The sequence below is a fragment of the Luteimonas sp. A649 genome (assembly GCF_054072735.1).
Genome location: NZ_JBSVRQ010000003.1, coordinates 165965 through 280102, shown reverse-complemented (window position 1 = coordinate 280102; position 114138 = coordinate 165965). Strand labels below are relative to the sequence as shown.

Here is a 114138-nt window from a genome sequence, read left to right as displayed (position 1 = left end):
CTGTCGATGACGGGGATCGCGATCATCACCCAGGCGCCGACGGTCTCGGGCCAATTCACGACCATCATCGACATGGTGGTCACCCTGGTGGTGATGGCCTACATCGCCGCCGGCCTGAGCCTGCTGCTTGGCACGCGCGAACGCCCGGCCAGCAAGAGCGACCGCCTGCTCGGCATGGGTGCCCTGGTTGCCTGCGGCCTGCTGGTCTATTCAACCCCAGTGGAGACCGTGGTCGGCGCCGTGGTCATCGCCCTGCTCGCCCTCGCCGCCTACCGCGGCTTCGCCCGCCGCCGGCCCACGGCGGCGTAAAAGCCAACGCCGCCTGCGTCGACCGCTGCCGGGAATGGAGCGCGCGCTACGTCCCGCTGCCGTCCACCAACACGTATTCCCGTCCCCTGCTCTTCCAGGTGGGGGTGTCGCCATCCAGCCGGATGCAGGGCCGGCCACCGCAGGACGTGGCTTCGACATGCTGCCAGGCGCGCCGCACCTCGGCCGAGACTTCGGCCGCGTCGGCCCGGGCCTGGGCATCCTGCAGGCGCGTGTACTCGTGCTTGAGCAGCAACAGCATGCCCAGGTAGAGCACCACGAACACCGCGCCCAGGGCGGCGAGCACCTGCCAGGTCCGGACCATCGACCGGCGTTGCGCGGCCTCGGTCTTCTCCTGCAGGTCGGCGAACATCGCCGCCATGCCCTGCCTGAGCAGGACTTCTTCGTGTCGCCGGGCGTCGTCGAGCGCGACGGTCGCCGCCGCGGCCTGCTGCGGCAGTTCCGCCGCCTGCCGCGCGTGCTGTGCCTGCGCCTGGACGGTGTCCTCCATCCGCTGGATGGCGACCATCAGTCGGCGGACGGTGGCGGTCTCGGTCATTGCGGTTCCCGTGCTCACATCGCCATCCCGCGCACCTGCTGTTCCTGCCGCTGCTGGACTTCGACGGCCTGCTCCACCTGGCGCGCGGGCTCGTCATCGGTCTGTTGGATGGTTCCGGCGCGCGGCTCGGCGACGGCGTCGGCCCACAGGCGCTGGCCCTCAGGCGAACGGGTGAAGGCCTGCTGCACGCTCCTGGCCATGTCGTAGTCGCCATCCTGCAGTGCGTCGATCCAGCGGTCGACCACGGGGTCGCCGCTGGGCGGGATGTGCTCCGCCGCCCGGATCTGGTCGCCGCTGGTGGTGGCGGCGATCCGGTAGGTGCGACCGTCGTCTTCCAGCCGCATGCTGTCGATCCGGCTGTCGGGTCCGTACCGCCCCTCGGCGTCGGGTCCGATCGCCAGCGCCGTGGTGTTCGGGTCGAGTCCGTTGGCCGCCAGGGTGGCACGTACCGCCGTGGCCGCGGCCGCGATGCGCTCCGGCGACGCCTCGACGCCGGCGTTGAGGTAGGCCCCGGCAACCGTATCGCGCAACCGGTCCTCGTCGGTCATCGGCGGAGGCACCGTGATCTCGCGCGGCGGGGGCAGGCGCTCCGCCAGCACGGCGCGCGAAGCCTCGAGCTCAGCCTGCAATCGACCGTCGGCCGTGGAATCGAAGAACACGCCCTCGCTGACCCAGCGCCCGTCGGGCTGCCGCGCGTAGCGGTCGTTGTCGGAGGCCACCAGGATGTCGATGTCGGTGCGCGCGTTGCCCACCGCGTCGGGCATCGGGCCGAACCGTGCCCAGCCGTTGCGGATGTACGCGTCCTCGTAGCGCGCGGCAATGGACGCCCGGCTGTTGCCGGCGTTCTCGACCACGACCTGCGCCGCGGCAAGGTCGAGCTGGGCGGCGCGTTCGGGCGAGGCCGTTTCCAGGTGCGATGGTGTCATGCCGCGCTCGACGAAGGGCCCGTACACCCGGCGGGTCCACTGTCCGCCATCGGGGTCGTGCTGCCAGCTGGAGGGACGGCTGCTTCGCGTGTCGCCCTCGCCCGACGGCTGGGTGAAGGGGTCGCGCTGCGCCGGTGGGCCGCCGATAACCAGCTCCACCGACGTCGACGTGGCCTTGTAGTCCAGCTCGTTCGCCAGCGCGGGCGAAGCGCGCAGGCCACCGCGCCGGGCGTTGTCGATGCCGTCGTTGCTGGCGTCGATGGGTGCGTCGCGCTCCCATCCCCGCTCCGGCTGGTCCGGGTCGAACCGCCAGCGGTTGCCGTCGCCGTCCTCCTGGTTGTAGATCCGCCGGTTGTCGGTCCATTCGGCGAATTTCTCACCTCCGAAGACACCGATCACGCCGCCCACGCCGCCACCCACCAGCACGCCCGGGCCCGACCAGGACGTGGCCAGCCCACCGGCGCCGGCGCCGATGGCCGCACCGCCCAGGCCGCCGACGCTGCGGCTGCCGAAGTGGATCAGCTCGGATTCGGCCGCCGTGTCGTTGCCCTCGCCGCGCAGCCGGCCAACCGTCCGGTAGGTCTGTGCGCCGTCGTAGGCCTCCAGTGCAAGGCCGGCGATGCCAAGGGCGCGGCCGGCGCCGCCCAAACGCGGAGCGCGGCCGCGGTCGGGCGCGCCCTCGGCGATCGCGGCAATCGGTGCGCCGAGCCCCCGGCCCGCGACCAGGTCCTGGTGCAGCGAGAGGTCATTGCCGATGCTGCCGATCCGGACGGCGTCGCTGTAGAGGCCGCGGTTGGGGACCAGGTACTGCTCGGCCCCGCCCGGCTTGGTCACGCGGCCCCCGAGCTCGGACGACGGCGCAACCGTATTGACGAAGACTTCGGTGGGGCCGTTCGGCCGGATCTGGTGGATATCGTAGACCTGTGCCTCGCTCCGCACGGGAAGCGCGAAGTGTTCGGACAGGTTGTGGCCACGCGCGATGGCGTCTTCGAAGGCCGATTGCCTGGCGAAAAAAGGAGAATGAGGCGATACGGAGTCACCGCGCGGGACGATCTTCACCAGCGGCTCGTCGATCGCTTCCATGCGCGGGAGTTCGCGACCCGAGCGCAGCTGGCCTATCGCGCGCGCTTCCAGTAGGTCGGGCCGCAAGGTCGGCTGCGCACGGGTTACTTGCTCAAGGTATCGCTCACCGGCAGGAGTTTCGAGAAAATCACGCGCTTGATTCTCAGTGACCCCGTTGGTCGAAAATGTTTCCGCCTCCACCACCTGAGTAGCGTGATTCTTCCTGATCACATCAGAAGTCAAGCCGGGATCAGCCATGACTGCTGGATCCATTGATGGAGGCTTGCATCGCAGCAATACGAGCGATAATGCGCTTGTCCTGCTCTGTCAATCCGCCCTTCAGCTCGGTCCTAAAGCTTGTGTAAGCCTCGTCAACACTCGGATCTTCATACGGAATGTACATTCCGTCGGCAAAATTGTAAGCGCCGGGCACGTCCTTGCTGTCTACGATTTGTCGGACTCTTCCGGCTTCGGCGTCTTCGATCAATGGTGTGAGTGCTTCAAGGAGCATCCGCACATCATCACTTTCCGGATACTGCAACAGCACCCATCTAAGACGCACCGCTGCGAGCTTAAGCTTGACGGGGTCAATGGTCTGAGTCATACGAATTTCCTCCAAAAAGATGACACGTTCAAAGCGAAGTCGCCTGTTCTTACGCTGGCCTCCTAAAGGCCATGCGCCATCTGTGTCGCGAACTCGCTGTTCGGGTAATGCTGCAGCACCCACTCCGGATGCTCGGCGGCAGCCTTGAGGTCGACGGATCGATGGCCCGAATCACAAAGTGCACGCCGTGAACGACGCCCCCGGAATGCTGGAATGCCATCCCCGTGCCGCTATTGCACCATTGCCGAGGCGATAGCCGCTCACAACCGGGTCTCCAGCAGAGCCTGCCTGAACGCCTCCATTTCAGCGTGTTGCTTCTTGTCCTGCTCGGTCAATCCGCCACCGAGCTCTACTTTGAACTTCGCGTACGCATCTTCGACACTAGGATTTCTGTACGGGATATAGACTCCGTCGGCATTGGCGTAGGTACCCGGCACCCGGCCACTATCGATGGGTTCCTTGATGAGACCAGCTTTGGCATCTTCGATCAGTGGCCCAAGGGCGCGCAGCAAACCCTGCACGTCCGCACTGTCCGGGTACTGCAACAGCACCCATTCAAGATGCTCGGCGGCGGCCCTTAATCGGATCGGAGCGATGGTCTGCGTCACGATTTCTGCATCTCTTCGATGCGCTCGTGCAACATTCCTTCCTCCTCCGTCAGGCCACCCCGGAGTTCGATGGAAAAAGCCACATAGGCGTCGTGCACATCGGGCGCCTTGCAGGGCGTGTAGAGACCGTCAGCAAGGTTGTATGTGCCGGGAATCTCCCATCGATCCAAAGGCGACGACAGATCCATGCCAGTCGCGGCGCCAAGGAGCGGCTCAAGTGCATGCAGGAGGTCTTGCACGTCCTCGCAGTCAGGGTACTGCCGCAGCACCCACTCAAGACGCTCGGCGGCGGCCTTGAGCTTGACGGGATCGATGGTCCGGGGCATGCGGCTATCCTTGCTGCAGGGGGCCAGGTGGCAACGATATCGTAATCCCGAGGGCCGGTGATCGGGCATCGCCTGCCGGGCGGATGCTCGCCCGGGGCCCCTGCTCGTGCGCCCCGGCAGGCGGTAGACTTGGCCCATGGACAACGCCCCTCCCTACGATATGCACCGCCTGCGCGAGCTGGCCGGGGAGATCATCGTCAACGTGCGCGAGCTGGCCGCCCTGGGCTGGACGCCGGCGACCAGCAGCAACTTCTCGCATCGGCTTGATGATCGCCATGCGGCGATCACGGTGTCAGGGCGCGACAAGGGCAAGCTGCGTGAGGACGACATCATGGTCGTCGATTTCGACGGCCGCGCCGTCGGCAGCGACCACCGGCCATCCGCGGAGACCCTGCTGCACACGCAGCTCTATTCGCGCTTCCCCGATGTCGGCTGCGTACTGCATACGCATTCGCGCGCGCAGACGATCGCGTCGCGGCTGTTCGCGGGCAGCGGCCACGTGCGCCTGGAAGGCTACGAGCTGCTGAAGGCCTTCCGCGGCAACGCCACGCACGAGACCGCCATCGACGTGCCGGTGCTGCCCAACTCGCAGGACATGCCGACGCTGGCCGCTCAGGTGGACGCGCTGCTCGACCGCGGCCCGATGTGGGGCTACCTGATCAACGGCCACGGCCTGTATGCCTGGGGCCGCGACATGGGTGAAGCCCGCCGCCACCTGGATGCCTTCGAATTCCTGCTCGACTGCGAGCTGGAGCTGCGCCGGCTGACCGCCGGCCACTGAGCCCGCGCCGGCGGACGCACAGCGTTCCGCAGGCGAAACCACACGCCCCGCGACGGCTGCTACGCTGCTTCGCCATCCCACTGGAGGTCCGCCATGAGCCGCCTGCGCATCTTCGCCGACGACGCGCCCGACACCGCCCTGCTCGACACCAGCGACGGCGACGCCATCGCCCGCGAACTGGAAATGATCGGCGTCACCTTCGAACGCTGGCAGGCCAGCCGGCCCATCGCCGCCGGCGCGCCGCAGGACGAGGTCCTGGCCGCCTACCGCGAAGACATCGACCGCATCAGCGCCGAGCGCGGCTTCACCTCGGTGGACGTGGTCAGCATCGCGCCGGACAACCCGAAGCGCGACCAGATGCGCGCGACCTTCCTCGACGAACACTTCCACAAGGAAGACGAGGTCCGCTTCTTCGTGGCCGGCTCCGGCCTGTTCACCCTTCACGTCGGCGATCGCGTCTACGAGATCGAGTGCGTCAAGGACGACCTGATCGCCGTGCCCGACGGCACCACGCACTGGTTCGACATGGGCCCCGAACCTGAGTTCATCGCCATCCGCTTCTTCCAGCAGCCCGACGGCTGGGTCGGCCACTTCACCGGCACCGACATCGCCCAGAAGTTCCCGCGCTACGAGAAGGGCGGGCGCTGAAAGGCGGAAGAGCTTTAAAAGCTCTTGCTCTCCGCCCGTTGATCCTGGCTCTTGATCCGCGTCCATCCGCGTAAATCCGTGGCAAAAAGGCTTTCATGAAAACCACCATCCTGACCGATATCGAAGGCACCGCCGGCAGCATCTCGTTCGTGCGCGAGGTGTTGTTTCCCTATGCGCGGCGCGAACTGCCGCGGTTCGTGCGCGAACACGGCCAGGAGCCCGAGGTGCGGCGCTGGCTGGACCAGGTCGCGACCGAACACGGAGCGGTGTGCGACGACGCGGTGATCGTCGAAGTGCTCCAGGGATGGATCGACGAGGACCGCAAGCACACGGCGCTGAAGGCGCTGCAGGGGCTGATGTGGACGGAAGGGTATCGGCGCGCGGACTTCACCGCGCACGTGTACCCCGACGCCGTCGAAGGCCTGCGCCGCTGGCACGACGCCGGGCATCGGCTGGCGGTGTATTCCTCGGGCTCGGTGCCTGCGCAGAAGATGTTCTTCGGGCATTCCGACGCCGGCGACCTGCTGCCCCTGTTCGAGGCCTTCTTCGACACCGAAGTGGGCGGCAAGCGCGAGGCCGCGAGCTATGCGCGCATCGCGACGGAACTCGGCCGTGAACCGGGTTCGATCCTGTTCCTCTCCGACGTGGTCGCCGAACTCGACGCCGCCCGCGACGCCGGCCTGCGCACCGTGCTGGTCGACCGGCTGCAGGACTATCCGCAGCCGCGCACCGGCGATGCATGCAACGGCCACGCGCGCGTGGAAAGCTTCGGCCAGATCACTCCCTAGCAGCGAATCGCAGCAAAAGCTGCGGCAGGGCAAAGCGCGCCGCGCTCCTGCTGTTCCAACGGCCTGCGGGAAGGCGTTGCCAGGCGGGCTGGTGGGTACGCAGTGGGCATAAAGGCCCGCTGCAAGCGGGACAGCCCACGGAGTACCCACCAGCCCGCCGCCCTGCACGCCTGCACTGCACGTCTGCAAGCCTGTACGCCCCCGAACCCGCCGCCGGCGACCCACCCGGGCTCGAGTTCCATCGCGGCCATGGCCGCTCCCACAAGGGCGGGGCCAACTCAGGGTGTATCCGGCCACTCCGCCAACCGGTAGCTGGTCATGGCGCGCTGCTCACCGTGCCAGCGGTCGAAGACACGGACCTCGACCGGGTGCTCGCCCGCATCCAGGTCCGTCGGCAATGCCCCGCGCCACAGATGTACCGACGGCTCGGCCTCCGGCGACCGGTCGTAGCCACGCAATGCCTCGGCCGCATCGTCGCGCGCGTTCTCGGCCATGAGCCAGGGATCCGGCCGCTCCACGCGCAGCATCGGCCTCCATTCGCCCTCGCCCACCCGGTACTCGACGCGCGTATCCGCCTCGCCCATGTAGACGTTGGCGTACACCGCCCACGCCGGATAAGCGCCGCGCCGCAGCACGCGCGGCGTGTGTAGGTGCATGGCCTGCGTGCGCGCGGGATCGTCGGCCGGCAGGCGCGCGGGATGCCACGCAAGTCGATAACTGCCATCGCCACCGATCTCGAGCAGGGCGTGGCCGTTGGGCGTGCCGTCGGCCATCGTCGCGTCCGGAATGCCCTCGGCATCGGGCGCACCGGACCAGAACGCGCCGCTGGCGGCGCCGACGTTGAACTCGTGCAGGGGCTTCGCGCCGTGCCAGCCGTCGGCCGGACCATGGCGATGGTGGCGCTGCGTGTGGCGGTGGCCGCTCAGCACGAGCAGCTTCGGGAAGTCCTGCAGCAGTGCGAACAGGCGCTCGCGGTCGGCGCTGCGGAAGGTCTCCGCGCGGCCCTTCGCCGCGGTGTCGAACAGCGGCACATGCACCCCGAGCACCAGCAGCCGGTCCTTCGGCACGGTCGGCAGCCAGGCCTCGAGGAAGTCGAACTGGTCCTCGCGCAGGCCGCCGACATACGCCGGTCGCTGTCCCGGCAGCTGCACCACATCGTCCAGTACGAGGAAGGTGGCCGCGCCTTCCTCCCAGGCAAAGGTGTCGGGACCGTAGCTGTCCCGGAACGCCGACAGCGAAGTGGCGTCGGCCGCTGCATCGGGATCGATGTCGTGGTTGCCCGGCACATGCAGCCAGGGCACGCCCAGGCGCGCGGTGACGGCGTTGATTTGCGGGTACAGGTCGACCACGTCGTCAACGATGTCGCCCAGGCTGATCCCGAGGTCGGCGTCGCTGCCACCCTTGGCGAGCAGCGGGGCAACGATGTCGCGGGCGTAGTAGTCGATGTCGGCCTGTGACTTCACCTGCGGGTCGGCGAGCACCAGGACCGACAGCGTGCGGTCGCCGGGCGCGGCCTCGCGCTGCAGCGCGAAATCCCCACGGCGCCCACCGCCCTGCGATCGCGCCCCGTGCCAGGCCGCCCGCAGGCCGTCCTCGCGCACGCCTAGCCGCCAGCCGGCGGGCTTCACCAAGAACACCGGCGCATCGGCACGCGCCTCGAGGCGGTAGTGCCCGCTGTCATCGGTCAATGCGATGCTGCGGCCATCCGAGACCACGACGCCCGGGAGCCCGGGTTCACCGGGGCCGGCCAGGCCGTCGCCATCGCGGTCCTCGAACACCCGGCCCTGCCACTGCGCGGCGCCGGCGACCCCGGACAGGGCGACCAGCAGCAGCACGGCCAGCGGGCGACGGATGGTTTTCATCGGGACTCCAGGGCGGCGGATGGCCCATTATGCCGCCGGCTCCCGTGTATCCCTGAGTTGCCGACAGGCATATGATCGGGTCGAGTGATGTCGGCCGGGGAAGCCATGGACGCGTCTGAGGGGACGTCAGGATGAACGTCGCAAGGCCCTGGATGGCTTGGATGACCGCTGCGCTCGCGGTGCTGCTGGCGCTGCCGGCCGCGGCCGCCGTCATCGAACTCTCGCCCGAGATGGGCGAGTTGGCACTGTCGCCGCACGTCACCTACCACCACGACCTCGAGGCCACGCAAAGCGTGGACGACGCCTGGCGCCAGCTTGAAGCCGGCGGCTTCGCGCCCCTGCCTGGCGGCAACCCCGCCTTCGGCTTCCAGTCCGGCGCCTTCTGGGTGCATGCGAAGGTCGTGAACCGCAACCCGGCCGAACCGCGCTGGCTGCTGGTGCAGACCTATCCGCTCAGCGACCACATCGACATCTACCTGCGCTACCCCGACGGCCGCATCGACCACCAGGTCGGCGGCGACACCCTGCCCTTCGGCGACCGCGCGATCCGCTATCGCCACCCCAACTTCCTGCTCGACCTGCCGGTCGACCAGCCGGTCGACATCCTGTTCCGCGTGCAGAGCCAGAGTTCGATGCAGGTGCCGCTGGTGCTGTACACGCCCGGCGCCTTCACCGAACTCTCCCGCGACGCGCAGTTCGCCATTGGCCTGTACTACGGCATCCTGCTGGCGCTGTTCTTCTACAACCTGGTGCTGTGGCTGGTGCTGCGCGACGCCAGCTATTTCTGGTACCTGTTCCACATCAGCGCCTTCGGCCTGGTGCTGTTCTGCCTCAACGGGCTGGGCTTCGAATACCTGTGGCCCGACAACATCTGGCTCGCCGACAAATCCGTGCCGCTGTCGATCAGCCTGGCGCTGATCGGCATGCACCAGTTCGCGCGCGTGTTCCTGGGCCTGGGCGAACGCTGGCCGGCCGGCAACCGGGTGAGCATCGTCGCGATCGCAGCCTTCGTCGCCTTCGGCATCGCCGCTGTCTTCGTGCCGTACCGGTTGATCACGCCGGTGGTGTCGCTGGCCGTGCTGGCGAGCATCGTGTGGATCACCGTGGTCAGCGTGGCCGCGGTGCGCAAGAAGTACGCACCGGCGAAGCTCTTCCTGCTGTCGTGGTCGATGTTCCTGGCCGGGACCGCGATCTACACCCTGGTCGCCTTCGGCGTGATCCCGAAGACGTTCTACACCGAGTACGGCGTGCAGATCGGTTCCGCGCTGGAGATGCTGTTCCTGTCGATCGCGCTGAGCTATCGCTACGCTTCGCTGCGCACCGAAAACGAGCGCATCGTCAGCGAGGCCAACATCCAGCTCGAACGCAAGGTCGCGCAGCGTACGCGAGAACTGCGCAGCACGCTCGACAAGCTGGAAGAAGCCCATTCACGGCTGCGCGAGTCCAGCCGCCGCGATGGCCTCACCGGCCTGTACAACCGCTCGTATTTCCACGACGCCTTCGAACACCTGCTGGTGTCCTGCAACCAGGACCGGCGCCCTCTGTCGCTGCTGATGGTCGACCTGGATCTGTTCAAGTCGATCAACGACGAGCATGGCCACCTGGTGGGCGACGACGTGCTGCGCTCGTCGGCGCAGCGCATCGGGCGTGCGCTGCGGCCCTACGACGCGCTGCTCGCGCGCTTTGGCGGCGAGGAGTTCGTGATCGTTCTGCCGGACACCGACCTGCGTGCCGCGGTCGCGGTGGCCGAAGAGGTACGCCGCGCGATTTCCTCGGCGCCTTGCGAGTCCCAGCACGGTCCCGACGTGCGCGTGTCAGGCAGCGTCGGCGTGCACACCGTGGTGCCGGGTACCGTGGACGACATCGAGGATGCGCTGCAGGTCGCCGACCAGGCGCTGTACGCAGCGAAGGCCAACGGGCGCGACTGCGTCAGGACTTCCATCTCGGCGGCCTGAGGCATCGCTTCGGCACGGAATGCGCATGAGTCACCTGATCCAGTCGGCACTGCTTTCTGCCTTGCTCGCAACCTGTCCCGCGGTTCTCACCGCGGGCTCTCCCGACTGCGGCTTGGATGCCGATGGCGCGGCCTCCCCGATCACGTCACGCGCCAGGCTCGACGCGTGGCTCGCCGCACGATGCCCGTCGCCGCTGGACGTGATGCCCCGGAGCTCGCGCGCCCGCTTCCTTGACGGGCTCGAGTTCAATGACAGGGGCCTGTCCAGGTTTTCCACCGCAGAACTCGACACTGAACTCACCCACGACGAACTACGCGAGGTCATGGGCCTGTTTGGTCTCAGGGCACCGGCCATGCTCGGGCTGCTGCAGGATGAAGCGGACAGGCTGCGTGCGGCCCGCGCCGCAGATCCGGCGTCGGACGGTGGGATCGAGGCAAGGTTCGACGCCCTGCAAACAGCGCTTGATGCGTTGCCAGCCGAGGACCCGGCGCTTGCGGGTGCCCACTACGCTTCGCTGTTCCCGGAAGACGGCCGGAAAGCACAGGTCGCTGCTGCCGGCAGCCATGAACTCCGCCTGCTGTACCGGGCAGCCCGGGCAACCGCATGGCACAGCCGGTCCGATGCCCACCTGGACGCCATGACCGATGCGCTTGACGAGATGGAGCGGCGCGGGCTGGCCACCCGGAGCGAAATCAGGGCCATGAACGACATGCTGATCAGGGCCGGCCGGCTGCAAGACTCCCGCGAATTCTCCAGTCGGCATGTCGCGGCCGGCCTGCGCCCGCTTCCGCCGGTGATTGAACCCGGCGCCGTTGCAAACGGTGTTCCCAGCGCCCTGGACGTCTCCACATCGGAACATGCACTGCTGCACGAGGCCGTGGAACTGGCGCCACTGAGGATCATTGTCGTCGCGAGCCCCGGCTGCGGATTCAGCCGGGCTGCTTCAAAGGCCATCCCGATGGATCCCGAGCTCGGCCCCATCTTCCGCGAGCACGCCTTGTGGCTCGCGGCACCAGAGGAGCTCGCCATGATCGACGCACTGCGAAGCTGGAACCAGGACAATCCCGAGGCGGCACTGATGGTCGCTGCTTCGACCGTGCGCTGGCCAATGATCGCCTTGGACAGCTACCCGCAGTTCCACGTCTTCCGCGACGGCCAGCTGCTGCAGAGCGTATCCGGATGGCCGACCCGCGAAGGCAACCGCGATGCCGTCCTGGCGGCGCTGCGAACTGCGGGAGTGATCGACGCTCCCCGGCCGGCACACCCCCCCGGCGAATGAAGATCAGCGTGGTTCGTCGCGACCTGTCGTACCGCGGTGCTTCGCCATCCACCCCAGGGCGACCCCGGTGAGGGCACCCAGCACCTCCATAAGCACGCGCGCACCCAGTCCATCCGGGTCGTGGATCTTCGACAGCGCGATGCGCGCATAAACCGGGGATTCAAGCTTCACCACGCCCAGGTAGAACAGGTTCCAGAGATCGATCCCGGCGCCGATCGCCACCGCGCCCAGGCAGGCCCATCCAACGGAATGGCCCGGGTTCCAGGCGAATCGCGCGGACAGCGCGTGGAAAACGAAGAACAGCGCGAAGCCGATCGCCAGGGCAATCAGGCCGGCTTCCAGTGCGCCGGCCCAGCCCAGGTGCAGCGGCAGGTTCATCCGCCCTCGCCCGCCTCCGCCCGGCGTGCCGCTTGCAGCAGGCTGCCGTCGACCACCAGGCGCACCGCCTCGGCCACCTCGCCGTCGAGCGCGCGGTCGCGGTCGAGGAAGCCGATCCGCTCGCGCAGCGCGGCGTGCGCGGCGGCGACGGCGACGCCCGGATGGTAGGGCTCGGACGCGGCGAGCTCGGCGCGCAGCGCATCCACTTCTTCCACGAACTGGGCGTGGTCGCGATGCCCGGCGACAGGCGCGCCCTGCACCTTGGCGGAAAAGCCTGCCGCGTCACCGCTGCGCGCCAGGTCGCGCGCGGCGTTGATCATGTCGCGACGGAAATCCAGCGCCTGCGCCGCGGTGTACAGCTCCAGCGCCAGCACCTTGCCGAGATCCGCCGACATCGACAGCACGTGCCGGGCCTCGTTCGCGCCCATGGACACGTGGTCTTCCGCGTTGGCGCTGGTCGGCACCGAGTACACGCTGGCCGGATGCGCGCGGGTGGCGAGGTCGTTGACGATCGCGGCGGCCGTGTACTGCACGATCATGTGGCCGGATTCGGTGCCGTCCTCGTTGCCGATCAGGAAGGCCGGCAGGCCGTCGCTGGTGGACGGGTCGACCAGCTTGTTGAGCCGGCGCTCGGAGATCGATGCCAGCACCGGGATGGCCGCTTTCACGTAGCTCAGCGCCAGCGCCAGCGGCATGCCGTGGAAGTGGCCGGCGGAGATCACCTGCTCTTCGACGTGCTCGGCCTGCTTGTCGGGGAAGACCAGCGGGTTGTCGGTGACGGCGTTGAGTTCGATATCGAACACACGATGCGCCTGCTCGACCGCGTCGCGCACCGCGCCGTGCACCTGGGGGATGCAGCGCAGCGAATAGCTGTCCTGCGGCTGGTGCTTCTTGCCGCCGCGGAAGGGCTTGAAGCGCAGGTAGAACTTCTCGCGGCCGTGGCGCTGGCTGGCCGGCACCCAGTCCCAGCCGATGTCGAAGCTCAGCGCCTGCGCGTCCGGCGTCTGCCAGCTATCGGGCAGCCACTGCCGGAAGCGCGGCACCAGGTGGTAGGGGATGTCCGCGAGCGTGGAGCCCTGCAGCAGCGCGCGCAGGCGCGCGGCCACGTCCACCTGCCCGGGATGCGGACGCAGTGCGTGCACTTCTTCGGCGAAGGCGCCCAGGCGGCCGGCGAAGGCATCAATGGTCATCGCCGCGGCCAGGTCGGCGGTTTCCAGCAGGCGGTCCAGGCGATCCAGCGCCAGCACGCCCATGGCCAGCATCTGCGCGGTGCCGTTGTTGAGCGCCAGGCCTTCCTTGTAGGAGAGCGTGACCGGCTCGAGCCCAACGCGGCGCAGCGCCTCCGCACCCGGCATGCGCTCGCCCTCGACGAAGGCCTCGCCGCCGCCCAGCAGCACGATCGCCAGGTGCGACAGCGGCGCCAGGTCGCCCGAGGCGCCCACCGAGCCCAGCTCCGGCACCACCGGCACCACGCCGGCGTTGAGCATCGCCGTCAGCGCCTGCAGGGTCTGCACGCGGATGCCGGAATGGCCCTTGAGCAGGGTATTGATGCGGATGCACAGCATCGCCCGCACCACTTCCGGAGACATCGGCTCGCCGACGCACACCGCATGGGTGACGACCAGGTTCTGCTGCAGCTCGGCGTGCAGCGAGCGGCCCGAGGGCTTCGCACCCGGCAGTTCGTCGCGCAGCGGATGCGCGCCCAGCAGCTTGTCGGCGTTGCTGCCGAAGCCGGTGGACACGCCATAGATCGGTTCCTCGCGGCGCACCTGTTCGGCGAGGAAGGCCGCGGCGCGCTCGACCGCCTGCAGCGCGACGGGATCGAGTTCGACCGAGGCGCCGTTGGCGATCATCACCAGCTGCGAGCGAGTGAGGGACCTGCCGTCGAGACGGATGTGCTTCATGTCGTTAGCCTTTCTTGTCCGGGGGCGCGCCGTCAGGCGCCGTGTGCGCGCAGCTGCTCGAGCTCTACCCGCAGGGTGCTGCCAAGCTCGTCTTCCGCCACTTCAAACTGCTCGCCGCGACGCAGGTCCTTGACCGCCACCACGCCCCTGGCGGCCTCGTCGCCGCCGCGGATCACCACGAAGCGGATGCCCGCACGGTCGGCATACTGCAGCTGCTTGGCCAGCTTGCGCGGCTCCATCTGCGTTTCCACGTTCAGGCCGGCGGCGCGCAGGCGCTGCGACAGGGCCAGCGCGTGCTCGAGGCCGTCATCGTCGAGCAGCACGACCAGCGCGTCCACGGTGCTTTCGGCGGTACCCACCAGGCCGGCCTCGCGCAGCTGCCAGAACAACCGCGTCAGGCCGATGGAAATGCCGACGCCGGGCAATGTCGACTTCGTGTAGTGGCTGGCGAGGTCGTCGTAGCGGCCGCCGGAGCAGATCGAGCCGATGTCCGGGTGCGCGTCCAGCGTGGTCTCGTAGACCATGCCGGTGTAGTAATCGAGGCCGCGCGCGATCGACAGGTTGATGGCGTAGCGCGACTCGGGCACGCCCATGGACTTGAGCATGCCGAGCAGCGCACGCAGCTCGTTGCGGCCTTCTTCGAAGAGCTGCGTGCCGGCGCCGAGCGCGTCCAGCCGCGCCAGCGCATCGTCGTGCCCGGAAGAGCGCACGCGCGAGAACTCCAGCAGCCGGTCCGCGACCTCGGGAGCAAGGCCGAAGGCTTCGCCCACCAGGGTCGCGCGCACCGCGTCTTCCCCGCGCTTGTCGAGCTTGTCGATCTCGCGCAGCACCAGCGGCTGCGCCTCGTCGCCGATGCCCTGGCCCGCGAAGAAGCCGCGCAGCAGCTTGCGGTGGTTGAGCTGGATCGTGAACTCGCCGATGCCCAGGGCCTCGAACACGGCGTTGATCACCGCCGGCACCTCGGCCTCGAAGCGCGGCGACAGCGTGTCCTTGCCGATCACGTCGATGTCGCACTGGTAGAACTCGCGGAAGCGGCCGCGCTGGGCGCGCTCGCCGCGGTAGACGCGCTGCATCTGGTAGCGGCGGAACGGGAACGCGAGATCGTGTTCATGCTCGGCGACGTAACGCGCCAGCGGCACGGTCAGGTCGAAGCGCAGCGCCATTTCCGGCCGCCCCTGGTCTTCCCCGCCCTCCCGGGCTTTCTCGAGCGCGCCCGTGGACTGCACGAAATAGACCTGGCGCTCGGTCTCGCCCCCGGTCTTGGTCAGCAGCACGTCGGAGAGCTCGAACACCGGCGTTTCCACCGGCAGGAAGCCGTAGGCCTCGAAGGTGCGACGGATGGTGTCGAGCATGCGCTGGAAGGCGACCTGCTCGCGCGGGAGCAGTTCAAGGACGCCCGGGGGCGTGCGGGGCTTGATCAAAGCGGGTCTCCGGTTCGGACCATGGCCGGGTGGCCCGCCATTCTAGCGGCTGCGGCCGGGCTTCCCGGGTCCGCGAGCCGGAGTACTTGCCCTTCCTGCCCCTGAGTCCCTAAAATACGCAGCTCACCTGTCGGGGTGTAGCTCAGCCTGGTAGAGCGCTACGTTCGGGACGTAGAAGTCGCAGGTTCAAATCCTGTCTCCCCGACCACTGGTGAATGGCCAGAAGGCTCCGAAAACCGCGAAATCGCGGGAATTTCGGGGCCTTTTTGCTGTCCGGGCCTGCAAGTCTGAGGAGCCCTCGCTCTCCCCCAGCAGGCGGGATCCCGGGCTGCAGGCGTCAAGACGGCCGGACGGCATCTCCTGGTTTGTCACGCACCCTTTCGAGCCAAGCCGCCTGAACACCCGCCCGCCGAGGCACCCAGCCAACGAAGCGGGCCGCCTTTACAGACCGGCCGATGATCGGGCACGCACGTACTGCTGCCTGTCGCCTTGCCGCCCTGCCCTCGTATCCACGTTCACGCAGATGCGATCGCCGCAAACGATGGCATCGGACGCGTGGAATGCCCGCACGACGGGGATGGCGTTCTCGTAACGCACCAGCTCGTCCTTCGCGCGGGTGAGTTCGCGCTGGTAGTAGCCCAGGACGCCCCAGCCAACGACCGCAAGCAACAGACCCACACCCACGAGACCGGCATACCAGGTCCATACCGTCCTGCTGGCACTGTGCAACTGTGTGGCTGCGGAACTCATCACGCTGCCGTACTCGGCCGCTACCGGGAGCAGTGCCGCCCTGGCTTCGTCGGTGATCCGTGTCTGGGCACCGCTGACGATGGCGTTCAGTTGTTGGTGGAGTCGCGCCGCTGCGTCCTGCAGGGTCTGCAGATTGCCGTCTACAGCTGTCCGCAGAACTGCATCGCGCTGCTCGATACGGGCCAGCAGCGTGGATGTTGCCCTGAGCACCTGGCTCAACTCGCGTTCGTGGGACATCGGCATTCCCTTCTCAACAGTGGGACAGCACAGGCGCCTGAACGTCTCGGACCATCTCCGGCTGCCGGCGTTCCGATGCCTGCTCGGCAGTCAGTGTCTCGCGCCCCTGCGCGAGCAAGGCCTGCATATCCGGTGATCGCGCGATCTCGGCACAGACGCGGGAAATGGCGCCGTCGTCATCGACGCGCAATGCAGTCATCAGCCGATCGAGTTGTGGATCGCAGGAAGGGAACGCCTGCGCGCGACGTTGGTTAATGGCTGGCTCCATATCCACCGGTAGTTTGGAACGATGATCCGGGTGGTCGGGATGCCCCGGCGCATTCGGTGCCTTGCGGTCGACAGGAGGAAAGCGCCCACCCTCCGTGTGGTCCAGCCGGTCGATCTCGCGGGTGCGGAGCGGCGGAGCAAATCGCAGCGTGGCCGGATCGATGCTTCCGGTTTGTGGAATGCCGTGGGCGCGCTGGAAGTCCAGCAACGGACCCTGCATGCCTAGCCTGTAAACGCCATCCAGATCCAGCGGCCTCCCGCTTGCCGCGCGGTAACCCTCCCCATCCATGACCATCTGGAGATCACGGATACGGACGGAAGACTCGCCCAGGCGGAGCGTGCCGTCATCGACTACGGCGCGCGCCTGGACGTTCTCCCGATGCTCGGCCTCCATCGGAAGTCTGCCGCTGGTCAGGTCATCGATATAATTTCGGAACTGCTGGTAATAGCGGGTGTCCATTTCCATATGAACATGGATGGGACCGGTCCCCACGTTGTCCTGGACGCCGAGCGCCTGACCATATTCCACCCGATCGCCCGGATTCACACGGATATCACTCATGTGACGGAAGCGTGCGATCACCTCTCCACCCGGCTTATCGAGGACATCCACCAGCCCTTCGCGGTCACGCCGTGCACCTGCAAACCCCGCCACGGGAGAAGGAACATCGACGCTGCGTCCGAGCCGAGTTGATGGGTCGTGATCAGGACGTGACAGGATGAGGTCTTTCTTGAGCAACACTTGGTCCGGCCCGAGGTCATAATCCCGGAACTCTCCGCGAGTAGTTCGCCGCGGAATCTCGATCTCTTCCAGTCGCCCGTCGATATACGCATGGACACGTCCTTTCTGACCGGCAACAAATACGCCGTTCTCCATTCTCGCTGCGCGGTTGTCCCCTGGATGGTGAAGAACCATGCTGTCAAATCCGGTAACGGACTCGTTCCGCTGAACTCCGCGGCCGTGAATCTGGACCTCCGCCCCACTGGGGTCCCGCGGGGGACCCAGTTGCTGGACGCGATAAGTCGTCGGCGCCGTGGGCGCGGTCTCCTGCGAAGTCATAGCGTTTCCCGGATGCAGTTGACGAAGAACTGGCACGATATCGGCCGGCGTCAATCATCTTCGTAATAGGGCGCTTCATACTCTCGCCATGCTCGACATTCGTCCGGCCATCGGCAGCCCTTGAACGCGTCCAACGTCCAGTCCTTGGTCAGGTACCAGCAGCTTTCGCGCTGGGTGAATGTCGTGATGCGGCCGGGCGTGTCGACAGCGTATTCGATGTCGGACACTTTCCGGATACTCAGTTCGGTGACCGGATTCGGGACGTGCTGCCCGTCTTTATCAAGACCAGTCCATTGCTGGCCCGGACGGAGCCTGGAGCTGTCCGAGATGAAGGCCTGCACATGAGGATCGTAGCGATAGCGGTCGTGTACCGGTCCTTCCCGCTCGAACGTCTCCCATTGCGGGTTGCCGGGGTCGCCAGGCTCAGTATTGTGATAATCGTAAAATGGAACCTTGTAACGCACGGGCTTGGCCGTGAACCTGACCTGCAGGTCTCCGCTGTTGAAGAACGCACGGATGAATTCGTCGAAGTCCAGCGAAGGACAGGCCACCTCACCGGTCAATGGCGCATGGACGCGACCGGGCATCATCGGTGGCAGATCGGCATCGGGCGTCGCCGCGGGGGCCGGGGTGCCTGGTTCGACCGATGCGGGAGACTGCCCAAGTGGGGCCAAGGCTTCCGGCGGCGTGGTCACCGCGCCGCCTTCACCACCGCAGGCGACAAGTGGAGCGAGGAGCAGGATGGCCCATGCAGCCACGCGAAGTCTTCTTATGCTCATATCCGTTCCTTCGGAGCCCGGAATCACTGGCGTAGGTATCTTGTACCACTGGTGATCCTGACGACTTTCCCGTGGCACCGCTGTAGGAAGTTTCCTGTCCTCTCTGTCAGCGGTCGGCCGGCACCACGTTGATAAGCCGGGCCTCGCGGATCGAAGATGCCGGCTTCGTACAGCAGACACATCGGGATCGCCGGCATCAGCTGCGAGATCACGTCCGGGGGCTTCCGCATTCCGTCGTCATGAGTGCCCCAGCCGTCTCGCTGGTATCGCTGCCCGGCATGGGCATGGCGCATTCCTGATGAAGTGAACGAGGGACTGGGACAACGTCGAGGGCGGCGACAACCAGTTCCTAAAGGGGGGCTTCATACAGCAGCTCATATGGGTTTGCCGTGAACCTGACCTGCAGTTTCCGCTATTGAAGAACGCACGGGAGAGTTCGTTGAAGTCCAGCGACGGACAAGCCACCTCGCCGGTCGATGGCGCATGGACGCAGCCGGGCATCATCAGCAGGTTGGCATCGTGCGTCGCCGCGGAGCCCGAGGTGTCTGATGCGACCGACGAGGGAGACTGCCTAAGTGAGGCCGCGGCTTCCAGCGGCTGGGTCGTCGCGCTTCCATCGTCGCCACAGGCCACGATTGGCGCGAGGAGCAGGATGGCCCATGCGGCCACGCGAAGTCATATCCGTTCGTTCGAAAGCCAGAATCGCCGGCGCAGACATCTCGGGCCACCGATGATCCTGATTCCTGCGGCAACGCTGCAACGTCTCGACCACGCGGTCCGCAGCAGCGCGGATGTCGATCCTGGTGGAGTTGGTGGGATGGGGATTGGTTATGGCGATGTTCTCCCCTGCTCCAGGGACTCGATGTGGTCAAGATAGCGGTCGGCATGCTTGTCATAGCCGGTGACGCAGACGTGCCCGCTGGAACGTACGGTCCGGCAGGGCCAGAGCGCCGGGGGCACCGTTTCGCGCAACTCGAAGCGTTCCCCGGTCCAGACCAGGAACCCGAAATGCGCAGAGTGGTCGCGCCAATCCTGGTCCTCAAACGCACGCGGATCGGAAGCCGGCATGGGAGGTGGATCGTAGTCGCCCTCCTGCACCGCTCTGAGTACCCAACGCAGCACCGGCACGTACACCAATCGAGTGACGTCCATCTGCACATCCGCATCCAGGGCATCGTCTTCCCGGTCGAGATAGCGGCCGTAACGACGGTGTTCCGCCGGGGCCAGGTTTGGCGCGAGGGGCGCGAGTTCTCGGGTCACGTCCTCCGGCGCACCGCCCTTGCGGACGCGGTATATCCTGAACTCGCGCAGGTAAGTGTGGTCAGGATGGCATTTGTCTTCGAAGGGGTCGTCAGGATTCCGCCACAGACCATCGCAACGCGGACCGTAAACAAGATACACCGTGGTATCCGGATCCGGGCCTTCGAAGGAGCGCAACCAGAACGGGCTGAAGTGGTGGATGGTTGCCACGAAGTCGGGGCGCTGGCCCAAACCGCGTACTGCCTTGAAATTCTGCCTGGCACGTGCAGCTTCGTCGCGCTCCACGTCCGTGAGAAAAGGGTGGCCTTCCGGGATATTTCGCAGAAACCAGGCCAAATGTTCTGGCAACTGCCCGGCGCAGGCAGTGTCCCCCAAGGGTGGATCGGTAATCGCCCCACTCCCGCATTCCGCTCCCATGGCCTTCTCCACCGCAAACCATTCCACAGCGTCGTCCTTCCATGCCAGCGGCGAAGTGGGGATATCCGCATATGCCAGATCCCCGGGCGCGCCGAACGTCTCCGCCGGCACAGCCGGTTCGCAGGCTGTCAAAAGTGCTGCGAGCGTGGTCAAGGCTGCGAGGAGTCTAGGGGGCATGTCACAACTTCCTGTCGAGCGACGAATCCATGGCACGGAGCGCACCACACGCCCCTGCGGTCTCGTGACGCTGCGAATGGCAGTCTAGCGAGAAAGAGTGGATTCCGTCCCTGCTAGGGATGTAGGACTTCTCCGGATTCCAAGCTGGAAGCTGCAACTCAGGTGGTAACCCCCGCAGGCCCTCGTCCCCGGCATCTGGCGCCGGCACCCGTCTCGACGAGCCCCCGTCACCAAGTCAGATAGCCGGCCCTGCAGAGCGGCATGGCGCAATCCGCGCCGCGACTTGCCCGCTACACACCACTCCCCAACAGGTACACGGCCCTTCTTGCTGCGCTATTGGTTCTCATCCTGAGCGGCCTCGGCATGGTCCGCGATGCCCACTCCGCAACGCCTTCGGCCATCCCTTCGACCCGGTTGAACCCACGAAGCCAGCCGGTCGCGCTCCCAACGGCAGTGCACGGAGTGTGGCATCGGCATGATGTCGCGGGCCGCGCACAATGTGAAAGATACCTTGCGCTACCCGAAGACATCGGTGAAACCGACGAAGGGTGGATGTCGATGGTTGGAAGCATCGTGATCACGCCGACGCTGATCCACGAGCATTCCGAATATGGCGAAGGCAATTTCAACGTGGTCAAGGAAATCGCGGATCTCGGCGATGGCTCCTGGCTGGTCTCGGTACAAGTCGGCTTCGACTTCATACCAGCCGCCGACGACGACCTTGGCGTTGACACATACCGTTTGGATCTCCAGCAACGGATACTCCGTTGGGAGCCCAGAAGATTCGAAGGGGAGCATGAACCAGGCTACTTCAGATGCGGAGATCTGCGTGCAGATCTTCAATACGAGTGAAAAGAAATCCGTGTCGCACCGTTGCGTGATCCTTCAATCCATTCCACCATCGGGACGCGAAGTTCCCGGTTGAAGACTTCGGCAGGCCATGCTGCAATGCGCCGGAGGACAGGATGTCGGATCCTGCTCCACAGGCTCGTCAGAACCTGAAGATGACCCCCTGAAACCGGTCGCCGTGCCGGTTTTCTGCTTTCTGCGCCTCTCGGCGCTTGGACACCCTGCATGTCGGCCTCCCCTACCCACGCCGGCGGTACTGCTGCCCGCGGCTGGCTCCTGGCGCTCGTGGGCATCACGCTGGCCGCCTTCAACCTGCGCACTGCGGTCACCTCGATCACGCCGCTGCTCGACGTGGTCGGCCGCGAGTTCGGCTTCGGCGCCACCATGGCCGGCTTCATCGGCATGCTGCCGGCGGCCGCGTTCGCGGCCTTCGGCGCCGCCACCCCTGCCCTTGCGCGCCGCATCGGACTCGAACGCACCGTGCTGCTGGCGATGGCACTCGCCGCCGTCGGCCTGGTGCTGCGTTCGCTGGCCGGCGGCATGGGCCTGCTGGTCGCCGGCTCGCTGGTTTCGCTGGCCGGCATGGGCATCGGCAACGTGGTGCTGCCACCGCTGGTGAAGCGCTGGTTCCCCCACCGCATCGGCATGCTGAGCGTGGTCTACATCACTGCGCTGCAGGCGGGCACGATCATGGCCGCGCTGCTGGCGGTGCCGCTGGCGAACGCCTTCGGCTGGCGCCTGTCGATGGGCGCGTGGGCGCTGACGGCGCTGGTGGCGATGCTGCCGTGGCTGGCGCTGCTGCGCCGGGGAACGGATGCGGCACCGGCGGCAGGCAACGGCGACGACATCCCCGCCGCGGGCGCCACCGATCTCGAATCCACGCCCGCGTCGCGCAGCCGCGTCTGGCACACCTCGCTGGGCTGGGGCATGGCGCTGATGTTCGGCATGACCTCGCTGGCCACCTACGCGATGTTCACCTGGATGCCGCGCATCTTCACCGACGCCGGTGCCTCGCCGGCCTTCGGCGGCGCAATGGTGGCGCTGTACACCGGCTTCAGCCTGCTCGGAGGCCTGGTTGTTCCGGCGCTGGCCGTGCGCATGCCCAACACGTTCGTGCTCGCGCTTGGCTGCGCCGCGGCGCAGTTCGCCGGGTTCGCCGGCCTGTGGCTGGCGCCGATGTCGGCGCCGTGGCTGTGGGCCACCCTGGTCGGCATCGGTGGCTGCACCTTCCCGCTCGGCCTGACCCTGATCAACCTGCGCACGCGCACGCCGACCGGCTCGGCGGCGCTGTCGGGCTTCACCCAAGGCGTGGGCTACTCGCTGGCCTGCCTCGGACCGCTGCTGTTCGGCATCCTCAAGGACGCGACCGGCGGCCTGGCCTGGCCGTTCGCGATGCTGGCCGCGAGCGTGGTGCTGATGCTGGCGGGTGCCTGGCAGGCGTGCCAGCCGCGCTATCTTGAAGACATCCGATAAGCGGCCAGACACGCGGACATCGGCGCTCCGGAACGACGGCAATCGTTGACGCATTCCGACACTTCGAAACACTGGCTATGACGACCTGCACGGATCGCCGCCCGAGCCGGCAAAGCTCAACGGAAAGACGCGATATCGACGGTCGAATGCTTGCCCACCAGGGCGGCGTCGCCCGCCAGCCACTCCTGGGTCCGGCTGCGGCCATGGTCACGCAGGGTTTCGAGGAACGGCAGGCTCGTGGTCGACTTCGAGTCGTCGTCGAGCTGCGCCATCAGCTCGTCGTCGGCGATGAGGTGCAGGCGCTTGCGGCGCACCGGATGCTCCTTGACCAGCCAGGGCACGACCGAGCGGCGCATGAACTCGCGCATGCGGATCAGGCTGCGCATCTCGGCAAGAAAGGCGGCATTGAACGCCAGCGCCTGCGAGCGGTCGCGGATCTCGGACGCGGTGCGCGGCGTGTCGCCGTGCGTGGCCGGACTCAGCAGCACCATCAGCACGTCCTCCACCCGGCACTCGGCCAGCAGCGGCAGCACCGGCGGGTTGGCCGCGAAGGCGCCATCCCAGTAGGGTTCACCGTCGATTTCCACCGCCTTGTACAGCGCCGGCAGGCAGGCCGAGGCCAGCACTGCATCCGTGCTCATTTCCGGGGTGCGGAACAGCCGCAGGCGACCGGTGTTGGCATGGGTGGCGGCAATGAACAGGTCGAAGCGGCGCTGCGCACGCAGGCGCTCGAAATCGACCTGCGCTTCGACGATGCCGCGCAGCGGGTCGTAGCCCAAGGGGTTGAACTGCGCCGGCGCGAGGAAGCCACTCCACTGCAGCATCAGGGCGGCCATCGGCGAGGGCCGGCCATCGCTGGTCCCGGAGCCGGCGTGCAACAGCGATCCACTCCCGCCGACCGCGCTCCAGAAGCGGGCCAGGGCTTCACGTGCGCCATCGCGGCCGCCTTCAAGCAGGCCATGCGCAAGCACCACGGCGTTCATCGCGCCGGCACTGGTGCCGCTGGCACCGCGCAGGTCGAAGCGGCCGTCCTCGAGCAGGGCGTCGAGCACGCCCCAGGTGAATGCTCCGTGGGCGCCGCCGCCTTGCAGCGCGAGGCTGAGAGGCCGGGCTGCGGTGCGCTTCCGCCGCTTCGACGTGGCTTGGCTCACCGCCTGGTCATCCGGGTCCGCATGCGGGCATTGTCACGCGGATATGTCGTCAGCGCGAACACGCGCAGGGGCCAGCATGAGCGCGCGCCGGGATCAGGAAATGGCCAGCGCCTGCAGCCGTGCGCGCAGCGCGTCCAGGCGCAGTCCGCCCGACGCACCCGGCGACACCCGCGCCGCCAGGCTGGCAGCCGGATCGCCCTCCGCCCAGCGCGCCGGATCGGCAGCCTGCCGATAGGCATCGCGGAACGGAATGCCTTCGCGCGCCATGTCGACGGCCAGGTCGGTCGCATACATCGACGGCTCCAGCGCGGCGCGCATGCGCTCCGTGTCCCAGTCGAGGTTGCGCAGCAGGTCGGGCAGCAGCGCCAGCGCCTGCAGGCCCTTGCCGAAACCATGGAACAGCGCGCCCTTCGACAGCTGCAAATCGCGGTGGTAGCCGGAGGGCAGCGAGAGGAGTTGTTCGATCTCGCAGCGCGCGGCGGCCACGCTGGCATAGGTCGCGCGCATCAGCTCGATGACGTCGGGATTGCGCTTGTTGGGCATGATCGAGCTGCCGGTGGTGTACTGCGCCGGGAGCTTCACGAAGCCGAATTCGCCGGCGGTGAACAGGCTCAGGTCCCAGGCCAGGCGGCGCAGGTCGAGCATCGCGCTGGACAGCGCTTCGATCGCCGCCATCTCGAACTTGCCGCGCGACAGCTGGGCATAGGTCGCCGCCACCTGCATGCGGCCGAAGCCGAGCGCGGCGGTGGTGTGCTCGCGGTCCAGCGGCAGGTTCACGCCGTAGCCGGCAGCGCTGCCGAGCGGGTTGGCGTCGATCCAGGCAAGCGTGTCGCGGGCGCGCACGGCGTTGTCGATGAACGCCTCGGCCCAGGCCGCCCACCACATGCCGAGCGACGAAACCACCGCGCGCTGCAGGTGGGTGTAGCCCGGCAGGGGCACGTCGGCTTCGGCCTGCGCGCGGTCCAGCGCGATGCCGGCGGCCTCCACGCACAGCGCGTGCGTGCGCGCCAGCTTCTCCTTCAGCCACAGCCGCGTGGCCACCAGCACCTGGTCGTTGCGGCTGCGCCCGGTGTGGATGCGGCGGCCGGCATCGCCCAGGCGTTCGGTCAGCCGCGCCTCGATCGCCGAGTGGCCGTCCTCGTAGCGCGCGTCGAGCACGAAGCGGCCGTCGCTGAAATCCGTGGCCAGCGCATCGAGTTCGCGCGCGATGCCGGCGAGCTCGTCCCCAGTGAGGATGCCGATGCGCTGCAGGCCCTCGGCGTGCGCGCGGCTGGCCTGGATGTCGTGCAGGAAGAAGTCGCGGTCCAGCACCACGTCGTCGCCGGCCAGGAAGGCCTGGATGTCGGCATCGACGGTGACGCCGGGTTTCTGCCACAGGAGGTCGGACATGGTGCGTGCTCTCCGGAACGTGGGGTGTCGCTTCTGTGGGAGCGGCTATAGCCGCGATTGCAACATCCTGGAGGAATCCGATCGCAGCTATAGCTGCTCCCACAGGGATTGGGTCGCAGCTATAGCTGCTCCTACAGGGGGTGGGATAGTGGTTGGGACAGCGGGTGTGATGGGACGCTGTCCGTGGCGGCCGCGGCATCCAGCGGAATGCCAAGGACCTCTTCGAAACCGAAGGCAAGGTTGAGGTTCTGCAGCGCCTGCGTGGCGGCGCCCTTGAGCAGGTTGTCGAGCGTGGCCACCACCACCAGCCTGCGGCCGTCGGCGGACAGCGTGAAGCCGCCGATCTCGACGCCGTGGCGGCCGGCGATGTGGCTCACCCAGGGCGCGTCGCCGGTGACGCGCAGCAGGGGCTCGTCACGATAGCGTTCACGGTAGCGCGCCTCCACCGCATCGCGATGCATCGGCGCGCGCAGGTGCATGTTCGCCGTCAGGGTGATGCCACGAAAGTGCGGCGCGACGTGCGGCATGAACTCCACCGGCGTGCCGAGGTGGCGCGTGACCTCGCGCTCGTGCAGGTGGTCGACGAGTGCGTAGGGCATGAGGTTGTCACGGAGTTTGTCGGCATCGTTGCGGTCCGACGGGGTGGTGCCCGCGCCGGAGTAACCGGAGACGCCGAAGCACTGCACCGGACCTTCGACCAGGTCGTGCACAGGCGCGATGGCGAGCTGCATGGCGCTGGCATAGCAGCCGGGGTTGGCGATGCGGCGCTGTCCTGCATAGGTGTCGCGGGTCAGCTCCGGAAGGCCGTAGTACCAGCCGTCGTTGAAGCGATGGTCGGCGGACAGATCGACGATTACAGGCTCTGCGTCGGATGCTGCCAGCGATGCGACGCAGGCGTCGGACTTGCCGTTGGGCAGCGCCAGCACCCACGCATCGAGCGCGAGGCTTCCGAGTTCGTCGTGCGCGAGGCTGGCATAGCGCAGCCCGCCCTGGAAGCCGGGCACGTGGTCGGCCACGCGCTGGCCATCGAGTTCGCGCGAAGACACCGCCGCCAGCTCGAAGCCCGGGTGCGCAGCGAGCAGGCGGATCAGCTCTGCGCCGGTGTGGCCTCGCGCGCCGACGATACCAACGGTCCTAGCCATGGCTTGCCTCCTGCCTGTCAGCGAGTGTCGCCGGACGCTGGGCGCAGTGCGCGACCGCGCGCTCGATCATCGGGAACCCGTCCATGCCGTACCAGAATACCTTCCACGGCCCTTGCTTCAGGCAGCCATCGGATTCGGCGTAGTAGAAGGCATTCGCGCCGTTGCTGTTGCGCGAGCGCCAGAACAGCGTCGGCGTCTCTTCGTGCATCACCTGCCAGACCGCGCGCCCCAGGCCTTCGCCCTGGGCGTCGTCGAGCACCGCGAACTTGTCGAGGTAAGGCACGCCGTCGACCTCGGTCAGGATCACCGCGGTGCGGTAGTTCTCGCTCACGTAGGCCCGCAGCAGCGGCGTGCGCTCGAAGTAGTCCGGCAGCAGCGCACGCCCGAAGGCCGACTCGATCAGCGCACGCAGGCGTGGCAGGTCCAGCGAGTCCCAGGCCGTCGCGCGCAGCACGCGCTCGCCCCGCCGCACCAGCGTGCCCGACCCCTTGTGCGTGAACAGCTCGCGCGCCAGCTGGTCGGGCCGCGTGATCGACACCGACGATGAATGCGGCAGCGCCATCAGCAGATCGTGGATCTGCTCGATCTTCACGCGCATGCCCGAATGCAGCCAGGGCTGCGCCATCAGCTCCGCGTACTCGGTGCTGAGGTTGATCGAGTCGATCACCTTGTCGTCGGGACCAAGCAGGCCGCCGGTCCCGGTGAGGAACACGATCTTGTACGGCTGCAGGGTCTTGATCAGCTCGTTCGCGGCCCAGTCGGCGTTGACGTTGACGATCTGCCCGTCGGCGGTTTCGCCCAGCGAAGTGATTACAGGAATCGACCCGGCCTTGATCGCCGCGCCGATGCCATCGGTATCCACGCGCGCGACCTGCCCCACAAGCCCATAGCGGGCCTGATCGAGGAAGGCACACTCGAACACGCCCGACTGGATCGACGTCGCGCGCACGCCCTCGACCTGCAGCGCCTCCACCAGCCGCAGGTTCTGCTGCCGCATCACCCGCCGCACGATCGCCAGCCCCGCGGCATCGGTGTAGCGCAGGTTGTCGACGGTCCGCTTCTCGATCCCGGCCTCGCGCATGGCCTCGTCCAGCTGCGGTCCCGCGCCATGCACCACGATCGGGGTCAGCCCGACCTGCTGCAGGAACGCCAGCGACGACGTCAGCGCATCCAGGTCGTCGCGCAGCACAGCGCCCCCGACCTTCACCACCGCGAAGCGCTTCGCATCCAGCTGCGAAAACCGCTTCAGGTACTGGCTGATCTCTTTCGCGCTGCCCATCCCCGACAACAGTCGAACAATGGTCTGGCGGGTCTGTACGTGTGCTTGCATGGGTTGCTGCTTCGTGAGGTCTGGATGGAGAGGGGGAAGAGCTTTTTGCCACGCATTTGCGCGGATAAGCGCGGATAGAGCAAAAGCTTTTTCTGCCACGGATTGGCGCGGATTACGCGGATTACGCGGATTTTGCTGAGGCAAGTTCGAAGCGGGAATCCTTGTTGGAAAAAATGCGTTGTGGAGAAGGGCGCGGTGATCCAGCTGGCCTCGCTCTGATCCGCGTTATCCGCGCCAATCCGTGGCAAAGAACGCTTCCATTTTTCTGCCTTTGCTCTATCCGCGCTTATCCGCGTAAATCCGTGGCTGAAATGCCCTTGCCTTCAATGATCCGCGCCACCGCCGCGGCATAGGTACGCAGCTGGTCAAGCGCGACCCATTCGTCGGCGGTGTGGGCCTGGGCGATGTGGCCGGGGCCGAAGACGATGGCGTCGAAGCCGGCGGCGGAGAAGAGCGAGGCTTCGGTCCAGAAGTCGACCGCGGGGCCGATAGGCAGCCCGAGGTCGTCGGCGAGGTCGCGTGCCGCCAGGCGGCGCTCCTCGGCGCTGGCGGTGTCGCCGGCGGGCAGCGAGGGGCCGTGGAAGGTGGCGGCGTAGTCGCTGCATTCGGCTGCGAGCGCGGCGAAACGCGCGTGCAGGTCGTCGACGTCATGCGAGGGCAACGGGCGGAAGCCGAAGCGGACTTCGGCCGCGGGCGCGATGACATTCGCCTTGATGCCGCCCTCGACGCGACCGATGTTGAAGCGCAGGCCGGTCAGGCCGCCGAAGCGCTGGTGCGCCTCGGCTTCGGCCAGAGCCAGCGCGTCGACGCCCCAGCGCATCGCCTTGTGCACGGCGCTCGCCGACAGCGCCTGGGCTCCGGATGCGTGACCCGCCTCGCCGTGGAAGCGCAGTTGCACCGCGGCGATGCCGCGATGCGCGAGCACGGCCTCACAGCCGGTGGGCTCGGCCACCAGCACCTGGCGGAAACCGTGGTCGCTGGCCAGGAAGGCGGCGATGCAGCGCGGGTCATTGGCCTCTTCGTCGCTGCTGAACAGGAAGGCGGCATCGCCCGGCACCGCCTGGGCGGCGGCGATCAGCGCGGCGGCCGCGCCCTTGATGTCGCAGGCGCCAAGGCCGATCGCGCGCCCGTCCGTCACCCGCAGCACGTGCGGGTCCGCGGTCCACGCCGGGGAGTCGGGCACGGTGTCGAGGTGCACGTTGAACAGCAATGACGGCTGGCCACGACGCGCGAACAGCGACACCGCGCCAGCGCCGTGGTCGGTCACGCTGACCTCGAAGTCCTGCAGCTGCGCGCGGATGTAATCGAAGATGCCGCCGGTATCGATCGCCCGCGGCGGATTCCGGGTGTCGAACGACACCAGCGCGGCCAGGTGCTCCAGGACCCTGTCAATCACGACGGGAACTCCAGTGGGAGCGGCTCACGACTTGTTGATCTCGGCCCACAGGGTGCTGCTCATTCCGAAGAGTTTGATGAAGCCCTCGGCCTCTTCCACGCCCCAGTCGGCGGACTGCGCGTAGGTGGCGCCGCTGGCGTTGAGGATGTGCGGGGATCGCACGGCCACCGCGTCGACGCGGCCGCCGCGGGTCTCGAGCATCACCTCGCCGTTGACCATGCGCTGCGACGAGGCCAGGAAGGCCTCGAGGTCGGTCTTCAGCGGGTCGTGGTAGAAGCCTTCGTACACCAGCTCGACCCACTTGCGGCCGACCTCGGGCTTGTAGCGGTTCTGCTGCTTGCTCAGTACCGCTTCTTCCAGCGCGCGATGCGCGGCCAGCAGCGCGGTCAGGCCGGGCGCCTCGTACACGATGCGGCCCTTCAGGCCGATGGTGGTGTCACCGGTATAGACCCCGCGGCCCACGCCGTAGGACGAAAACATGGTGTTCAACCGGCCCAGCAGCTGCGCGCCCGGCGTCTCTTCGCCATCGATCGCCACCGCTTCGCCACCGACGAAGCGCAGCCAGACCTGCAGCGGCTCGGACGGCCAGGCGCTGCGCGGCGCGCACCAGCCGCGGGCACCTTCGCCCGGTGCTTCCCAGCGATCGATCTCGCCGCCCGACAGGGTCACGCCCAGCAGGTTCTCGTTGATCGTGTAGCTCTTCTGCCGCGTCTGCACGCCGAAGCCGCGTTCCTCCAGGTAGGCCTGCTCGTAGGCGCGGGTCTGGGTGTGTTCCTTCTGGATCTCGCGGACCGGCGCCACGATGCGGTAGCCGCCCGACGCCTTCACCGCCAGGTCAAAGCGCACCTGGTCGTTGCCCATGCCGGTGCAGCCATGCGCGATCGCGTTCGTTCCCAGATCCCTCGCGCGTGCCAGTGCGGCGTCGACGATCAAGTAGCGGTCGGACACCAGCAGCGGGTACTGGCCCTGGTAGGCCTCGCCGGCCTGGACGAAGGGCTTCACGAAGCCGTCCCAGATCGCCGGGCCGCCATCGATGGTGACGTGGCTTGCAACGCCGAGCTCCGCGGCGCGCTTCTCGATCGCCTCGCGCTCGTCGGCGCCCACGCCGCCGGTATCGGCGAACACGGTGTGCACGGCCCAGCCGCGCTCCTTCAGCCACGGCACGCAGAAGCTGGTGTCGAGGCCGCCGGAAAAGGCGAGGACGATGTCTTTGGATTCGGAGGCGGAAGCAGCGTTCATTTCGGATCTCTGGATGGGGGGATGGTGGGTGGCCGTCAGGTGGGCCGTCAGTGCGCGCCAACCAGCGTGCGCATCACCGCCTTCTGCACGTGCAGCCGGTTTCCCGCCTCCTGCACGGCGATGCAACGCGGCGAATCCATCACCGCGTCGCTGGCCTTGACGTTGCGCCGCAGCGGCAGGCAGTGGCTGAAGACGCCGTCGCGGGTCAGCGCCATCTTGGCTTCGTCGACCATGAAGTGCTTGTACTGGTCGCGGATCGGCTGTTCCGGCGCCCAGTTGCCGAAGTACGGCAGCGCGCCCCAGCTCTTGGCATAGACCACGTCGGCGCCCGCGTAGGCGCTGTCGATGTCGTGGCTGACGCTCAGCGAGCCGCCGCTCTCGGCGACGTTGGCCTCGGCCCAGTCCATGTAGCGCTCGTCGAGGATGTACTCGGGCGTCGGACACAGCAGGGTCACGTCCATGCCCATGCGCGTGGCGATGGTCAGCGCCGAGTTGGCGACTGCGGTGTTGAGCGGCTTGGGGTGGTAGGTCCAGGTCAGCACGTACTTCTTTCCGCGCAGGTCGGCGCTGCCGAAGTGCTCCTGCAGCGCCAGCACATGCGCCAGCTCCTGGCAGGGATGGGTGATGGTTTCCATGTTGATCACCGGCACCGTTGCGTATTTCGCGAAGCCCTTGAGCACGCGGTCTTCGCGGTCGACCGACCAGTCGATGAACTTCGGGAAGGCGCGCACGCCGATCAGGTCGACGTACTGGCTCAGCACCCGCGCGACCTCGGCGATGTGCTCCTCGGTCTCGCCGTCCATCACCGTGCCCAGCTCGAACTCGATCGGCCAGGCATCCTTGCCCGGCTGCAGCACCACGGCGTGGCCGCCCAGCTGGAAGGCACCCAGCTCGAAGCTGGTGCGGGTGCGCATCGAGGGATTGAAGAACACCAGGGCGATGGACTTGCCCCTGAGCGCGTCGCCGATCGGCTCGCGCTTCATGCGCGCGGCGTCCGCGAGGACGGCGTCGAGCTGGGCGCGGGTCCAGTCCTGGGTGTTGAGGAAGTGCTGCGGTGCGGAGGTCATGGCGGAGTCCATGGAATCGAAAACGAAAAAACCCGGCTCGGGCCGGGCTTCTGAAGACGGAAAACAGGCGTTGTCCGGTCCTAACCCAGGGGAACGTGGGCTTCCGGTCGACGCGCGCGCGAGGTCATGCCAGCCGCCATGCGGGCGGAGGTGAGGAGACCATGGACGAGGGCGCGGACGTGCTGCATTGCGGCAATCTTCCCACGCGGCGGAGCGGCCCGCAAGCGGTCCGCACGGCCCGTCATTCGACGTTGCCCCCCGCCACCACGGGGGTCACGGCCACCTTCACCCGCAGCCGGTTGCCGGGATCGTTCGGCAGCCGCGAGCGGTATTTGACGCCACGGACCAGGTAATCGACGTCATAGGCGATCGGCCGGCGGAACTCGCGCTCCACCGGCACCATCCGGCAATCGTCGTCGACCTCGCCGTCGCCGACGACCTCGCGCGCGCTGTCGTTGCGATTGGGCGTAAGCACGTCGCGGACGGCGCCCACGACGCGGGACAGGCCGCGCCGTTCCTCGCCTTCCTCGGGGCCGACCATGCTCGACTGCTCGCAGCGCTCGATCACGCTCGTGGCGCGCAGGGTCTGGTAGACCGGCTCGGCGCGCAGGACCTGGGCGTATTCGTAGCGCACGTTCTCGGCCTGGATCACCGTGTGCTGGGCCCACGCGGGCGCCGCCGCGAGCGCAGGCGCGAGCAGCAGCGGCAGCCACCGGGTCGTGGGCGGGAAGGAGTGCATGCGATCCGCGAGTGTAGGCGCTGGCAGCGGCCAACGGCTGAATCGTGGCTGTCACGACGCCCCGCCGGTAGAATCGATGGCCTGCCGACGGCCTTCGAAATGACCCTCAGACTCTTCAACAGCCTCACCCGCCGGGTCGAGGACTTCCAGCCCCGCGACCCTGCGCGCACCACGATGTACGTCTGTGGACCCACGGTCTACAACTACGTGCACATCGGCAACGCGCGCGGGCCGGTGGTGTTCGACGTGCTGGCCGGCCTGCTGCGCCGCCGCTTCGGCCCCCTGGCCTACGCCCGCAACATCACCGACGTCGACGACAAGATCAACGCCGCCGCCGCCGAACAGGGCGTGCCGATTTCGGCCATCACCGACCGCTTCGCCGCCGCCTACCGCGAGGACATGGCGGCGCTGGGCGTGGCGCCCCCGGACATCGAGCCCGAGGCCACCGCGCACATCACGCAGATCGTGGCGATGATCGAGCGCCTGGTCGAACGCGGCCACGCCTATGCCGCCGAGGACCATGTGCTGTTCGCGGTCGGAAGCTTCGATGGTTACGGCAAGCTTTCGCGCCGCGAGCTCGAGGACATGCTGGCCGGGGCGCGGGTCGAAGTGGCGCCGTACAAGCGCGACCCGGGCGACTTCGTGCTCTGGAAGCCGTCGACCGGCGACCTGCCCGGCTGGGCATCGCCCTGGGGCCATGGCCGGCCGGGCTGGCACATCGAATGCTCGGCGATGGCCGCCGCCCACCTGGGCGAGACCATCGACATCCACGCCGGCGGCGTCGACCTGCAGTTCCCGCACCATGAGAACGAGATCGCGCAGAGCGAATGCGCCCATGGCGGCGCAGTGTTCGCGCGCTTCTGGCTGCACAACGGCATGCTCAACTTCGGCGGCGCCAAGATGTCGAAGTCGGTGGGCAACATCGAAAAGGTGCACGACCTGGTGCGCCAACACCCACCCGAGGCGCTGCGCCACGCGCTGATGTCGGCGCATTACCGGCAGCCGCTGGAGTGGTCGGACGGCCTGGTCGAGCAGAGCGTGCGCACCCTGGACCGCCTCTACGGAACCCTGCGCGATGTCGACGCGCTGGTGCCGGCGGGCACGGCCCCGGACGCCGCGATTCCCGACGCGATCGAAGGCGCGCTCGACGACGACCTCAACACGCCACAGGCCCTGGCGGAGCTCGCGGCCATCGCCGGCAACGCACGCGTACTGCGCAACGCGATTGCACAGGGTGACGCGGCAGGTGACGGCCCGCTGCTGGCCCTGGCCACGCTCGGCGCCAGCCTGCGTGCCGGTGGCCGCGCCCTGGGCCTGCTACAACAGGGGCCAGCCGCCTGGTTCGGGCGCGGCACCTCCGGCGACGACGACACCCGCATCCAGGCGCTGGTCGAGGAACGCACCGCCGCCAAGCAGGCGCGCGACTTCGCCCGCGCCGACGCCATCCGCGACCAGCTCGCCCGCGAAGGCGTGATCCTGGAAGACACGCCCCAGGGCGTACGCTGGAAGCGAGGCTGAAACAATGGACGCCAGCACCCCCTTCCCGCTTGAATCCACGGCCGCCGAGGCCCAGGCCGCGATCCGCGACGAGTTCGCCTTCTTCGGCGACTGGTCCGAGCGCTACCAGTACCTGATCGACCTCGGGCGCAAGCTGCCGGACTTCCCGGATGACTTCCGCACCGAGGCGCACCGCCTGCACGGTTGCCAGTCGATGGTCTGGATCGTGCCCACGGGCGACGCCGACCGCATGGACTTCGCCGCCGCCAGCGACTCCGCCATCGTGTCGGGCCTGGTCTACCTCGCACTGCGCGTGTACTCCGGACGCAGCGCGCGCGAGATCCTCGACAACGACCCGTCCTATATCGCCGACATCGGGCTGGCCAAGCACCTGTCGCCCACCCGCAACAACGGCCTGGCGTCCCTGCTCACCTCCATCCGCGACGCGGCCCAGCGCGCGCTGGCGTGAACACGGCGGGGCCCGGCACCACGGCCGGCCCAGGCCAGGGAAGGCGTCCTCCTGCGCGACGCAGCGTCCCGTGCAAGCCCCCGGGCGCTGCCGTTACCCTGTGATTTCCCACGCCAGCGCCCGCCCACCACCATGACCACGCAGCCGGAAATCCGCCCCAGCCACGTCCGCGGGGACACCTCGCAACCGCTGCTGCGCGAGACCGTCGGCGGCATGCTGGCGCGGATCGCGCGCACCTGGCCCGAGGGGTCGGCACTGGTGGTGCCGCCGCAGGGCGTGCGCTGGACCTGGCGCGAGTTCGACGACGCCGTCAGCCGCCTGGCGGCCGGACTCCTGGCGCTGGGCCTGGAGCGCGGCGACCGCATCGGCATCTGGTCGCTCAACCGCGTGGAATGGGTGGTGCTGCAGTTCGCCAGCGCACGCGCGGGGCTGGTGATGGTCAACATCAATCCTGCCTACCGCACTCACGAGCTGGAGTACGCCCTCGCCCAGGTCGGCTGCAAGGCGCTGGTGCTGGTACGCGCCTACAAGACGTCGGACTACGTCGGGATGCTGCAGGAGGTGACGCCCGAACTCGGCGACGCCGCGCCGGGCGGGCTGCGCGCCGCGCGACTTCCCGACCTGCGCCATGTGATCGTGCTCGGCGACGGCGACGCGGTCCCCGGCGCCTGGCGCTTCGACGACATCGCCGGCTGCGATGATCCGGATGCGCATGCCCGGCTCGACGCGCTGCAGCCGCTGCTCGACCCGCACGATGCGATCAACATCCAGTTCACCTCGGGAACCACGGGCGAGCCCAAGGGCGCCACGCTCAGCCACCACAACGTGGTCAACAACGGGTTCTTCATCGGCGAGCGCATGGGCCTGACCGAAGACGACCGCCTGTGCATTCCGGTGCCCTTCTACCACTGCTTCGGCATGGTGCTGGGCAACATGGCCTGCGTGACCCACGGCAGCTGCATGGTGCTGCCCGGCGAGGGCTTCGATGCGCTGGCCACGCTGCAGGCGGTGCAGGAAGAACGCTGCACCGGCCTGCACGGGGTACCGACCATGTTCATCGCGATGCTCGACCACCCCCGCTTCGCCGAGTTCGACCTGTCCACGCTGCGCACCGGGATCATGGCCGGGTCCAACTGTCCGGTAGAACTCATGCGTCGGGTCATGGAACGGATGCACATGTCCGAGGTCACCATCTGCTACGGCATGACCGAAACCAGCCCGGTCAGCTTCCAGACCACGCACGACGATGCGCTCGAACGCCGCATCGACTCCGTCGGCCGCATCCATCCGCACGTCGAGGTGCGCATCGTCGATGGAGGCGGCAGCACCGTGCCCTGCGGCACGATCGGCGAACTGCTGACCCGCGGCTATTCGGTCATGCGCGGCTACTGGAACGACCCGGCGCGCACCGCCGAGGCGATCGACGGCGACGGCTGGATGCATACCGGCGACCTCGCCACCATCGACCAGGACGGCTACTGCCGCATCGTCGGCCGGCTCAAGGACATGCTGATCCGCGGCGGCGAGAACATCTATCCGCGCGAGATCGAGGAGTTCCTCCACACCCATCCCGGGATCGCCGACGTGCAGGTGTTCGGCGTGCCCGATGCCAAGTTCGGCGAGGAGGCCTGCGCCTGGATCCGCCGGGTCGACGGTGCCACCGTGGGCGCCGACGACATCCGCGCCTACTGCCGCGGCCGCATCGCCCACTACAAGATCCCGCGCTACATCGAGTTCGTCGACGGCTACCCGATGACGGTGTCGGGCAAGGTGCAGAAGCACCTCATGGCCTCGGAAATGGCAAAGCGGCTCGGCTGAGCGGCCACCGGACCGCCCAAAGAGAAAGCCCCGCATCAGCGGGGCTTTCCGGTCTACAACTGTCCAGCACGCAGCGGGATCAGTCGCCCATCTGCTTCTGCAGGTGCTCCCAGCGCTCCTGCTCGTCGATGGTGCGCTCGGCGGTGAGGCGCGCCTCGAGGCGGTCCAGGCCGATCTCTTCGCCGGAATCGACGCTGAAACCGTACTCGCCGGAGTCGACGCGCTTGAGCGTGCTGTCGATCTTGCCGATCAGCTTGCGGTAGCGGTCGCGGGTACGCAGTTCCAGCGAGTTCTCGGTTTCGCGGGTGGCGCGCTCGGCGTCGTCGCCGACGTCACGCACTTCGTCCTTGAGGTTCTCGATGGTCTGCTTGGACTCCTCAACCAGGTCGGCGCGCCAGTCCGCCAGGCGCTGGCGGAAGTACTCGAGCTGGAGCGCGCTCATGTACTCCTCGTCGGGGTCGGGCTTGTAGCCCTTGGGCAGGATCGGGCGGCCGGTAGCCTCGTCGATCTTGTGCGGAATGGTCTTGTAGCGCGTCTTCGGCGCGGGCGGCTGGGCCGGACGATTGGTCACCGCGACCGCGACCTTGCCCACCGTGCGCGGCGGCGCCTGGCGCGTCACGGGCACCGGCGCGACCTTGGTCGAGGGCTTGGCGCTGGCCTTCTTGGCCGAGGACTTCTTCGGCGGGGCTGCGGGTGCGGGCGCCGGCTTCGGCGTCACGGCCTTGGCGGCGGGCGCCTTGGCGGGAACTGGCTTCTTCACTGCGGGGGTCTTCACTGCGGGCTTCTTGGCAACCGCCGGCTTCGTCGCCTTGGCCGGCGCCTTGCTGGTGGATGTCTTCGCCACGGGCTTTACCGGGGCGACCTTCTTGACGGCGGCCTTCGTTGCGGGCGTCTTCTTCGCCACAGCCTTCTTCACCGCGGCCTTGGACGGAGCGGCCTTCTTCGCCGGAGCGGCCTTCTTCACCGCGGGCGCCTTGACGGCCTTCTTTGGAGCGGCCTTCTTCGCCACTGGCTTTTTCGCGGCCGCCTTCTTCGGAGCGGCCTTCGCAACCTTCTTGGCTGCGGGCTTGGCCGCCTTGGCGGCCTTCTTGACGGTCTTCTTCACTGCCACGTTCGGCGATCCTTCTTGGGAAGTGGGCGCCGACCGCGTTGCACGCGGCCGACCACCGTACAAGCGGTGGGAGCGGGGCATTCACCGATGCGTGGCCGCGGCGCGGCGACGATTGACGTATCCGGCCACCGGGAGCGCCCTGATGAACGCCCTGTGGCCGGTGCCACACTCCCGCGCTTGGACGGGAAAGCGGGCTGTTATACCCTGCCCTGACTATAGCGGCAACCGCGGCGCGCCGCGCCCCCGAATCCTGCCGACCTTCCCTTGATCGACCGCACCCTCATCGCGCTGCTGCGCGGCTACAAACGCTGGGTCAGCCCCCTGCTCGGCCCGCGCTGCCGTTTCCTGCCCTCCTGCTCGGAATACGCGATGCAGGCGATCTCGCTGCACGGCGCCCTGCGCGGCAGCTGGCTGGCCGCGAAGCGCGTCGGTCGCTGCCATCCCCTCCACCCCGGCGGCCTGGACCCCGTGCCGCCCCGCGACGACGGACCTTCCCCACGATGACCGACACCCTCATTCTCAACGCCCGCCTGGTCAACGAAGGCCGGGAGTTCAACGCCGACCTGCGCATCCGCGGCGGCCGCATCGACGCCATCGGCAGCCTCTCCCCGAGCGCCGGCGAGACCGTGGTCGACGCCGCCGGCCGCCGCCTGCTGCCGGGAATGATCGACGACCAGGTGCACTTCCGCGAGCCGGGGATGGAGTACAAGGCCGACATGGCCACGGAATCCGGCGCGGCCGTGGCCGGCGGCCTGACCAGCTTCATGGACATGCCCAACACCAGCCCGCCGACGCTCGACGCCGCGGCCCTGGAAAACAAGTACGCCCGCGCCGCCGGCCGCGCACGTGCCAACCACGGCTTCTACATGGGCGCCAGCAACGACAACCTCGCCGCCGTGCGCGCCATCGACCCGCGCGCCACCCCGGGGCTGAAGGTGTTCATGGGCGCGTCTACCGGCAACATGCTGGTCGACGATCCGGACACGCTCGACGCGATCTTCCGCGACACGCCGGTGCCGATCATCACCCACTGCGAGGACACGCCGATGATCGACGCGGCGCTGTCGGCGGCCCGCGCGCAGTACGGCGAGGACATCCCCGCGGAGCTGCACCCGGATATCCGCTCGCGCGAGGCCTGCATCAAGTCCACGCGCCTGGCGCTGGAACTGGCGCGCCGCCACGACACCCGCCTGCACGTGCTGCACATCTCCACCGCCGACGAGCTGGCGCTGTTCGAGCGCGGCCCGCTGGTCGACGCCGACGGCCGCCTGCGCAAGCGCATCACCGCCGAGACCTGCATCCACTTCCTGCGCTTCGACCGCGCCGACTACGCGCGCCTGGGCCACCAGATCAAGTGCAACCCCGCGATCAAGGACGCCAGCGACCGCGAGGCGCTGCTGCGCGCGCTGGCCGACGATGTGATCGACGTGCTCGCCACCGACCACGCCCCGCACACCTGGGAGGAGAAGCAGGCGCCGTATGTGCGTGCCCCCAGCGGGCTGCCGCTGGTGCAGTACGCGCTGGTGGCGGCGCTGGAGTGCGTGCACGAGGGCCACTTCGACACCGCGCGCGTGGTGCAGAAGTTCGCGCATGCGCCGGCACAGCTGTTCGACGTGGCCGAGCGCGGCTTCCTGCGCGAGGGCTACCACGCCGACCTGGTGTTGGTGGAGGACACCCCGTTCACCGTGAAGCGCGCGGACGTGCTGTCCAAGTGCGGCTGGTCGCCGTTCGAGGGCACCACCTTCCGCTCGCGGATCGCGTCGACCTGGGTCAACGGCGAACTGGCCTGGGACGGAAGCGCACTGGTCGGTGCGCCGAACGGCCGTCGCCTGGATTTCGCGCGATGAAGTTTGGCGGCGTGCTGGTGGTCGGGCTGCTGTCCACCCTGCCCTGGGCGCTGGCCCTGGCGCAGGCGGTGCCGGCGATGGCATCGCCCGAGGCCGCGGCCGATATGCGCGTGGTGTTTCCGGAACGCGTGCAGCAGGGTGCCCTGGTGCTGGGCAAGGTGCCGCCTGGCAGCCGCGTCGAATTTGGCGACCGCGTGCTGCGCAGCACCGGCTACGGCACGGTGGTATTCGGCGTCGGCCGCGATGCGACGGGTCCGTTGCGGGTGGCGGTCATCCGCCCCGACGGCAGCCGGACCGACGCCACCATCCTGGTGGACCCGCGCGACTGGCCGATGGAGCGCGTCAACGGCGTGCCCCCGAAGACCGTCGACCCGCCGCCGGCAATCGCCGAGCGCATCCGCCGCGAGCAGGCGCGCGTCACCGCCGTGCGCACGCGCGACGACGACCGCGCGGACTTCGCCCAGCCCTTCATCCGCCCGGTCGAGGGCCGCATCAGCGGCCGCTTCGGCAGTGGCCGCATCTACAACGGAAAGCCGGGCGCCGGGCACTCCGGCATGGACATCGCCGCGCCCACCGGCACGCCCGTCAAGGCGCCGGCCGCCGGCGTGGTCACCTTTGCCGATCCCGGCCTGTACCTCACCGGCGGCACCGTGGTGATCGACCACGGCCACGGCGTCAGCTCCAACTTCCTGCATCTCTCGCGCATCGACGTCGCGGAGGGCGACCGCGTCGAACAGGGCCAGGACTTCGCCGCCGTCGGCGCCACCGGCCGCGCCACCGGCCCACACCTGCACTGGGGCATGAACTGGTTCGACGTCCGCGTCGATCCGCTGCTTGTCCTGGAGCGACCGTAGCTGTGGCATTGGAGCAAAGCGTTGCCACGGATGACGCGGATCACACGGATTCACGCGGATAGAGCAAGGGATCAAGCTGCCTTTCGCCTGATCCGCGTCATCCGCGCAGATCCGTGGCAAAAAAGCTCTTCAAGTGCCTGGCCGATCAGGTCTGGAGCGGCGACGGAGTTGCGACCACGGGCCGGGACTCTCCGGGACCGGCCGCGGTCGCGCGATTGCGGCCGGCCTGCTTGCTGGCATACAGCGCGGCATCGGCGCGCTCCACCAGCGCTTCGGCACTTTCGCCGGGAGAGAGTTCGGCCACGCCGATGCTCAGGGTGCCGTCCAGCCGTACGGCGTGGATCGTCAGCGGGCGGCTGTTGACCGACTCCAGCATCCGCCCGGCCACGGCCAGTGCGTCACCCAAGGGAGTCTGCGGCAGGATCACGAGGAATTCGTCGCCGCCATAGCGGCCGATGATGTCGCCGCCGCGCAGCTGGTTGCGGATGCGCTGGGACACGATGCGCAGGCACTGGTCGCCGATGCTGTGCCCGTATTCGTCGTTGACCGGCTTGAAGTTGTCGACATCGACGAAGGCGATGCTGACCGGCGCGGCGCGCGTGGCGACCAGCGCCATGACCTTCCGCAGCTCGGCCTCGATGCCCGCGCGGTTGAGCATGCCGGTCAGCTCGTCCTTCCGCGCCAGTGCGCTGGCGTGGTCGCGATCGCGCCGCAGCTCGAGCAGCTTGTCGGCCAGGCCGATGGTCAGCAGCAGCCCGGCCAGCGCGAAGCTGCCGGCCAGTCCCTGCGCCATCCATGGGGGGCCGGCCCACAGCCCCATCATCTCGGTCGCCATCAATGTGGTGAACACCATCAGCGGCAGCCAGGACGCCATCACCACGCGCCCGGCGCGATCGCCACGCAGCGCTAGCACGGTGCTCCCGGCCAGGAGCAGGGCCGCGGACAGCACCAGGCCGATGTTGCCCACCAGCGCCAGCCAGCGGGCGTCGCCGACGAAACTTCCGACCCCCGCGACCGCCGCCAGCGCGGTACCGACCCAGAGCGCTCCGTCCATGCGCGGCAGCTTGCCGCGCAGGTCGAGGTAGGCACGCTGGAACAGGTTGCTGCACACCACGCCAAGCCCGCCCACGATTCGGTTGGCGCGGGTGGAGCTTCCGAACACCGCGTCCGCCCCGGGCAGCAGGCGGAGGTCCCCGCCGATCGACACCAGGTAGAGCACCGAGAAGCACAGCATCGCCCCGAACCAGGTGAAGCTGGAATCGCCCGTGCCGAACCGGAAAGCAAAGGCCAGCAGCGCCAGCACGCACAGCACGGACAGGACGAAGACCCGCCACGCGACGTAGACGAGGTCCTGGCGGTGCACCTGGTCGAGCGACTCGATCGAGACCGGCATCTGCAGCGAGGAGCCGGTGGCCACGCGCAGCCATACGGCTTCGCCCGGTGGAATGCCCTGCGGCAGGTCCACCACCAGGGCGCGCGACGAATACCTGGCGTCCGCATGCTCGCCATACAGGGCATGGGTTGCCGGCGCGCCGCTCCCCGGCACCCAGGCCTGCACCTGGTTGATCAAGGGCGAACGGAGCACCAGCCTGGGCTGGGCATCGGCGGTCAATGGCGTGGCAGCGGTGATGCGCCACCAGCCCACTTCGCCTCGACTGCCCCGGATCGCGGTCACCGGCGGCTCGAGCCGATCGTCGAGCCTGCCCGACAGCACATCGGCGGCATCGGCATCGCCACCGGGCAGGGCCCGCAGTTCAACCGGCACGCCGGCCGATGCGAATCCGGCGCACAGCAGGAGCATGCACAGCCACAGGCTGCACCACCCCGGTTGGCGCTTCGGATCCCCCTTCCGCATGGCGCGATGCTACCAGTGCCCGCGGCCCACGCGGGCGCCGCGGCAGCCGGACGGCAGGGACGGAGGGCGAAGAGCTTTTGGCCACGGATCCACGCGAATGACGCGGATCAAAAAGCGAAAGCCCTTGCCCGCATCCGCTTTATCTTCAACGACCGTTTGGGATTGCGCGGACCTTTGGCCTGGCCCCGCCCCTATCCGCGCAAATCCGTGTCATCCGCGTCATCCGCGGCAAACGCTTCTCGAGCTTTTCAGCCCGTGACCCGCGCCACCGCGTCATGCGCGTGCAGGCTCTCGAAGTGCGACACGGTGACGTCGAACCGGGCCACGCGGGGGCTGGTCGACACGACAGCGGCAACCCGGCGGGCCGCGTCTTCGCAGAACATCAGGTTGTCGGCGTTGGCGCGCGCGAACGCCTGTTCGTCCTCGCGCTTCACGGCCGTCTGCACCGGGGTGCCGAGCGCGGCTTCCACGGCGTCGACCAGTTCCAGCAAGGGCAATGCGTCGACGTCGTTGCGCAGGGCCACGCGCACATCGGCGCGGCTGCGCTGCGCGTGCGGGGTGGCGGCCAGGCCGCGCCCCGACGCGAGCCACTCCAGCATCGCGACCTTGGACGGCGCATCGTCACCGGCGAAGTCGGCCTCGAAGCGATCGGCGTTGGCGCGGCGCGACAGCGCGGCAGAAGCCGGGCAGGTGCTCGAATATTCGACGCCGAAGGCGAGCACGATCTCGGTGCCCGAAGGCGACACCGTGGCGTCGACCTCGACCGGGTACGCCTTCCAGCCGGCGTTGTCGCTGGCCAGCGCGCGGCGGCGAAGCAACTGCTCCCAGCGCAGCGTCAGGCGCGCGGTGGTGGCCAGGCCTGCCTGCGAATCGATGCACTCGCGCAGCAGCGCGCGCAGCGCCGTCGATGTCAGCGGCGCGTCCGAGAAGGCGTCCTGCAGCAGCAGGTACAGCCGCGACATGTGGATGCCGCGCGTCTCGGCGCTGGCCAGGTCCACGCCGATGTCCGCCGAAGCCGCCACCAGCTGCGGCGCACCACCCTCCCCGGCCACGCGCAGCGGCAGCGCGACCCGGCGCATGCCGACCCAGTCGAGCGGGCGGGCGGCGGCAGCGCGGTCATAGGCGACGTCGGGCAGCGTCGGGGACGGATTGGAAGAGGTCACGCGAAAGCCTGCAAATGAGAACGGTCCGCAATTCTAACCGCGCACCGGTCCGGCACCTGCGCAACGCTGCATGCCGTGGGCGGCGCGCAATGCGCGGTTCAGCCGGCGGAACGCGCGCCGCGCCATGCCACGAAGAGCGCGCGCAGCGGTGACAGCGGCGCGGCGGGACGCGCCAATCGCGCGCCGACCAGGGCCGCCTGCACCCCGCGTGGCCGGGATGCAGGGCGCCCCGCTCCGGGCACGCCATCGATCGGAGCTATGGGATCCATTGCCGCAGCGCGCAGCAGGGCGCGTTCGCCGAGCAGGCTGGACAGCACCGCGGATGCCGCATCCGCGTCGGGTGCGCGCCCACCGAACAGTGCCGCCTCGCAGTCCGCGACCGCGGCGGCAAAGGTCTTGCCGGCCACCGCGTCGCCATGCCCGGCGCCTGCCCCGGCGGGCCTTGCGTCGCCACCGCTGCCGTCATCGCGCAGGGCACGCAGGTCCGGCAGCGCCCTGCCCAGCTCCAGCCACGGCGCCGGCTGCGGCTGCAGCAGCGCGCCCAGCGGATGGCGGCGCGCGCCCTTGGCCCAGCCGCCGAGCTCTTCCTGCCACCACGCAAGCTTGGCCAGGCCGGGCGTCGGGTCGCCGCCACCCCAGGCGGCATCGGTCAGCTCCTGCAACAGCGTGAACCAGGCCTCGGCCAAGGGCTGGCGATCGCCCGGCACGAACACCATCGCCACCGCCCACTCCGGCCAGCGCGCGCGCCACTTGTCGACGAACATGGCCGAGTCGTCGCGGAGGTCGACGCTCACGGCCAGGCGTCCGGATCCAGCAAGTCGGCGGGCGTCTCCACCATGGCATCGGCCAGCCACGTCAGCGGGTCGTCGTGCTGCAGCCGGTAGCCCCACAGCGCGACCAGCGAACGCATGCCGGCCGCGCGCGCGGCGAGGATGTCGCGCTCGTCGTCGCCGACGTAGACGCAGTCGGCGATCGCGAAGCCCATCGCCTGCGCGGCGTGCAGCAGCGGCAGCGGATGCGGCTTGCGCTCGGCCAGGGTGTCGCCTCCGATCAGCACGCCGCTGCGCTGCCCCCAGCCCAGCGAAGGCATCAGCGCGCGTGCCAGGGATTCCGGCTTGTTGGTGACGATGCCCCAGCGCGCGCCGTCGGCCTCCAGCGCGGACAGCATCGCCTCGATGCCGTCGAAGGCGGCGCCGTGGCGGCCCAGCTCTTCGGCATAGACCGCAAGGAACTCCTTGACCATGTCCGGCGGCACCTCGCCGCCCAGTTCGGGGAACGCCGCCGCACTCATGGCACGCGCCCCCTTGGAGACGTGCGGGCGCAGGTCGGCCAGCGGCATCGGCGGCACACCGCGCGTCGCGCGCATGCGGTTCACGGTCGCGGCCATGTCGGGCGCGCTGTCGAGGAGCGTGCCGTCAAGGTCGAACAGCACGCAGCGCGGGAAGCGCCCGACCGGCGCGCTCACGATGCGTCCGGCTTGCGGGCCGCGACCAGGTAGTTGACGTCGGTGCGCGAGGACAGCCGCGCGCGGTTGGCCCAGGGCTCATAGGCCAGCCCCGCGACGTCGTCGAGCTCCAGCCCGGCCTCGCGCAGCCAGGCGGCGAGTTCGGAGGGGCGGATGAAATCGCGGTACTGGTGGGTGCCGCGCGGCAGCAGCCGGGCCACGTACTCGGCGCCGATGATCGCCAGCGCGAAGGCGGCCGGTGTGCGGTTGAGCGTGGACACGAACAGGTGGCCGCCCGGCTTCAGCAGCCGCGCGCAGGCTTCGATGATCGCGCCGGGATCGGGCACGTGCTCCAGCATTTCCATGCAGGTCACGACGTCGAAGCTGCCCGGCGCCTCGTCGGCCAGCGCCTCCACCGGCTGCAGCCGGTAGTCGACCGTCACGCCCGATTCCAGCGCATGCAGGCGCGCGACCTTGACCAGGTCAGCCGCGAGGTCGATCGCGGTGACCTCGGCCCCGGCGCGCACCATGGCCTCGCTCAGCAGCCCGCCGCCGCAGCCGACGTCGAGCGCGCGGGCGCCGGCCAGCGGCCGCCGTGCGGCGACGTAGTCCAGGCGCACCGGATTCAGCGCATGCAGCGGCTTCTGCGGACCTTCGGGATCCCACCAGCGGTTGGCCAGCTCGGCGAACTTGTCGAGCTCGGACTGGCGGAAGTTGGTGCTGCTCGCGGGGGTGGTCATGACGGCCTGCTCGGGGAGGGTGGCGCGCGCCGGCGCCTTCAGTTGGCGCCGGTGCGGATGCCGGCCATGCGCGTGCGCCACTGGCGGGCGTTGGCGACCACGGCGGCGGTATCGATGTCGACGAGTTCGCGCCGGCGCAGCTTGGCCACGCCGGCGATCCAGACGTCGCCGACCTGGTGGCGGCCGGCGGCATAGACCAGCTGCGAGACCACGTGGTGCAGGGGCTGCGTCTCCAGGTCGCTGAAATCGAAGCAGGCCATGTCGGCCTGCTTGCCCGGCTCCAGCGATCCGGCCAGGTGGTCGAAGCCCATCGCCTTCGCACCGCCCAGGGTGGCCGCCCGCAGCGCGGTGAACGCGTCGAACGCGGACGCGTCCTGCGCTACCGCCTTCGCCAGCTGCGCCGCGGTGCGCGTCTCGCCGACCATGTCGAGGTCGTTGTTGCTGGCGCAGCCGTCGGTGCCGATGGCGAGGTTCACGCCCGCGCGCTCCAGCGCGCAGGCCGGGCAGAAGCCCGAGGCCAGCTTGAGGTTGGACTCCGGGCAGTGCACCACGCTCACGCCGCGCTCGGCGCAGAGGTGGATCTCGGCCTCGGTCAGCTGGGTCATGTGCACGGCGATCAGGCGGTCGTTCACCAGACCCAGACGGTCCAGGCGCGCCAGCGGGCGCTGGCCGTGGTCCTTGATCGACTGCTCGACCTCCTGCGCGGTCTCGTGCAGGTGCAGGTGCACGGGGACATCGAGCTGGTCGGCGAGCATGCGCACGCGCTCGAAGTTGGCGTCGTTGACGGTGTACGGCGCGTGCGGCGCGAAGGCCATGGCGATCAGCGGGTCGCCGCGCCACTGGTCGTGCACGGCACCGGCCTTGTCAAAGTATTCGTCATCGCCCGCCGCCCACGCGGTCGGGAAATCGATGACCGGCAGGCCGATCCGCGCGCGGAAGCCGTGGCGCTTGTAGACCGCGGCCTGCACGTCGGGAAAGAAGTAGTTCTCGTTGCAGGAGGTCGTGCCCCCGCGCAGCATTTCGGCGATCGCGAGCGTGACGCCGTCGGCGACGAAGTCCGGGGCCATCACCGCGGCCTCGATCGGCCAGATGTGCTGCTGCAGCCAGGTCTTCAGCGGCAGGTCGTCGGCGATGCCGCGCATCAGTGTCATCGGGTTGTGGGTGTGGGCGTTGACGAAGCCCGGCACCAGCACGCCGTCGGGACGCGACACCACCTCGGCCGGCGCGAAGCGCGCGCGCGCCTCGGCCCGCGGCAGCAGCGCGACGATCACGCCGTCGCGCACGGCCACGGCGTGGTCTTCAAGCACCACCCCATGTGGCTCCACCGGGACGACGTGCCCGGCCTCGACCAGCAGGTCGCAGGCCTCGGGCACCACCTCTTGTCCCACCATTACTTGACCCGGCTGACGTATTCGCCAGAGCGGGTGTCGACCTTGATCAGCTCGTCCTGGTTGACGAACAGCGGCACGCGGACCACCGCGCCGGTTTCCAGGGTGGCCGGCTTGCCGCCGCCGCCCGAGGTGTCGCCGCGCACGCCGGGATCGGTCTCGGTGATCTTGAGTTCGACGAAGTTCGGCGGCGTGACCTGGATCGGGGTGCCGTTCCACAGGGTCACCACGCAGTCTTCCTCGCCCTTGAGCCACTTCTCGGCGCCACCCATGCCGGCCTTGTCGGCCTGCACCTGCTCGAAGTTCTCCGGGTCCATGAAGTGCCAGTACTCGCCGTCCGAATACAGGTAGCGCATGTCGGTGTCGACGACGTCGGCCGCCTCCATCGAGTCGGTCGCCTTCATGGTGACTTCCTGCACCCGGCCCGACTTGATCAGGCGGTACTTCACGCGCGTGAACGCCTGGCCCTTGCCCGGCTTGACGTACTCGGTGTCGGTGATGATCGCGGGTTCCGCGTTGACGAGGATCTTCATCCCGTTCTTGACGTCGTTCATGCCATAGCTGGCCATGCGTGCTCCTGCAGGGTTCGTCGGGGTGGGCCGCGTGAGCGGCTAGACTGTGCGGGAAATGATACTCGCAGCCCCCCTTTCCATGCAGCCACGCGGCTGGCAGCAGGCCTGGCGCGCGTCCGTCCGCGACCCGCGCGAGCTGCTGCGCCTGCTTGGCCTGGAGGCGGAAGCCGCGGCGGTGCCGGAGGCGGCGGTCTCGGCGTTCGCGCTGCGCGTGCCCCGGGGCTTCATCGCCCGGATGCGGCCGGGCGACCCGCACGACCCCCTGCTGCGCCAGGTGCTGCCGCTGGCGGACGAACTGCGGACCGTGCCGGGATTCGGCCTGGACGCGGTTGGTGACGGTGCCGCGAAACTGGCGCGCGGCGTCATCCACAAGTACGCCGGCCGCGCGCTGCTGGTGGCGACCGGCAGCTGCGCGATCAACTGCCGCTATTGCTTCCGGCGCCATTTCCCCTATGCCGAAGAGACCGCGGCCGCCGGCGGCTGGGCCGAAGCGGTGGCGGCGATCGCGACCGACCCGGGCATCACTGAGGTCATCCTGTCAGGCGGCGATCCGCTGTCCCTGGCCACGGGCAAGCTGGCCGACCTGACCGCCCTGCTGCGCGAGGTACCCCACGTCCGCCGCCTGCGCATCCACAGCCGGCTGCCGGTGGTCCTGCCCGAGCGCATCGACGACGAGTTCCTGGCCTGGCTGCGCGACCTGCCCTGGCCGGTGGCGGTGGTGGTGCACGCCAACCACGCCCGCGAGTTCGACGCCTCCGTCGATGCCGCGATGGCCGCGTTGCGCGACGCCGGCGCCAGCGTCCTCAACCAGGCGGTGCTGCTGGCCGGGGTCAACGATTCCGTCGACGCCCTGGCCGACCTGTGCGAGCGCGGCTTCGAGGCCGGCGTGCTGCCCTACTACCTGCACCAGCTCGACCGCGTCGCCGGCACCGCGCACTTCGAGGTCGGCGACGACCGCGCCCGCGCGCTGCATGCAGCGCTGGTGGCGCGCCTGCCCGGCTATCTCGTGCCGAAGCTGGTGCGCGAAATCGCCGGCGATGCGTCCAAGCGCCCGCTGTGACGCCCGTCGCCGCGGCGGCGGACCTGGACCCTGTTGCCATGCCGCCGCCGTGGACGCCACGCGCCGCGGCATGGCATAACGCCGCTTCACGGAGAAACGCATGACGAAGAGTCAGGAAAACGCGCTGCGGCTGATGATCGTTGACGACAGTCCCGAGGCCGCCGAAGCCATCGTCAGCACGCTGCGCAATGCCGGCATCGCCGTGCGCCCGCTGCGTCCCGCTTCAGCGGAGGAGTTCGCGGGCATGGTAGGCGCGCAGCCGATCGACGTGGTCGTCGCCCAGCGGGACTCGGCGGTGCTGCCGCTGACCACCGTGCTGCAGCAGGTGGCGGCCACCGGCAAGGACATCCCCGTGGTCGCGGTGGCCGACGCCATCGACCAGGAGGCCTACGTCCAGGCAATGACCGCCGGCGCGCGCGCACTGGCCCTGCGCGAACCGGCGTCGCTGCTGCTGACCGTGATCCGCGACGCCTGGGCCGACCTCGACGCGCGCCGCGCCCAGCGCCGCTTGGAGGCGCGCCTGCGCGAGACCGAGCGCCGCTGCGACGCCCTCATCGATTCCTCGCGCGATCCCATCGCCTACGTCCACGAAGGCATGCACATCCGCGCCAACCAGGCCTACCTGGAGATGTTCGGCTACGACGACTTCGAGGACATCGAAGGCATGTCGCTGCTGGACATGGTCGCGCCGCAGCACGTCGAGGGCTTCCGGCAGCTGCTCAAGGCGCTGGCCCAGGGCGAGGCGCCGCCGCCGCGGTACGAGTTGCAGGCGCGCGACATCGACGGCAACGTCTTCCCCGCGGCGATGGAATTCATCCAGGCCCAGTACGAAGGCGAACCCTGCGTGCAGGTGGTGATCCGCCGCCAGGAGCTCGATCCCGAGCTCGCCCAGGAAATCGAGGAGCTGCGCCAGCGCGACCAGGCCACCGGCCTGTACAACCGCGCCACCTTCCTGCACGCGCTCGAGGGCGCGGTGGACGGCGCCGCCCAGGACGGCGCACGCCACGGCATGCTGCTGATCGAACCCGACCACTACCAGCACCTGCTGGCCGACATCGGCCTGGACTCGGCCGACGACCTGCTGGCCGCCACCGCCACGCGGCTCACCGCCGCCGCCAAAGGCCTGGACGCGATCGTTGCCCGCTTCGGCGAGCACACCCTGGCCCTGCTGGTGCGCAACAGCGACCACGAAGGCACCCAGGCCGTGGCGAACCGGGTGCTCGCGGCCTTCTCCGCCGACCTGTTCGAGATCGGCTCGCGCTCCAGCGTGATCACCGCCAGCATCGGCGCGGTCCAGGTCGGCGAGAAGATCGCCAGCGTCAGCCAGGTCCTGGCCAAGGCCACGCAGGCGGTCGCTTCGGCCAGCGCCACCGGCGGCAACCGCTTCGAACTGTTCGACCCCAGCGCGGTCGACCGCGCCGAGGAGGAGCACATCCAGGCCTGGGTGACGCGCCTGCGCGACGCGCTCGACCACGAGGGCTTCGTGCTCCATTACCAGCCGGTGATCAGCCTGCAGGGCGACACCGGCCCTGTGTACGAGGCCTTCCTGCGCCTGAAGGGCGCGGACGGCGAGCTGATCAAGCCGCTGAGCTTCCTGCAGATCGCGGAGGAGCACGGCCTGCTCTGGGAAATCGACCGCTACGTGGTCGGCCGCGCGATCGCGATCATCGGCGAGCGCATCCGCGCCAACAAGCCGACCACCCTGCTGGTCAAGGTCAGCCAGGCCTCGCTGGCCGACGACAGCCTGCCGCGTTACGTCGCCGAACAGCTGATGGCGCACGGCGTGCCGGGCGAGTACCTGGTGATCGAACTCGCAGAGGCCAAGGTGTTCACCCACCTCAAGGCCGCGCAGGAGTTCGCGGCGGCGGCGGCGCGCCTGGACTGCCGCATTGCCCTGGAGAACTTCGGCGCCGGCCTGGACTCGTTCCAGCTGCTCGCGCACCTGAAGCCGAACATGCTCAAGATCGATCCCGGCTTCATCGAGGACCTCACCGGCAACGCCGACAACCAGGAGCGCGTCCGCGAGATCGCGGCCAAGGCGCGCGAGCTGGGCATCCAGACCATGGCCGACTACGTGTCGGACGCGGCCTCGATGTCCGTGCTGTTCGGCACCGGCGTGGACTACGTATCGGGCAACTTCCTGGCCCCCTCGGGCTCCGACATGTCCTACGACTTCGAGTGACGTCGCGGCGCCGTGCTTGCGGCGCCGCGATGGAATCAGGCCAGCAGGCCCTGGCGCAGGGCGGCCTCGCCGTCGACGCTGCCGGCCTCGAGCGCGCGGATGCGCTCTTCCAGCGGCGGATGGCTGAGCAGCAGCCGGCGCAGGCCATGGCCAACTGCCCCGCTGATACCGAAGGCCGCGACCTGCTTGGGCAGGGTGTTCTGGCCCTGGTTGAGCGACAGGCGCTTGAGCGCGGCGATCATCTTCGGCCGGCCCGCCAGCGCGGCGGCGCCGGCATCGGCGCGGAATTCGCGGTGACGCGAGAACCACATCGCGATCATGCTCGCGAAGATGCCGAAGACCATGTCCAGCACGAACACGATGGCGAAGTAGGCCAGCCCGCCGCCGCCGTTGTCACGGCCGCCGCTGAGGTAGCCGTCGACCGCGCGCCCGACCAGGCGCGCAAGCACGATCACGAAGGTGTTGAGCACGCCCTGCAGCAGGGCCATGGTGACCATGTCGCCGTTGGCGATATGGCTGACCTCGTGGGCGAGCACCGCCTCGGCCTCGTCCTGGTCCATCGAGCGGAGCAGGCCCGTGGACACCGCGACCAGCGCGTTGTTGCGGTTGGCGCCGGTGGCGAAGGCATTGATCTCGGGGGCGTCATAGATGGCGACCTCGGGCATGCCGATGCCGGCGGCCTGGGCCTGGCGGGCCACGGTGTCGACCAGCCAGCGCTCGACGTCGCTGCCGGGGCGCTCGATCACGTGCAGGCCGGCGGCGCGCTTGGCGACCCACTTCGACGACAGCAGCGAGATCAGCGAGCCGCCGAAGCCGAACAGCGCGGCCATGACCAGCAGGCCGCCCATCGACTGCGGGTTGATGCCGAAGACCGACATGATGATGCTGAGCAGGGCCAGCACCGCCAGGTTGGTGGCGAGGAAGAGGGCGACGCGCTTGAGCATGGGACGGGTTCCTGCAAATGTTCGGATGCGATACCGGAAGTGTGTCCTGCGGGCATTGAATTCAAGATGACGGCATGACGAATCCGCAGGCCGACAAGCCGACTCCCCCGGCAGCAACGCCCGTGCGCGGACGCTTCGCGCCATCGCCCACCGGCGCCCTCCACTTCGGCTCCCTGCTGGCCGCCTTCGGCAGCTGGCTGGCCGCGCGCAGCGCCGGCGGCGAGTGGCTGGTGCGCATGGAGGACGTGGACGCGGCGCGCGAGGTGCCCGGTGCCGGCGCCGCCCAGCTGCGCACGCTGGCCGCGTTCGGCCTGGCCCACGACGGCCCGGTGGCCTACCAGTCCCGGCGCGGGGATCTGTACGCCGCCGCGCTGCAGCGGCTTCTCGAGGCCGGACTGGCCTTCCAATGCCACTGCAGCCGCAGCGACGTGGCCGCGGCCGGCGGCGTCCACCGCGCCTGCCGCCCGGGTGCGCAGCGACCCGATCCCGCCGTGCGCCTGCGGGTACCTGACGGCAGCCGGAAGGCCGTCGACGACGCCGTCCACGGCCGCATCTCCCAGGATGTCGATCGCGAGGTCGGCGACTTCGTGCTTCGCCGTGCCGACGGCTGGTGGGCCTACCAGCTGGCCGTGGTGGTGGACGACGCCGACCAGGGCATCACCGATGTGGTGCGCGGCGCCGACCTGCTCGACTCCACTCCGCGCCAGCTGCTGCTGCAGCGCGCGCTGGGCCTGCCCCGCCCCCGCTACCTGCACCTGCCGCTGGTGCTCGACGACGATGGCCACAAGCTGTCGAAGTCGCGCGCATCCCTGCCCGTGGACGCTGCCGATCCCGTGCCTGCACTGCGAATCGCCTGGCACGCGCTGGGACAGGATCCGCGCCACCTGCACGCAGTCCCCTCCCTGGATGCCACCCTCGCCGCCGCCTTGCGCGGCTTCGACCCCGCCCGCATTCCGCGGGGCCCGTGGCCGGCCACCGCACTGCACAATGCCGCTGCAATGCCCGGCGCATAGAATCGAAGCGAAGCCGGCGCGCCGCGCCCGGGCATGGGGAGCGATGACATGACGTCTCGGGTTGCGTTGGTCACCGGTGGAACCGGTGGCATCGGCACTGCCATCTGCAAGCGCCTGGCCAAGGCGGGCCACAGGGTCGCGACCAACTACCGCAACGAAGAAAAAGCCCGCGCCTGGGAGAAGACGATGCGCGAGGAGGGCTTCGAGTTCACCCTCGTGCCCGGCGACGTGTCCTCCGCCGCCGAAGCCGAGGCGATGGTGCACCGGGTCGAGGAGGCGCTGGGACCGATCGAGATCCTGGTCAACAACGCCGGCATCACCCGCGACTCCACCTTCCACAAGATGGCGCCGGACCAGTGGACCGATGTCATCACCACCAACCTCAACGCCTGCTACAACGTCACCCGCCCGGTGATCGAAGGCATGCGCGAGCGCAAGTGGGGCCGCATCGTGCAGATCAGCTCGATCAACGGCCAGAAGGGACAGTACGGCCAGGCCAACTACGCCGCCGCCAAGGCCGGCATGCACGGCTTCACAATTTCGCTTGCACAGGAAAACGCGAAGCTCGGCATCACCGTGAACACGGTGTCCCCGGGCTATATCGGCACCGACATGGTGATGGCCGTTCCGGAGGCTGTGCGCGAGAAGATCGTCGCCCAGATCCCGACCGGGCGCCTGGGCATGCCTGACGAAATCGCCTATGCCGTGGCTTTCTTCCTACCCGAAGAGGCGGCCTGGATCACCGGCGCCAACCTTGCCGCGAACGGCGGCCAGTACATGGGCTGGTAGCCGTCCCGCGCACGCCCAGTGTCCTGTTGCAAGCACTGTTGCGGTGCGTCATGCTGCGGTGAGTCACGAAATCCGAGCACCGCAGCATGGCCATGCGTGTCATCAAGAAGTATCCCAACCGCCGTCTGTACGACACCGAGATCTCGAGCTACATCACCATCGAGGATGTGCGCCAGCTGATCGTTGACGGCGAGGATTTCGAAGTCCGCGACGCCAAGAGCGGCGATGACCTCACCCGCCAGGTGCTGCTGCAGATCATCTCCGAGCAGGAGCAGGACGGCGAGCCGATCCTGTCGACGGAGCTGCTGAGCCAGATCATCCGGTTCTACGGCGACTCCCTGCAGGGCTTCATGGGCAGCTATCTCGAGCGCTCGATGCACACCTTCCTCGAGCAGCAACAGCAGTTCCGCCAGCAGATGGGCAGCATGCTCGGCCAGAGCCCGTGGTCGATGATGGGCCAGCTCACCGAGCGCAACATGGCCATGTGGCAGGAATTCCAGCGCAACCTGGCGTCAGCGGCCAAGCCGCCTGCGACGCCCGAGAAGCCGCGCAGCCCCGCAGGCGCCAAACGCAAGTAGTTTTCGCGGGGTGCGTTAGGGGCTGGCCACCGTCACATCACTCCGCCGCCACTCCAGAATCCGGCGCAACATGCCCGCCGCCCCCGCAAAACCCCGAAGCAACAACTATCGCGCCGACAGCGCTCCGTCCGCGCAGAAGCGCGCCCGGTACTCCATCGCCTTGGGCATGAGTGATTCCAGGTTCTGGATCCGCGTGCCCGGGTTCGGGTGCGTGGACGAGAACTCGGGCTGTGACTGCCCGCCGCTGGCCGCGCTCATGCGCTCCCACAGCGGAACCGACTCGCGCGGGTCGTAGCAGGCCGCGGCGGCCAGCATCAGGCCCACGTAGTCGGCCTCGGTTTCATGTTTGCGCGCGTAGGGCAGCAGGTAGCCATAGCCCATCGCGGCCATGACCATCTGCTGCTGCTGCGGATCCATTCCGCTCATCGCGCCGGCCATCTGCCCCATCTGCGACAGCTTCTGCTGGGCCATGCGCTGGGCGCCATGGCGCAGCAGGGCGTGCGCGATTTCATGGCCCATGACCACCGCCATCGCGTGCTCGTTCTCCGCCACCGGCACCAGGCCGGTATAGACCGCCATCTTGCCGCCGGGCAGGCAGAAGGCGTTGGCCTGGTCGGACTGGATCACGTTGACGTCCCAGTCGAAGGTCGACGAGAACCCGGTGGGCTGCTGGCCGTTCTCCGCCGCCAGCGCCGCCTCGATCTCCGGCACCTTCTCGATCAGGCGGCGCGCGATCTCGCGCACCTCGCGGGCGATCGGGGTGTTGGGATCCACCGGGCGCTCGGTCGACAGGATCTCTTCGTAGGCCTGCAGGCCCAGCGCCTTTTCGTCCTCCACCGACAGCGAGCGGTCGATCAGCACCTTTTCGCCGGTCACCGGGTCGAGGGTCTGGTTCGAGAACCAGTAGTACGCCCCGTAGCCGATGAAGGCGACGAGGATCAGGATCCTCGGATTGAAGCCGCGCCGGGGCGCCGCCGCCTGCTGCTGCCGCCCGCGCCTGAAAGGATCCTGTCGCATGCCCCACTCCTGCCTGTTTTCAGATGTCGCGCGCAACCCGGAAGCCGACGCGCGCGTTGGTGTTGTCCACCGGTGACGGCGCGCGCCACGAACTGCGCGTCTGCGGCGGCGAGCTGGCCCAGGCGCCGCCGCGCACCACCTGCATGCGGCAGCCCGGGTTGACCCAGGCGGCGCCCGATGCCGGTGCGCGCCGATAGCTGTCGTGCCAGCAGTCCGCGACCCACTCGCTGACGTTGCCTTCAAGATCATGCAGGCCGAATGCGTTGGGCGTGAAGCTGCCGACCGGGGCCGGGCCCCAGTGGCCGTCGTCGTGGTCCTTGAAGGCGTTGCTCCAGCCGCGGCCACCGGGCGAACGGTCCTTGCCGCCGGTGAGGTTGCCGGCGCGCTCCGGCGGATCGCCGTCGCCCCAGGGGAATCGCGTGTCGCCGCCGGCGCGCAGGGCGTATTCGAACTCCGCCTCGCTGGGCAGGCGATAGCGCTGACCGCTGACCTCGGCCAGCCAGTCGACATAGGCCTGGGCGTCGCGGGCACTCACATGGACCACGGGCAGGTTCGCCGCCGCCGCGGCGCCGGCGAAGTCCGAGCGCCAGTCCACGCTGCTGCGGCGCACGAAGTTGCCGCTGCGCTCGTCGTAGGCCATCGAGAAGCCGCGGCGCTCGGCGCGCGAGCGATAGCCGGTGGCGTCGACGAACCGGCGGAACTCGCCGACGGTGATCTCGTTGAGCGACAGCGCGAAGCCGCGTTCAAAGCGCAGGTTGCGCCGCGGGCGTTCGTTGTCCTCGGCATCGCTGTCGTCGTCCGTGGCGCCCATGCTGAAGCCGCCATGCGGCACCACCACCATCTGCGGCCCGCGGCCACCGCCGGCGGCGTCAGTGAAGCGCTGGCCGGGGCGGAAATTGCCGTAGTGCACGGCCAGGTCGATGCGCTCGCGCAGCTCCGCCACCGCCGCGTTGCCCGGCTCCGCCAGCACCAGCATGCGCGCCAGCGCGGTGCGCGCGCGCTCGATGCCGTCGGCCTGCGGCAGGGCGGCGATGCCTTCGTCGCGCAGGCGCAGGATCCAGGCGCGGCGGCGCGTGTCGACGCGATCGCGGGCGTCGGCGACGGTGGTGCTGTCGTCGCGCACCTTGCCGGCGTGTCCGAGCCAGGTGTCCGCGGTTTCAAAATCGCCCTCGCCCGCGGCCTTTTCGGCGCGCCGGATCATCGCGCTCTCGACGGCGGCGCGAAGCTGCAGCGCGCGCGGCTGCGCCTCGTCGATGGCCAGCACTTCGCGCACCTTGCCCAGCGCGCCGCCGCCGGACTCGCCCAGGCGGCCGGCTTGGAGCTCGGCCTCCGCCGCCCGGTTGACCTCCGCCAGCTGGTCGGCGCGATCGACGCCCACCAGGTAGGCATGGACCTGCTCTTCCGCAGGCCGCAGGCTGCGCGCCACCGCGGCGATCTCCCGCGCCCGGCGCAGCGCGGCATCATCATCGCCCGCGCGTGCCAAGGCCTCATTGCCCTCGACCATCAGCGCGGCGAATGCGCGCTCGAGCCCGGCGGCGGCCGGTTCACTGTCGGGAACGCGTGCAAGCACGGCCTGGTACAGCGGGATCGCCGATTCCGCGCCCGCGTCGAGGTCGCCCGCCTCCAGCGCCTGCTCCGCACGCTCCAGCGCACCGGCCACGGCGTCCTCGCCCTCTTCCAGGTCGACCCGCGGCGTGCGCCAGGTGAGGCTGCCGGCCAGGCGGTCGTCGCCGCTGATGGTCACGCTGCCGTCGCCCGGGCCTTCGGCGGCTTCGGTCGGCGCCCCGCCATCGGGCGCCGCACCTTCGGGCGAACAGCCGACCGCGAGCAGCAGCGCAAATGCGGCGGCGAGCGCGGCCCGGCATGGCCAGGCCGAAGGGCTGGAAGGGAGCGGTCGACAATGGGTCACGGGCGCCAGATTACGGCAAGCGGCCGCGACCGCGCAGCCACCCCGCGACCGCCGGCGATTGCGGCGGGCGCGCGGCGGCCGGTACGCTGGCACCGATGGAACCTGACTTCAGCTGGCTGGCCGACCCCGCCGCCCTCCTCTCCCGCTTCGAAACCCGGCCCGATCGCATCGGCCTGGATACCGAATTCATCCGCGAACGCACCTGGTGGCCGCACCTGGCCTTGGCGCAACTCGCGGTCCACGACGAGATCCTGCTGGTCGACACGCAGGCCCCCGGCATGGCCCAGGCGCTGCACGGCATCCTGCTCGACCCGGGCATCACCAAGGTGATGCACAGCGCCAGCGAGGACCTGATCGCCCTGCAGCACGCCTGCGATGCCGTACCCGAGCCGCTGTTCGACACCCAGATCGCAGCGGCGATCGCGGGCATCGCGGCCGGCGCCGGCTACCAGCGCCTGGTGGCCGAGGTCACCGGCGTGGCCCTGGGCAAGGGCGAGACCCGTTCGGACTGGACCCGCCGCCCGCTGTCCGACGCCCAGCTCGCCTACGCCGCGGACGACGTGCGCCACCTGTTCGAACTCCACGACCACCTGCAGGCCCGCCTCGAGGCCCTGGGCCGCGAAGCCTGGCTGCGCGAAGACTGCGCGCGCATGGTCGCCAACGCCCGCGACGATTCGCTCGAACGCTGGCCGCACCTTCCGATCCGCGCCGCCCAGTACTTCAACCCGGCGGGCCAACACCGCCTGCTGCGCCTGCTGCGCTGGCGCGACGCCTGGGCGCGCGAGAATGACCGCCCGCGCAGCTGGGTGCTGGACAATGACCTGGCCGCGACCATCGCCCGTGACGCGTTGCCCGACCAGGGCGCACTGAAAGCGCTGATGGACCGCCATCCCAAAGCCCCCCGCAAGCTGCTGGCCGAGGTCTGGACCGCGCTGCTCACGCCCCTGGCCGACGAGGCCGAGGCCCCGCCCGTGCGCACCGAAGAGCGTGACAAGCGCGCCCTGCGCCAGCTGCAGGAAGCGGTGGCCGCACGCAGCGCCGAGCTGGGCCTGCCCGATGGCGTGCTCGCCTCGCGGCGCCGCCTGGAGTCGCTGCTCGACAGCGGCGACTGGAACGCGTTCGGCGACTGGCGCCGCGCGCAGCTGGAGCCGTTGCTGGCCCCGCTGCTGCCATAGGGCACGTGGTAATTGCCGAATGGCATGGTCGGCGTATAGAATGCTGCGCTTCGTGGGGCGGTAGCTCAGCTGGGAGAGCGTCGCGTTCGCATCGCGAAGGTCAGGGGTTCGATCCCCCTCCGCTCCACCACGAAAATCCCGGTAAAAAGCAGAGGGTTGGACGGGAAACCGGTCCAGCCCTTTGTCGTTCTGGGCGCGTGCCTCTTTGCGCCCCACCTCTTGCACCGGCTTTGCCCACGGCAGACACGGCGTGCCAGAATTGGCGGCGGCTGCCCCGTAGCTCAGCTGGCTAGAGCGTCCCCACCTGTTCATACACCTATTTCCGATCCAGCTTTCGACCCAGACATTCAAGCAATCGTTTGAATTCTGACGTCTGGTCCGGCACCTTGCATGCGGCTACGCCTGAGCGGCGTTAAGAGCAACAGACAGCCCGACGCAAAGTTCGAAAAAGAGCCACTCCTTTCGCCAGTGGCTTCCATGCCCCCTCTTGTATCTAAAGGTGTGGGAAAGCTAGACCGCTCCTTGATCTCGATGTACTTGTAGGTATCAAGTAGTTCGCGAAGATGAAAACGCGCCTCAGCCGCATTTTCTGCTTCTACCCCTATTACGGACCTCGCTGTGTCGATTGACGCAATCGACTCGATCCTGCGCTCAGCAAGCACTTTCATCACTTCATCACGAACAGCTTCAACCAGCGCAATAGGCCTAGGCACTGTTGCAGCCACGAAGTTTGGGTTAGCCGTGTATTGCGAAAGCTGAGCGCCCGCATTACCTGTGAAACGAAAGACGATATGATATTTCGGTGAATGGATCACCTCCATCCCACCATACGTCCCTGAGGCCTCATGCTTCGCTCTTGCGTTAATTTCTCCCGCAATACGACGAAGTTCAAGTCTTTCAAGTGCAACTTCTGGCGTTATGCCTTGGGCAGCCGCATAAGAAGCTAGCGATGGATCTCTAACACGGGCATCAGAAGCACTTGCTGTCCCCAGCGCAATACCTATGCAAATCGCAAGTATCGTTGCAGTTCTGCGTTTAAGGCTTCGGTTCGTTGTCATCTCGATCTCCTTTCTGTCGTGACATACGCGTAAGAACAGCAACTAATCGAGTATCTGGGCTGAGCAAGCACTCTGAAGAGATTTACACGTGGGTCAAGGCTCGTGGTGTTAAGCAGAATTTTCCACGAGGCACTGCTGAAGGCGTACAACAAGACATGCAGCTTTACGGGTATTACATTTTACGCATCCCTTGAGGCAGCCCACACAGTCCCCTGGTCGCTCGCGAATCCGTCCGAGCGCATGGATATACGTAATGGAGTTCTTCTAAACGGCCTGCATCACAAGCTTTTTGACCAGGGGTTTTTAACCGCCAGGCATGACCATCGCATCGCTTTCCACGATGCTCCGATGCAAGATGGCCATTACCCTGATTTCGATAAGTTGGTGTCCGTGAATCTCCATGGGCAATTGATGAATTTGCCACGACGCCTGAACAACCGCCCATCGAAATCTTCTCTTGAGCGCCATCATGCTTTGCATGAGCGGGAACCTGAACTGACTTCGATTGAATGCTCATAGCCTGCCGGGGAACTGCTGATCCGTTGCTAACGGCGGTGAATGCATCGATCGGAATCAGCGCCCTGCTGTGACCTAGACACCGGCTACATCGACGCCCTCAATCGTCTACAGCGTCCTGCCGCGACAGAAAGTGTGCGGGGATTGCCGCACCAAGACGCACATGGATCCCTTTACGGGTTGGGGTGAGCCCTGTGCCCTTGCTATCCTTACTGGCTGAAACGGCCCTGTAGCTCAACTGGATAGAGCGCATCCCTCCTAAGGATGAGGTTGGGGGTTCAAGTCCCTCCAGGGTCACCAAAAGCCGTGTGTGGGTCGTTGTTGAGGGAAGAATCAAGGTTTTGCCCCAACTTTTGACCCAGACGACAGAAAAAACATCGCAAAATATTGATTTTAAAGCCCTTTGGCCGATGGCGGCTTTTCCCTCCTAAGGGGAAGGTCGTGCGTTCGAATCGCGCCGGGGGCACCACGCGCTGCAGGCGATTTCGCGCCGCATCCATGACTTCCAGGAGCTTCCCCCATGACCCATCCCGTCCTCGCCGCCCTCGGCCTGTCCGCCACCGAATCCGGCACCTACCTCGGCCAGGGCGAATGGTCGTCGACCCGCGATGCCGGGATCCTGGAACCGGTGAACCCGACCGACGGCTCGGTGCTGGGCCAGGTGCATGCGGCTTCGGAAGCGGACTACGAGCGCATCGTCGAGCGCGCCCAGGCCGCGTTCAAGGTCTGGCGCACCACGCCGGCACCGCTGCGCGGCGAAGCCGTGCGCCTGTGCGCCAACGCGCTGCGCGCCAACAAGGACATGCTGGGGTCGCTGGTCGCGCTGGAAATGGGCAAGTCCAAGCCCGAGGGCGACGGCGAGGTGCAGGAAATGATCGACATCGGCGATTTCGCCGTCGGCCTGTCGCGCCAGCTCTACGGCCTGACCATGCATTCCGAGCGCCCCGGCCACCGCATGTACGAGCAGTGGCACCCGCTGGGCCTGGTCGGGATCATCTCGGCCTTCAACTTCCCCGTGGCGGTCTGGGCGTGGAATGCGCTCATTGCCGCGGCCTGCGGCGACATTTCGATCTGGAAGCCCTCGGGCAAGACCCCGCTGTCGGCGATCGCCTCGGTGCGCATCTGCAACGAAGCCCTGCGCGATGGCGGCTACCCGGACCTGTTCTTCCTGTTCAACGACACCGACAACGCGCTGGCCGAGCGCATGGTGGATGACAAGCGCATCGGTCTGGTCAGCTTCACCGGATCGACCAAGGTCGGCCGCACCGTGGGCGAGCGCGTCGCGCGCCGCCTGGGCCGTTCGCTGCTCGAGCTCGGCGGCAACAACGCCATGATCGTCGACGAGACCGCCGACCTGAAGCTCGCGATCCCGGCGATCGTGTTCGGCGCCGTCGGCACCGCCGGCCAGCGCTGCACCAGCACCCGCCGCGTCTTCATCCACGAGTCGATCCATGACGACGTGCTGGAGAAGCTCAAGACCGCCTATGCGCAGGTCGAAACGAAGATCGGCGACCCGACCGACGCCGCCAACCTGATGGGTCCGCTCAACAGCCAGTCCGCCGTGGATGCCTTCCTTGCGGCGATCGCGCAGGCCAAGGGGGCCGGCGGCACGATCGAGAGCGGCGGCACCGCCTTCACAGACCGCAAGGGCTTCTTCGTGCGCCCGGCGATCGTCACCGGCCTGTCCAACGATGCCGAAGTGGTGCAGACCGAAACCTTCGCCCCGATCCTGTACGTGATGAAGTACTCGGAGCTCGAGGACGCGATCGCCATGCAGAACGACGTGCCCCAGGGCCTGTCGTCGTCGATCTTCACCAGCAACCTCAAGCGCGCCGAAGCCTTCCTGTCGGCGGCAGGCTCGGACTGCGGCATCGCCAACGTCAACATCGGCACCTCCGGCGCCGAGATCGGCGGCGCCTTCGGCGGCGAGAAGGACACCGGCGGTGGCCGCGAATCGGGCTCGGACGCGTGGCGTGCCTATATGCGCCGGCAAACGAATACCATCAACTATTCCGACGCGCTGCCGCTGGCCCAGGGCATCAAGTTCGACATCTGAGGACATCCATGTACGGGTTGGCGCGGCCCTTCCTGTTCGCCCTCGACGCGGAGCGCGCGCACGGCCTCGGCTTGTCATCGATCGAGGCCCTGCACCGCCTGCGGATGCAGCGCGTGCTGGGCGGCAGGCCGCGGCCGTTCCCGACGAGCGTGTTCGGGCTGCGTTTCCCCAACCCGGTCGGCCTGGCCGCCGGGCTGGACAAGAACGGCGAGCACATCGACGCGCTGCTGGCGCTGGGTTTCGGCTTCGTGGAGGTCGGCACCGTCACGCCGCGGCCGCAGCCGGGCAACCAGAAGCCGCGCATGTTCCGCCTGCCGCAGCACCGGGCGATCATCAACCGCCTCGGCTTCAACAATGACGGCGTCGACGCACTGGTGCGCAACGTCCGCCGCGCGCGTCGCCGCGGCGACGGCCTGCTGGGCATCAACATCGGCAAGAACAAGGACACGCCGAACGAGTCGGCGCACACCGACTACATCCACTGCCTCGAGCGCGTTTACACGCTGGCCGACTACGTCACCGTCAACGTGTCCTCGCCCAACACCGCGGGCCTGCGCGAGCTGCAGGAAGAGCAGTCGCTGCGGCGCCTGGTGGGTGAACTGCGCGACGCGCAGGAACGCCTGGCCTCTCGCCATGGCCGCCGCGTGCCGCTGCTGGTGAAGGTCGCGCCCGACCTCACCGACGAGGACATCGACGCCGCCGCGCGCGTGCTCGGCGACCTTGGCGTCGACGGCGTGATCGCCACCAACACCACGGTGTCGCGCATCGCGGTGCAGGGCCACGCCCATGCGCACCAGACCGGCGGCCTGTCGGGCGAGCCGGTGATGAACAAGTCCACCGCGGTGCTGCGCATGCTGCGTACGCGCCTGCCCGGCGACATTCCGCTGATGGGCGTGGGCGGCATCCTCTCCGGCGCCGACGCCGCCAAGAAGACCGCGGCCGGCGCATCGCTGGTGCAGCTCTACACCGGCCTGGTGTACCGCGGACCGGAGCTGATCGGCGAGTGCGTCGAAGCCATCCGGCGGCGCAAGGAAGCCCCCAGCCGCGGCAACCTTCCCAACCTGTGAACGCAGCCGCCATCGATACCGATACCGCCGTGCGCTGGACGCAAGACGCCGACCTGCGCGGACGCACCAGCCTGCGCGTGCCCGCGCGTGCACGTTGGCTGGCCGAGGTCGCCGATGACGCCGCGCTGCCGGCGGTGCTTGCCGATCCGCGCATCGCCGAGGGCGAGCTGCTGGTGCTGGGCGGCGGCAGCAACCTCCTGTTCGCCGCCGACCTCGAAGGCGTGGCGCTGGCGCTGACCTGCGATGCCGTGTCCGTGGTTGCCGACGATGGCGACACGGTGGTGGTGCGCGCCGGAGCCGGGCGCGGCTGGCATGACTTCGTGCTGCAGTCCCTGGCACTTGGCCTCTCCGGCCTCGAGAACCTGTCGCTGATCCCGGGCACCGTCGGCGCCGCGCCGATCCAGAACATCGGCGCCTATGGCGTCGAACTCGACCGGCGCGTACACATGGTGGAGGCCTGGGACCGCGACGCGGGCGCCCTGGTGCGCCTGGCCGCCGCCGACTGCGGCTTCGCCTACCGCGACAGCCGCTTCAAGCGCGAGAAAGATCGCTGGATCGTCACCGCGGTGGAGTTCGCGCTCACGCGCCGGCCGCGTCTGGAGCTTTCGTATTCGGGCATCGGTGACGAGCTGGCGGCCATGGGCATCAGCGCGCCCACGCCGGCACAGGTGTCCGATGCCGTGTGCCGCATCCGCAGGCGCAAGCTCCCCGATCCGGTCCTGCTTGCCAACGCCGGCAGCTTTTTCAAGAACCCCATCGTGCCGGCGGCGCAGGCCGACGCCTTGGCCGCGGCCCACCCCGGCATGCCCGGCTTCGACGCCGGCATCCCGGGCCTGCGCAAACTGTCGGCCGCCTGGCTGATCGACGCATCCGGCTGGAAGGGCCATCGCGACGGCGATGCCGGCGTCGCGCCCGGGCATGCACTGGTGCTGGTCAACTACGGCGCTGCCAGCGGTGCGGATCTGCTGGCGCTGGCGCGGCGCATCGCAAGCTCCGTGCAGTCACGCTTCGGTGTGGCGCTGGAACCCGAACCGCGCCTTGTCGGCGCCCACTGGTGAGCGCGGCAAGCACCAGTCCGCAGGCGCGCGCCGCGCTGCTGATGCTGGGAAGCACCAGTTTCTTCGCGGCCATGGCGGTGACCATCCGCCTGGCCTCGGCGGACCTGTCGACCTACCAGATCGCGTTCTTCCGCAACTTCTTCGGCCTGCTGTTCCTGCTGCCCTTCCTGTTCCGCGGCAGCTGGCGGCTGCCGCGCACCAAGCAGCTGCCGCGCTACGTGCTGCGCTGCGCGATCGGCGTGGGCTCGATGCTGTGCGGCTTCTGGGCGCTGGGACACCTGCCGATGGCGCAGGCGGTGTCGCTGTCGTATGCCGCCCCGCTGTTCGCTACCGTGGCCGCGGTGTTCATCCTCGGCGAGACGGTGCGCCTGCGACGCTGGTCGGCGGTGGTGATCGGCCTGGTCGGCGTGCTGGTGATCGTGCGTCCCGGCAGCGCGGAGTTCAGCCTCGGCACCCTGGTGGCGCTGTCCGGCGCCCTGCTCTCGGCCCTGGTCGCGATCCAGATCAAGCAGCTCTCGCGGGTGGATGCCGCCGACACGATCGTCTTCTACACCTACGTGTTCTGGGTGCCGATGTCGCTGGTGCCGGCGCTGTTCGCATGGGAGTGGCCGCAGGGCATCACCTGGCTGTGGCTGCTGCTGATCGGCGCGTTCGGCACCGGCGGCCAGCTGCTGTGGACGCGGGCGCTGAAGATCGGCGAGGTCTCGGCGCTGCAGCCGATCAGCTTCGTACAGCTGCCCCTGGTGGCGCTGGCCGCGTGGCTGCTGTTCGGCGAGGAACCCACGCGCTGGACCCTGCTCGGCGCCGGCATCATCCTCGTCGCCAATGCCTATATCGCGCACCGCGAGGTGCAGCTGGGGCGGCGCGCGGCGACCACGGCGCCGGCCGAGGCTGCGAAGCCGGCGGAATAGCGTCGCCGCGTAGTCAGCCGCGGCGCCCGGGGTCGGCCAAGTCCTCGGCCAGCTTGCGCAGCGGCGGCGACAGTCCCTCGGGGTCGGCGGCCAGCAGCGGCGCGACCAGTTCCCTGCGCACCGCCGCGGCCTCGTCGACGCGCCCGACGGCATCCAGTGCGTCGGCCAGCTGCGCCGCGGTCCCGATCGTCACGTGGTGGTCGCCACCGAGCGACTCGCGTCGGTCGGCCAGCAGCTGCGCGAACGTCGTCGCGGCCGCCGCGTGGCTGCCGGTCTCCGCCTGGGCTTCACCCAGGATCTGCAGCGCCGCCTGCGCCTGGGGATGGCGGGCACCCAGGACTTCCCGCGCCAGTGGCGCCAGGGGTGCGACGGTCGCCAACGATTCCTCCGGTCGACCCGACTGCAGCAGCGTGCCCGCCCGGTTGATCGCGATGAAGACCGTGTCCGGATGCCCTGCCCCATACAGCCGCGTCCGCGCGTCCAGCACCTCCGCCTGCAGGGCGAGCGCGCCCTCGTGATCACCGATGCGCGCGAGTGCGGTCGACCGGTTGACCTTGGCGCGCAGCGTGGCCCGATGGCCGGGACCATGCGCGCGCTCCAGCGCCGCGATCACCTCCTCGCCCAGCCTGAGCGACGCCTCGAACTCCCCCGCGTCGGCGAGGAACGCGACCAGGTTCTCTCGCGCGCCAAGGGTCGTGGCATGTTCCGCGCCGAGCTGCCGCGTGCGCAGTTCGACGACCCGGCGTTGCAGTTCGATCGCGCCTTCGGGGTCCCCGGTCATCATGCGCATCGGGGCGATGTTGTGGAGGGCGTTGGCCGTCTGCGGCGCTTCGGGTCCGGACACGCGCTCATGGATCGCCAGCAACTGCTCCATCGATGCCAGTCCGGACTGTGGGTCGCCCATCCGTGCCTGCAGCACCGCGAGTCCGCCCAGGATCGAGGTGGACTCGGGCGCCTCGGCCCCGAGTGCGGCGACTGCGCGAACGTGCAGCGCTTCCAGCCGACTCCGGGCCCCTGGGCGATCGCCCATCGAAGCCAGGACGTCCGCATCGGTCTGCTCGATTTTCAGCCGGAGCGGATCACCGGCCGGCAGCATCGCCGCCAGTGCCAGCGCGTCGTCGATGACCGTGCGCGCAGCCTCGAACTCGCCTGACGCCCGCAGCGACTCCGCCTGTTCGCGGCGGGCAGCCAGGGTGGCCGGCGCGCCCGGACCGAGTTCACGCGCGCGGATCGCCGCGGCCCGGGCGTAGCTGCGCGCCGCCGCCGCCTCCAGGCCCAGGGCCTTGCGCACCCCGGCGACCGATTCGGTCAGGTCGGCTTCGAGCAGCGGCTGTCCGGCGAAATCACGCGCGATGGCGTCCTCGGCGCGGGCCAGGATGTTGCCGTCAACCAGGCCCCGCGCGATGTCGGTGGTATCGGCATGGAACAGCACCGCGTCCAGCGCCGTGGCTGCATCGGGCCCGGCGCGTTCCAGCTGCTCGCGCAGCCCGGCGGCCAGCGCACCGCCCATGGCCTCGATGTCGACGTCCTCGAGCATGGACTGCTGGAACGCGGCCACGGTTTCCAGCTGCGCGCTCCGCTCTTCGGCGATGGCGCGCTGCGTACGCGCCTGCACCAGGCCGTGCACCGACATCGCCAGGCCGGCGACGAGCGCCACCGCGGCCACCGAGGCCGCCGCAATGCCCGCGCGATGCCTGCGGATGAATTTCCCGGCCACGTAGCGGCGCGAGGCCGGCACCGCGGCCAGCGCACGGCCATCGAGGAAGCGGCGGAGATCGTCGGCCAGGGCCGAGGCCGACGCGTAGCGGTCGCCGCGGTCATGCGCCATCGCGCGCGCGACCACCCAGTCCAGCTCATGGCGGAGCAGGCGGCGCATCCGCGGCACGCTCACGCCCTGCCCGCGCGCCAGGCGCTTGCCTTCGACCGGAGGTAGCGTCGCGAGCTGATGCGAAGGCAGGCGCTGCGTGTGCGCGGTGCCGGCCACGGTTTCGCCGGCAAGCGTCGGGCGCTGGCCGGTCAAGAGTTCGAACAGCACCACGCCCAGCGAGTAGACGTCGCTGCGCGTGTCCACGCGTGCCTGGTCGCCGGCCGCCTGCTCGGGGCTCATGTAGTCCGGCGTGCCCGCGACTTCCCGGCCCGCGACCCCGGCGCCCGCCGCCGCGGTGGCGATGCCGAAATCGATGATCTTCGGCATGGGCCGGCCGTCGACCTCGTCCACCAGCAGGTTGGCCGGCTTCAGGTCGCGATGCACCACGCCCTTCTGGTGCGCGTGCTGCACGCCTTCGCAGATGCCGACCAGCAGGCGCAAGCGCTCCGCGAGCGGCAGCTGCTTTGCTTCGCAGTAATCGGTGAGCGCACTTCCGGCGATGAACTCCATCGCGAAATAGGGCTGGCCGTCGGGCGTGGTGTCGGCGTCGAAGACCTGCGCGATCGCGGGGTGGCGCATCTGCGCCAACATCTGCCGCTCGACCTCGAAATACGCCAGGTGCCGCGCCTCGAGCCGCCGGCCGCGCATCAGCTTGAGCGCCACCGTGCGGCGCACCGGCTCCAGCTGCTCCGCGCGGTACACCTCGCCCATGCCGCCGCGACCGAGCAGCTCCACCACCCGGTATCGCCCGATGCGGGCGCCCGGCGGCAAGGCCGCGGCGTCGGCCACGACGGCGCCGGAGGCGCGCGTGGCCAGCAGTTCGGTGCGGTCCGGATCCTCGTCAACGCCCTGGATCATGCTGTTTCCCCCCTTCTGCCCATGCTACCGCGGGTGCCCGCCTGCGTGCGGGCGGCTACACTTGCGCGCTCACGAGAGGGGACGCCGTCGATGGCGGACGAGACCACGCAACGCACCATGATCAGCGCAGGGCCCACGCGGCCTGCGCCGCGCACGGCGTGCCTGGTGGTCATCCATGGCGAAGGCCTGGGCCGGCGCGTCGACGTGGAGGATGCGCCGGTGCTCATCGGTCGCTCCCACGACGCCGACCTCTCCATCAGCCACAAGAGCGTGTCCCGGGAGCACTGCCGGGTGTGGCGCGAAGGCGACGCATATCGCATCCGCGACCTCGGTGCGACCAACCCGGTGCAGGTCAACGACCAGCGCATCGACGAGTGCGGGCTGGTCGACGGCGACCACGTCACCGTCGGCGAGAGCATCCTCAAGTTCATCAGCCAGACCAGCGTCGAAGCCCGCTACCACGAAGAGATCTACCAGCTCGCCACGCACGATGCCCTCAGCGAGCTGTTCAACCGCCGCCACTTCTGCGAGCTGGCCGACAAGGAAATCGCGCGATCGGTGCGCCATGGCCGCCTGCTGGCGCTGTGCATCATCGACGTCGACCTGTTCAAGCCGGTGAACGACCACTACGGCCATATCGAGGGCGACGAGGTGCTGCGCCGGCTGGCCGCGGTGGTGCGTGCCCATGTGCGCGACGGCGATATCGCCGGGCGCATCGGCGGCGAGGAGTTCGCAGTGCTCCTGTGCGAAAGCGATACCGCGGCCGCGGAGGCATTCGCCGAGCGCCTGCGCCTGGCCGTGGCCGCGACCCGGTTTTCCCCGGGCGGCGACCCGCGGCAGGTCACGGTGAGCATCGGCATCGCCACGGTGTCGGCGGCACGCGCCACGCGCGCCAGCCTGATGGCCGCGGCCGACGCTGCGCTGTACCGCGCCAAGGCCGAGGGCCGCAACCGGACGCGCGTGAGCGCCTGAGTTCGCCGCGGGCGTGAATGTCCTGCGCGGCAGGGCTTGCACGTTTACGTTCCTGACCCGTCAGCCACAAGGAATCGGATTCATGCAGCTTGCTTCCGTCACCACCCTGTTCTCCGCCGCTCTGCTCCTCGCCAGCACCGGCGACGCACTCGCCGCCGACATCACGCGCTTCCAGATCCGCGCAGCCGTCAATGTCTGCCAAGGCTCCCTGCCAAGCTTCGAAGGCGCGCTGCGCAAGCGGCCGCTTGCCATCGCGAACGAAGGCACGACGGGTGCATTCGTCGGGTGCTCGCTGGAAGCCAACAACATGTTCAATTACGAGCGCACCTCGGTGGCCGCTATCTTCGTCAACCGCGGCGCTGCGGCGGCAACCGTGAACTGCACGCTCGTCAACGGCCTGCTGAACCGGCTCACGCCCACGTACTTCCCGAAATCGGCCACGATCGCCCCAAGGGGCGAGGCTGTCCTGAACTGGAGCGCCCCCGAGTTCCCGGACGGCTTCGAATTCCCGAACCTCAACTGCTCGCTGCCGCAGGGCGTGGAAATCGGCTGGATCAGCGACGTCTATCCGGAGCCGGTGGGCGAGTAGCGGCCAGCGGGCCGGCACGCCGCCGCGGCATGCCGGCTACTCCCGCGGGGGGCGTCGCCAGCGGTGGCAGACCAGCACCCACGCCGCAGCCGTCCATGCCATCGCCGCGGCCCATCCCGCGAGGATATCCGACGGGTAGTGCACGCCCAGATAGACCCGCGAGAACCCGACCAGTGGCACGAAGACCAACATCGCGGCCAGCACCGGCCAGCGCCAACGCGTCTGCCAGCACAGCAGCACCAGCACCATCGCCAGCGTCATCGAGCCCATGGCGTGGCCACTGGGAAAGCTGAAGTTGTGCTCGGGCGCGATCGATTCCCACAGCGTGGGGCGGTCGCGCGCGAAGGCCTGCTTGGCGGCGACATTCAGCAGGCCGGAGCCCGCCAGGGAGACGCCCGCGAACAGGCCGTCACGACGCCGCCCGGCCAAGGCCAGGCCCAGCACCAGCAGGATGTCCACGGGGACCACGCCCCACTCGTAGCCCAGCTTCGAAGCCAGCAGGAACACGCGATCGAACCCTTCGCGCGCCAGTCCGTGCGCGAACAGCAGGATCGGCTCGTCGAAGGCGAACGGTTCGCCCTCCAGCACCTCGTCGGCCAGTTCGGCGAATCCCCAGAGCGGCAGCAGCAGGCCGGCGAACACCAGTACCAGGCGCCAACCGTGGCGCTGCAGGAAGCCGGCGCCGAAGCGGGCTTCCGACATCAGGTTCCCGACGGCCTCAGCCGGCGTGCGCGGCCCGGCCATACCGCTGGTCGACGTAGGTGTCGATGAGGCCGACGAATTCGGCGGCGATGTTGTCACCGCGCAGGGTCACGGCCTTCTGGCCATCGATGAACACCGGCGCCGCCGGTGCCTCGCCCGTGCCCGGCAGCGAGATGCCGATGTCGGCGTGGCGCGACTCTCCCGGGCCGTTGACGATGCAGCCCATCACCGCCAGCGTCAGGTGCTCGGCGCCGGGATGGGTGATCTTCCACTCCGGCATCTTCGCGCGCACGTGCTCCTGCACCACCTTGGCCAGCTCCTGGAAGAACTCGGACGTGGTGCGGCCACAGCCCGGGCAGGCGGTGACCATCGGCGTGAACGCGCGCAGGCCCATGGTCTGCAGCAGCTCCTGGGCCACCACCACTTCCTGCGTACGCGGCGCGCCGGGCTCGGGCGTGAGCGAGATGCGGATGGTGTCGCCGATGCCTTCCTGCATCAGCACCGCCAGCGCCGCGCTGGAAGCGACGATGCCCTTGCTGCCGATGCCGGCCTCGGTCAGGCCGAGGTGCAGGGCGAAGTCGCTGCGCAGGGCGAGGTCGCGGTACACCGCGATCAGCTCCTGCACGCCGCTGACCTTGGCCGACAGGATGATCCTGTCGCGCCCGAGGCCCAGCTCGACCGCGCGCTCCGCGGACTCCAGGGCCGAACGGATCAGCGCTTCGCGCAGCACGCGGCCGGCATCGCGCGGCTCGGCGCGCGCCGCGTTCTCGTCCATCAGCGCCGTCGCCAGGGCCTGGTCGAGCGACCCCCAGTTGGCACCGATGCGCACCGGCTTGCCGTGCTTCATCGCGAACTCGATGAGCTGCGCGAACTGCAGGTCCTTCTTCCGACCGAAGCCGACGTTGCCGGGATTGATGCGGTACTTCGCCAGCGCTTCCGCACAGGCCGGCTCGCCGGCAAGCAGTTGGTGCCCGTTGTAGTGGAAGTCACCGATGATCGGCACCTCCAGCCCCATCATCGCCAGCTTCTCGACGATGCGCGGCACCGCTGCCGCGGACTCCGGGTTGTTGACCGTGACCCGCACCAGCTCCGATCCCGCGCGCCACAGCGCGGCGACCTGCTTCACGGTGCCGTCGATATCGGCGGTGTCGGTGTTGGTCATCGACTGCACCACCACCGGCGCCTCACCGCCGACGGCGATCTTCCCCACCATCACCTGGCGGGTCGCGCGCCGCGGCGCCGGGCCGAACGCCCATTCTTCAAGCGTGTGGGCGGCGTCCATGTGGCGGGTGTCGGTGATGGCGTTCATCGTTCCATTTTAGTCCGCGCCGCGACGGTTGTTACCGGGGGCACTGTCCCCCAGTTCATCTACGATCCCACGAGAGGCCCCGCCATGCCCGTTTCCACCGCCACCATCGCCACCGCCGACGCCAGCCGCCTGATCAAGCGCCTGTGCACGCACTGGGCGCACAAGCTCGAGGTCAGCTTCGACGACAGCCAGGCCCGGGTGGTCTTCGATGCGGACACCGTCGCCCACCTGGCCGCCGGACCCGCGGCCCTGGAGGCACGGGTGGAGGCTCCCGACGAGGCGCAACTCGCCCGGATCCAGGAGGTGGTCGCCTCGCACCTTGAACGCATGGCCCGAGGCGAAACCCTGGAAATCAGCTGGCAGACGGCGCAGGGCGCTGACTGAAAGGTTGGGTCGGAGTCCAACTCCGTCACTTGGCGAGGGCGGAGGCTGGGTAGGTACTCCGCCGGCTGACCACGTGGTGGTCTTTATGCCGGCTGCGTACCCACCCACCCTCCGCTGCCATCGATCCGGCTGGCTGGGGGGAGGGCAAAAGCAAGTGCTCGCGATCCCGTCTGACCTGCAGGCTTGCCAAACCGTGAGCCGCGCGGGCACCGGTGGATTCGCGGCAATAGCCGCTCCCACACAAAAACCGCGGCAACCCCGCTCTCCCACCGGCCGCGAAAATGTCGCCATGCCGGGGCGGTGGGTGCGGAGTGGGCATCAAGAGCAGCTCCGCTGCGACGCCCACGGAGTACCCACCGACCCGCCACACAGCGACCCGCCACTCCGCGACCCCGGTATCCTGACTGCATGCCCGCCCCCCAGAACGAAAACGTCCTCAGCCCGAGCCAGCTCAACGCCCTGGCGCGCAGCCTGCTGGAGGACGCATTCCCGGTGGTCGTCGTCGAAGGCGAACTCGGCAACCTGTCGCGGCCTGCGTCCGGGCACCTGTACTTCACCCTCAAGGACGCCCGCGCACAGGTCCGCTGCGCGCTGTTCCGGCAGAGGAGCCAGGGGCTGCGCTTCCAGCCACGCGAAGGGCTTCGCGTGCTCGCGCGCGGCCGGCTCACGCTGTACGAGGCCCGCGGCGACTACCAGCTGATCCTCGATTCGCTGGAAGAAGCCGGCGAAGGCGCGCTGCGCCGCGCCTTCGAAGAGCTCAAGGCGAAGCTGGAGGCCGAAGGACTGTTCGACGCTGCGCGCAAGCGCCCGCTGCCGGCCTATGCGCGGCGCGTGGGCATCATCACCTCGCCCTCGGGCGCCGCCGTGCGCGACGTGCTGAGCGTGCTGGCGCGACGCTTTCCGCTGGTCGAGGCCGAGGTGCTGCCGGTGCCGGTGCAGGGCGACACCGCGGCGGTGCAGATCCGCGGCATGCTCGAACGCGCGGCGGCCAGCGGTCGCTACGACGTGCTGGTGCTGGCGCGCGGCGGGGGTTCGCTGGAAGACCTGTGGGCGTTCAACGACGAGGCGCTGGCGCGCGCCATCGCGGCGTCGGACGTACCCGTGGTCTCGGCGATCGGACACGAGACCGACTTCACCCTCGCCGACTTCGCGGCCGACGTTCGCGCGCCCACGCCTTCGGTGGCGGGGGAGCTGGTGGTGCCCAACGCGGTCGACGTGGGTACCCGGATGCGCGGCCTGCACCAGCGCCTCGCCGCGCTGCACCTGCAGCGCATGCGCGACCGGATGCAGCGCGCCGACCGGGCCTCGCTGCGGCTGCAGGCGCTGGCGCCGCAGATGCGGCTGCGTGCACTGGGCGAGCGCCAGCAGCAGGCGCTGCGGCGGCTGCACTCGGCCTGGCAGGTGCGCGATGCCGCGCTGCGTGCCCGCCTGCGCCATGCAGACGCGGTGCTTCGCGCGACCCGCCCGGAGCGGCGACTGGCGATCCTGCGCGATCGGCTGGCTGCGCTCGGGCCGCGTCCGCAGGCCGCCGTCGCGCGACGGCTGCAGGCCGATACCCTGCGCCTGCGCGGCCTTGCGCGTTCGCTGCAAGCGGTGAGTCCGCTGGCCACGGTGGCGCGCGGCTACGCCATCCTGCGGCACGACGATGGCCGCGTGGTGCGCAGCACCGGCGATGCGGCGCCAGGCGACCGCCTTACCGCCCGCGTCGGCGACGGCGAGCTGCAGGTACGCGTCGAGGGCGGGAACGACTGAGCCGTCCGGCGCCGCGGCGCACGCTCGCCTGACGCTAACGTCGCGACCTCCATACTGCCTGCACCGACGGCAGCCACATGGAGGCAGATCCACATGGCCAAAGCGTCCGACCTGCTGGTCGCCGCACTCCAGGCCGAGGGCGTCGAATACGTCTTCGGCATCCCGGGCGAAGAAAACCTGGACCTGCTCGAATCGCTGCGCACCTCGGGCATCCACCTGATTCTCACCCGCCACGAACAGGCCGCCGGCTTCATGGCGGCGACCTGCGGCCGCCTCACCGGCCGCGCCGGCGTCTGCCTGAGCACGCTGGGCCCGGGCGCGACCAACCTGGTCACCGCGGCCGCCTACGCCCAGCTCGGCGCCATGCCGATGCTGATGATCACCGGCCAGAAGCCGATCCGCAGCAGCCGCCAGGGCCACTTCCAGATCATCGACACGGTCGGCACCCTGCGTCCGCTGACCAAGTACACGCGCCAACTGGTCTCGGCCGACAGCATCCCCGCGCGCGTGCGCGAAGCCTTCCGCCGCGCCGAAGAGGAGCGCCCGGGCGCCACCCATCTGGAACTGCCGCAGGACGTCGCCGGCGACCCGACGGATGCGGTGCCGATCGCCAGGTCGTATTCGCGCAGGCCGGTCGCCGAGCACAAGGCGATCGCGCGCGCCGCGGAGGCGATCCGCGACGCCCGCCACCCGCTGTTGATGATCGGCGCCGGCGCCAACCGCAAGACCACCGCGCGCGCGCTGCGCGGCTTCGTCGACCGGCTCGGCATCCCCTTCTTCAGCACCCAGATGGGCAAGGGCGTGCTCGACGAGACCGACCCGCTGTGGATCGGCACCGCCGCGCTGTCCGACCACGACTACGTGCACCGCGCGATCGACGCCGCCGACTGCATCGTCAACATCGGCCACGACGTCATCGAGAAGCCGCCGTTCTTCATGCGCGAGGGCCGGCGCACGGTGATCCACGTCAACTACGACGGCGCCGAGGTCGACGCCGTGTACTTTCCGCAGGTCGAAGTGGTGGGCGATATCGCCGATGCGGTGTGGCGCCTGGGCCAGGCCGTCGAGCCGCAGGTGCACTGGGACTTCGCCTTCTTCGACCGGGTGCGCACGGCGCTCTGCGAGCAGCTGCGGCAGCGCAGTACGGACGACCGCTTCCCGATGGCCAGCCAGCGCATCATCGCCGACCTGGCGCAGGCGCTGGGTCCGGACGACATCACCTGCCTCGACAACGGCCTGTACAAGCTCTGGTTCGCGCGCAACCAGCGCTGCCGGCGGCCGAACACGCTGCTGCTGGACAATGCACTGGCGACCATGGGCGCAGGCCTGCCCTCCGCCATCGCCGCGCGCATCGTCCATCCCGATCGCAAGGTGGTCGCGGTCTGCGGCGACGGCGGCTTCATGATGAACTCGCAGGAGCTCGAGACCGCGGTGCGCCTGAAGCTGGACCTGGTGGTGCTGGTGCTGCGCGACGACGCCTACGGGATGATCAAGTGGAAGCAGGCCCACGAGGACTTCCCGAACTACGGCATGGACCTCGGCAATCCGGATTTCGTGAAGTATGCGGAGAGCTACGGCGCGCGCGGCCACCGGCCGGCGTCGGCCGGCGAACTGCTGCCGCTGCTGCGCGAGGCGCTGGCGAGACCGGGCATCGACCTGATCGACGTGCCGGTGGATTACGGCGACGACGACTGGCTCTTGAACGAAGAGATCCCGCGCCTGAGCGCGGCGGTGGAGTGAGCACCCGGAGTGCGTGAGGAGAACACGAGATGGCGAAGCAGAAGAAGGCGAAGCGGGACGGCCTTGCCCACAGCTACCCCTACTACCTCGCGAACCGCGCGGTCGCGGCCAACACCGACCTCGAGGTGCTGGACAAGTACAGCGGCAAGGTCGCCACCCGGGTCGCGTTTGCCGACACCGCCACCGTGCGCAAGGCGCTGGTCGCGGCGCACGGGGCGCGGGCAGCGATGGCCGCGTTCCCGCCCGACGCGCGCCGCGACGTGCTCGAGCACTGCGTGCGGCGCTTCGGCGAGCGCGCGGAGGAACTGGCACTGGCGCTGTGCATCGAGGCCGGCAAGCCGATCAGCGACTCGCGCGGCGAAGTCGCGCGCCTCATCGACACCTTCCGCATCGCCGCCGGCGAAGCCACACGCATCGAGGGCGAGGTGCTGGAGCTGCAGGTCTCGGAGCGCAGCCGCGGCTACCGCGGCATGGTCAAGCGCGTGCCGATCGGCGCCTGCAGCTTCATCACCCCCTTCAACTTCCCGCTCAACCTGGTCGCGCACAAGGTCGCTCCGGCGATCGCGGCCGGCTGTCCCTTCGTGCTCAAGCCCGCGGCCAAGACCCCGGTCGGCGCGCTGATCATCGCCGAAGTGCTGGCCGAAACCGACCTGCCCAAGGGCGCGTTCTCGGTCCTGCCCTGCAGCAACGAGGATGCCTCGCTGCTGGTCGAGGACGAGCGCATCGCGCTGCTCAGCTTCACCGGCGGGCTGGTTGGCTGGGAGCTCAAGGCGCGCGCCGGCAAGAAGAAGGTGACGCTGGAACTCGGCGGCAACGCCGCCTGCATCGTCGACGCCGACCCCGGCGCCGACCTGGACCACGTCGTCGCGCGCCTGGTGTCCGGCGCCTACTACCAGTCCGGGCAGAGCTGCATCAGCGTTCAGCGCATCATCGCCCACGCCGACATCTACCCCGCCTTGCGGCGCAAGCTCAAGGCCGCGGTGGCGAAGCTGCGCATGGGCGACCCGCGCGACGAAAGCACCTTCGTGGGCCCGGTGATCGATGAGGCGGCCGCCGAGCGCATCGAGCAGTGGATCCGCGACGCGCGCAAGGGCGGCGCGAAGCTGCTCGCCGGCGGCGCGCGCGCGGGCAGCATGCTGCCCGCGGCGCTGCTGGAGAACGTGGCGCGCGATGCCGACCTCTATCGCAAGGAGGTGTTCGGCCCGGTCGCCTGCCTGGAAGCCTTCGACGACTTCGACGACGCTCTTGAGCGCGCCAACGACAGCGACTTCGGCCTTCAGGCGGGCGTGTTCACCGCCAGCCTGGCGCATGCGATGCGCGCGTGGGACCGGCTCGAGGTCGGCGGCGTGGTGGTGGGCGATGTGCCGAGCTTCCGCGTCGACAACATGCCCTATGGTGGCGTGCGGGATTCAGGGCTGGGCCGCGAAGGCGTGCGCAGCGCGATCGAGGACATGACCGAACCACGCCTGCTGGTGATCCGCGACCCGGGCTGAGCACAATCGGCCGAAGCCCGGGGCAGCGCCACCGGCGCCGGAACCCCATGTCGCCTCCCGGCGCGTTGTCGCATCCGTCCAACCACGGAGCCATGCCATGACGCGCCATGCATTCACCGCCGCCCTCGCGGCCAGCCTGCTGCTTGCCGCTTGCCAGACGCCGCAGTCCAGCGCCGACAAGACGGCCGGTGCATCCGGCTCCACGCCGACCACGCCCGCCCCGCCGGCCCCGCCAGCCCCACCGGTCGCACTCGCGCAGCAACATGAGGCGATGCTGGATCGCGTCGAGGTCACCGGCGGACGCCAGCGGCTCATGGCCACTTCCAAGGCTCCGTCCGGGGTCATCAGGCCACCGCACCCCTGGCCGCCCAGCGATCCCGCGAACCGGGAGGAATACGCGGCCATCGACGACAACCCCGTGCGCCGTGCCTCCGAACACCCCGTGTCAACCTTCTCCGTCGACGTCGACACCGGCAGCTACAGCAACGTCCGCCGCATGCTGCGCATGGGCGTGCGCCCGCCGCCCGACGCCGTGCGCGCCGAGGAGTTCATCAACTACTTCCGCTACGACCACCCGGCGCCGACGTCGCGCGAAGTGCCGTTCCACGTGACCACCGAGATCGCGCCGTCGCCCTGGGATCCCGGCCGCCACCTGCTGATGGTCGGCATCAAGGGCTATGACGTGCCGAAGGCCGAGCTGCCGCCGGCCAACCTGGTGTTCCTGGTCGACACGTCGGGCTCGATGCACACGGCCGACAAGCTGCCGCTGCTGCGCAAGGCCTTCGCCGCGCTCACCGACCAGCTGCGCGCACGGGACAAGGTGTCGATCGTGGCCTACGCGGGTTCGGCGGGCCTGGTGCTGCCGCCGACCGCAGGTGACCGCAAGGGCGAGATCCTGGCCGCGCTCGAGCGCCTGCAGGCAGGCGGCAGCACCAACGGCGGCGCGGGCATCGAGCTGGCGTACGCGATGGCGCGGCAGGGCTATGTCGAAGGCGGCGCCAACCGCGTGATCCTGGCCACCGACGGCGACTTCAACGTCGGCACCGTCAACCGCGACACGCTCGAGGCCCTGGTCGCCGACCAGCGCGGCTCGGGCATCGCACTCACCACGCTCGGCTTCGGCACCGGCAACTACAACGACGCCATGGCCGAGCGCCTGGCCGACGCCGGCGACGGCAACCACGCCTACATCGACACCCTGCTGGAAGCGCGCAAGGTGCTGGTCGAAGAGATGTCGTCGACCCTGCTGACCATCGCCCGCGACGTGAAGATCCAGGTCGAGTTCAATCCGGCCCTGGTCGCCGAGTACCGCCTGGTCGGCTATGCCAACCGCATGCTGCGCGAAGAGGACTTCGCCAACGACCGCGTCGATGCCGGTGACATCGGCGCCGGCCACGAGGTCACGGCGCTGTACGAGATCGCACTCGTCGGCTCCGGGGGCGAGCGCCTGTCCGCGCTGCGCTATGGCGGCGGCGCGCCCGCCGCAGCACACGGCGGCGAACTGGCACACCTGCGCCTGCGCTACAAGCAGCCCGACAGCGACAGCAGCCGGCTGATCGAGGTGCCGCTTGCGCGCAGTGCGATCCGCGCCGAAGCCGGCCCGGCCCTGCGCTTCGCCGCGACGGTCGCCGGGTTCGCCGATGCCCTGCGCGGCGGCCACAACCTCGGCCAATGGGATTGGGACGCGATCGCGGCCGGTGCGCGCGCCAGCCGGGGCGACGATCGCTGGGGCCTGCGCGGGGAGTTCGCCGAACTGGTCGAAGCCGGGCGCGCGGCCACCCGCGGCGATGCCGCCCGCAGCGGCGACTGACGCGATGGCCCTGCCCCGCCCCCGCTCAGGCCGCGCCGCGGCTCTCGGCGGCGGGCGCGGGCATCGGCTGCCCGAACAGGAAGCCCTGGCCCATGGTGCAGCCCAGCTGCCGCAGGATCGTGGCCTGCGCTTCGGTCTCCACGCCTTCGCCGATACTGTCGATGCCCAGCGTGCCGGCCAGCGCCAGGATCGCGCGCACCAGGGCCAGGCTCTCGGTGTGGAGTTCGTCGTCCAGGCCCGCGACGAAGCTCTGGTCGATCTTCAGCGCATGGATCGGGAACCGGTGCAGGTAGGACAGCGCCGAGAAGCCAGTACCGAAATCGTCCAGCAGGGCGTAGATGCCGCGCGAGCGCAGGGTCTTGAGCATCCGCAGCGTACGCGGCGCATCGTCGAGCAGGGCGACTTCGGTGATCTCGATGCGCAGCCGCGCGGGTTCGGCGCCGGCGTCGCCCAGCATCTGCAGCAGGCGTTCGACGAAATTGTCGGAGCGGAAGTGCCGCGGCGACACGTTGATCGATACGTAGCCCTCGCGGTGGCGGGCCATCCAGTCGAAGGCGCGCCGGTACACCAGCCAGTCGACCTGTTCGATCAGCCCGCTGTCCTCGCCCACGCCGATGAACTCGCCCGGCGGCAGCGGACCGCGCACTTCGTGGTTCCATCGCAGCAGCGCCTCGTGGCCGACCACCTTGCCGCTGGCGAGGTCGACGATCGGCTGGAACCAGGGCTCGAAGTCGTCGGCGAGGATCGCGCGCCGCAGATCGGCCTCGAGGTCGAGCAACCGCGTGGCTTCGGCGCGCATCTCCTCGTCGAACAGTTCGCTGCGGTCGCGGCCGCTGGCCTTGGCGCGGTACATGGCGGCGTCGGCATCGCGCAGCAGGTCCTCGCCGTGGTGGTAGCGCGGCTGCCACATGGCGATGCCCACCGACGCGGAGGGAAACAGTTCGCGGCCCGCGATCCACATCGGCTTGCCCAGCTCGGCGAGGATGCGCGCCGACACCGCCTGCGCCGTCGCCTCGTCGCCGGCATCGCCCAGCAGCACCGCGAACTCGTCGCCTCCCAGGCGCGCGACCACGTCGCCCTCGCGCAGCATCCGTGCGATCCGGCGCCCGGACTCGACCAGCATCTCGTCGCCGGCGGCATGGCCGACGCTGTCGTTGACCAGCTTGAAGCGGTCGAGGTCGAGGAACAGCACCGCGAACGGCCCGCGCTCCCGGGCACGGGTCTCTGCGATCGCCGCATCCAGGCGATCGAGCAGGTGGATGCGGTTGGGCAGGCCGGTGAGGTGGTCGTGCCGCGCCTGGTCGATCAGGCGCTGCTCGGCGCGCATGCGCTCGGAGACCTGCGCGCGCAGCTCGCGGTTGGCCTCTTCCAGCTCGCGCGTGCGCGCGTCGACCCGGTCCTCGAGTTCGGCATGCGCGGCCTTCAGGTGGTCCTGCGACCGCTTGCGCGCGAGCGCGCCGCCGATGTGGTGCGCGACGAAGGTCAGCAGCTTCTGGTCCTGCACGGTGAAGCCGATGTGCGGCGAATAGCTCTGCACCGCGATCACGCCCACGGCCATGCCGTCGCGCAGCAGCGGCACGCCGAGCCAGCAGTGCGCGAGCGTGCCGTGGTGCTGGAGGTCGCCCGCGGCCTCCAGGCGGGCGATGACCACGCGGTCGGCCAGCAGCGCGCGTCCGCTGTTGATCACGTACTCGCTCAGCCCACGGATCATCCGCCTGGTCTTGCGAATGATGTCGCGCTCGTCCACCGAATACGGGAACTCGATGTGGCTACCGTCGCCGGACACCATGGCGATGTAGAAGTTGCGCGCGTACAGCAGCTCGCCGACCACCGCGTGCAGGTCGCCATAGAAGCCTTCGACGCTGCCCGCGGTGAAAGACAGCTCGCTGATCCTGAACAGCGCGCGCTGCAGGCGCTCGGCGCGCTGGCGTTCGATGATTTCCGCTTGCAGCACCTCGTTGGCCTGCTGCAGCTCGCGCGTGCGCGCGTCCACGCGGCGCTCGAGCTCCGCCTGGGCATGCTTGCGGTCGAGCGCGGTGAGGATGTGCTGGGCCACGAACTCGAGCAGCGCGCGGTCCTCGTCGGTGTAGCAGTCGGGCTGGTCGTAGCTTTGCACCACGATCGCGCCGCTGACCCGGCCCTCGCGGCGCATCGGCACGCCCAGCCAGTCCGCGGCGTCGGGGCCGTGCGCCGGATCACGCTCGACGTGCAGCTGTTCGCGGATCAGCTCCGACGGGCCGCGCAGGGGCTGGCCATGCCGCAGCAGCGCCACGGTCAGGCTGTTGGGCATCGTCCCTACCGGGGCCTCGTTGTCCGGCTGCGCGATCCAAGGGTCAAGCCGATCGGCGAAGTACAGGAAGCGCACGGTGCCGCGCATGTCGTCGTACAGCACGATGTAGAAGTTCTCGGCCGACATCAGGCCGCCGACCACACCGTGGATGCGCTTGAGCATCTCCTCCATCTCGAGGCCCGAGCCCGCGAGGTCGGCGATCTCGTACAGCGCCTGCTGCAGCCGCTCCGACTTGCGCAGCGAATCAATCCGGGCTTCCGCCTGCGCCGAAGCGAGGGTGGCCGACACCAGCCTGCGCGCCAGCGCGCGCCAGGCTTCGCGCGAGCCGGGCGTAAGCGGTTCGGGAAGGCGCGCGGCGAGCGCGACGCGCGCCTCGCCCTCGATCCAGGATTCGTCGATCAGCGCGCCACCTGCGTCGGCGCGGCTGCGCTTGCCGGACATGAGTTCCTCCGCGCGCGCGCGCAGGGCGGGGGCCACGCCTTCGACCTCGGAGCGGCCGCTGCCCAGGCGCTCGTCGTCCCAGCACACCACCACGTCCGAGCCGGTCGGAAGCGATTGCGCCAGCATGCCCGCCAGCCCCGCGAGGTCGACCTCGCGCGGCGGCGCCAAAACCGGGATGTCCAGCATTGCCTGCACGTGCCGCGTCCCTTTGCCCAAGTCCGTCCCATAGGGACAACGGCAGTTGCAGCCGCGCGCGGCAAGCGAGCGCGGCCTCCCCATGCGACCCCGGCCGACATCATGCCCGTCGCGGCGGCCTCACGCACGGGCTTCCCGCGCCTGGCCGCAGCGCTTAACCTCGCATCCATGGACGCCCTGCCAAGCCGCGAAGACGCCGGAACCAGCGACGACGCACTGATGCTGGCCTGGAGCGAGGGGGATGTCGCCGCGTTCGAGTCCCTGTACGGGCGCCACCGCGAGCGCCTGCACCGCTTCCTCCTGCGCCAGCTCCGCGATCCGGGGCTGGCTGATGAGGTGTTCCAGGACACCTGGCAGCGCGTGGTGGCTGCCGGCCGCGACTGGCGCCCGGACGCCGCCTTCATCACCTGGCTGTACCGGATCGCCCGCAATCGCATCGCCGACCACTGGCGCGCACGGCAGCACCGTCCGCCCGCGCCCGCCGATGCCGACGAGCGCAGCCTCCGGATCGAGGATCCGGACACGCCCGAGCTGCGCATGGATGCCTTCCAGCGCGGTCGCGACCTGCAGCAGGCACTCGACGCCCTGCCCGACGAACAGCGCGAAGTGGTGCTGCTGCGCCTGGAGCAGGAACTGACCCTGGAAGAGATCGGTGACATCACCGGCGTGGGCCGCGAAACCGTGAAGTCGCGGCTGCGCTATGCCATGGACAAGCTGCGCGCGGCGCTCGCCGACCGCGATGTCCTGTCGGCCGGGGAGGTCGCACCGTGACCCGCCAGACCCGCCCCGACCCGCTGCAGCCGGCGGAGCGCGCGCTGGCTGACGCCCTGGCAGCGGCCACGCCACCGTCAGGGCCGTCTCCCGGCCTGGACGCGGCGATCTTCGCTGCCGCTCGCAGGACTGCCGCGGATCGCGCGGGCGGCAGCGCCCGTGCAGGGGAAGGCACCCCGGCGGCCGCCACGCCGTCATCCACTTCCACACGCGCCGGGCACCGTCGCCGGCGGCGGAGCCCGATCTGGCTGCGCGGCGGCGCATTGGCTGCAACGCTGGTGCTCGCGATCGGCGTGGCCTGGCAGCTGCGGCCGCAGCTCGAAGTGGTCCGGCTGCCCGAGGAGGCACCCGTTGCAGCGAAGATGCCAGCGCTCGCCGATGATGTTTCCGGGGCGCCTGCCAGTGCTCGGCGGCTTCACGCGCCAGCCGAAGCGGCCCAGGCCCCGCGCCAGCCGGCGCCCCCTGTGGAGACGGAGGCTGCGGCCGCGGCGTCGCAGGCCCCGGAAGCGATCACCCCGCCATCCGTAAGCGACGCTCCTGCGCCGCCGGCGCTGTTCGATGCGCCGTCTCGCGAACCAGCGGCGGCGCGCGAGGCAGCTACCGACTCGGCCGGCCAAGAGCTGCCCAGGCCTGCCGCGAAGTCCGCCCGGCCCGCACCGCGAGAAGCCGCAGCATCGGCACCCGTGCCGATGGCCATGCCGGCGCCGCCGCCTGCCCCGCCTGCGCCGCCGGCTCCAGCAGCGTCACGGGCCCTGCAGGCCCTGCCGCCGCCAAGGCCTGCCCCCGCCCAGGACGCCGCCATGCGCACCCGCGCACCGGACATCCTGGGCGGCGCGCAAGCGATCGACGGCGAGGCGATGCACGACGAGGACTGGCTCGACCAGCCCCTCGACGACACCCCGCCGGCGTCGGTGGACTCGCCTGCCGTGCGCGAGGCCTGGCTGGCGCGCATCCGCGAACTGGTGGTCTCCGAACGCTACGGGGAAGCGCGCGAGAGCTTCGCCGAGTTCCGGCGTCGCCATCCCGGAGCGGCCGTGCCGGACGACCTGCGCACGCTGCTCGGCGAAGAATGAGCACCACGCTTGCCGCGCCCGCCACGCACGAACTGGTGGTGAAGCACAGCCGTTTCCTGGCCCATGCAGCCCCGGTGGACGACACCGGGGCCGCCGCGGCCTTCATCGCTTCCGTGTCCGTGCCCGACGCCACCCACAACTGCTGGGCCTGGCGCATGGGCAGCGCCTACCGCTCCAGCGACGACGGCGAGCCCGCCGGAACCGCCGGGCGCCCTATCCTGGCCGCCATCGACGGCCAGGGCCTGGACGGCGTCGTGGTGGTGGTGACGCGCTGGTACGGCGGCATCAAGCTCGGCGCCGGTGGCCTGGTGCGCGCCTATGGCGGTACCGCGGCCGAGTGCCTGCGCACCGCCGAGCGGCGCGAAGTGGTCGAGATGGCCGAGGTCGACGTCGAGTGCCCCTTCGCCGACCTCGCCGCCGTGCATGCCGCGTTGCCCGTGTTCTGCGCCGAGAAGCTGGGCGAGGACTTCGCCGCCGATGGCGTCCACTTCCGCCTGCGCCTTCCGGCCAGCCAGCTGCCGGCGCTGGCCAGCCATCTGCGCGACGCCACGCGCGACCGCGCGCGCGTCGGGGAACCATAGGCACAGGGCATGGGCGACAATGCCCGGATGGCCCAGTTCGCTCACACCTCCACCCCGCCCCCGACTCCCGATACGCGCGACGGCGATCGCGCCGGGAAATCAAAGGTCCCGCTGTCGACGCTGCGCCCGCTGTGGCCCTTCCTGGCCCGGCACCGCGGCCTGCTGGCAGCCTGGCTGCTGGCGCTGCTGGCCTCGAGCACCGCGACCCTGAGCCTGCCGCTGGCGGTGCGGCGGATGATCGACGACGGCTTCGCCAGCGGCGCCGGCATCGACGCCGCCTTCGTGCTGCTGTTCCTGGTGACGTTCGCGCTGGCCATCGCCACCGCGGCGCGCTTCTTCTTCGTATCGCTGCTGGGCGAACGCGTGGTGGCCGACCTGCGCACGCAGCTGTTCGGCCACCTGGTGGGCCTGGACCAGTCCTTCTTCGAACGCAGCCGCACCGGCGAGCTGGTCTCGCGCCTGACCGCGGACACCGAACTCCTGCGCGGCGTGGTCGCCACCAGCATGTCGGTGGCGCTGCGCAGCGTGGTGATGGTGCTGGGCAGCGTCGCCATGCTGATGGTGACCAGTCCGCGGCTGGCGGCCTGGACCCTGGTCGGCATCCCGCTGGCGGTGCTGCCGCTGGTCCTTGGCGGCCGCCGCCTGCAGCGCATTTCGCGCCAGAGCCAGGACCGCGTGGCCGATGCCAACGCGCTGGCCACCGAAACCCTGGGCGCGATCGACACCGTGCAGTCGCACGCCCGCGAGGGCCATGAGCGCGGCCGCTTCGCCACCGCCGTGGCGACCGCGGTGACGGTGGCGCGCAAGCGCATCGGCGTGCAGGCGCTGGTCACGGCCGTGGCGATCTCGGTGATCTTCGGCGCCATCACCCTGGTGCTGTGGCTGGGCGCGCACGACGTCGCCGACGGCCGCATGAGCGCCGGCACGCTGGGACAGTTCGTGCTGTACGCGATGTTCGGCGCCGGCTCGGTCGGTGCGCTGGCGGAGGTGTGGAACGAACTGCAGAAGGCCGCCGGCGGCATGGGCCGGATCGGGGAGCTGCTCGACGAGCAGCCGAAGGTCGTCGCGCCCGCCGCACCGCGCGCGCTGTCGCAGCCCGTGCGCGGTGCCGTCGCCCTGCGCGACGTCGTCTTCCACTACCCCACGCGCCCGGACACCGCGGCCCTGGAAGGCTTCAGCCTTGAAGTGGCACCGGGCGAGACGGTGGCACTGGTCGGGCCGTCCGGCGCAGGCAAGAGCACGGTCTTCTCTCTGCTGCAGCGCTTCCACGACCCGCAGTCGGGCAGCGTGGCGCTGGATGGCATCGACCTGCGCGAACTCGATCCCGTCGCGCTGCGCGGCGAGATGGCGCTGGTGGCGCAGCGCCCGACCATCTTCGCCGCCAGCGCCGCCGACAACATCCGCTACGGCCGACTCGACGCGAGCGATGCCGAAGTCGAGGCGGCCGCACGCGCGGCGGAGGCACACGAATTCCTCACCGCGCTGCCCGAGGGCTATGCCTCGGAACTTGGTGAACGCGGCGCCCGCCTGTCAGGCGGCCAGCAGCAGCGCGTCGCCATCGCCCGTGCCCTGCTGCGCGATGCGCCGGTGCTGCTGCTTGACGAAGCCACCTCGGCACTCGATGCGCAGAGCGAACGCGCCGTGCAGCACGCGCTCGAACGCCTGATGGAAGGCCGCACGACGATCGTCGTCGCGCACCGTTTGGCCACCGTGCTGCGCGCGGACCGCATCGTCGTCATGGACCAGGGCCAGATCGTGGCCGAGGGCACGCATGCCGAGCTACTGGCACAGGGCGGCCTGTACGCCGAGCTGGCGCGGTTGCAGTTCCTGGATGCGGTGCCAGCGGCCGTCGCCCGAGGCGCCTGAAACAGCATGCCGCTGGAACTGTTGAATTACTGAAACCATCGAGTGCAGGTCCCAGCTCCTTCAAAGCCATGCCTGAGCGTCTGCAATCTCCGACGCGCCGCGTCACCAAGCTCATTGGACGGATTCCGGATGCTGACCCGTTCAACAAGGGAATCCGCTTCCCGGCAATCTTCTTCGGCGCCCGTCAGAGACAGGTACGTCGCAAGGTTCAGCATCATCACCTGATCACCCATACCGACCGCGACCCGTTGCCAGTGCATGGCCTTCCCCCGGTCGGGCTCTCCCAACACATAGTGCGCGACAAGATCCCGTACCGCCTCGATGTCGCCCGTGGCCGCCCGTTTCTCAGCTTCAGTGATTTGCCCAACGCTCAGAAGCTGGGCATCGCCCGGAGTGGCGACCTGGTCAGGCGGGTTACCGCCCTGCGGTACACATGCAGCGACAAGCAGGAACAATGGGCATGCCGCAATCAATGTCTTCATCTTCGTGGCCCTCTCCCAGGCTTCGGGCAAATCCGTAGCAAGCATCCTTAATCCGGAAACGCCCTCGCCATGATGGAAAGGTGGTCCAGATCCACCGGCAGCGTGCCCAGTGCAAGCCCGTGCTCACCGCCTAACCGGGTGCGGCAGAACGCCTCTGCGACCGGGCTGACCGCGCGCAGCAGCACCGAAGCCTGCAGCGCAAGCGCCAGGCTTTCGACAAGCCGTCTCGACCCCGCTTCATCGGCAGCTGAAAACATGCCACCCAGTGACGCGGCGAACGTGTCCAGCGCAGGATGCAACCCGCGCGCCGCTTCGATCTCCGCACGCAGCACAGCCGCGGTGTCCGGCTCCCGCGACAGCGCTCGCAGCACGTCGAGGCACTGGATGTTGCCGCTGCCTTCCCAGATCGAGTTCAGCGGGGCCTGCCGGTACAGCCTCGGAAGCAGCGACTCTTCGATATAGCCCGCGCCGCCCAGGCACTCCTGCGCCTCGTTGACCACCGTCGGGGCACGTCGGCAGATCCAGTACTTGCCGATGGCGGTGGCGATGCGGGCGAATGCGGCCTCGCGCGGATCGCGTGCGGCGGCATCCACTGCCCGTGCCACGCGCATCGACAGCGCCAGCGCCCCTTCGGCTTCGATCGCGATATCGGCCAGGACGTTGCGCATCAGCGGCTGGTCGGCGAGCCGTTTGCCGAACGCGCTGCGATGGCGGCAGTGATGCAGCGCCTGCGCCAGCGCCATCCGCATCAGCCCCGCCGAGCCGAGCATGCAGTCCAGGCGGGTGAGCATCACCATCTGCAGGATGGTGGCGACGCCTCGGCCCTCTTCACCCACCCGCCAGGCCATCGCGTCCTGGAACTCGACCTCGCTGGACGCGTTGGACCAGTCGCCAAGCTTGTCTTTCAGCCGCATCAGGATGAAGCCGTTGCGGTCGCCGCCGGGCAGGCGGCGCGGCATCAGCAGGCAGGTCAGGCCGGCGGGTGCCTGCGCCAGCACCAGGAAGCCGTCGGACATCGGTGCCGACATGAACCACTTGTGGCCGGACAGCACGTAGGCATCGTCGCCGTCGCCGCAGGGCGCGGCCGTGGTGGCGTTGGCGCGTACATCGCTGCCACCCTGCTTCTCGGTCATGGCCATGCCCAGCGTCACGCCGGACTTCACGTCGATGGCGACATCACGCGCGTCGTAGCGGCAGGCCGCGACCTTGTCCGCCCATTCGTGCAGCGCCGGCGACTGCCGCAGCACCGGCATCGCGGCGTGCGTCATGGTCAGCGGGCAGCTCGTGCCCGGCTCGGCCTGGTAGTGCAGGTAGGCCAGGGCCGCGCGCGCGACGTGTGCACCGGGCTCCGGCCGCGCCCAAGACAGCCCGGCCACCCCGTGCGCGATGGCAAGCTCCATCACCCGGTGGTATGCGGGATGGAACTCGACGCGGTCGATGCGCTGCCCGGCGGCGTCGTGACTGCGCAGGCGCGGCCGGTCGCGATGGGCGTCATGGGACAGGGCCAGCAGTTCACCCCCCGCCAGTGCGCCATACGCCGCGACCTCGCGCTCGAACGCCGCACCGCCTTCGCGCGCCAGGGCTTCGCGCAGCGCGAAGTCATCCGACCACAGGTCGCGTTCGCCGAATGGCGGCGGCTGGTTGAAGACATCGTGCGTGGCCTGGACCATTCCCGTTCTCCCGTGCGTGCCCCGATTGTGGCCTTGCCCGCCGTGGCATGCACCCGACACGCCGGCGCGGCGCCACGGCGACGGCGCTATCCTCAAGCCATGCATCCAGACCTGTTCGCCGAGCCCGGCAACGATCATCGCGAAACCATCGGGCCGCAGGCCTGCGTGCTGCGCGGTTTCGCCCTGCCCTGCGTAGACGAACTGCTGCGGGCCATCGAGGCCGTGGCGGCACGCGCGCCGTTCCGCCAGATGCAGACGCGCGGCGGCTTCACCATGTCGGTGGCGATGACGAACTGCGGGCGACTCGGCTGGACCACCAGCCGCCATGGCTACCGCTATACGGCCACGGATCCGGAGAGCGGATTGCCCTGGCCGGACATGCCCGCCACGTTCGCAGCCCTGGCAGCCGACGCCGCGGCTGCGGCCGGCTTCAACGGCTTCGAATCCGATGCCTGCCTGATCAACCGCTACCGTCCCGGCGCACGCATGTCACTGCACCAGGACAGAGACGAGCGCGATCTCGACGCGCCGATCGTCTCCGTTTCGCTGGGCATGGACGCCATCTTCCTGTTCGGCGGCCACGCGCGCGCCGACCGGCCCGCGAAGGTGCCCCTGCACCACGGCGACGTCGTCGTCTGGGGCGGCGAGGACCGCCTGCGCTTCCACGGCGTCGCTCCGCTGAAGGACGTGGCGCACCCGCGGCTCGGCGCGGAGCGCATCAACCTGACCTTCCGCAGTGCGGGCTGACGACAAAAAAAGGGTCCCGGAACACCCGGGACCCTGGAACAGGAAATACTGCAACCGCGTGCCACTCAAGCGACAGCCGCCACCCCTGCCGCCTGCGCGCCCTTCGGGCCCTGAGTGACTTCATAGCTGACGCGCTGGCCTTCCTGCAGGCTGCGGAAGCCGTCGGAAGAAATCGCCGAGTAGTGCACGAACACGTCCGCGCTGCCGTCCTCGGGAGCGATGAAGCCGAAACCCTTGGCGTCGTTGAACCACTTCACTGTGCCGTATTGCATGACTCTTACACCTCGTCTGGTTACGATTGCGCGCCCCGACCTGCAAGGGACCGGACACACGCTGCCCGAGTATGCAAAGGCTTCGTGCCGTGCGCAATCACCCGGCCAGCATCGCTCCGACGAGGGTTGGCAGGCCCGAGGAGGCCGCGGCGACGTTCGCGAGCACGTCATCGAGCGTGATCACCTCGTCGATCTGGGGTCCAGCACCGGCCGCCCAGTTGGCGACGATGGCCAGGCATGCGTAGTCCAGGCCAAGCTCGCGGGCGAGCCCGGCCTCGGGCATTCCGGTCATGCCGACGAGGTCGCAACCGTCGCGGCGCATGCGCGAAATCTCCGCGCGCGTCTCCAGGCGCGGACCCTGCGTCGCGCCGTAGCAGCCGCCATCGACCAGCGCGACCCCGACAGTCGCCGCCGCATCGATGATCCTGCGGCGCAGCGACGGCGTGTAGGGATCGCCGAAGTCGACGTGCAGCACCTCGGTGCCCGGCTCTTCGCAGTAGGTGGAGATGCGGCCCCAGGTGTAGTCGATGAGCTGGTCGGGGCAAGCGAGCACGCGCGGGCCAAAGCCTTCGGTGATGCCGCCCACGGTATTGAGCGCGAGCACGCGCGTGGCGCCCAGCGACTGCAGCGCGGCGAGGTTGGCGCGGTAGTTCACCAGGTGCGGCGGCACCGAGTGGCCTTCGCCATGGCGTGCCAGGAACGCCACGCGATGGCCGCCGATGCGGCCCACGCGCACCGGCCCGGACAGCGCGCCATGGCGCGTGACCGGCTGATGCGATTCCACATCCTCCAGCCCGGCCAGCTGGTAGAGGCCGGTGCCGCCAATCACCGCCAGGGCGATGGGTTCATCGGTATGCGCGGACACGGCGGTCTCCGGTGCGTGCGCGGCTCAGTCGGCCAGCGCGTAGATGGCGGGCAGGTTGCGGCCCTGTTCGTTGTAGTCCATGCCGTAACCGAAGACGTAGCGGTCGGGCACCTCGACGCCCGACCAGTCTGCGCAGACGCCATCGACGCAGCGGTCGTGGACCTTGGTGGCCAGCACCGCCACGCGCACGTCGGCCGCGCCTTCGTCCTCGCACCAGCGGGTGACGGCCTGCAGCGTGTGGCCCTCGTCGAGGATGTCATCGACCAGCAGCACGCGGCGGCCGCGCATCGGCGTCGCCGGGCGGTGCAACCAGGCCAGGCGCGAACCACTGGTGCTGCCGCGATAGCGGGTCGCGTGCAGGTAGTCGAACTCGAGGTCGAGCCCGCGTTCGCCCAGCGCGAACGCGAGCTGCACGGCAAAGGGCATGCCGCCGTTCATGATGGTCACGAACAGCGGCGCGCGTTCGTCGCCGGCGTACTCGGTGTGGATGGCCTCGGCCATGCCCTGGATCGCCGCCTCGAGCGTGGCGCGGTCGTGGATGACGTCGGCATCGACCATGACGGTCGCGAGCGGGGGCGCAGTCATGCCACCACCCCGCCGCCGTGGCTCGCCGCGGCGCGGCCATGGCGTGCGTCGGCCAGCAGTCCGTCCCAGCCCAGCGCGCCCCGCCCCATCAGCCCGGCCAGCGCCATGGTGTTGAGGCTGCGGCCATCGACTGCCGCCAGGGATTCCTCCACGAGTTCCGGATGGCAGACCAGCACCACGTCGCAGCCGGCGTCGAGGTGCGCGTCGACGCGTGCCTTGATGCCGCCCACCCCGTGCGCCGCGGCCATGCCGATGTCGTCGGAGAAGACCACGCCGCGGAAGCCCATCTCCTGCCGCAGGATCCCGTTGATCCAGCGCGGCGAATAGCCGGCCGGCTCCGGCGCCACCTGCGGATAGACCACGTGCGCCAGCATCACGGCGTCGGCGCCGGCATCGATGCCGGCAACGAAGGGCACCAGATCCTCGGCGCGGATCACATCCAGCGGGCGGTCGTCGACGGCGTCGTCGAAGTGGGTGTCCTCGCGCACCGAACCGTGTCCGGGGAAGTGCTTGAGAGTGGCCGCCATGCCGGCCTGGTGCATGCCGTCGACATAGGCCCGGGTGAAGGCGGCGACCACGGCCGGATCATCCGAGAAGGCGCGGTCGCCAATGGCGAGGTTGCCGCGACCGAGGTCGACCACCGGCGCGAAGCTGAGGTCGACGCCCGATGCGCGCACCTCGCTCGCCATCAGCCAGGCGTGCTCGCGGGCACGGGCCAGGGCACCTTCGGGGTCGCGCGCGTAGTCGCGGCCGAAGACCTCGAGCGGCGGCAGCGCGCTGTAGCCCTCGCGGAATCGCTGCACGCGTCCACCCTCCTGGTCGACGCAGACCAGCTGCGGGCGCGGCGCGGCTTCGCGGATGGCGGCCGACAGTTCGGCCACCTGCGCGCGCGAGGCGAAGTTGCGGGTGAACAGGATCACGCCGGCGCAGGCATCGTGCTGCAGCCAGTCGCGCTCCTGGGCGGTGAGTCCGGTACCGGCGACGCCGATGACGAGCATGGTCTTCTCCTTAGGCTGCCGGCCCCGCGCGTTCCGCCCCGCTCCACTGCGAGTACGGACGCGCGGCCAGTGCCAGATTGTAGTAGCGCGGGCAGTCGGTCGCCTCGACGCCCAGCCAGTCGGGGTGTTCGAAGGTCTCGTCGGCGCTTCCGAGTTCGATTTCGGCCACCACCAGGCCGGCGTTGTCGCCAAGGAATTCGTCGACTTCCCAGAGATGGCCGCCATGGCGCACCAGGTGGCGGCGCTTCTCAACCAGCCCGCCCACGCAGAGCGCGAGCAGGTCGCGCGCCTCGCCCACGGGCAGCGGGTACTCGAATTCCTGCCGCGTGTGGCCGAGCTCGCGCGACTTGATGTTGAGGAAGGCACCCTCGCCCTCCAGGCGCACCCGCACCGAAGCGCGCTGTCGGCCCTCGTCCATCGAGGACTGGTCGTTGAGGTAGCCCTGCGCCATCGAGACGACGGCGTGCGCGGCTGCGCGCCAGCCGTCGCCGGTCACCAGGAATTTGCGTTCGATCTCGATGGCCATTCAAGTCCTCTGTGCGGGAGCAGCTACAGCTGCGATCGGAATTCAGGGTGATGCGTGTGCAAGTACGATCCCGCGGGTCAGGTCGCAGCTGTAGCTGCCCCTAGAGGGGGAACGGGGCCGACAGGGCCGACGGGGCCGACGGGTCCGATGGGGCCAACTGCGCCGGCAGGGCAGGTTCGAAGACCGCGATCGACTCGACGTGGGCGGTGTGCGGGAACATGTCCATCACGCCAGCGGCGCGCAGGTGCCAGCCGCGCTCGCTGACCAGGTACGCGGCGTCGCGCGCCAGCGACCCGGGATGGCAGCTGACGTAGACGATGCGCTTGAGTCCTTCCAGCGGAAGCTGGCGCAGCACCTCCAGCGCGCCGGCGCGGGCGGGATCGAGCAGCAGCTTGTCGAAGCCGGCGCGCATCCATGGCTCCTGCGAAAGATCGGTGGCCAGGTCGGCGACGTGGAAGCTGACGTGCCCCATGCCGTTGCGCGCCGCGTTGTCACGCGCGCGTGCCACCAGCCCGGCATCGCCTTCCACGCCCACGACTTCCGACGCGACGCGCCCCAGCGGCAGGCTGAAGTTGCCGAGTCCGCAGAACAGGTCGAGCACGCGATCATCCGACTGCACATCGAGCAGTTCCAGCGCGTGCGCGATCATCTTCGCGTTGAGCCCGGCGTTGACCTGGATGAAGTCCAGCGGCTGGAACGCCAGTTCGACATCCCAGGGCGCCAACCGGAACGACAGCTTCGGATCCAGCGGCCACAGCGGCGCCACGGAGTCGATGCCCTTCGGCTGCAGGAACATGGCGAAGCCGTTCGCCTGCGCGAAGGCCACGAGCGCCGCCCGGTCGCCGTCGCCCAGCGGCTCGAGGTGGCGGACCACCAGCGCGATGGCATCGTCGCCGGCGGCGAACTCGATCTGCGGGATCGCCGCCCGCGCATCGAGGCCATCGACCAGCCGTGCCAGCGCTTCCATGCGGCTCCCCAGCTCCGGGATCACGGTGTGGCACTCGCGCAGCTCGGCGACGAAGCGCGGATCGCGCTCGCGGAAGCCGACCAGGGTCTTGCCCTTTTTCTCCACGTGGCGCACGGAGAACCGGCCCTTGCGGCGATAGCCCCAGGCCGGGCCGGTGAGCGGTGGCAGCCAGGTTTCAGGGCGGACCGGCCCGGCACGCTCGAAGTCGTCGGCCAGCACGCGCGCCTTGGCGACGATCTGCCGGTCCCCGGCCATGTGCTGCAGGCTGCAGCCGCCGCAGACGCCGAAGTGCGGACAACGCGGCTCGACGCGCTCGGGCGAGGCCTGCAGCACCTCGACCGTCTCGGCCTGGTCGTACTCGCGGGCGCGCCCGGTTTGCCGTGCCAGCACGCGCTCGCCGGCCAGAGCACCGGCAACGAGCACGGTCTTGCCGGCATGCGGATGGTCCACGGGCCGGCGGGCGATACCGCGGCCGTCAGGGCCGAGGTCGAGGATCTCGACCTCGAAAGGGGTCTGGTTGATGCGGGCCAATGCCGGAAGATGCCTGTCTGGAACGGCCCGCCATTGTCGCAGAAGCCCCGCGCCAAGCCTTGGCCGTTATTTCTGCTTCCATCTCCCACCCTGCTGGTACCACCAGCCGGCGCGCGCACTGGCGACCCATTGCCGCGCGAACACCTCGCGGATCTGCTTCTCCCATTCCGGATGGCCGTTGGCGACGGCGATCTCGCGGTAGACCGCGTTGCGGTCGCGGTTGTCGTCGGCCACGGCGGCGTTCACCGCCACGCGGTCCTTCAGTGGCAGCTTCGATGCGTCGCGCAACACCACCATGCCGTCACCGCTGAAGCCCAGCGCACCGCTGTCGAAGTGCGGGCGCAGGCTGGACGAGAAGCGCGACTCCATCCGCTGCTGGATCGCCTGGATCGCGGGCGTGCGGATGGTGATGTCGGGCGTTTGCGCGTGTGCGGGCGCGATGCCCAGCAGCATCCATGGATCGAAGCCCGCGCGCTGCGCTGCCGGCGCCGCGCGCAACGCCATGCCGCCGGGGGTGCCGTTGCCGGGTACGTCCGGTGCCGGGGCCGCGGCCTCTTCCCCGATCACGTTCTCGACGAACTCGCGCGCCGCCTCGCGCGCTTCGGCCGCGGGGAAATACACGTTGATGGTGACGCAGGCGGTGAGCGCCAGCGCGGCGACGAATGGCAGACCGGACAAGCGCATGAAGTCCTCCTCGGACGGTTCAATCGAACACCGGCGAAACGTCGCCGGAACCCACCGCGGCCAGGCGTTCGACCAGGGTTTCCCAGTCGACGTCCCGGTTGAAGCCCACGATGTCCAGGCGCGGCAGCCCGGCCCCTTCGACGATAACAAACCCGCCGTCGCGGGGATGAAGCCCCGCCATCGTGCAGACGCCGTTCGCCAGCCGGCAGGAGATACCGATTCGCCGGTAGCCGAAGTCGTCGAACAGCCCCAGCAGCTGGCCCTGCAGGCTCGCGGTGAACGAGGCGTCGCCGACGCTGGAGATGTTCTGCACCGCGCGCTGGCTGATGCGCTGGCGCACGCCCCGGCGCCCCTCGGTGTGGAGTTCGGCGTCGAAAGCCACCGGCTCCCAGTCAACCAGGCGCAGGCCCTCGACCTGGCCATGCAGGCGCCCGCTGATGTTGCCGAACTCGAACACGCCGGTCAGCGCCTGCAGGTCGAGGCTGTCCAGGACAACGTCGGCCAGCAGCGTGGGCGCGACGCCGAAGGGCCGCTCCATCGCCAGCGAAGACACCCGTACCTCGCCGTCGAACGCGTGGACCACGAGGCCGCCATCGAAGTCGAGCCTGTCACCGACATAGCGCGCGCCGGGAATGCTGCCCGACAGCGTGCCCAGGAACGGCGGCAGGCCAAGCGCCAGGGCCAGCTGCGTCATGTCCAGCGCCTCCACCGCCAGCGCGCCTTCCACGCGCAACGGCCCGCCCGCGCCCGGCGGGTGCAGCAGCACGTCGGACACCTCGAGCCGGCCGTCGAGCAGCGGCATCACGGTGGTGCCGCGCAGCCAGAGTTCCCCATCGCTGCTGTGCCAGGGCAAGCGCGCGGGGCCGAGCGGAATCGCACCCAGGGCGCCGCCCCGCCAGTGCAGTTCGCTGTCCGCGCGACCCGAGGACACAAGGTGCACGCGGCCATCGAGACCGTCGAAACGGAAGCGCTCGTCGGGCGCGGCGATATCCAGTGCCTGCGGCCGCAGGTCGAGCGTGGCCAACACACCGCCCGCCATTGCGAGATCGACATCCAGCGCGCCCGACATGGTCAGGCCGCCCAGGCCGGCGAGGCCCAGCCAACCCGACAGGTAGCGTTCCGGCAGGGGCGAGACGTCCCTGCTGCGCAGCGACACTGCGAAGTCATCCAGGTCCGCGCCGACCAGGGTCGCGCGGCCGCGGACGTCGAGCACGCCCGGATCGCTGGCGGAGAACGCCGTCAACGCCCAGCCATCGGGCCTGCCCTGTGCGCGCAACTGCACGGGCAGCACGTGTTCGGGCAGCACGAAATAGCCACTGCCGAACAGCAGCTCGCCACCGCGCAGTTCGCCGTCAAGCGTGATCCGCGGCCCCTCGTCCAGGGCCAGCCAGTCCAGATCCAGGCGCGCACCCAGTCCGGCCCCGGCATGGCGTGCGTCCGCGGTGTCGAAACCGCCATCCGACAGCGCGAGCTCGCCTTCCAGATGCATCGCAGCGCCGTCCGGAACATGCAGGCGGAGTCGCCCATCAAGGCGGCCTTCGCCCAGGCGCACATCGGCCCAGGCGCGCGCCGCGAGCGCCTGCGCCCAGGCCACGGGCACCTGCGCGAGATCGATGGCGAAGAGGTCCGGGGCCGCATTGGCGCGCTGCAGTGCCAGACGCGCGCCGTGGCCATCGGACAGCGAGGCTTCAATGCCCGCCGCCGGCAGTGCCAAGGCCAAGCGCAGCGGCGCGCCCCGCCCTTCCCGCAGCTCGCCCTCGCAGCTCCAGCCTCCGGCGCCATCCCGACGGAGCGGGCAGCGCCAGGCCAGCGCCTGGAAGCGATAGCCGAGATCCGGCGCGTGCCCGCTGCGCGCGGTGATGCGCAGGTCGCCCGCGTCCGCATCCGCCGGCCACGCCAGGCGCACTTCCACCCCCTCGAGCGTGGCTACCGGCGTCGATACCTTCGCAACCCGCGCCACCAGCGTGCGCGCGTCCACCGCGCCCACGTGCAGCAGCGCAAGCAGTCCAAGCAGGGTTAAGATCCACGCGGGCATGGCTGCCAGAATAACGACCGGAGCGTCCGCGACGATGAAGCCCCGCATCCTGCTGGTCGAGGACGACCAGACCACCGCCGCCTTCCTCGCCGCCGCGGCGGAGGCGTTGCCTGCCAGCGTCGACATCGTCGGCACGCACGCGGCCGCGCGCGCCCAGGCCGCCAACATCGCCTACGCCCTGTGGCTGGTCGACGCCCACCTGCCCGACGGCGACGGTGCCGGCCTGCTCGCTGAGCTGCGCAGCCTTGGACTTGCCACGCCCGCGATCGCGCATACGGCCGCGCGCGAGCACGAACTGCACCAGGCGCTGCATGACGCCGGCTTCGACGCCGTGCTGGTGAAGCCGCTGTCGGCCGCGGCGCTGCGCGCGGCGCTGGCTGGAACGCTGGCCGGGCGCACCGGGTCACGCGTCGCCGAACCGCATCCACCGGGGCCGGCCGATGCTGCGGAGGTGTCGGGATCTGATTTGCAGGCCTGGGACGATGCCGCCGCCCTGCGCGCGCTCAACGGCGAGCGCGCCCATGTCGAGGCGCTACGCCAGCTGTTCCTGGCCGAACTGCCCGCCGCGCACGCGTCGGTCATGGGCTCCGCGCGGGATGGTGACCAGGGCGTGCTGTGCGATGTCCTGCACCGGCTGCGCGCAAGCTGCGGCTTCGTGGGCGCGGCGCGACTGGGACACGCAGCAATGGCGCTGGAGCGCGCACCCGCGTCCCCGGAAGCGCTGGCACTGTTCGATGCCGCGGCTCAGGAACTCTCGCCGCCGTCCTGAGGCGCCAGGGGCGCGGACACGCGGCCCAGGTCCCCCAGCAGCTGCCACGAAGACAGCGGCCGCCCCCCGAGATGGGACTCCAGCGCTTCGCGCAGCACCCGGCGCAGGCCGCCGAGGTCGTCCGCGGGCGGCGCCATGTCCGCTGCAAGCGCCAGCAGCGCGCGCCCGGTAGCGGTGCGCCCGCGCTCGCCACCGCGTTCTCCGCGCACGCGCACCGGGCCATGCCCGGGATCCAGGCGGTAGCGCGCCGCCGGATCGATCGGATCGCCATCGCCTTCGTGCGCGTAGTCCAGGCCGACGCCGATGGCGTCGAGCAGGTCGCGCTCGAAGCGCCGCAGGGTCCAGGGCAGCGGCTCACCCGCGCCCAGGCGGGTGCGCAGTTCGCCATAGGTCGCGTACAGCTCGGGCTGCGGATCCTGTCGCGGCGCCAGGCGCAGCACGAGTTCGTTGGCGTAGAAACCCGAGAGCATGGCCTCGCCCTGCAGTCGCGGCGCGGCATCGAGCGCCTCGGCGGCGTTCAGGTGGGCCAGTTCACCGCGCAGCGCCGCGTCGAAGCGGATGTGCTGCAGCGGCTGCAGCGCCGCGCGCAGGGCCTGCCGCCGCGGCCCGCGCACGCCGCGCGCGACCAGCCCCAGGCGCCCGTGTTCCGCGCACAGGACCTCGACCAGCAGGCTGGTTTCGCGCCAGGGCCGGGCGTGGAGGACATAGGCGGGTTCGCCGAGGATGCGCATGGAAACATTGTAGGAGCGGCTATAGCCGCGAGGAGGACGACGTATTTCCCGGGGCAGCGATCGCGGCTTTAGCCGCTCCTGCAGTGCAGGCCCGGGTTTACTGGTCGTAGCCGAAGCTGCGCAGCGCGGCCTCGTCGTCGGACCAGCCGGCGCGCACGCGCACCCAGGTTTCCAGGAACACCTTGCAGCCGAACAGGCGTTCCATCGACAGCCGCGCCTTGCTGCCAATCTCGCGCAGCCGCACGCCGCCCTTGCCGATCACGATCGCCTTCTGGCCGTCGCGCTCGACCCAGATCACCGCGCCGATACGCATCAGCGGGCCGGACTTCGAGGTCTCTTCGGTGAACGATTCGATCTCGACCGTGGTCGAGTACGGAAGCTCCGCGCCGAGCTGCCGCATCAGCTGTTCGCGCAGCAGTTCGGCGGCCAGGAAGCGCTGGCTTTTGTCGGTGATCTCGTCCTCGTCGTAGGCCGGCAGCCCCTCCGGGACCAGGGACAGCAGCTGGGCGACCAGCGCGTCCAGGCCGGTGCGCTTCAGCGCGGACACCGGATGCACGCCCGCGAAGTCACGCCCCTCGGTCGCCTTCTGCAGATACGGCAGCAGGGTGGCCTTCTCTCGGATACGGTCGACCTGGTTGACCACCAGCACCACGGGCACCTTCGCCTCGCGCAGGGCCTCGTAGGCGAGCGAGTCCTCCTCGTCCCAGCGGCCGGCCTCGACCACCAGCACCGCGGCATCGACGCCCTCGAGCGCGCCGCGCGCGGCACGGTTCATCATCCGGTGCATGGCGGTGGCGGACTGGCTGCGCTCGCCACGGTGGATGCCGGGCGTATCGACCAGCTGCAGCTGGCCCGCGGGGAAGGTCGCGATGCCCAGCAGCCGATGGCGCGTGGTCTGCGGGCGATTGGAGACGATGCTGACCTTCGCGCCCACCAGGGCGTTGACCAGGGTGGACTTGCCGACGTTGGGCCTGCCGACGACGGCGACTGCCCCGCTGCGGCTTGCGCCTTCAGTAGTCATGACTTCATGGATTCCAGTTGTGCGAGCGCCGCGGATGCGGCGTCCTGCTCGGAGGCGCGGCGGGAACCGCCACTGCCTTCGGCCTCAAGCGCGGGTTCGGTCAGCACGCAGCGGACATGGAAGACCCGTGCGTGCTCCTCGCCGCTTTCCGAGATGAGTTCGTAGGTCGGCAGCGGACGCTGGCGCGCTTGCAGCCACTCCTGCAGCCGGGTCTTGGGGTCCTTGCCGATGCCACCGGCGGGAAGGGCGTCGATATGCGGCTCGAACCAGGGCAGCACCGCCGCGCGGCAGGCCTCGAAGCCGACGTCGAGGTAGATCGCGCCGACCACGGCCTCGAGTGCGTCCGACAGAATCGAGTCGCGGCGGTGGCCGCCTGACTTCATCTCGCCGGGCCCCAGCGTCATTCGCGCGCCGAGTTCGAGGTCGCGCGCGAGTCGCGCCAGCGACGACTCGCGCACCAGCTCCGCGCGTGCGCGGGTCATGGCGCCTTCGTCGGCCTTGGGCCAGCGCAGGTACAGCGCCTCGGCGACGATCAGCCCCACCAGGGCATCGCCGAGGAATTCCAGGCGCTCGTTGTGTGGCGCGCCGGCGCTGCGGTGGGTCAGCGCCTGTGCCAGGAGCGCGGGATCGCGGAACACATGGCCCGCGACGCGCGCAACGGGATCAATCGACCGCACCGGTCCTGGTCAGCATCTGCGTGGACTCGAACTTGCCCACGACGTCGAGGTTGCCGATCAGCGGCTTGCGGACTTCGTACTTCACGTCCATCTGCCAGCCGGCTCCCACGCGCTTGATCTTGACATGCTCGGGCTTCACGTTTTCCGAGTAGCTGATGTACAGCCGGCGGAAGAACAGGTCCTGGATCTTGCGCGGCTCGGTGTTGGCGATGCCCGGCTCGTTGGCCAGGCCCTTCATCGCCGAGCGCACGCTGTAGTACTCCGAATACATCGGGAACAGCTTCATGCCGACGTAGGCGAACAGCCCCACCACGGCCAGCACGATGATGAACCCGAGCAGGGTGATGCCGCGTTGCGAATTCCTCATTGCCCCTCTCCCCTCGTTCCCCGTTGTGGACATTCTGGCACCGGTCCGGTTCCCCGGCATCACAGGCGCGTGCCGATGCGGTTGAAGTCGACGCCACCGGCGGTGCGGTCGAAATTCATCCACACCAGGAACGCCTTGCCCCGGAGCTGTGTCTCCGGCAGCGTGCCCCAGAAGCGGCTGTCGTCGCTTCTATCACGATTGTCGCCCATCACGAAATATTCGCCCGCGGGCACGGTCCACTCGCCCACGCCATGGTTGGCGAAGAGCGGGCTCTCGATCTCGAGCACCTCGTGCCGTCCGTTGCCCAGGTCTTCGGCCAGCAGGGTGGCGCCGGTCATTTCCTGGCCGCGCCCCTTGCCCACGTACTCGCCGATGGCCTGGTACGCGGACGGCTCGCCGTTCACGTACAGGACGTTGTCACGGTAGGCGATGCGGTCGCCCGGCAGGCCGACCACACGCTTGATCCAGTCCTGGTCGGGATACTGCGGCGGCCGGAACACGACCACGTCGCCACGTTCGGGCAACCCGATCTCGACGATCTTGCGATTGTTCACCGGCAGCCGCAGGCCGTAGGCGAACTTGTTGACCAGGATGAAGTCACCGATCAGCAGCGTCGGCATCATCGAGCTCGACGGGATCCGGAACGGCTCGGCCACGAAGCCGCGCAGCAGCAGCACGGCGGCCAGGATCGGGAAGAAGGCGCGGGCGTAGTCGACCACCACCGGCTCGCGGTCTTCGTCGAGCAGCCCGGCGCGCGCCTTGCGCGCCTTGGCGAAGAACAGCCGGTCGACCAACCAGACCAGGCCGGAGGCGAAGGTCAGGATGACCAGGCCGAATTCGAACCACTTCATGCGCGCACCCCGTCGGCGGCACCCAACGCGCCCGCCCTCACTTGTTGTCCACCTGGAGCACCGCCAGGAAGGCTTCCTGCGGGATTTCGACGCGGCCGACCTGCTTCATGCGCTTCTTGCCTTCCTTCTGCTTTTCCAGGAGCTTCTTCTTGCGGCTGATGTCGCCACCGTAGCACTTGGCCAGCACGTTCTTGCGCAGCGCCTTGACCGAGCTGCGGGCGATGATCTGCGAGCCGATGGCGGCCTGGATCGCGACGTCGAACTGCTGCCGCGGGATCAGGTCCTTCATGCGGTCGGTCAGGTCGCGCCCGCGGCGGTCGGCGTGGCTGCGGTGGACGATGATCGACAGCGCGTCGACCTTGTCGCCGTTGATCAGCGTGTCCACGCGCACGAAGGGACCGGCCTCGAAGCGCACGAAGTGGTAGTCGAGCGAGGCGTAGCCACGCGACACCGACTTCAGGCGGTCGAAGAAGTCCAGCACGACTTCGGCCATCGGCAGTTCGTAGCTGATCTGCACCTGGCTGCCGAGGTACTGGATGCCGACCTGGCTGCCGCGCTTCTCTTCGCACAGGGTGATCACGTTGCCGACGTAGTCGGGCGGCGTGAGGATATTGGCGCGGATGATCGGCTCGCGCACTTCCTCGATCGTGTTGGCCGGCGGCAGCTTGGCCGGGTTGTCGAGCGGCATCACCTCGCCGGAGGTCAGCAGCACCTCGTAGACCACCGTCGGCGCGGTGCTGATCAGGTTGAGGTCGTACTCGCGCTCCAGGCGCTCCTGCACGATTTCCATGTGCAGCATGCCGAGGAAGCCGCAGCGGAAGCCGAAGCCCATGGCCTCGGAGCTTTCCGGCTCGAAGCGCAGCGCGGCATCGTTCAGGCGCAGCTTTTCGAGCGCTTCGCGCAGGTCGGGGTAGTCGTCGGCGTCCACGGGGAACAGGCCCGAGAACACGCGCGGCTGCATTTCCTGGAAGCCCGGCAGCGGCTTGGGCGCCGGGTCCGACGCCAGGGTCAGCGTGTCGCCGACCGGGGCGCCGTGCACGTCCTTGATGCTGGCGTTGATCCAGCCCACCTCGCCCGCGCGCAGGGCCGGCATGTCCTTGCGCTTGGGGGTGAACACGCCGACCTTGTCGACCTGGTGGGTGCGCCCGGTCGACATCACCAGGATCTTGGCGCCGGCCTTGATCTCGCCCTGCATCACGCGCACCAGCGAAACCACGCCCAGGTAGTTGTCGAACCAGGAATCGATGATCAGCGCCTGCAGCTTGTCGGTGTCGCGCGGCCTCGGCGGCGGAATGCGGTGCACGATCGCCTCGAGCACGTCCTCGACGTTGAGTCCGGTCTTGGCGCTGACCGCGACCGCGTCGGAGGCGTCGATGCCGATCACCGCCTCGATCTCGGCCTTGGCGCGCTCGATGTCGGCCGTGGGCAGGTCGATCTTGTTGAGCACCGGCACCACTTCCAGGCCCTGCTCCACCGCGGTGTAGCAGTTGGCGACCGACTGCGCTTCCACGCCCTGCGCGGCATCGACCACCAGCAGCGCGCCCTCGCAGGCGGCCAGCGAGCGGCTGACCTCGTAGCTGAAGTCGACGTGGCCGGGGGTATCGATGAAGTTGAGGTGGTAGGTCTCGCCGTTGCGCGCCGTGTAGGGCACCGACACCGACTGCGCCTTGATCGTGATGCCGCGCTCGCGCTCGATCGGGTTGTTGTCGAGCACCTGCGCTTCCATCTCGCGCGCGGTCAGGCCGCCGCAGATCTGGATGAGGCGGTCGGCAAGCGTCGACTTGCCGTGGTCGACGTGGGCAATGATGGAAAAGTTGCGGATGTTCCGCATCGGGTCTGGAGACATGGGGATCGCAGGCGGGGCCGTCTACCGGCCGGGTGGCGTCGAACGGACCATTGTCGCACAGGGCGAGGCCCGCTCTCGTGGCTCTCCCGCCAGGCTGCCCCCATCCGCCCCTTTGGGGCAGATGGGGGCGAAGCTTGCGTGATCGTTCCCTTACTTGCTGGCCTCTTCCCGCGGCGTGACGGCGAGGAACTGGGTTCCGCCGCTGCGGTTCCGGACCAGCAGCATCACCGTCTCCCCGGCCTTCACCTTGCCGAGCTCACGGTCTAGCGCTGCAGGCGTGGCCACGTTCACGCGGCCAACCTGCAGGATGACGTCGCCGGGCTGGATGCCCGCGCTGCGCGCGGCGAGGCCTTCGACGCGGGCAATGGCCACGCCCTCGTCCGGCTTCAGGTCGAGCCGGCGGCGCTGCTCTTCACCGATCTCGCTGCCCACGATGCCCAGCGGATTGCTCTGCTGCGCCGCCGGTGCGCGCGTCGACGACCGCGGGCCGGTGGCGACCACGCCCTCGTCGAGTTCGCCCAGGGTGAGCGCGAAGTCGCGGGTGCGGCCCTCACGCCAGACCTTCATGGTCACGCGGCTGCCCGGCGCGCGCGCACCGATCATCGGCGGCAGGTCGCTGGACTGGTTGATGCGGGTGCCGTCGACCTCGCGGATCACGTCGCCGCGCTCGATGCCGGCCTTGTCCGCCGCGCCACCCTGGATGACGTCCGACACCAGCGCGCCGCGCGTGTCCGGCAGGCCCAGGCCCTTGGCGTCGTCGGCCCGGATCTCCTGCACCTGCACGCCCACCTGGCCGCGGCGCACCTGGCCGGTGTCCTTGAGCTGCCCGGCGACGTTCATCGCCACGTCGATCGGTATCGCGAAGCTGACGCCCATGTAGCCGCCGGAGTTGGAGAAGATCTGCGAGTTGATGCCGATCACCTCGCCACGCGTGTTGAGCAGCGGGCCGCCAGAGTTGCCGCGGTTGATTGCGACGTCGGTCTGGATGAAGGGCACGTAGCGCTGGTTGGCGTAGCGGTTGGCGCGGCCCACGGCGCTGACGATGCCCGCGGTGACCGACTGGTCAAAGCCGAAGGGCGAGCCGATCGCGACCGCCCATTGCCCGGGCTTGACGTCATTGGCGTCGCCCGCGCGCAGGAACGGCAAGTCCTTGGCGTCGATCTTGAGCACCGCGACGTCGGATTGCTCGTCGCTGCCCACGACCTCGGCGGCGAAGCTGCGGCGGTCGGGCAAGGTCACCTTGACGTCGCTGGCGTTGGCGACGACGTGGTGGTTGGTGATCACGTAGCCGTCCGCGGACATCAGGAAGCCGCTGCCCATCGACATGCCTCCGCGTCCACCCGGATCCTGAGGAACGCCGGGGAACGGCGTGCCCGGGCCGAAGAAACGGCGGAAGAACTCGGGCATCTCGTCGGGCATCTGCTGCGCCTGGCGGTTGCCGCGGGCGCCGATGGTGACCTCGATATTGACCACCGCCGGCGCGACGCGATCGACCAGGCGGGTGAAGTCGGGAAGACCGGTGACCAACTGCGGGGCGGGCGGGGCCGCGGCGGCGGCCGCGGCCTGGTCCTGCTGCGACTGCGCGGTGGCGGCAGGGATCACGACGGCGGCCGTCCCTGCAGCGGTGAGTGCGACCAGGGCAAGGGCGAAGGCAGGCGATTTCATCGGGGAATGGGCCTCGACAGGGAAATGGAACGTGGGGTGGACCCGTCGCCCCCGGCGCGACAGCCGCGCCGGGGGCGAACGGAAATCATCTGGCGGGGTCGGATCCGGCCTCGGGGGCGGATTCCTGGCCGGAGTCGGCCTGCGGCTCCGGCCTCGACTGCGCGGGATCATGCGCACGGCGTACGGCATGGCGATCCAGCCGCGGCTGGAAGGGTGCGAATGCGTCGGCCTGCGGCATGCCATAGCGGACGGCCAGTGGCTGGGTGCCCCCCAGGCCCGGTAGCACCGCGCGCGGCCAAGGCCGCGTGGTCGCGGCCGGCAGCGCGCCAAACAGGGCATTCCCATCGATGGCGGCCGACGGCAGGCTGGCCAGCAGCGGGAAACCGGTGTCGGCTACGGCAGGCACGGACGCCTCCGGCACGAGGCCGGCCGACCGCGGCGCCGCGGTGGCGGCCACGGCGCGCTGCGGGACCTCTGCGACGGACTGCGAACGCCTGAGGGCCGCACGCTGGGACTGGCTGCGGGTGCTGTTGCGCTCCCCGGTGCGGCGCGGGACTTCCGCCACCGCGACCGCCACCGGGACGGCAGCAGCCAGCAGGGCCGCGGCGTTGTCGGGTGCAGGTGCAGGCACAGGCGTGGGTGTGCCCGGCCCGGGCGGCAGCGCAGCGCGTCCGGCGTCAGCCAACGCGACCGGCGCCGCGTCCTGCACCAGCGCCGGCGCGGAACGCGCAGGGCTGATGGCCTCCACCATCTCCGGCGCCTGCGCATCGGGAAGCTGCCGCGCCATGAACAGCGCCACCAGCGCCATCGACGCGGCCAGCGCGCCGCCGCCCCAGCGCAGCAGGCGATGCTGGCGCCGTGGACCCGCGCCGGCGGCGGTGCGGGTCGCCTCGCCCGTCGCTGGCGCGGCGATCGACGCCGCCACCCGCTGCGAGAAATCCGATGGCAACAGCGCATGGCCGTGCCCGCGCAGCAGGTCGCCGCAGACCTGCCAGCGCTCCCAGCACGCGGCCAGTTCGCCGTCGTGCTGGAGCCGGCGCAGCATGAAGCGCGCCTGGTCGGGGGACAACTCGCCGTCGAGCATCGCCGACAGCTGCCGGCGGTTGTGCGCGTACAGCTTGTCCGGCGGCGCCAGTTGGAAATCGATATCGATGTTGTCGTTTTCGTGGGTCATATCGTGCTCATCGCGCCGCGCGTTCGGGCGCGGATCCGGTGTCCATCAGCGGCTTGAGCTCCAGGTCGATCGCTTCGCGGGCGCGGAAGATGCGCGAGCGGACGGTACCGATCGGGCAATCCATGCGCGCGGCGATCGCCTCGTAGCTCAGGCCCTCGACCTCGCGCAGGGTGATGGCCGTGCGCAGCTCTTCGGGCAAGGCTTGGACCGCGCGCAGCACCGTTTGTTCCATCTGCTGCCGCATCAGTTCGCGTTCGGGCGTGTCGTTGTCGCGCAGGCCGAAGCCGGAATCGAAATGTTCGGCATCCTCCACGTCGACATCGTCGGTGGGCGGACGGCGGTTGCTGGCGACCAGGTGGTTCTTGGCGGTATTGACGGCGATGCGGTGCAGCCAGGTGTAGAACTGGGCGTCGCCGCGGAAGTTGCCGATCGCCCGATAGGCGCGGATGAAGGTTTCCTGGGCGACGTCCTGGCATTCGCTCCAGTCCCGCACATAGCGCCCGACGAGCGCGGCGACCCGGTGCTGGTATTTGCGCACCAGGAGGTCGAACGCCGCCATGTCGCCGCGCTGGACGCGGCGGACAAGGTCCTGGTCAAGTTGCGTATCGTCGATATCGGCCATGGGCCGGCGCTCTCCTCGGGACCGGCCCTGGGACCGGGATGTGACCTTCACGCTGCGGAAAAGTTCCGCACTGCAGGATCATCTGGGGTCGCGTTCATCGTCCCGCAAGCCAGGATCGGCCAGCCCGGCATTTGACGCGGGTTAAACGGACTCTGGATCATAGGCAGTTCCCCGTACCCTGACGGATGGTTCCGCATGATTGCTGGCCTCGATGGTCTGCGCTTCAGCCACTGGCAAGCCGAGCAGCGCCCCGACGGCGTCGTCCTGCTGACATTCGACCGCGCCGGCGAGTCGGTCAACACCTTTGCCCAGGACGTCCTGGTCGAACTCGACGCGCTGCTCGAACGCCTCGCCCTGGACCCGCCGAAGGGGCTGGTGCTGCGCTCGGGCAAGCCCCGCGGCTTCATTGCCGGTGCCGACATCCGCGAGTTCGCCGAGTTCGACGCCAAGGGCACCATCGGCGATTCGATCCGGCGCGGCCAGCAGGCGTTCCAGCGCCTGGCCGAACTGCCCTGCCCCACGGTGGCCGCGATCCACGGCTTCTGCATGGGCGGCGGCACCGAGATCTCGCTGGCCTGCCGCTATCGCGTGGCCAGCAACGACCCCTCCACGCGCATCGGCCTGCCCGAAGTGAAACTGGGCATCTATCCCGGCTGGGGCGGCAGCGTGCGTCTGCCGCGCCTGGTCGGCACGCCGGCGGCAATGGACATGATGCTCACCGGGCGCACGCTGTCGGCGTCGGCCGCCAAGGGCATCGGCCTGGTGGACCAAGTGGTCGAGCCGGCGCAGCTGGTGGAGGCCGCGGTCGAACTGGCGCTCAAGGGCACGGAGCGACCGTTCAAGCAGCGCTTCATGGGCTGGCTCACCAACACCTGGCCCGCGCGCCAGCTGCTGGCGCCGATGCTGGTCAAGCAGGTCGCGCGCAAAGCCCGCAAGGAGCACTACCCCGCGCCCTACGCGCTGATCGAGACCTGGCGCCGGACCGGCGGCGGCACCCGGCAGCGCCTGGCCGCCGAGCGCAAGTCGGTGGTCAAGCTTGCCGGCACCCCGACCGCGCGCAACCTGACGCGCGTGTTCTTCCTGCAGGAGCGGCTCAAAGGCCTTGGCGGCAAGGACAGTGGCATCGCGCGCGTGCACGTGGTCGGCGCCGGCGTGATGGGCGGCGACATCGCGGCATGGGCGGCGTACAAGGGCTTCGAGGTCACCCTGCAGGACCGCGAGCAGGTCTATATCGACAAGGCCATGGCGCGGGCGCAGGAGCTGTTCGCGAAGAAGGTGAAGGTGGACGCGAAGCGGCCCGAGGTCGCGGCGCGGCTGAAACCGGATCTCGCAGGTGACGGCGTGGCGGAGGCGGATCTCGTGATCGAGGCGATCATCGAGCAGGCGGAGGCCAAGCGTTCGCTGTACGCCGGCGTCGAGCCGAAGCTCAAGGCGACTGCCCTGCTGACCTCCAACACCTCGTCGATCCCGCTGGACGAGCTGCGCACCGGCCTTGTCCGCCCGGCGCAGTTCGCCGGCCTGCACTACTTCAACCCGGTGGCGATGATGCCGCTGGTGGAGATCGTGCGACATGACGCCATGGACGCGGAGACCGAACGCCGCCTGGCCGCGTTCTGCAAGGCGATCGACAAGCTGCCGGTGCCGGTGGCGGGCACGCCGGGGTTCTTGGTCAACCGCCTGCTGTTCCCGTACATGCTCGAGGCCGCGACCGCGTACTCCGAAGGCATCCCGGGCGCCGTGATCGACCGCGCGGCGGTGAAGTTCGGCATGCCGATGGGGCCGATCGAGCTGATCGACACCGTGGGCCTGGATGTGGCCGCCGGCGTGGGCGCCGAGCTCGCGCCGTTCCTGGGCCTGCCGATCCCGCCGTCGCTGTCCACGCCGCCCGAAGCCGGCAAGCGCGGCAAGAAGGACGGCCAGGGCCTGTACGCATGGGAGAACGGCAAGCCGAAGAAGCCCGAGGTGCCGAAGGACTACACCGTCCCGGCCGACCTCGAGGACCGCCTGATCCTGCCCTTGGTCAACGAAGCCGTCGCCGCGCTGCACGAGGGCGTGGTGGCCGACGGCGACCTGCTGGATGCGGGCGTGATCTTCGGCACCGGCTTCGCGCCGTTCCGCGGCGGCCCGATCCAGTACGTGCGCGAAACCGGCGCGGACGCGCTGCTGCTGCGGCTCAAGGGCCTGCAGGCGGTGCACGGCGACCGCTTCGCACCGCGCCCCGGCTGGGATTCACCGGCGCTGAGGAAGTAGCGCGCGCCGCCGCCGCTAGAGCCGCGAAGCCGTCAGCGTGATGTCGGCGTGCTGCCATGCTTCGGCAAAGCGGCGGTCCACATCCCTCGCCTCGTCCGACTTGCGCTGCGCCTTCAGGCTTTCCGCCAGTCCGAACAGCGACCAGCCGTTGCCGGGATTGCGGCTGAGTTCCTCGCGATAGACTTGCTCGGCGTCCACCGGACGCCCCGCGGCCAGCAGCACCGCGCCCAGCGAATGGCGCACCGGCGCGTGCCAGCCCGGCGGCTCGTCATACGGAATGCCGTCCTCGATGGCGGTCGCTTCGCCCAGCGCCGCCACGGCGGCGTCATGGTCCCCACGGGCGGCGGCGAGTTCCGCGGTCAGCGAGCGCTCGGCGATCTTCGCCGCATGGGCCAGCGGGTAGCGGTCCCAGACCATCAGCTCGTCCATCAGCGGGTCGGCGGCAAGCGGACGCAGTGCGGCGAGATACCGGTCGGCATCGTCCAGCCGCGACTGCCGCACGGCCGCGACGCCACGCGCATAGTTCCAGATCGCGGTGACGTAGGGCAGGTCCTCCGCCGGGTTGGGCGCGTTGGCGATCTCGTCCCAGCGCCCGAAGCGCACGCGCTCGAACCACGGCGTCATCCAGTAGTGCTGCAGGCCGGCGAAGCCCGGCTGGCGCATCAGGTCCTGCAGGTCGGTGCGCTCGGCGGTGTGCCGCGCGGCCTCGCCGGCAAGCGCGCTGTTGCCCTCCATGCTGGCGGCGAACCACAGGAAGTGATGGTTGTGCGGGACGTAGCCCAGCGGGTACACGCCCTGCACGTTGCCGCGGCAGATCGCGAGATAGGCATCGTCGGCCTCGATCGCGCGCTGGTTCGCGAGCACCGCGTCGTGCCAGCGTCCGACCCGCGCATAGATGTGCGCGGGCATGTGCACCAGATGGCCGGACCCCGGCACCAGGTCGCGCAGGCGATCGGCCGCGACGGCGCCCCGCTGCGGATCGGCCGAGGCCTCGACCGCATGCACGTACAGATGAAGCGCACCGGCGTGCTCTGGATTGCGCTCGATCACCGACTCCAGCACATCCACGATCTCGGCTGTATGGCCTTTCGGCCGCAGGGCCTGGTCGTAGTAGTCCCACGGCTGCAGGTCCATCAGTGCCTCGGCGTGGAACACGGCGGCGTCGAGGTCATCCGGGCGCTGCGACACGAGCAATCGGGTGGCGGCTGCGTAGGCTTCATCGAGTGGACGCCGATCCCCGGACGACGGGGCCGATGGTGCATAGCGCGCCGTCAGCGCCTGGATGAAGGCCTGCTCGCGCGCGTCGGCCCCGGGTGCCAGCTCACGCGCGCGTTGCAGGCGATGCCACGCGTCGGCGCTGTCTGCGGGGTCCATCGCGGCGTTGACGTGCGGCCCGAGCACGAGCGATGCGCCCCACCAGCACATCGCACACTCGGGATCGAGCTCGGTGGCCTTGAGGAAGGCGCGCTCCGCGGCGTCGTGGTTGAAACCGTAGGTCAGCGCGAGGCCCTGGTCGAACCAGCGCTGCACCTCCGGATGCTTGCTGGTGACCGGGAAACTGTAGTTGCCCAGGCCGTCCAGCAGCACGGCGCCGACAAGCGCCATTTCCGGAGGTGAGACCAGCGGCGGCGGCGCCGCGGACGGCTGTTGCCTGCATCCGATGCCGACAGCCGCAAGCAGGGCGGCACTGAACGAGAGGGCGGCGATGCGACGAAGGGTCATGGGAGGTCTCCGGCAGCGGATGACACTCCCTCACCAACGCACGGCCGGTGGCAGGACGGACACCAGACGCCCCTCCGAACGCGCTCGCGGTCACGATCCCGCAAGCGGGAACGCTCCGCACCAGCCCTTACATGGTGTGCGTGGCCTTGTCCGCGTTCAGCGTGCCGGCCAGCAGGGTCTCGATCTTGCCCTTCACGTTCTCGCCCTCGGCGGTGTCGGCGAACTGCACGCCGATGCCGGCGGTACGGTTGCCCTGCGCGCCCGGCGGCGTGACCCAGACCACCTTGCCGGCGGCCGGCAGGCGTTCGTTGGACTCGGGCAGTGTCAGCAGGACGAAGACCTCGTCGCCGATGAAATAGCGTCGCGTCGTCGGCACGAAGATGCCGCCGTGCTTGAGGTACGGCATGTAGGCCGCGTACAGCTGGGCCTTGTCCTTGACTGCCAACGACAGGATGCCCTGCCGCGCGCCGCCACCGGTTGCACTCATCGCATCATTCCCCTTGCCTTGTCGCCGGCCGCGTCGCGCCATGCGAGCAGCAGGTCCACCACCGCCAGGTCCGCGCGGATCGTGCTGCGTAGCAGCTCCCGGGTGCGGTTGGCGGCGTCGAACCAGGCGGCCAGCTTCCGGATTCGTGCCGGATCGGTCAAGCCGACGGCCCGGTCGCGCGACAGGTCGGCCGCATGCAGCAGCCTCTGCATCGCGAGGTCATCGGCAGTCCAGGCCTTCGCCACGTCCAGCGGCGATGCTGAATTCGACGCCACGCCGGCGAGATCGGCCGCGACTTCGCGGCGCAGCACCATGCCGCCATCGCGCAACCAGGCATCGGCGAGGCCGGGATGCCCGCGGGCGGCTGCCAAGGCTTCGGTCGCCGCCGCGGCGGGGTGGCCCTGCGCATCGAGCCAGGCAATCGCTTCGTCCGCCGGCGGCAGGCGGAACTCCAGGCGCTGGCAGCGGCTGCGGATGGTCGCGGGCAGGCGCGCAGGGTTGGCGCAGATGAGCCACAGGTAGCGGCCGGGCACCGGCTCCTCGAGCGTTTTCAGCAGGGCGTTGGCCGCGGCATCGTTCATGTCGTCGCCCGGATCGATGATCGCGACCTTGGCACTGCCGTACTGCGGCGTGGTCGACAGGCGCACGGACAGCTCGCGGACCTGGTCGACGGGGATCACCGTCATCTGCCGCGCGGGCGACGGCGTGCTGCGCCAGGCGTGGCCGACGAAGATGGCGTCGGGATGGCCCGGATGGCCCCAGGGCTGCGAGAGCGACCCGTCCGGCCGATGCTCGACCGGATCCTTCTGCGAGCGCGAGCGGTACAGCGTGCAGGGGCGGCAGTGTCCGCAGGGACGCGCCGCGGCGTCGGGCGCCTGGCACAGCACGCGCTGCGCGAGGCGTTCCGCCACCAGACGCTTGCCGAGCATCGCCGGCCCGCAGAACAGCAGCGCGTGCCCCATGCGGCCGGCGTCCAGCGCGGCGGCCGCGTGGTCGTGCATGCGTTGCTGCCAGGGTGCGAGCGCGGCGTCGAGGCTCATGCGGCTTCCGTGAAAGCGCGCAGCGCGGCGACGGCTGCGGACATGACATCGTCCAACGCACGGGATGCGTCGACCACGCGGAAGCGCGCGGACTCGGCCGCGGCGCGCGCCAGGAACGTCGCGCGCACGCGCTCGAAGAAGGCGTCGCGCTCGCTTTCGATGCGGTCGGGCCGGGGGTCGCGTCCTTGGATGCGCGCGCGGCCGGCGGCGACGTCGATGTCGAGCAGCAGGGTCAGGCCCGGGCGGATGCCGACCACGCGCTGTTCAAGCGCGGCGATGAAGTCCATGTCCAGGCCGCGGCCGCCGCCCTGGTAGGCATAGCTGGAATCGGTGAAGCGGTCGCACAGCACCCATGCGCCGCGCTCGAGCGCGGGCTGCACGGTCGCACGCACGTGCTGCGCGCGCGCGGCGAACATCAGCAGCAGCTCGGTTTCCGCAGCCACTGATTCATCGCCGGGGTGCAGCAGCAAGTCGCGGATCTTCTCCGCCAGCGGGGTTCCGCCGGGCTCGCGGGTGACAACCACCTCGCGCCCCGAAGCCTCGAGCTCCGTGCGCAACGCGGCGAGCACCGTGGTCTTGCCGGCGCCCTCGCCGCCTTCCAGCGACACCAGGCGCGGATGCATGGGCAGCGCGCTCATCGCGGCCCGTGCTGTTCGCGGTAGCGGCGCACGTACTGGCGCACGGCGGCGTTGTGCGCTTCGAGCGAGGGCGAGAAGACGTGGCGGCCACTGCCGTCGCCGACGGCGACGAAATACAGCGCGTCGGTCTCCTCCGGCCGCGTCGCCGCGCGCAGCGCATCCACGCCCACCATTGCGATCGGCGTTGGCGGCAGGCCGTCGCGGGTGTAGGTGTTGTACGGCGTGTCGGTGAGCAGGTCGCTGCGCCGGATGTTGCCGGTGAAGGCCGAGCCCATGCCGTAGATCACCGTCGGGTCGGTCTGCAGGCGCATGCCGATGCGCAGTCGGCGCGTGAACACGCCGGCAATCATTGGCCGCTCCTCGGCGATGCCGGTCTCCTTCTCTACGATGGAGGCCAGCACCAGCGCCTCTTCGGGCGTATCGATCGGCAGGTCGTCCGCGCGCGCCTCCCAGGCCGCGTCCAGCGCGCGCTCCAGGTCGGCGGCGGCTCGGCGCAGCAGGTCGACGTCGGTGTCGCCGCGGTCGTAGGCGTAGGTCTCGGGCAGGAAGCGGCCTTCCGGATGCACGCCCTCGCGCCCGAGCATCGCCATCAGGGCCGCGTCGTCGACCTGCTGCAGGGTCTGCAGCAACGGCTCGGCGCGGCCCAGCGCGGCGCGGAGCTCGCGGATGTTCCAGCCCTCGACGATGGTGAAGCGGTGGCGGACCACCTTGCCGTCGCGCATGTGCTCAAGCAGTTGCCTGGCGGTGATGCCGGGCTCCAGCGCGTACTCGCCGACCTGGATGCGGCCGCCGGTGGCCAGCTGGCGTGCCAGCAGGCGCCATTCGAGGTCGCGGCCGGCATCGATGCCCTGCGAGCGCAGGCGCGCCACCACGCGCGGCAGCGTGTCGCCGCGCTCCACCACCAGGTTGTCGCCGGCTTCGACGCCCGCAAGCGGCGCGCTGGCGAAGCGCTGGTAGCCGCTCCATGCCCACCACCCGGCCGCGCCCGCGGCCAGGGCCGACAGCACGAACAGGACCAGCACGATGCGCTTGAGCGCCTTCATGGCGCGTTCTCGACGGTGTGGTCGGGGGTCGGATGCATGCGCGGAAGGATACCGTGCCGGCCGCGGCGCCGGTCAGGCACCGATGGCCTGCAACATGCCGCGGGCCTTGATCCGGGTCTCGTCGAGCTCGTGCTGCGGATCGGAGTCGGCCACGATGCCGGCGCCGGTGTTGAAGCGCAGCGCGTGGCCAAGGACTTCGGCGCTGCGGATCAGGATGTTGAGGTCGAGGTCGCCGCTGCGGTCCAGCCAGCCCATGGCGCCGGTGTAGGCCCCGCGGCCGACGCCTTCCAGCTCGGCGATGATCTGCATGCAGCGCACCTTGGGCGCGCCGGTGATGGTGCCGCCGGGAAACACCGCGCGCAGCACCTCGCCCGGAGTGGCGTCCGCGCGCAGGCGGCCACGCACGTTGCTGACGATGTGGTGCACGTGGGCGTAGCTCTCCACGACCATCAGTTCGTCGACTTCGACACTGCCCGCGGTGCAGACGCGGCCGAGGTCGTTGCGCTCCAGGTCGACCAGCATCACGTGCTCGGCGCGCTCCTTGGCGTGGCCGATGAGCTCGCGGATGCGGCCCGCCTCGTCGTCGCCCTGCAGGCGTGGACGGGTACCGGCAATGGGTCGGGTTTCGACGATGTCGCCGCGCACCGAGACCAGGCGTTCGGGCGATGCGCTGACCACGGCGCCGGCCGGGCCCAGGTCGAACAGGCCGGCGAAAGGCGCGGGGTTGGCACGGCGCAGGCGCTCGTACAGCGCGGCGGGTGCAAGGGGCGCGTCGAAGCGCGCTTCCCAGGCGCGGGAGAGATTGACCTGGAAGACGTCTCCGGCACGGATGTACTCCAGCGCGCAGGCGACAGCGGCGACATAGTCCGCGCCCGGCGCTTCCCGGCACGCGAGCAGCGTGGGCCAGGACTGGAGGTTCGCCTCGGCACTTCCGTCCATGGCGTCCGGTGCACGGGCGGCGTCGGCCAGCACGGCATCGAGCAGGGCTTCCGCGCCCTCCTCGGCCACCACGACGGCTTCGCCACTCACCCTGTCGCGCAACACCGCAGCGGGACAGCGGCAGGCTACGGCCACGGGGAGGCCGCCCGGGGCTGGCGGCAAGTCGAGCACCGGCTCGACTTCGGCAGCCAGTTCATACGCGAGCAGCAGCGCCCAGCCGCCCTGGAAGGGCCACGGAGCCGCTTGCGCGGGTTGCTGCAGGTCCTGCCAGTCCGAGTCCAGCGCGCGCAGGAAATCATTGCCGGCAGGCGTGCCGTCGGCGCGTCGCGTGACGCCATCGCGCCCCAGCGACAGGCGGTCGCCATCGGCCACCAGCAGCATGTCCCAGCGACCCTGGGCGGTGCCGGAAGCGACCGATTCAAGCAGCAGCGGATAGCGGCCGGGCGCGTGCCGCTGCAGCGCGAGCAGGTCGAGGCCGGGCGCCAGCGCGCGGACGTGGGTCATGTGCAGTTCTGCCGCCCGCGGGCGGCACCGTGGTCAGATACGGCGGAACACCAGGCTGCCGTTGGTCCCGCCGAAGCCGAACGAGTTCGACATCGCGACATCGACCTGCTTTTCGCGCGCGGTGTGCGGCACGTAATCCAGGTCGCAGCCCTCGGAGGGATTGTCGAGGTTGATGGTCGGCGGAATGACGCCGGTGTGCAGCGCCATCGTCGAGAACACCGCTTCGACGCCGCCTGCGGCGCCCAGCAGGTGCCCGGTCATCGACTTGGTCGAGCTGACCATGACCTTGCGCGCGTGGTCGCCCAACACGCTCTTGATGCCCATGGTCTCGGCCAGGTCGCCCTGTGGGGTCGAGGTGCCGTGGGCGTTGATGTAGCCAACCTCGGAGGGGTCGATGCCGGCGTCGCGGATCGCGGCCACCATGCAGCGCGCGCCGCCCTCGCCATTTTCGCTGGGCGCGGTCATGTGGTACGCGTCGCCGCTCATGCCGAAGCCGGCAAGCTCCGCGTAGATCCGC

The 114138-nt window shown here is 69.5% G+C and carries 102 protein-coding genes, 3 tRNA genes and 1 pseudogene (2 of these 106 only partly in view); 42 read left to right on the top strand and 64 right to left on the bottom strand.

Annotation, left to right across the window (positions count from 1 at the left end; genetic code table 11):
- On the top strand, positions 1-309 hold the 3' portion of the coding sequence (locus ACW5E8_RS13260; protein ID WP_456965987.1) for an amino acid permease. It extends 993 nt beyond the left edge of the window; the window shows 309 of its 1302 coding nt (coding positions 994-1302); its start codon lies off the left edge, out of view; its stop codon occupies positions 307-309.
- Between the two features lie 46 nt (positions 310-355).
- Here ACW5E8_RS13260 and ACW5E8_RS13255 read toward each other — a convergent pair whose 3' ends face one another.
- The 5 genes from ACW5E8_RS13255 to ACW5E8_RS13235 all read right to left on the bottom strand — a co-directional run bounded on the left by ACW5E8_RS13255 (position 356) and on the right by ACW5E8_RS13235 (position 4391).
- Complete coding sequence (locus tag ACW5E8_RS13255) at positions 356-865, bottom strand: hypothetical protein (protein WP_456965986.1); 510 nt, start codon at positions 863-865, stop codon at positions 356-358.
- A 14-nt stretch (positions 866-879) separates the two neighbouring features.
- On the bottom strand, positions 880-2940 hold the full coding sequence (locus ACW5E8_RS13250) for a hypothetical protein (RefSeq protein WP_456965985.1): 2061 nt from the start codon (positions 2938-2940) through the stop codon (positions 880-882).
- Positions 2941-3103: 163 nt separating this feature from the next.
- The gene (locus tag ACW5E8_RS13245; protein WP_456965984.1) at positions 3104-3457 is read right to left on the bottom strand and encodes a hypothetical protein; all 354 of its coding nucleotides are present in this window, start codon (positions 3455-3457) and stop codon (positions 3104-3106) included.
- A 260-nt stretch (positions 3458-3717) separates the two neighbouring features.
- Positions 3718-4065, bottom strand: coding sequence for a hypothetical protein (locus ACW5E8_RS13240; RefSeq protein WP_456965983.1), 348 nt, complete (start codon positions 4063-4065; stop codon positions 3718-3720).
- On the bottom strand, positions 4062-4391 hold the full coding sequence (locus ACW5E8_RS13235) for a hypothetical protein (protein ID WP_456965982.1): 330 nt from the start codon (positions 4389-4391) through the stop codon (positions 4062-4064). The genes ACW5E8_RS13240 and ACW5E8_RS13235 overlap by 4 nt, the downstream gene beginning before the upstream one ends.
- A gap of 136 nt (positions 4392-4527) precedes the next feature.
- On the opposite strand from ACW5E8_RS13235, the gene ACW5E8_RS13230 reads away from it, so the two are divergent.
- The 3 genes from ACW5E8_RS13230 (at position 4528) to mtnC (ending at position 6608) form a co-directional block, all read left to right on the top strand.
- Positions 4528-5172, top strand: a complete 645-nt coding sequence (locus tag ACW5E8_RS13230; protein WP_456965981.1) for a methylthioribulose 1-phosphate dehydratase — start codon at positions 4528-4530, stop codon at positions 5170-5172.
- A 93-nt stretch (positions 5173-5265) separates the two neighbouring features.
- A complete protein-coding gene (locus tag ACW5E8_RS13225) occupies positions 5266-5820 on the top strand; it encodes a 1,2-dihydroxy-3-keto-5-methylthiopentene dioxygenase (protein ID WP_456965980.1) in 555 nt (184 codons plus the stop codon).
- 95 nt (positions 5821-5915) lie between these two features.
- Positions 5916-6608, top strand: coding sequence for an acireductone synthase (mtnC, locus tag ACW5E8_RS13220; protein WP_456965979.1), 693 nt, complete (start codon positions 5916-5918; stop codon positions 6606-6608).
- A gap of 278 nt (positions 6609-6886) precedes the next feature.
- Here mtnC and ACW5E8_RS13215 read toward each other — a convergent pair whose 3' ends face one another.
- On the bottom strand, positions 6887-8470 hold the full coding sequence (locus ACW5E8_RS13215; RefSeq protein ID WP_456965978.1) for a calcineurin-like phosphoesterase C-terminal domain-containing protein: 1584 nt from the start codon (positions 8468-8470) through the stop codon (positions 6887-6889).
- A gap of 161 nt (positions 8471-8631) precedes the next feature.
- On the opposite strand from ACW5E8_RS13215, the gene ACW5E8_RS13210 reads away from it, so the two are divergent.
- Both ACW5E8_RS13210 and ACW5E8_RS13205 read left to right on the top strand, forming a co-directional pair.
- Complete coding sequence (locus tag ACW5E8_RS13210) at positions 8632-10425, top strand: sensor domain-containing diguanylate cyclase (RefSeq protein ID WP_456965977.1); 1794 nt, start codon at positions 8632-8634, stop codon at positions 10423-10425.
- Between the two features lie 25 nt (positions 10426-10450).
- Positions 10451-11704, top strand: a complete 1254-nt coding sequence (locus ACW5E8_RS13205; RefSeq protein WP_456965976.1) for a hypothetical protein — start codon at positions 10451-10453, stop codon at positions 11702-11704.
- A gap of 3 nt (positions 11705-11707) precedes the next feature.
- Here the strand turns inward: ACW5E8_RS13205 and ACW5E8_RS13200 are convergent, their stop codons facing one another.
- From ACW5E8_RS13200 to hisS, 3 genes are read right to left on the bottom strand one after another with little or no spacing between them, the layout of a single operon-like run.
- The gene (locus ACW5E8_RS13200; protein ID WP_456965975.1) at positions 11708-12082 is read right to left on the bottom strand and encodes a hypothetical protein; all 375 of its coding nucleotides are present in this window, start codon (positions 12080-12082) and stop codon (positions 11708-11710) included.
- The gene (locus tag ACW5E8_RS13195; protein ID WP_456965974.1) at positions 12079-13986 is read right to left on the bottom strand and encodes an HAL/PAL/TAL family ammonia-lyase; all 1908 of its coding nucleotides are present in this window, start codon (positions 13984-13986) and stop codon (positions 12079-12081) included. Before ACW5E8_RS13195 ends, ACW5E8_RS13200 begins: the two co-directional genes overlap by 4 nt.
- A 32-nt stretch (positions 13987-14018) precedes the next feature.
- The gene (gene hisS / locus ACW5E8_RS13190) at positions 14019-15407 is read right to left on the bottom strand and encodes a histidine--tRNA ligase (protein ID WP_456965973.1); all 1389 of its coding nucleotides are present in this window, start codon (positions 15405-15407) and stop codon (positions 14019-14021) included.
- Between the two features lie 131 nt (positions 15408-15538).
- On the opposite strand from hisS, the gene ACW5E8_RS13185 reads away from it, so the two are divergent.
- Positions 15539-15615: transfer RNA gene (locus tag ACW5E8_RS13185), tRNA-Pro, on the top strand.
- A gap of 233 nt (positions 15616-15848) precedes the next feature.
- Here the strand turns inward: ACW5E8_RS13185 and ACW5E8_RS13180 are convergent.
- The 5 genes and pseudogenes from ACW5E8_RS13180 to ACW5E8_RS13160 form a co-directional block, all read right to left on the bottom strand.
- The gene (locus ACW5E8_RS13180; RefSeq protein WP_456965972.1) at positions 15849-16394 is read right to left on the bottom strand and encodes a hypothetical protein; all 546 of its coding nucleotides are present in this window, start codon (positions 16392-16394) and stop codon (positions 15849-15851) included.
- A 13-nt stretch (positions 16395-16407) separates the two neighbouring features.
- The gene (locus ACW5E8_RS13175; RefSeq protein WP_456965971.1) at positions 16408-17538 is read right to left on the bottom strand and encodes a peptidoglycan-binding protein; all 1131 of its coding nucleotides are present in this window, start codon (positions 17536-17538) and stop codon (positions 16408-16410) included.
- Positions 17539-17771: 233 nt separating this feature from the next.
- Positions 17772-18479, bottom strand: a complete 708-nt coding sequence (locus ACW5E8_RS13170) for a hypothetical protein (RefSeq protein ID WP_456965970.1) — start codon at positions 18477-18479, stop codon at positions 17772-17774.
- A gap of 155 nt (positions 18480-18634) precedes the next feature.
- Positions 18635-18721: pseudogene (locus tag ACW5E8_RS13165) on the bottom strand (twin-arginine translocase subunit TatC); the annotation flags it as partial.
- Between the two features lie 607 nt (positions 18722-19328).
- Positions 19329-20330, bottom strand: coding sequence for a hypothetical protein (locus ACW5E8_RS13160; RefSeq protein WP_456965969.1), 1002 nt, complete (start codon positions 20328-20330; stop codon positions 19329-19331).
- A 285-nt stretch (positions 20331-20615) separates the two neighbouring features.
- Between ACW5E8_RS13160 and ACW5E8_RS13155 the strand changes: the two genes are divergently transcribed.
- Both ACW5E8_RS13155 and ACW5E8_RS13150 read left to right on the top strand, forming a co-directional pair.
- Positions 20616-21206, top strand: a complete 591-nt coding sequence (locus ACW5E8_RS13155; protein ID WP_456965968.1) for a hypothetical protein — start codon at positions 20616-20618, stop codon at positions 21204-21206.
- 222 nt (positions 21207-21428) lie between these two features.
- On the top strand, positions 21429-22676 hold the full coding sequence (locus ACW5E8_RS13150; protein WP_456965967.1) for an MFS transporter: 1248 nt from the start codon (positions 21429-21431) through the stop codon (positions 22674-22676).
- A 116-nt stretch (positions 22677-22792) separates the two neighbouring features.
- Here the strand turns inward: ACW5E8_RS13150 and ACW5E8_RS13145 are convergent, their stop codons facing one another.
- From ACW5E8_RS13145 to ACW5E8_RS13110, 8 genes are all read right to left on the bottom strand, one after another.
- Positions 22793-23827 carry a patatin-like phospholipase family protein gene (locus tag ACW5E8_RS13145; protein WP_456965966.1) on the bottom strand — a complete coding sequence of 345 codons (1035 nt, stop codon included), beginning with the start codon at positions 23825-23827 and terminating at the stop codon, positions 22793-22795.
- Positions 23828-23920: 93 nt separating this feature from the next.
- Positions 23921-25216, bottom strand: a complete 1296-nt coding sequence (gene argH / locus ACW5E8_RS13140) for an argininosuccinate lyase (RefSeq protein WP_456965965.1) — start codon at positions 25214-25216, stop codon at positions 23921-23923.
- A 131-nt stretch (positions 25217-25347) separates the two neighbouring features.
- Positions 25348-26358, bottom strand: coding sequence for an N-acetyl-gamma-glutamyl-phosphate reductase (gene argC / locus ACW5E8_RS13135; protein ID WP_456965964.1), 1011 nt, complete (start codon positions 26356-26358; stop codon positions 25348-25350).
- On the bottom strand, positions 26351-27688 hold the full coding sequence (locus tag ACW5E8_RS13130) for an acetylglutamate kinase (RefSeq protein WP_456965963.1): 1338 nt from the start codon (positions 27686-27688) through the stop codon (positions 26351-26353). Before ACW5E8_RS13130 ends, argC begins: the two co-directional genes overlap by 8 nt.
- Before the next feature lie 286 nt (positions 27689-27974).
- Positions 27975-29084, bottom strand: coding sequence for an acetylornithine deacetylase (locus tag ACW5E8_RS13125; protein WP_456965962.1), 1110 nt, complete (start codon positions 29082-29084; stop codon positions 27975-27977).
- A gap of 24 nt (positions 29085-29108) precedes the next feature.
- Positions 29109-30323, bottom strand: a complete 1215-nt coding sequence (locus ACW5E8_RS13120) for an argininosuccinate synthase (protein ID WP_456965961.1) — start codon at positions 30321-30323, stop codon at positions 29109-29111.
- A gap of 47 nt (positions 30324-30370) precedes the next feature.
- Positions 30371-31390 carry an N-acetylornithine carbamoyltransferase gene (locus ACW5E8_RS13115; protein WP_456965960.1) on the bottom strand — a complete coding sequence of 340 codons (1020 nt, stop codon included), beginning with the start codon at positions 31388-31390 and terminating at the stop codon, positions 30371-30373.
- A gap of 241 nt (positions 31391-31631) precedes the next feature.
- Positions 31632-32129, bottom strand: coding sequence for a hypothetical protein (locus tag ACW5E8_RS13110; protein ID WP_456965959.1), 498 nt, complete (start codon positions 32127-32129; stop codon positions 31632-31634).
- Between the two features lie 99 nt (positions 32130-32228).
- Here ACW5E8_RS13110 and cysS point away from each other — a divergent pair, with 99 nt between their 5' ends.
- The 3 genes from cysS (at position 32229) to ACW5E8_RS13095 (ending at position 35913) form a co-directional block, all read left to right on the top strand.
- The gene (cysS, locus tag ACW5E8_RS13105; RefSeq protein ID WP_456965958.1) at positions 32229-33647 is read left to right on the top strand and encodes a cysteine--tRNA ligase; all 1419 of its coding nucleotides are present in this window, start codon (positions 32229-32231) and stop codon (positions 33645-33647) included.
- 4 nt (positions 33648-33651) lie between these two features.
- Positions 33652-34095 (top strand): SufE family protein, encoded by a 444-nt coding sequence (locus ACW5E8_RS13100; protein ID WP_456965957.1) that lies wholly within the window; start codon positions 33652-33654, stop codon positions 34093-34095.
- Between the two features lie 132 nt (positions 34096-34227).
- Positions 34228-35913: an AMP-binding protein gene (locus ACW5E8_RS13095; protein WP_456965956.1), complete on the top strand. Its 1686-nt coding sequence runs from the start codon at positions 34228-34230 to the stop codon at positions 35911-35913.
- 79 nt (positions 35914-35992) lie between these two features.
- Here ACW5E8_RS13095 and dksA read toward each other — a convergent pair whose 3' ends face one another.
- On the bottom strand, positions 35993-37024 hold the full coding sequence (dksA, locus tag ACW5E8_RS13090) for an RNA polymerase-binding protein DksA (protein ID WP_456965955.1): 1032 nt from the start codon (positions 37022-37024) through the stop codon (positions 35993-35995).
- A 264-nt stretch (positions 37025-37288) separates the two neighbouring features.
- On the opposite strand from dksA, the gene yidD reads away from it, so the two are divergent.
- Genes yidD through ACW5E8_RS13075 form a run of 3 tightly spaced genes read left to right on the top strand, consistent with a single transcriptional unit; the run spans position 37289 to position 39725 of the window.
- Positions 37289-37528, top strand: a complete 240-nt coding sequence (yidD, locus tag ACW5E8_RS13085; RefSeq protein ID WP_456965954.1) for a membrane protein insertion efficiency factor YidD — start codon at positions 37289-37291, stop codon at positions 37526-37528.
- Entirely contained in the window at positions 37525-38871 is a 1347-nt protein-coding gene (locus ACW5E8_RS13080; protein ID WP_456965953.1) for a dihydroorotase, read from the top strand. Before yidD ends, ACW5E8_RS13080 begins: the two co-directional genes overlap by 4 nt.
- Positions 38868-39725 carry a M23 family metallopeptidase gene (locus ACW5E8_RS13075; protein WP_456965952.1) on the top strand — a complete coding sequence of 286 codons (858 nt, stop codon included), beginning with the start codon at positions 38868-38870 and terminating at the stop codon, positions 39723-39725. Before ACW5E8_RS13080 ends, ACW5E8_RS13075 begins: the two co-directional genes overlap by 4 nt.
- Before the next feature lie 145 nt (positions 39726-39870).
- Here the strand turns inward: ACW5E8_RS13075 and ACW5E8_RS13070 are convergent, their stop codons facing one another.
- The 7 genes from ACW5E8_RS13070 to efp all read right to left on the bottom strand — a co-directional run bounded on the left by ACW5E8_RS13070 (position 39871) and on the right by efp (position 46884).
- Entirely contained in the window at positions 39871-41526 is a 1656-nt protein-coding gene (locus ACW5E8_RS13070) for a sensor domain-containing diguanylate cyclase (protein ID WP_456965951.1), read from the bottom strand.
- Positions 41527-41828: 302 nt separating this feature from the next.
- Positions 41829-42743: a GTP cyclohydrolase FolE2 gene (folE2, locus tag ACW5E8_RS13065; RefSeq protein ID WP_456965950.1), complete on the bottom strand. Its 915-nt coding sequence runs from the start codon at positions 42741-42743 to the stop codon at positions 41829-41831.
- A 98-nt stretch (positions 42744-42841) separates the two neighbouring features.
- The gene (locus ACW5E8_RS13060) at positions 42842-43537 is read right to left on the bottom strand and encodes a phytoene/squalene synthase family protein (protein ID WP_456965949.1); all 696 of its coding nucleotides are present in this window, start codon (positions 43535-43537) and stop codon (positions 42842-42844) included.
- A complete protein-coding gene (gene gph / locus ACW5E8_RS13055) occupies positions 43534-44208 on the bottom strand; it encodes a phosphoglycolate phosphatase (protein WP_456965948.1) in 675 nt (224 codons plus the stop codon). The genes ACW5E8_RS13060 and gph overlap by 4 nt, the downstream gene beginning before the upstream one ends.
- The gene (gene ubiG, locus ACW5E8_RS13050; RefSeq protein WP_456965947.1) at positions 44205-44927 is read right to left on the bottom strand and encodes a bifunctional 2-polyprenyl-6-hydroxyphenol methylase/3-demethylubiquinol 3-O-methyltransferase UbiG; all 723 of its coding nucleotides are present in this window, start codon (positions 44925-44927) and stop codon (positions 44205-44207) included. The genes gph and ubiG overlap by 4 nt, the downstream gene beginning before the upstream one ends.
- Positions 44928-44965: 38 nt before the next feature.
- Entirely contained in the window at positions 44966-46318 is a 1353-nt protein-coding gene (locus ACW5E8_RS13045; protein WP_456965946.1) for a TRZ/ATZ family hydrolase, read from the bottom strand.
- Positions 46318-46884 (bottom strand): elongation factor P, encoded by a 567-nt coding sequence (gene efp, locus ACW5E8_RS13040; protein WP_456965945.1) that lies wholly within the window; start codon positions 46882-46884, stop codon positions 46318-46320. The genes ACW5E8_RS13045 and efp overlap by 1 nt, the downstream gene beginning before the upstream one ends.
- A gap of 58 nt (positions 46885-46942) precedes the next feature.
- Here efp and epmB point away from each other — a divergent pair, with 58 nt between their 5' ends.
- Positions 46943-47947 (top strand): EF-P beta-lysylation protein EpmB, encoded by a 1005-nt coding sequence (gene epmB / locus ACW5E8_RS13035; RefSeq protein ID WP_456965944.1) that lies wholly within the window; start codon positions 46943-46945, stop codon positions 47945-47947.
- Positions 47948-48047: 100 nt separating this feature from the next.
- A complete protein-coding gene (locus ACW5E8_RS13030) occupies positions 48048-50129 on the top strand; it encodes an EAL domain-containing protein (RefSeq protein ID WP_456965943.1) in 2082 nt (693 codons plus the stop codon).
- Between the two features lie 35 nt (positions 50130-50164).
- Here the strand turns inward: ACW5E8_RS13030 and htpX are convergent, their stop codons facing one another.
- Positions 50165-51073, bottom strand: a complete 909-nt coding sequence (htpX, locus tag ACW5E8_RS13025) for a protease HtpX (protein ID WP_456965942.1) — start codon at positions 51071-51073, stop codon at positions 50165-50167.
- A 74-nt stretch (positions 51074-51147) separates the two neighbouring features.
- Here htpX and gluQRS point away from each other — a divergent pair, with 74 nt between their 5' ends.
- The 3 genes from gluQRS (at position 51148) to phaR (ending at position 53453) form a co-directional block, all read left to right on the top strand.
- Positions 51148-52086: a tRNA glutamyl-Q(34) synthetase GluQRS gene (gene gluQRS / locus ACW5E8_RS13020; RefSeq protein WP_456965941.1), complete on the top strand. Its 939-nt coding sequence runs from the start codon at positions 51148-51150 to the stop codon at positions 52084-52086.
- A gap of 48 nt (positions 52087-52134) precedes the next feature.
- Entirely contained in the window at positions 52135-52875 is a 741-nt protein-coding gene (gene phbB / locus ACW5E8_RS13015; protein ID WP_456965940.1) for an acetoacetyl-CoA reductase, read from the top strand.
- 86 nt (positions 52876-52961) lie between these two features.
- Complete coding sequence (gene phaR, locus ACW5E8_RS13010) at positions 52962-53453, top strand: polyhydroxyalkanoate synthesis repressor PhaR (RefSeq protein ID WP_456965939.1); 492 nt, start codon at positions 52962-52964, stop codon at positions 53451-53453.
- A gap of 105 nt (positions 53454-53558) precedes the next feature.
- Here the strand turns inward: phaR and ACW5E8_RS13005 are convergent, their stop codons facing one another.
- Both ACW5E8_RS13005 and ACW5E8_RS13000 read right to left on the bottom strand, forming a co-directional pair.
- Positions 53559-54470 carry a M48 family metallopeptidase gene (locus ACW5E8_RS13005; protein ID WP_456965938.1) on the bottom strand — a complete coding sequence of 304 codons (912 nt, stop codon included), beginning with the start codon at positions 54468-54470 and terminating at the stop codon, positions 53559-53561.
- Positions 54471-54489: 19 nt separating this feature from the next.
- A complete protein-coding gene (locus tag ACW5E8_RS13000) occupies positions 54490-56379 on the bottom strand; it encodes an SUMF1/EgtB/PvdO family nonheme iron enzyme (RefSeq protein ID WP_456965937.1) in 1890 nt (629 codons plus the stop codon).
- Positions 56380-56474: 95 nt separating this feature from the next.
- Here ACW5E8_RS13000 and rnd point away from each other — a divergent pair, with 95 nt between their 5' ends.
- Both rnd and ACW5E8_RS12990 read left to right on the top strand, forming a co-directional pair.
- The gene (gene rnd, locus ACW5E8_RS12995; protein WP_456965936.1) at positions 56475-57554 is read left to right on the top strand and encodes a ribonuclease D; all 1080 of its coding nucleotides are present in this window, start codon (positions 56475-56477) and stop codon (positions 57552-57554) included.
- A 54-nt stretch (positions 57555-57608) separates the two neighbouring features.
- Positions 57609-57684 (top strand) — tRNA-Ala (locus ACW5E8_RS12990).
- A 217-nt stretch (positions 57685-57901) separates the two neighbouring features.
- Here the strand turns inward: ACW5E8_RS12990 and ACW5E8_RS12985 are convergent.
- A complete protein-coding gene (locus tag ACW5E8_RS12985; protein WP_456965935.1) occupies positions 57902-58612 on the bottom strand; it encodes a hypothetical protein in 711 nt (236 codons plus the stop codon).
- Positions 58613-58714: 102 nt separating this feature from the next.
- Here ACW5E8_RS12985 and ACW5E8_RS12980 point away from each other — a divergent pair, with 102 nt between their 5' ends.
- From ACW5E8_RS12980 to ACW5E8_RS12955, 6 genes are all read left to right on the top strand, one after another.
- Positions 58715-59131 (top strand): HNH endonuclease, encoded by a 417-nt coding sequence (locus tag ACW5E8_RS12980; protein ID WP_456965934.1) that lies wholly within the window; start codon positions 58715-58717, stop codon positions 59129-59131.
- 220 nt (positions 59132-59351) lie between these two features.
- Positions 59352-59428 (top strand) — tRNA-Arg (locus ACW5E8_RS12975).
- A gap of 220 nt (positions 59429-59648) precedes the next feature.
- Positions 59649-61184, top strand: a complete 1536-nt coding sequence (gene amaB / locus ACW5E8_RS12970; RefSeq protein ID WP_456965933.1) for an L-piperidine-6-carboxylate dehydrogenase — start codon at positions 59649-59651, stop codon at positions 61182-61184.
- Positions 61185-61192: 8 nt separating this feature from the next.
- Positions 61193-62251, top strand: a complete 1059-nt coding sequence (locus tag ACW5E8_RS12965; RefSeq protein ID WP_456965932.1) for a quinone-dependent dihydroorotate dehydrogenase — start codon at positions 61193-61195, stop codon at positions 62249-62251.
- Positions 62248-63309 carry a UDP-N-acetylmuramate dehydrogenase gene (murB, locus tag ACW5E8_RS12960; protein ID WP_456965931.1) on the top strand — a complete coding sequence of 354 codons (1062 nt, stop codon included), beginning with the start codon at positions 62248-62250 and terminating at the stop codon, positions 63307-63309. The genes ACW5E8_RS12965 and murB overlap by 4 nt, the downstream gene beginning before the upstream one ends.
- A 41-nt stretch (positions 63310-63350) precedes the next feature.
- Entirely contained in the window at positions 63351-64220 is an 870-nt protein-coding gene (locus ACW5E8_RS12955) for a DMT family transporter (RefSeq protein WP_456966022.1), read from the top strand.
- A 13-nt stretch (positions 64221-64233) separates the two neighbouring features.
- On the opposite strand, the gene ACW5E8_RS12950 is transcribed toward ACW5E8_RS12955, so the two are convergent.
- Complete coding sequence (locus tag ACW5E8_RS12950) at positions 64234-66945, bottom strand: protein kinase domain-containing protein (protein WP_456965930.1); 2712 nt, start codon at positions 66943-66945, stop codon at positions 64234-64236.
- Between the two features lie 117 nt (positions 66946-67062).
- Here ACW5E8_RS12950 and ACW5E8_RS12945 point away from each other — a divergent pair, with 117 nt between their 5' ends.
- Positions 67063-67917: a diguanylate cyclase gene (locus ACW5E8_RS12945; protein WP_456965929.1), complete on the top strand. Its 855-nt coding sequence runs from the start codon at positions 67063-67065 to the stop codon at positions 67915-67917.
- A gap of 13 nt (positions 67918-67930) precedes the next feature.
- Positions 67931-68506, top strand: coding sequence for a hypothetical protein (locus ACW5E8_RS12940; protein WP_456965928.1), 576 nt, complete (start codon positions 67931-67933; stop codon positions 68504-68506).
- Positions 68507-68542: 36 nt separating this feature from the next.
- On the opposite strand, the gene ACW5E8_RS12935 is transcribed toward ACW5E8_RS12940, so the two are convergent.
- Both ACW5E8_RS12935 and ispG read right to left on the bottom strand, forming a co-directional pair.
- Positions 68543-69208: a phosphatase PAP2 family protein gene (locus tag ACW5E8_RS12935; protein WP_456965927.1), complete on the bottom strand. Its 666-nt coding sequence runs from the start codon at positions 69206-69208 to the stop codon at positions 68543-68545.
- A 16-nt stretch (positions 69209-69224) separates the two neighbouring features.
- Complete coding sequence (gene ispG, locus ACW5E8_RS12930) at positions 69225-70490, bottom strand: flavodoxin-dependent (E)-4-hydroxy-3-methylbut-2-enyl-diphosphate synthase (protein WP_456966021.1); 1266 nt, start codon at positions 70488-70490, stop codon at positions 69225-69227.
- Positions 70491-70601: 111 nt separating this feature from the next.
- Between ispG and ACW5E8_RS12925 the strand changes: the two genes are divergently transcribed.
- The 5 genes from ACW5E8_RS12925 (at position 70602) to ACW5E8_RS12905 (ending at position 77696) form a co-directional block, all read left to right on the top strand.
- Entirely contained in the window at positions 70602-70901 is a 300-nt protein-coding gene (locus tag ACW5E8_RS12925; protein ID WP_456965926.1) for a DUF2218 domain-containing protein, read from the top strand.
- A 408-nt stretch (positions 70902-71309) separates the two neighbouring features.
- Positions 71310-72653, top strand: coding sequence for an exodeoxyribonuclease VII large subunit (gene xseA, locus ACW5E8_RS12920; protein ID WP_456965925.1), 1344 nt, complete (start codon positions 71310-71312; stop codon positions 72651-72653).
- A gap of 93 nt (positions 72654-72746) precedes the next feature.
- Positions 72747-74393, top strand: a complete 1647-nt coding sequence (locus ACW5E8_RS12915; RefSeq protein ID WP_456965924.1) for an acetolactate synthase large subunit — start codon at positions 72747-72749, stop codon at positions 74391-74393.
- A 29-nt stretch (positions 74394-74422) separates the two neighbouring features.
- Positions 74423-75886: an aldehyde dehydrogenase family protein gene (locus ACW5E8_RS12910; RefSeq protein ID WP_456965923.1), complete on the top strand. Its 1464-nt coding sequence runs from the start codon at positions 74423-74425 to the stop codon at positions 75884-75886.
- A gap of 97 nt (positions 75887-75983) precedes the next feature.
- A complete protein-coding gene (locus ACW5E8_RS12905) occupies positions 75984-77696 on the top strand; it encodes a vWA domain-containing protein (protein ID WP_456965922.1) in 1713 nt (570 codons plus the stop codon).
- Positions 77697-77721: 25 nt separating this feature from the next.
- Here ACW5E8_RS12905 and ACW5E8_RS12900 read toward each other — a convergent pair whose 3' ends face one another.
- Positions 77722-80613, bottom strand: coding sequence for an EAL domain-containing protein (locus ACW5E8_RS12900; protein WP_456965921.1), 2892 nt, complete (start codon positions 80611-80613; stop codon positions 77722-77724).
- Positions 80614-80790: 177 nt separating this feature from the next.
- Here ACW5E8_RS12900 and ACW5E8_RS12895 point away from each other — a divergent pair, with 177 nt between their 5' ends.
- Genes ACW5E8_RS12895 through ACW5E8_RS12880 form a run of 4 tightly spaced genes read left to right on the top strand, consistent with a single transcriptional unit; the run spans position 80791 to position 84913 of the window.
- Complete coding sequence (locus tag ACW5E8_RS12895) at positions 80791-81393, top strand: RNA polymerase sigma factor (RefSeq protein WP_456965920.1); 603 nt, start codon at positions 80791-80793, stop codon at positions 81391-81393.
- Positions 81390-82466, top strand: coding sequence for a hypothetical protein (locus ACW5E8_RS12890; RefSeq protein WP_456965919.1), 1077 nt, complete (start codon positions 81390-81392; stop codon positions 82464-82466). The genes ACW5E8_RS12895 and ACW5E8_RS12890 overlap by 4 nt, the downstream gene beginning before the upstream one ends.
- A complete protein-coding gene (locus ACW5E8_RS12885; protein WP_456965918.1) occupies positions 82463-83047 on the top strand; it encodes an IMPACT family protein in 585 nt (194 codons plus the stop codon). The genes ACW5E8_RS12890 and ACW5E8_RS12885 overlap by 4 nt, the downstream gene beginning before the upstream one ends.
- 27 nt (positions 83048-83074) lie before the next feature.
- Positions 83075-84913: an ABC transporter transmembrane domain-containing protein gene (locus tag ACW5E8_RS12880; protein WP_456965917.1), complete on the top strand. Its 1839-nt coding sequence runs from the start codon at positions 83075-83077 to the stop codon at positions 84911-84913.
- A gap of 26 nt (positions 84914-84939) precedes the next feature.
- On the opposite strand, the gene ACW5E8_RS12875 is transcribed toward ACW5E8_RS12880, so the two are convergent.
- Together ACW5E8_RS12875 and ACW5E8_RS12870 are read right to left on the bottom strand one after the other, a co-directional pair.
- Positions 84940-85395: a hypothetical protein gene (locus tag ACW5E8_RS12875; RefSeq protein WP_456965916.1), complete on the bottom strand. Its 456-nt coding sequence runs from the start codon at positions 85393-85395 to the stop codon at positions 84940-84942.
- A 47-nt stretch (positions 85396-85442) separates the two neighbouring features.
- Positions 85443-87065, bottom strand: a complete 1623-nt coding sequence (locus ACW5E8_RS12870) for an acyl-CoA dehydrogenase family protein (protein ID WP_456965915.1) — start codon at positions 87063-87065, stop codon at positions 85443-85445.
- 99 nt (positions 87066-87164) lie between these two features.
- On the opposite strand from ACW5E8_RS12870, the gene alkB reads away from it, so the two are divergent.
- The gene (gene alkB / locus ACW5E8_RS12865; protein WP_456965914.1) at positions 87165-87812 is read left to right on the top strand and encodes a DNA oxidative demethylase AlkB; all 648 of its coding nucleotides are present in this window, start codon (positions 87165-87167) and stop codon (positions 87810-87812) included.
- A 65-nt stretch (positions 87813-87877) separates the two neighbouring features.
- Here the strand turns inward: alkB and cspE are convergent, their stop codons facing one another.
- The 8 genes from cspE to ACW5E8_RS12825 all read right to left on the bottom strand — a co-directional run bounded on the left by cspE (position 87878) and on the right by ACW5E8_RS12825 (position 95275).
- Entirely contained in the window at positions 87878-88084 is a 207-nt protein-coding gene (cspE, locus tag ACW5E8_RS12860; RefSeq protein ID WP_456965913.1) for a transcription antiterminator/RNA stability regulator CspE, read from the bottom strand.
- 97 nt (positions 88085-88181) lie between these two features.
- Complete coding sequence (locus tag ACW5E8_RS12855; RefSeq protein ID WP_456965912.1) at positions 88182-88949, bottom strand: S-methyl-5'-thioinosine phosphorylase; 768 nt, start codon at positions 88947-88949, stop codon at positions 88182-88184.
- A gap of 24 nt (positions 88950-88973) precedes the next feature.
- Positions 88974-89534 (bottom strand): hypoxanthine-guanine phosphoribosyltransferase, encoded by a 561-nt coding sequence (locus ACW5E8_RS12850; protein WP_456965911.1) that lies wholly within the window; start codon positions 89532-89534, stop codon positions 88974-88976.
- Positions 89531-90532 carry a beta-N-acetylhexosaminidase gene (gene nagZ, locus ACW5E8_RS12845; RefSeq protein WP_456965910.1) on the bottom strand — a complete coding sequence of 334 codons (1002 nt, stop codon included), beginning with the start codon at positions 90530-90532 and terminating at the stop codon, positions 89531-89533. The genes ACW5E8_RS12850 and nagZ overlap by 4 nt, the downstream gene beginning before the upstream one ends.
- Before the next feature lie 10 nt (positions 90533-90542).
- Positions 90543-91058 carry a CYTH domain-containing protein gene (locus tag ACW5E8_RS12840; protein ID WP_456965909.1) on the bottom strand — a complete coding sequence of 172 codons (516 nt, stop codon included), beginning with the start codon at positions 91056-91058 and terminating at the stop codon, positions 90543-90545.
- A gap of 100 nt (positions 91059-91158) precedes the next feature.
- Positions 91159-92556: a 23S rRNA (uracil(1939)-C(5))-methyltransferase RlmD gene (gene rlmD, locus ACW5E8_RS12835; RefSeq protein WP_456965908.1), complete on the bottom strand. Its 1398-nt coding sequence runs from the start codon at positions 92554-92556 to the stop codon at positions 91159-91161.
- A 66-nt stretch (positions 92557-92622) separates the two neighbouring features.
- Positions 92623-93240, bottom strand: coding sequence for a YdbL family protein (locus ACW5E8_RS12830; protein ID WP_456965907.1), 618 nt, complete (start codon positions 93238-93240; stop codon positions 92623-92625).
- Between the two features lie 19 nt (positions 93241-93259).
- A complete protein-coding gene (locus tag ACW5E8_RS12825) occupies positions 93260-95275 on the bottom strand; it encodes a hypothetical protein (RefSeq protein WP_456965906.1) in 2016 nt (671 codons plus the stop codon).
- A 34-nt stretch (positions 95276-95309) separates the two neighbouring features.
- On the opposite strand from ACW5E8_RS12825, the gene ACW5E8_RS12820 reads away from it, so the two are divergent.
- Entirely contained in the window at positions 95310-96044 is a 735-nt protein-coding gene (locus ACW5E8_RS12820; RefSeq protein WP_456965905.1) for a response regulator, read from the top strand.
- Here ACW5E8_RS12820 and recO read toward each other — a convergent pair.
- From recO to rpoE, 9 genes are all read right to left on the bottom strand, one after another.
- Entirely contained in the window at positions 96020-96775 is a 756-nt protein-coding gene (gene recO, locus ACW5E8_RS12815; protein ID WP_456965904.1) for a DNA repair protein RecO, read from the bottom strand. The genes ACW5E8_RS12820 and recO overlap by 25 nt on opposite strands.
- 97 nt (positions 96776-96872) lie before the next feature.
- Positions 96873-97796 carry a GTPase Era gene (gene era / locus ACW5E8_RS12810; RefSeq protein ID WP_456965903.1) on the bottom strand — a complete coding sequence of 308 codons (924 nt, stop codon included), beginning with the start codon at positions 97794-97796 and terminating at the stop codon, positions 96873-96875.
- The gene (gene rnc, locus ACW5E8_RS12805; RefSeq protein ID WP_456965902.1) at positions 97793-98473 is read right to left on the bottom strand and encodes a ribonuclease III; all 681 of its coding nucleotides are present in this window, start codon (positions 98471-98473) and stop codon (positions 97793-97795) included. The genes era and rnc overlap by 4 nt, the downstream gene beginning before the upstream one ends.
- Positions 98460-98840, bottom strand: coding sequence for a DUF4845 domain-containing protein (locus tag ACW5E8_RS12800; protein ID WP_456965901.1), 381 nt, complete (start codon positions 98838-98840; stop codon positions 98460-98462). Before ACW5E8_RS12800 ends, rnc begins: the two co-directional genes overlap by 14 nt.
- 59 nt (positions 98841-98899) lie before the next feature.
- Complete coding sequence (gene lepB, locus ACW5E8_RS12795) at positions 98900-99691, bottom strand: signal peptidase I (protein ID WP_456965900.1); 792 nt, start codon at positions 99689-99691, stop codon at positions 98900-98902.
- A gap of 37 nt (positions 99692-99728) precedes the next feature.
- Positions 99729-101522 (bottom strand): translation elongation factor 4, encoded by a 1794-nt coding sequence (gene lepA / locus ACW5E8_RS12790; RefSeq protein ID WP_456966020.1) that lies wholly within the window; start codon positions 101520-101522, stop codon positions 99729-99731.
- A gap of 165 nt (positions 101523-101687) precedes the next feature.
- Positions 101688-103202 (bottom strand): Do family serine endopeptidase, encoded by a 1515-nt coding sequence (locus ACW5E8_RS12785; protein ID WP_456965899.1) that lies wholly within the window; start codon positions 103200-103202, stop codon positions 101688-101690.
- An 85-nt stretch (positions 103203-103287) separates the two neighbouring features.
- Positions 103288-104376, bottom strand: coding sequence for a sigma-E factor negative regulatory protein (locus ACW5E8_RS12780; protein WP_456965898.1), 1089 nt, complete (start codon positions 104374-104376; stop codon positions 103288-103290).
- A 7-nt stretch (positions 104377-104383) separates the two neighbouring features.
- Positions 104384-104998 (bottom strand): RNA polymerase sigma factor RpoE, encoded by a 615-nt coding sequence (rpoE, locus tag ACW5E8_RS12775; RefSeq protein ID WP_456965897.1) that lies wholly within the window; start codon positions 104996-104998, stop codon positions 104384-104386.
- 195 nt (positions 104999-105193) lie between these two features.
- Here rpoE and ACW5E8_RS12770 point away from each other — a divergent pair, with 195 nt between their 5' ends.
- The gene (locus tag ACW5E8_RS12770; protein ID WP_456965896.1) at positions 105194-107248 is read left to right on the top strand and encodes a 3-hydroxyacyl-CoA dehydrogenase NAD-binding domain-containing protein; all 2055 of its coding nucleotides are present in this window, start codon (positions 105194-105196) and stop codon (positions 107246-107248) included.
- A 15-nt stretch (positions 107249-107263) separates the two neighbouring features.
- Here ACW5E8_RS12770 and ACW5E8_RS12765 read toward each other — a convergent pair whose 3' ends face one another.
- From ACW5E8_RS12765 to fabF, 7 genes are all read right to left on the bottom strand, one after another.
- Positions 107264-108970 carry a hypothetical protein gene (locus ACW5E8_RS12765; protein WP_456965895.1) on the bottom strand — a complete coding sequence of 569 codons (1707 nt, stop codon included), beginning with the start codon at positions 108968-108970 and terminating at the stop codon, positions 107264-107266.
- A gap of 127 nt (positions 108971-109097) precedes the next feature.
- Positions 109098-109457 carry a PilZ domain-containing protein gene (locus ACW5E8_RS12760; RefSeq protein WP_132985137.1) on the bottom strand — a complete coding sequence of 120 codons (360 nt, stop codon included), beginning with the start codon at positions 109455-109457 and terminating at the stop codon, positions 109098-109100.
- Positions 109454-110497, bottom strand: coding sequence for a DNA polymerase III subunit delta' (locus ACW5E8_RS12755; RefSeq protein ID WP_456965894.1), 1044 nt, complete (start codon positions 110495-110497; stop codon positions 109454-109456). Before ACW5E8_RS12755 ends, ACW5E8_RS12760 begins: the two co-directional genes overlap by 4 nt.
- Complete coding sequence (gene tmk, locus ACW5E8_RS12750) at positions 110494-111135, bottom strand: dTMP kinase (protein ID WP_456965893.1); 642 nt, start codon at positions 111133-111135, stop codon at positions 110494-110496. Before tmk ends, ACW5E8_RS12755 begins: the two co-directional genes overlap by 4 nt.
- A complete protein-coding gene (mltG, locus tag ACW5E8_RS12745; RefSeq protein WP_456965892.1) occupies positions 111132-112178 on the bottom strand; it encodes an endolytic transglycosylase MltG in 1047 nt (348 codons plus the stop codon). Before mltG ends, tmk begins: the two co-directional genes overlap by 4 nt.
- A 72-nt stretch (positions 112179-112250) precedes the next feature.
- Positions 112251-113621 carry an aminodeoxychorismate synthase component I gene (locus ACW5E8_RS12740; RefSeq protein ID WP_456965891.1) on the bottom strand — a complete coding sequence of 457 codons (1371 nt, stop codon included), beginning with the start codon at positions 113619-113621 and terminating at the stop codon, positions 112251-112253.
- 33 nt (positions 113622-113654) lie between these two features.
- Positions 113655-114138, bottom strand: partial view of a beta-ketoacyl-ACP synthase II gene (gene fabF, locus ACW5E8_RS12735; protein WP_456965890.1) — the 3' end only. It continues 755 nt past the right edge of the window; the window shows 484 of its 1239 coding nt (coding positions 756-1239); its start codon lies beyond the right edge, outside the window; its stop codon occupies positions 113655-113657.

Coding starts and splice junctions, on each gene's coding strand:
- ACW5E8_RS13120 (WP_456965961.1), bottom strand. CDS start 30,323: ATGAACGCTGCTTCCGCCTCCGAATCCAAAGACATCGTCCTCGCCTTT.
- ACW5E8_RS12915 (WP_456965924.1), top strand. CDS start 72,747: ATGGCCAAAGCGTCCGACCTGCTGGTCGCCGCACTCCAGGCCGAGGGC.
- ispG (WP_456966021.1), bottom strand. CDS start 70,490: ATGGACGCCGCCCACACGCTTGAAGAATGGGCGTTCGGCCCGGCGCCG.
- recO (WP_456965904.1), bottom strand. CDS start 96,775: ATGCGCATCCTCGGCGAACCCGCCTATGTCCTCCACGCCCGGCCCTGG.
- cspE (WP_456965913.1), bottom strand. CDS start 88,084: ATGCAATACGGCACAGTGAAGTGGTTCAACGACGCCAAGGGTTTCGGC.
- era (WP_456965903.1), bottom strand. CDS start 97,796: ATGACTACTGAAGGCGCAAGCCGCAGCGGGGCAGTCGCCGTCGTCGGC.
- ACW5E8_RS13230 (WP_456965981.1), top strand. CDS start 4,528: ATGGACAACGCCCCTCCCTACGATATGCACCGCCTGCGCGAGCTGGCC.
- ACW5E8_RS12825 (WP_456965906.1), bottom strand. CDS start 95,275: ATGCCCGCGTGGATCTTAACCCTGCTTGGACTGCTTGCGCTGCTGCAC.
- phaR (WP_456965939.1), top strand. CDS start 52,962: ATGGCCATGCGTGTCATCAAGAAGTATCCCAACCGCCGTCTGTACGAC.
- amaB (WP_456965933.1), top strand. CDS start 59,649: ATGACCCATCCCGTCCTCGCCGCCCTCGGCCTGTCCGCCACCGAATCC.
- ACW5E8_RS13255 (WP_456965986.1), bottom strand. CDS start 865: ATGACCGAGACCGCCACCGTCCGCCGACTGATGGTCGCCATCCAGCGG.
- ACW5E8_RS12945 (WP_456965929.1), top strand. CDS start 67,063: ATGATCAGCGCAGGGCCCACGCGGCCTGCGCCGCGCACGGCGTGCCTG.
- ACW5E8_RS12955 (WP_456966022.1), top strand. CDS start 63,351: ATGCTGGGAAGCACCAGTTTCTTCGCGGCCATGGCGGTGACCATCCGC.
- argH (WP_456965965.1), bottom strand. CDS start 25,216: ATGTCCGACCTCCTGTGGCAGAAACCCGGCGTCACCGTCGATGCCGAC.
- alkB (WP_456965914.1), top strand. CDS start 87,165: ATGCATCCAGACCTGTTCGCCGAGCCCGGCAACGATCATCGCGAAACC.
- ACW5E8_RS13210 (WP_456965977.1), top strand. CDS start 8,632: ATGACCGCTGCGCTCGCGGTGCTGCTGGCGCTGCCGGCCGCGGCCGCC.
- ACW5E8_RS13235 (WP_456965982.1), bottom strand. CDS start 4,391: ATGCCCCGGACCATCGATCCCGTCAAGCTCAAGGCCGCCGCCGAGCGT.
- ACW5E8_RS12965 (WP_456965932.1), top strand. CDS start 61,193: ATGTACGGGTTGGCGCGGCCCTTCCTGTTCGCCCTCGACGCGGAGCGC.
- ACW5E8_RS13110 (WP_456965959.1), bottom strand. CDS start 32,129: ATGCACTCCTTCCCGCCCACGACCCGGTGGCTGCCGCTGCTGCTCGCG.
- ACW5E8_RS13005 (WP_456965938.1), bottom strand. CDS start 54,470: ATGCGACAGGATCCTTTCAGGCGCGGGCGGCAGCAGCAGGCGGCGGCG.
- ACW5E8_RS13070 (WP_456965951.1), bottom strand. CDS start 41,526: ATGCTCCTGCTGTGCGCCGGATTCGCATCGGCCGGCGTGCCGGTTGAA.
- ACW5E8_RS13205 (WP_456965976.1), top strand. CDS start 10,451: ATGAGTCACCTGATCCAGTCGGCACTGCTTTCTGCCTTGCTCGCAACC.
- ACW5E8_RS12850 (WP_456965911.1), bottom strand. CDS start 89,534: ATGACTGCGCCCCCGCTCGCGACCGTCATGGTCGATGCCGACGTCATC.
- ACW5E8_RS13045 (WP_456965946.1), bottom strand. CDS start 46,318: ATGGTGGGACAAGAGGTGGTGCCCGAGGCCTGCGACCTGCTGGTCGAG.
- ACW5E8_RS12875 (WP_456965916.1), bottom strand. CDS start 85,395: ATGAAGACATTGATTGCGGCATGCCCATTGTTCCTGCTTGTCGCTGCA.
- lepB (WP_456965900.1), bottom strand. CDS start 99,691: ATGAAGTGGTTCGAATTCGGCCTGGTCATCCTGACCTTCGCCTCCGGC.
- ACW5E8_RS13195 (WP_456965974.1), bottom strand. CDS start 13,986: ATGAAGCACATCCGTCTCGACGGCAGGTCCCTCACTCGCTCGCAGCTG.
- ACW5E8_RS12770 (WP_456965896.1), top strand. CDS start 105,194: ATGATTGCTGGCCTCGATGGTCTGCGCTTCAGCCACTGGCAAGCCGAG.
- phbB (WP_456965940.1), top strand. CDS start 52,135: ATGACGTCTCGGGTTGCGTTGGTCACCGGTGGAACCGGTGGCATCGGC.
- ACW5E8_RS12895 (WP_456965920.1), top strand. CDS start 80,791: ATGGACGCCCTGCCAAGCCGCGAAGACGCCGGAACCAGCGACGACGCA.
- ubiG (WP_456965947.1), bottom strand. CDS start 44,927: ATGACCACCCCCGCGAGCAGCACCAACTTCCGCCAGTCCGAGCTCGAC.
- ACW5E8_RS13215 (WP_456965978.1), bottom strand. CDS start 8,470: ATGAAAACCATCCGTCGCCCGCTGGCCGTGCTGCTGCTGGTCGCCCTG.
- argC (WP_456965964.1), bottom strand. CDS start 26,358: ATGGCTAGGACCGTTGGTATCGTCGGCGCGCGAGGCCACACCGGCGCA.
- lepA (WP_456966020.1), bottom strand. CDS start 101,522: ATGCGGAACATCCGCAACTTTTCCATCATTGCCCACGTCGACCACGGC.
- xseA (WP_456965925.1), top strand. CDS start 71,310: ATGCCCGCCCCCCAGAACGAAAACGTCCTCAGCCCGAGCCAGCTCAAC.
- ACW5E8_RS12950 (WP_456965930.1), bottom strand. CDS start 66,945: ATGATCCAGGGCGTTGACGAGGATCCGGACCGCACCGAACTGCTGGCC.
- htpX (WP_456965942.1), bottom strand. CDS start 51,073: ATGCTCAAGCGCGTCGCCCTCTTCCTCGCCACCAACCTGGCGGTGCTG.
- ACW5E8_RS12900 (WP_456965921.1), bottom strand. CDS start 80,613: ATGCTGGACATCCCGGTTTTGGCGCCGCCGCGCGAGGTCGACCTCGCG.
- ACW5E8_RS12910 (WP_456965923.1), top strand. CDS start 74,423: ATGGCGAAGCAGAAGAAGGCGAAGCGGGACGGCCTTGCCCACAGCTAC.
- gluQRS (WP_456965941.1), top strand. CDS start 51,148: ATGACGAATCCGCAGGCCGACAAGCCGACTCCCCCGGCAGCAACGCCC.
- epmB (WP_456965944.1), top strand. CDS start 46,943: ATGATACTCGCAGCCCCCCTTTCCATGCAGCCACGCGGCTGGCAGCAG.
- ACW5E8_RS12830 (WP_456965907.1), bottom strand. CDS start 93,240: ATGCGCTTGTCCGGTCTGCCATTCGTCGCCGCGCTGGCGCTCACCGCC.
- ACW5E8_RS12925 (WP_456965926.1), top strand. CDS start 70,602: ATGCCCGTTTCCACCGCCACCATCGCCACCGCCGACGCCAGCCGCCTG.
- ACW5E8_RS13130 (WP_456965963.1), bottom strand. CDS start 27,688: ATGCAAGCACACGTACAGACCCGCCAGACCATTGTTCGACTGTTGTCG.
- mtnC (WP_456965979.1), top strand. CDS start 5,916: ATGAAAACCACCATCCTGACCGATATCGAAGGCACCGCCGGCAGCATC.
- ACW5E8_RS12935 (WP_456965927.1), bottom strand. CDS start 69,208: ATGTCGGAAGCCCGCTTCGGCGCCGGCTTCCTGCAGCGCCACGGTTGG.
- ACW5E8_RS13030 (WP_456965943.1), top strand. CDS start 48,048: ATGACGAAGAGTCAGGAAAACGCGCTGCGGCTGATGATCGTTGACGAC.
- ACW5E8_RS12740 (WP_456965891.1), bottom strand. CDS start 113,621: ATGACCCACGTCCGCGCGCTGGCGCCCGGCCTCGACCTGCTCGCGCTG.
- ACW5E8_RS13100 (WP_456965957.1), top strand. CDS start 33,652: ATGGACGCCAGCACCCCCTTCCCGCTTGAATCCACGGCCGCCGAGGCC.
- cysS (WP_456965958.1), top strand. CDS start 32,229: ATGACCCTCAGACTCTTCAACAGCCTCACCCGCCGGGTCGAGGACTTC.
- ACW5E8_RS13095 (WP_456965956.1), top strand. CDS start 34,228: ATGACCACGCAGCCGGAAATCCGCCCCAGCCACGTCCGCGGGGACACC.
- ACW5E8_RS13225 (WP_456965980.1), top strand. CDS start 5,266: ATGAGCCGCCTGCGCATCTTCGCCGACGACGCGCCCGACACCGCCCTG.
- ACW5E8_RS13245 (WP_456965984.1), bottom strand. CDS start 3,457: ATGACTCAGACCATTGACCCCGTCAAGCTTAAGCTCGCAGCGGTGCGT.
- nagZ (WP_456965910.1), bottom strand. CDS start 90,532: ATGCTCGTCATCGGCGTCGCCGGTACCGGACTCACCGCCCAGGAGCGC.
- efp (WP_456965945.1), bottom strand. CDS start 46,884: ATGGCCAGCTATGGCATGAACGACGTCAAGAACGGGATGAAGATCCTC.
- ACW5E8_RS12820 (WP_456965905.1), top strand. CDS start 95,310: ATGAAGCCCCGCATCCTGCTGGTCGAGGACGACCAGACCACCGCCGCC.
- ACW5E8_RS12800 (WP_456965901.1), bottom strand. CDS start 98,840: ATGAGGAATTCGCAACGCGGCATCACCCTGCTCGGGTTCATCATCGTG.
- ACW5E8_RS13115 (WP_456965960.1), bottom strand. CDS start 31,390: ATGACCTCCGCACCGCAGCACTTCCTCAACACCCAGGACTGGACCCGC.
- ACW5E8_RS12765 (WP_456965895.1), bottom strand. CDS start 108,970: ATGACCCTTCGTCGCATCGCCGCCCTCTCGTTCAGTGCCGCCCTGCTT.
- ACW5E8_RS13180 (WP_456965972.1), bottom strand. CDS start 16,394: ATGTCCCACGAACGCGAGTTGAGCCAGGTGCTCAGGGCAACATCCACG.
- ACW5E8_RS13175 (WP_456965971.1), bottom strand. CDS start 17,538: ATGGAGAACGGCGTATTTGTTGCCGGTCAGAAAGGACGTGTCCATGCG.
- mltG (WP_456965892.1), bottom strand. CDS start 112,178: ATGAAGGCGCTCAAGCGCATCGTGCTGGTCCTGTTCGTGCTGTCGGCC.
- ACW5E8_RS12760 (WP_132985137.1), bottom strand. CDS start 109,457: ATGAGTGCAACCGGTGGCGGCGCGCGGCAGGGCATCCTGTCGTTGGCA.
- rpoE (WP_456965897.1), bottom strand. CDS start 104,998: ATGGCCGATATCGACGATACGCAACTTGACCAGGACCTTGTCCGCCGC.
- ACW5E8_RS13155 (WP_456965968.1), top strand. CDS start 20,616: ATGGCGCAATCCGCGCCGCGACTTGCCCGCTACACACCACTCCCCAAC.
- ACW5E8_RS12785 (WP_456965899.1), bottom strand. CDS start 103,202: ATGAAATCGCCTGCCTTCGCCCTTGCCCTGGTCGCACTCACCGCTGCA.
- ACW5E8_RS12880 (WP_456965917.1), top strand. CDS start 83,075: ATGGCCCAGTTCGCTCACACCTCCACCCCGCCCCCGACTCCCGATACG.
- ACW5E8_RS12905 (WP_456965922.1), top strand. CDS start 75,984: ATGACGCGCCATGCATTCACCGCCGCCCTCGCGGCCAGCCTGCTGCTT.
- tmk (WP_456965893.1), bottom strand. CDS start 111,135: ATGAGCGCGCTGCCCATGCATCCGCGCCTGGTGTCGCTGGAAGGCGGC.
- ACW5E8_RS12870 (WP_456965915.1), bottom strand. CDS start 87,065: ATGGTCCAGGCCACGCACGATGTCTTCAACCAGCCGCCGCCATTCGGC.
- ACW5E8_RS12755 (WP_456965894.1), bottom strand. CDS start 110,497: ATGAGCCTCGACGCCGCGCTCGCACCCTGGCAGCAACGCATGCACGAC.
- ACW5E8_RS12985 (WP_456965935.1), bottom strand. CDS start 58,612: ATGACAACGAACCGAAGCCTTAAACGCAGAACTGCAACGATACTTGCG.
- ACW5E8_RS13075 (WP_456965952.1), top strand. CDS start 38,868: ATGAAGTTTGGCGGCGTGCTGGTGGTCGGGCTGCTGTCCACCCTGCCC.
- ACW5E8_RS12885 (WP_456965918.1), top strand. CDS start 82,463: ATGAGCACCACGCTTGCCGCGCCCGCCACGCACGAACTGGTGGTGAAG.
- ACW5E8_RS12780 (WP_456965898.1), bottom strand. CDS start 104,376: ATGACCCACGAAAACGACAACATCGATATCGATTTCCAACTGGCGCCG.
- ACW5E8_RS13200 (WP_456965975.1), bottom strand. CDS start 12,082: ATGAACCTGCCGCTGCACCTGGGCTGGGCCGGCGCACTGGAAGCCGGC.
- ACW5E8_RS12840 (WP_456965909.1), bottom strand. CDS start 91,058: ATGGCCATCGAGATCGAACGCAAATTCCTGGTGACCGGCGACGGCTGG.
- ACW5E8_RS13150 (WP_456965967.1), top strand. CDS start 21,429: ATGTCGGCCTCCCCTACCCACGCCGGCGGTACTGCTGCCCGCGGCTGG.
- ACW5E8_RS13080 (WP_456965953.1), top strand. CDS start 37,525: ATGACCGACACCCTCATTCTCAACGCCCGCCTGGTCAACGAAGGCCGG.
- rnd (WP_456965936.1), top strand. CDS start 56,475: ATGGAACCTGACTTCAGCTGGCTGGCCGACCCCGCCGCCCTCCTCTCC.